Raw genomic sequence first — 114,413 nt, 5'->3', positions numbered from 1 at the left:
GTCCGCCACGCGTGACGCGCTCGCGCAGTCGGGCAGGACCGCCGTGCTCGTCGCGGTCGACGGCCGCCTGGTCGGGGTTATCGCCCTGGCCGACGCCGTCCGCGAGACCGCGGCCGCAGCCGTGGCCGCGTTGCACGAGGCCGGCCTCGAGGTGGTCATGCTGACCGGGGACAACGACGCGACCGCCCGCCGCATCGCCGGGCAGCTCGGCATCGACACCGTCGTGGCGGACGTGCTGCCCGGAGACAAGTCCGACCAGGTCGCCCGGCTGCAGGCTGCTGGACGGAATGTCGCGATGGTGGGCGACGGCGTCAACGACGCCCCCGCCCTGGCCAGGGCCGACCTCGGGATCGCCATCGGCGCCGGCACGGACGTCGCCATCGAGACCGCGGACGTCGTCCTGATGCGATCCGACCCGCTCGACGTGGCGATCGCGCTGCGGATCGGCAGGGGCACGTTGCGCAAGATGCGGCAGAACCTGGGCTGGGCGATCGGCTACAACGCCCTCGCGCTCCCGATCGCCGCAGGCGTGCTCTACCCGTCGCTCGGTCTGTCGCTGAGCCCGGAGATCGCCGCCCTGACGATGTCCGGGTCGTCGGTGATCGTGGCCGTCAACGCCCTGCTGCTCAAGCGGCTGGCCCTCCCCGCGGTCCAGCCCACCCGCGAGCGCACGCCCACGCCCGTGCAGGAAGTCAGCGGAGACGGACGGCGGTGACCGCGGCACCGCTCCCGGACCCGGACCCGGACCTTCATCAAACCTTGATGCGACGACGACCTGCCCTGCGGGCGTCGCGACGCAAGGTGAGCACGGCCCATGCACCTCACGACTGCTCAAGGAGAACCAGACTCATGAACCCGATGCGGCGCCGCCTGACCGCCTCAGCCGCCGCGATCGCCCTCGCGATCACCCTGGCCGCGTGCTCGAGCAGCAGCGACGCGGGGCAGGCGCCGACCTCCGAGCAAGGCGTCGAGAGCTCTGCGGCCGCCCACAACGACGCCGACACCCAGTTCGCGCAGCTGATGATCATCCATCACCAGGGCGCCGTCGAGATGGCCGACGTCGCGATCGCGCGCGCCGCCAGCCCCGAGGTCAAGGCCCTCGCACAGCGCATCCAGGCCGCGCAGGGCCCAGAGATCGACCTCATGACCGGATGGCTGAACGACTGGGACGAGGAGACGTCGCACGACATGGGCATGCACGACATGGACATGGGTGGGATGGACATGGGCGGGATGAGCCAGTCCGAGGTGATGGACGAGCTCGACGGCCTCGACGGCACCGAGTTCGACCGGACCTTCCTCGAGCGCATGGTGGCGCACCACCGCGGCGCCATCGAGATGTCCGAGCAGGAGAAGGCCGAGGGGCTGAACCCCGACGCGATGGCCCTGGCGGGCACGATCATCGACGCCCAGACGTCGGAGATCACGGAGATGCAGAACCTGCTCGCGGGCCTGTGAGGTCGAGCGCACGTCCGGCCGCAGACCGCATCGATGCCCGACCGTCGCGGGAGCAGGGATATCCTCGGCAGTCGTCTTCAGCGCGCTCCGAGCCCTGCCACCGCCCGGAGACTCACCTCGCAGCAGTCCGGGAGGACGCCCATGCCCGCCCGCCCCGCCGCGCGCCCCCCGCTGACCGCGCTCGACAGCCGTGACCCTGCTCGCCCGCCCGCGGTACCCGGCCTGACGGTGTGCTCGCTCTGCGTCGGCGAGACGCTCGGTGGCGCCGACCGGCGACAGGGTGGCCAGCTCGCGCGCCTGCGAGAGCTCGAGGCCAACGGCACGGCGCGCCTGACCCTGGCCGAGTGCCTCGACGAGTGCGAGCGGGGCGACGTCGTCGTCGCCCGGCCGGCCCGGTCCGCACGGCGCCGATCGGCTCGGCCGGTGTGGCTCGAGCGTGTCGCCGGCGACGAGCTCACGGAGTCCCTGACCACCTGGCTCGCACGCGGCGGCCCGGGACACGAGCCTCTGCCAGGGCCCCTCCAGGCCCACGTCATCGACAGGGATGGGTAGGCGGGTCACTCCTGCACGTCGGCCGCGCTCAGGCTCTCCGAGGCGGCTGGCTCCTCACCGTCCCGGACAGGTCTGCTCGTACGGGAGGTTCGGGAGAACGGTGCGCCACTCCGCCCGAGTCAGCGGGCGTGCGGCGAGCGCACAGGCTTGCTCGAGGAGCGCATCAGCGGAGATCGCCCAGACCTGCACGCCCTCGTCCTCGGTGAGGGTGACCACCGACCGACCCTCGTCACGTGTCGCAGCGGCCACGTCCGACCGGGACGGCAGCGCGCTCAGGGTCAGAGTCATGTCGGTCGCGCCGCGGGGGTCGACGTCCCCGACCGAGGCGGTCCCCGCGCCCCCGGCAACGACGGCGCGCGAGTCGGGTGTGAACGTCAGCGAGTCGACCCCGCCCCCCAGCACCGCGAGCCACGTCCGCTGCACGTCCCACGTCGCGGTGTCCCACACGACGACACGCCCGCTCTCGGAGCCACCGGCGAGCCACTTCCCGTCGGGCGAGAAGGCGAGGGGTGTGGTCGCGAGGTTGTCCCCGCCCGGGGGGACGAGCTCCGTGACGCGCTCGCCGGTCGCCGTGTCGACGACCTCGACTCCCCCACCGATCACCCCGACGGCGACGATGCTGGCGGTCGCATCGGTGGCCACGGACACGATCCTCTCCCGAGCCATGTACCCCGTGCGCTCGGCGGATGTGCGGCCGCTCTGCACGTCCCAGACGACGACGAACTCTGCGTCTGCGGTGACGAGCGTCCGGCCGTCGCCGGAGAAGGCCGGGGCGGGGCTGAGGAAGTCGGCGATGAGCCGGATCCTGTACGGGAGCACGCTCCGGCTCGCGACGTCGACGACCTGGATCTCGGCGCGGAGGTTCCTCGGCCATTGCACCGTCAGCACGGCGGCGTGGCGGCCCGCCGGGTCGACGACGACGCGGGCGGGCGAACCGTTCACCCTGACCGGCACCACGGTGGTGGTCGCCGTACCCACGTCGAGGAGCTCGAGTGCGCCCTCGTCCCGATAGCTCACGGCCAGGGACCCGTCGGTGGACAGGACCCGGTTGGCGGCACGGAAGGGGCCGAAGCGCTGCGCCGGCGCCGGTGTGCCCATCCCCATGACGACGCCGCGCGTCCTGGTCAGATCCCAGACCACGACCGCTCCGTCGAACCCGCTGGCGTACAGGCTCGCTCCGTCGGCGGAGTGGACGACCTGGCTCACGGTGCCCGAGTGCCCCCGGAAGATCGAGCGCGGCTCGAGAGTCGTCGAGTCCCACAGCACGACCGTGCCCTCGGTGGTGGCACCGGCGAACGAGGACCCGTCGGGCGCCCAGTCGAGGTCCACGAACCCGACGCCGGGATCGGACGGCACGGTGCGGCGAGCACCTGTCACGAGGTCCAGGTGCTCCACCGATCCGGTCTCGTGCGCGAGGACCAGAGCTGTCCCTGCGGGGCTGATCGAGGCGACCGCGCCACCGTCCACCTCGGACGACCAGACGACCCGACCACTGGCGGCCTCCCAGGCAGTCACCACACCCGGTGCGTCCGCGTCGGCGGCGACCATGAACCGGCGTCCGGCGGGCGCGTCCAGAGCGGTCTGGTCGGAGACCGTGACCTCCGGGCCACCGACCTGCACCATGTGGCCGGTCGGGACGTCCACCGCGCGGATCAGCCCGTCGATCCCGACCGTGACCACGGTCCGTCCGTCGCCGGTGAAGCGCGCAGCAGCGATCCCCGGACCGCCCCACGTCTGCACCGTCGGCGGCGTCTGATCCAGGTCGACGACCATGAGCTGCTGCTGGAAGTCGTACGTCTCCGCATCCACCGGAATGCCGACGACGGCGAGGTACCGCCCGTCCGGGCTCAGGTCCAGCGAGGTCACCCCGAGCTCCGTGAGGCCCGACATGGTCGAGCGTCGGGCTCCGGTCGTGACGTCCCACACGTCCACCGTCCCGGCGCTGCCGAGGCCGGCCAGGGTCTGCCCGTCCGCGCTGACGGCCAGCCCCAGCAGCCGCCCGTCGGTCGTGTACATCGCCGTCGCCTCCGGGCTGCGGTGCACGGTGCGCAGCAGCGCCGCCCGCGACTGCGCCGAAGGGTCGACCCGGTAGGCCTGCGCCGCGTAGAGCAGCGCTAGGTCCCAGCGGTCCTCACCGAGCGCGGCCGCGCGCAGGGCACGGACGTCTGCCTCGACGGCGAGGCGGGCCGACTCGTTGCGCCGGTCGACGGCGACCCACCCCGCGCCGAGGGCGAGCAGCAGCACGACCGCCAGCCCTGCGGCCAGGCCCTGGAGTCGTCGGTGCGACCGTCTGCGTGCGGCTGCGTCGGTGTCGGCGGCGTCGCGGCTGGCCAGGAGGAAGTCCCGCTCCAGATCGGTCAGGTCGTCGCCGTGGTCGGCGACGAAGTCGAGGGCGGCCGTCAGCCGTTGACCCCGGTACAGCTCGCCCGGATCGCGCGCGGAGCTGAGCCAGGCTGCCGCCGCGGGGACGAGGTGCCTGCGCATCCGGCGGCCCGCCTCGTCGTCGTCGAGCCAACCCCGCAACCGCGGCCACTCCCGCAGCAGCGCCTCGTGAGCGACCTCGGCGTGCGTGGCCGACACCGTCAGCAGCCGCCGGGCCGCCAGGACCTCCAGGGCGGCCCGCGCATCCGGGTCGTCGTCGACAGCGAGCTCCGACAGGGCAACCCGCCGTCGGACGGGCTCGCCGGAGTCGTCGACGTCCGCCAACCGCAGGAGGATGCGCCGGGCATGGTCCTGCTGCTTCGGAGTCATCGGCGCGATCGCGCCCTCCGCGAGCCTCGCGACCGCGGTCCGCACGCCCCCGGTCTCGCGGTAGTCCGCGAGCGACAGGCGCCGTCCGTCGCCGTGCTCCCACAGCGAGAGCAGCGCGGTGGACATGAGCGGGAGACCGCCCGGTTCGCCGACGACGTCGTCGGCGATGGTCGCGGCGAGCCCCGGCTCGAGCGCCAGGTCCGCGGCCGCCGCGGGGACCTCGACCGCCTCCCGGAGCTCGTCGACGGACATGGCGCCGACGAGCACGGCGTTCGCCGCGAGGAGGTCCGCGAGCCTGCGGTGGACGACCACCCGAGCGAAGTAGTCGGACCTGATCGCGACGACGACCGTGACGTCGTCCCGCTCGGCCGCGGCGGTGATCCACTCGGCGTACCCGGCCTGATCCGCTCTCGGCAGCGCTGTGAACATCTCCTCGAGCTGGTCGACGACGAGCAACGTCCGTGGCTCGGCGCCAGGCTCGGCTGCGGGCGGCAGATCCGGCGCGTTGCGTGCCGGCGTCGTCACCACGACGCGCCACCGGTCGCTCCCCGGGAGCAGTCCCCCGCTGATCGCCGCGACGAGCCCGGCCCGGACGACCGACGACTTCCCGCTGCCCGACGCACCCACCACCGCGAGCAGCGGCGCGTCGACGAGCCCCGCCACGAGCCGGGCGATCAGCCGCTCCCGTCCCGCGAAGTACGGCGCGTCGTCGACGTCGTAGTACGCGAGGCCCTTGAACGGGCACACGCGGCGCCGGGTCTCCGGGCTCGTGTGCGCCTGTCGGAGCGCGCGCACCCGCGAGAGCTCGGTGACGCCGTCGGCGACCTCGGCACGGGACTGCGCGACCTGCCGTCGTGGATCGGCGATGGCCTGCGCGCTCGTCCCGATGCGTTCGGCCAGGAGCCTCTCCGCGTACCTGCCCGCGGCGGCGTGCACCTGCAACGGGACCCCGCCGGACGCGACGATGTCCGCCGCCTCGGGTGCGTCGTCGAGTTCAGGCCGGGGCACGTAGAGCGCGACCAGCTCCGCGACCTCCGACGCGCTCAACCGACCCAGCGAGAGCCGGTCGGGGAAGAGGCGTCCGAGGGCGTCGGCCTGCGCGGAGGTGAGGTCGTCCCAGACGCAGGCCCCCGCGACCAGGGCCGGGTGCGGCCCGGCGCCGAGCACCTCCGAGAGCTCGATGAGCTCCGCGACGGACGACCGCTCCAGGCTGTCGAGCACGAGGAGGACCGGCGCACCCGCGGGGTCTGCCCGGGACGGTTCGTCGACGACGGTCACGCCCGCCGCCCGAGCACGCCGGGCGACCTCCGCCAGGAGTCGCGTCTTGCCCATCCCGTGGGGACCGGTGAGGAGGATCCGCGTGGAGGAACCGGCCTTGGCCCGGCCGTAGGCCTCGTCGAACAGCTCCAGCTCGCGGGCGCGACCGACGAATCCGCGCCCGAGCGGTTCGGCACGTCGTGACCTGGTCGTTCCTGGACCGAGCAACCGGGGGTCGTGCGCGAGCACCAGCGCGTGAAGGTCCTGCAGCTCGTCTCCGGGCTCGACGCCGAGCTCGTCGACCAAGGTGGATCGCGCGCGCTGATAGGACCGGAGCGCATCGGCTTGCCGGCCGGAGCGGTACAGCGCCGTCATCAGCTGAGCCCACAGCCGCTCGCGGAGCGGGTGCGCGCTCACCTGGGCTTCGAGCTCGGCGACCAGGTCCGGGGCCTCGCCGACGTCGAGCTCGGCGGACACCCGGTCCTCGAGCGCCGCCAGCCGCAGCTCCTCGAGCGCCCTGCGCTCCGCGACCGCGAACGGTGCGTCGAACTCGGCGTACGCGTCGCCACGCCACCACCCCAGCGCCTCGCGCAGACTCTCGGCAGCGAGCTCCGGTCGCCCGGCGGCGAGCTCCCGGTGACCTCTGCCGACCAGGGACCGGAAGAGCTCGGCGTCGACCTGGTCCGGCTCGATCGCGATGAGGTAGCCGGGTCGACGCGTGACCACGGTGGCAGCGACGCCATCGGGCAGGCTGCGGCGCAGCCGGGAGACGTAGGACATGACCGTGTTGTCCGCCCCGCCCGGAGGTCGCTCCCCCCAGAGCCCCGCGGCGATCGCGGCGACCGAGAAGACGCGGCCGGGAGCGGTGAGCAGGAGGGCCAGCAGCGCCTGTTCCTGCCGACCGCCGACCTCCAGGCGGCTGGCTCCCACCCAGACCTCGAGCGGGCCGAGCACGCGGAACGTCGTCGAGGCGCCGACCGCCGACGCCTGCGGCCACATCGCGTTACCGCTGGTACTCATCTCGTGTCCAGAGTCCCGCCGGGTGGCGAGCAACGGCAAGGGCGACGGACGCGGCTGTCTTCTGACGGTCCGTCGACGGACCGTCGACGGACCGTCAGGGATGTGTCGGCGCCCCGCGCCAGCGTCGGAGGTGCACTCCCCCAACCGATGTCAGGAGGACCTCATGTCGCGCATGATCCGTATCGACGCCGCTCGACGCACGCAGCGCCCCCAGGGACGGTCGAGGAGGTACCGACGAGCGGCGCTCGCCGTGGGCACGCCGTTGCTGCTGACGACTGTCGGTTGCACCGCTCAACCACCGGACCAGCCCGGGGCCGAGTCGGCTCCGGTGACGGCGGACGCCGTGCCCCTGCTCGAGGACCTGCCGGAGTTCGGGGCGGTCCCCCCGGGCACGTACGTCATCAGCCCTATCGACGCACCGGCCTCCGCCCCTCAGGCACCCGTGATGTCGATCCCGGCGGGCTACTCGAACATCGAAGGCGCCGGCGTCAGCCCGGGCTACCTCGTCGACGGCGCGGCCGGCGCGGTCTGGCTCTGGGACATCCAGAGCGTCTACACCCACCCGTGCGACGTGGGGGGATACCCCGAGCCCGTCGGCCCGTCGGTAGCGGACCTCGCCGGAGCACTGGCCACGCAGCCGATGCGCGACGGCACCGATCCGGCCCCCGTCACGATCGGCGGGTACGACGGGCTGTACGTGGAGCTCTCCACACCCGCCGACCTCGACTTCACGACCTGCCGCCAGGGCTCCTTCCACAGCTGGCCCGGCCGCTTCCAGCGCGACGCCGGTCAGGTGGACCTGCTGTGGATCGTCGACGTCGACGGTCAGCGCATCACCTTCGACGTGTCCTACCCACCGAGCGCGACCCCCGAGCAGGTGGCCGAGCTCAAGGAGATCGTCACCACGGCGACGTTCGTCCGACGCGAAGGCGCATGAGAAGCCGCCGGTGCAGCGTCCTTGTCACCTCGCGTGCGATGCCGTGCGGGGTACCCACCCGCGGTCGTTGCGCGCCGCCACGACGAAGGCCCCGCGCCAGCGTTGCCGCTGGTCACGGGGCCTTCGTGTCGGAGCCGCCTAAGAGAATCGAACTCTTGACCTTCTCATTACGAGTGAGACGCTCTGCCGACTGAGCTAAGGCGGCGTCGTCGCGGACCGTGGTCCCCGGCGAGCCCGCTCACTGTACCCGGCGGACCCCCACCGCTCCAAAGTGAGCGGGACGGGTCAGCAGCGGGTGCCCTCCGCCGGGACGGTACCGGCGAGCAGGTAGGCGTCGACGGCGTCGGCGATGCACTCGTTGGAGGAGCCGTAGGCGGTGTGGCCCTCGCCCTCGAAGGTGAGCAGGACACCGGAGGAGAGCAACTGCGCCAGCTGCTCCGCCCACGGGTAGGGCGTCGCGGGGTCGTTGGTGGTGCCGACGACGAGGATCGGTGCGGCACCCTCGGCGGTGTAGGAGTCGAGGCCCTCGGCCGGGGGCACGGGCCACTGGGCGCACAGGGTGGCGCCATACGCGAAGAACGAGCCGACCGTCGGCGCCGCCGCCTCGATCTGGGCGGCCTCGGCGCGCATGGTGGGGATGTCGGCGGGCTCGCGGCTGTCGAGGCAGTTGATGGCGCCGAACGCGACGATCGAGTTGGCGCTGTAGGTGCCGTCGGGCTCGCGGTCCGAGTACTGGTCGGCCAGCTGGAGCAGCAGCGACCCGTCGCCCTGCTTGATCGCGGCCGTCAGCGCCTGCGACAGGTAGGGCCAGAACGACTGCGAGTACAGCGGCAGCGCGATCCCGTAGAACGCGAGGCTGCTGGTCAGGTCGCGGTCGGTACCGGTGGACAGGGGGTTGTCCCGAGCACGGTCGAGGAAGCTGCGGACCTGGGCGAGGCCGGAGTCGACGGAGCCGGTGAGCGGGCAGCCGGACCCTCCCTGGCAGTCGGCGATGAAGGCGCGCAACGCGTTCTCGAAGCCCACCGCCTGCCCCTCGGACGCCTCGGCGGACGTCAGCGTGGGCGGCAGAGCGCCGTCGAGCACGAGCCGGCCGACCCGCTCGGGGAACAATGTCGCGTAGGTGGCGCCCAGGGCGGTGCCGTAGGAGAAGCCGAGGTAGGACAGGGTCGGGTCGCCGAGCGCCGCACGCAGGACGTCGAGGTCACGCGCGGTGCTGACCGTGTCCAGGTACCCGAGGGCGTCGCCGGTGTTCTCCAGGCACGCGGCACCGAGCTCGCCGTACGTGTCCATGACCGACTGGATCCCCGCGTCGGTCGAGTAGTCCGGGTCGGTGGCGATCAGCGTGTCCAGCCCCGGACCGTCGACGCACTGGACGGGCGTCGACCGCTGGACACCCCGGGGGTCGAAGGCGACGAGGTCGTACTGGAGTCGGACGTCTTCGCTCACCATGGTCGCGGCCTGCGCCAGGAAGTCGACCGCGGACGCCCCGGGCCCGCCGGGGTTGAGCAGCAGTGACCCGAGCGGCTCGCCGCCGCTGGCGCGCAGTCGTGCGACGGCCAGAGTGATCGACGGGCCTGCCGGGTCCGCGTAGTCCATGGGAACCTGCGCCGTCGCGCACTCCCCCTCCTCGCACGTCGTCCACTCGAGCTGCTGCCCGTAGAACCGGGCGAGGTCGCCGGTCGGCTCGGCGGACGGTGTACCCACGCCGGCCGCGGGGGCGGACGCCTGGTTCTTGGGCGCCACGCACCCGGCGAGCAGGAGGACGACGACGAGGAGCGTGGCGGCGAGGCGGTTCCGGGGGTCACGCCTGGCGCCGACGGGCATGGCGAGGCGGACGGAGAGCGGCATGCGAACACGGTAGCTGCCGATCCTGAGCCCCCGGCCCTCGTTGGTCCCAGCGGACACAGCCGTCACCCGATCTGCACAACCGGCGCCCGTCACCCCTGCGGGCGCAGCGCCACGGCCATGGCCTCGACCGCCAGCAGCGGCGCCACGTTCCCGGCGAGACGGGTGCGCGCCTGGCCCACGGCGTCCATCCGGCGCAGCGTCTGCTCGGGTGTGCTGGCCTCCGCCAGCGCGCGGACGGACTCCTCGTGCTCGACGTTCACCAGCTCGACGCCGGCGCCCAGCTGCACCACGAGCACGTCCCGGTAGAGCGAGAGCAGGTCGACCATCGCGCGGTCCAGGACGTCGCGCTGCGCCCGGGTGGCCCGCCGCTTCTGGTCCTCCTCCAGCTGCCGCACCTGCGTGCGCAAGGAGGGCGGCAGGGTGGCTGCGCCCTCGGCGCCCATGGATCGGAGCAGCTCCGCCTTCTCCTCGGCGTCTCGCTGCTCGGTGGCGGCCTTGGCGTCGGCCTGCGCGGTCTCGACGAGCTCACCGGCCGCCATGACCGCGTCGCCGACCCCGCGGATCTTCGCCGCGATGCCCAGCACCGCGGACCGGCGCGCGCGGGCCTCGGGGTCCCGGGCCAGCCGACGGGCGATCCCCACGTGGCTCTGCGCCGCGCGGGCGGCCACCGCGGCGACGGCTGGGTCGATCCCGTCGCGGGAGACCAGCAGGGCCGCGACGGCATCGACCGGCGGCACCCGCAGCGCCACGGACCGGCTCCGGGACCGGATGGTGACCAGCACGTCCTGCGGGCTCGGCGCGCACAGCACCCAGACGGTGCGGCCGGCGGGCTCCTCGATGGCCTTGAGGAGGGAGTTGCCGCTGGTGTCGTTGAGCCGGTCCGCGTCCTCGATGATGATGACCCGGTGCCGCCCCTGCGACGGCGACCGCTGGGCGAGCTCCACCAGCGGACGGGCCGTCTCCGCGCGGATGAACACACCCTCGGTGGCGACGACCGTGACGTCCGGGTGCAGCCCGCGCAGGGTGGTGGTGCAGTCGTGGCAGACGCCGCAGCCGCCGGTCGCGCACTGCAATGCCGCCGCGAACGCGCGCGCCGCGTTGGACCGTCCCGAGCCGGGGGGCCCGGTCAGCAGCCACGCGTGCGTCATGGCCGCCGGGTCCTCGACGGCGTGCCGCAGCACCTCCACCGCGGGCTCCTGGCCGACGACGTCGTCCCAGACGCTGGTCACGGCACGACCCCGAGCAGCGGCGCCACGCGCTCGCGGATCGCGTCGGCCAGCTCGTCGACCGGCCTCGTCGCGTCCAGCACGAGCCAACGGCCGGGTTCTGCCGTGGCCCGGCCGAGGAACGCCTCCCGCGTGCGGCGGTGGAACTCGTCGCCGGCGCGCTCGAGGCGGTCCGGGTCCCCCGTCAGCCGCGCCTTGCCGGCCACCGGGTCGAGGTCCAGCAGCACGGTGAGCGCCGGGAGCAACCCGTCGACGGCCCACAGGGAGAGTCGCTCGACCTCGTCGGCCCCCAGGTCCCGGCCGCTGCCCTGGTAGGCCACCGACGAGTCGAGGTACCGGTCGGTGACGACGACCGCGCCGCGGGCCAGGGCCGGACGGACCAGCGAGGCCACGTGGTGCGCGCGGTCGGTGGCGTACAGGAGCGCCTCGGTGCGGGCGTCGACGTGGTCGCCGTGCAGGACCGCGTCCCGCAGCAGGACGCCCAGCTCGGTGCCGCCGGGCTCCCGCGTGAGCACGACCTCGTGGCCCAGGCCGGTCAGCCACTCGCCCAGGAGGCGCGCCTGCGTCGACTTCCCCGCGCCGTCACCGCCCTCGAAGGAGAGGAAGAGGCCGGCGGGAGGTGTCACTGCGCCAGGGTAGCCGCCGGGGCAGACATCACTCGCCCGGGTAGGTGACGCCGATCAGCGAGCGAACCGTGTCCATGGTCCGCAGCACCTCGAGGGTGTTGTCCCACGTCATCCGCGGGCTCTGCGTGGCACCCTCGGCCACCCGACGGGCCACCTCCGCAGCCTCGTACTGCAGGCCCTTGGTGCCCGGCTGGTCGAAGTCCCAGACCCGGCCGTCGAGGCGCCGCACGTGGAACGAGGTCGGCGCGTAGAAGCTGCCCTTGACGACGATGTTGCCCTCGGTCCCCGAGATGAGCGCCATCGTCGGCGTCTTGGCCCACATCGTCGTCGACAGGGTGGCCTGCGCCCGGTCGCCGTAGGACAGGACCATCGAGATCTGGCCGTCGACGCCCGTCGTGGTCAGCTGGCCGACCGCCTGCACGGCGTCGGGCACCCCGAGGAAGTCGTGCGCGAACGAGACCGGGTAGACGCCCAGGTCCAGCAGGGCACCGCCGGCCAGCGCGGGGTCGAACAGCCGACTCTTCGGGTCGAACGTGAACGCCTGGCCGTGGTCGGCCGTCAGGTTGATGACCTCGCCGATCTCCCCGGCGTCGATCACCTGGTGCAGCGCGTAGACGTGGGGCAGGAACCGCGTCCACATCGCCTCCATGACGAACACCCCGGCGGCGCGCGCGGCGGCGAAGACCTCCTCGGCCTCCCCGGCGTTGCGCGTGAACGCCTTCTCGACGAGCACGTGCTTGCCGGCCTTGATGGCCAGGAGCGCCTGCTCCTTGTGCTCGGAGTGCGGGGTCGCGATGTAGACGGCGTCCACCTGCGTGTCCTCGACCAGCTCGCGGTAGCCCACGTGCGTCGTCGGGATGTGGTGCGCGGTGGCGAACCGCTCCGCGCGGTCCTTGTTGCGCGAGCCGACCGCGACCAGCTGCGCGCGGGTGTGCGCGTTCACGGCCGCCGCGAACGTCGCGGCGATGTTGCCGGCGCCGAGGATCCCCCAGCGGATCGGCGGAGCGGTACGAGGGTCCTGTGCGCGGTCAGCCATGGGCCACAACCTAGCGCGGTGTTCGGTGCCCGCCCTGCCGAGCTTCCGGGCGGCGCAGTCCACCTGGTTCGAGTCGGCGTGCGCGTGCCCGTCTCGCGTTGCGGGCGTCGCCCTCGGCGTAGTTGGCTGGGGGCGTGTCAGACGTCCCTGCTCGTCTCGTCGCGTGGGGGCAGCAGCTCGTCGAGGTGCACGACCGGCTGCGGGACGAGCTCGACCGGCTCCTCGACGGGCTCGACGAGACCTCCGAGCTGACGCGAGAGCTGGGCGCCCACTGCATGGCGTTCTGCAGCGCGGTCGGCCGACACCACACCGGCGAGGACCGCACCGCGTTCCCGGCGCTGGCCGCGCAGTACCCCGAGCTACGGGACACGCTCGAGGGTCTCGAGAGGGACCACCTCATGGTCGCGGGGATCCTGCAGCGGATCGACGACGCGCTGCGGACGGCGGACGGCGACCCGGCACGGGCGCGCGGCGAGATCGACGGGCTCGCCGCCATCCTCGAGTCGCACTTCCGCTGGGAGGAGCGTGCGATCGTCGCGGCGCTGGACGGCCTCGCCGACCCGACGCTCAGCGCCGCGCAGCTGTTCGGCCGCGACGTCTAGCCACGAGCCCGTCGCGCACAGCAACGGGTGTGCGGCTACTTCTTCGCGGCGGCCTTGCTCTTGGCCGGTGCGCGCTTGGCGGGTGCCTTCTTCTTCGCGGGGGCTGACGCGCGCTTCTCCACGAGCAGCTCGATGGCCTGCTCGCGCGTGATCGACTCGGGCGTGAGGTCCCGCGGGAGGGTCCGGTTGGTGACCCCGTCGGTGACGTAGGCGCCGAAGCGCCCCTCCTTGACGGTGATCGGCTTCTCGGACGTCGGATCGTCGCCCAGCTCACGCAGGGGCGGCGCCGACGTGGCGCCGCGGCCGCGCTTGGGCTGCGCGTAGATGGCCAGCGCCTCGTCGAGCGTCGTCGAGAAGAGGGCCTCCTCCGACGCCAGCGTGCGCGAGTCCGTGCCCTTCTTCAGGTACGGGCCGTAGCGGCCGTTCTGCGCGGTGATCTCGGTGCCGGACTCGGGGTCGACGCCGACCACGCGGGGCAGCGACAGGAGCATGAGGGCGTCGTCGAGGGTCACCGACTGCAGCGACATCGACTTGAACAGCGACGCCGTGCGCGGCTTCGGCGCAGCCGCGAGGGCGCGCTTCTGCGCGGCGGCCGACAGGGACGTGTCGATCTCCGGGTCGGGCAGGATCTCGGTCACGTAGGGGCCGTAGCGGCCGTTGCGGGCGACGATCGGGGTGCCGGCGACGGGGTCGGTGCCGAGCACCTGGTCGCCCTCGGGCTGCGTCTCCAGGAGCTCGCGGGCTTTGGCCACGGTGAGCTCGTCGGGTGCCAGCTCCTCGGGGACCGACGCGCGCCGGGTGGTGCCGTCCTCAGCCGGTTCCGCAAGAGAGTCCTCGAGGTACGGCCCGTACCGGCCGACGCGCAGGACGATGCCCTCGCCGATCGGGATCGAGTTGACCTCGCGGGCGTCGATGTCACCGAGGTTGGCGACGAGGTCCCGCAGGCCCTCGCCCTCCTCGTTGCCCGACCCGTCGCCGAAGTAGAACCGGGACAGCCATGCCACCCGGTCCTTGTCCCCCGCCGCGATGGCGTCGAGGTCCTCCTCCATCTCGGCGGTGAAGTCGTAGTCGACCAGCCAGTCGAAGTTCTCCTCCAGAAGTCGCGTCACGGCGAACGCCAGCCACGAGGGCACGAGGGCCTGACCGCGGCCGGTCACGTAGCCGCGGTCCTGGATGACGGAGATCGTCGCCGCGTAGGTGGAGGGCCGGCCGATCCCACGCTCCTCGAGCGCCTTGACCAGCGAGGCCTCCGTGAAGCGCGGCGGCGGGGACGTGCGGTGGCCGTCGGCGGTGAGGTCCGACGCGGACAGCGGGTCGCCCTCCGCCATCTTCGGCAGGCGGGCGTCGTCCTTCTCCGCCGGCGCCTCGGCGTCCTCGGAGTACCGCGAGACGTCGCGACCCTCCTCGTACGCCGCGAGGAACCCGCGGAACGTGATGACGGTGCCCGACGCGGAGAACAGCACGTCGGTGCCGTCCGCCGCCGTGGCGCCGAGGCGAACCGAGGCGGTCTGACCGCGGGCGTCGGCCATCTGCGAGGCGACGGTGCGCTTCCAGATCAGCTCGTACAGGCGGAACTGGTCGCCGGACAGCTCCTTGGCCACCTGCGCCGGGGTCCGGAAGTGGTCACCGGCGGGGCGGATGGCCTCGTGGGCCTCCTGCGCGCCCTTCGCCTTGCCCGTGTAGACGCGGGGCGCGTCGGGCACGTACTCGGCGCCGTAGAGCTCCGAGGCCTGCCGGCGCGCGGCGTCGATCGCCTGCGTGCTCAGCGACGAGGAGTCCGTACGCATGTAGGTGATGTAGCCGTTCTCGTACAGCCCCTGCGCGGTGCGCATGGTCGCCCGGGACGCCATCCGCAGCTTGCGCGACGCCTCTTGCTGGAGGGTCGAGGTGGTGAACGGCGCGGCCGGTCGGCGCGTGTACGGCTTGGTCTCCAGCGAGGCGACGGAGAACGACGCGTCCACCAGCCCGGCGACCAGCGAGGTCGCTCGCGCCTCGTCGAGGTGCGCGACGTCGGCCGCCCGCAGCTGGCCGGTGTCGAGGAAGTCGCGGCCCGAGGCCACCCGCTGCCCGTCGACCGAGGAGAGGCGCGCGTTGAACGAGGGCTCGGCGCTGTCCTGGACGGCGAACGTGCCCGTCACGTCCCAGTAGTCGGCGGCGACGAACGCCATGCGCTCGCGCTCGCGCTCGACCACCAGCCGCGTCGCCACGGACTGCACGCGCCCGGCCGAGAGGCCCTGGCGGACCTTGCGCCACAGCACGGGGCTGACCTCGTACCCGTACAGGCGGTCGAGGATGCGCCGCGTCTCCTGCGCGTCGACCAGCCGGTCGTCCAGCTCGCGGGTGTTGGCCAGCGCGCGCTGGATGGCCTCGCGGGTGATCTCGTGGAACACCATCCGCTTGACCGGGACCTTGGGCTTGAGCTCCTGGAGCAGGTGCCAGGCGATGGCCTCGCCCTCGCGGTCCTCATCGGTGGCCAGGAAGAGCTCGTCGGAGTCCTTCAGCAGCTTCTTGAGCTCGCTGACCTTCTTCCGCTTGTCCGCATCGACCACGTAGTACGGCGCGAAACCGTTGTCGACATCGACCGCGAACTTGCCGAACGGGCCCTTCTTCATGTCCGCGGGCAGCTCCGACGGCTGCGGGAGGTCGCGGATGTGCCCGACGCTCGCCTCGACGTCGTACTCCTCGCCGAGGTACCCGGCGATCGTGCGCGCCTTGGCAGGCGACTCCACGATCACGAGCTTGCGCCCTGCAGACATCGGTCAGGCCCTTCTCAGACTTCCGCGGGCCGGACGACCCGCTTCCTCGTGCACCGCTGGGGACTCTACGGCGTGCCGTCAACCCCGCGGCAATCGCGATGCCGCGGCCTGCCGCAGCACCAGCATGACCGCGAACGCCAGGCACGACGCCATCAGAGCGCCTGCGGCACCGCCCAGATACGCGGTCACCTGCTCGGCGCGGGCCTCGAGATCGTCCCGGTTGTCCCACGTGTGCGACAGGGCGACGACGGCGGACGCCCCCGCCGCGACACCCACGACGACGAGCCCCGCGAGCACCGCGCGCATCGTGGCCGGGGTCGGCGGCGGGTCCGATGCGAGGCGGAGCGCGCCGGTGGCCGTCGACGGTCGCGCGGGCGTCAGCGCGACGAGCGCGCAGGCGATCGCGGTCCACGCCAGCACCACGAGCACGGCCGCGACCACGTCCGACGGCCGGTGCCACTGACCGATGAGCGTCGAGACTCCGGTCGCGGTCGTGTAGCCCACGCCGAGCACGGCCGCCCACGGCCGGACGCGCGGCGGCACCACCAGCAGCAGCGCCGCCGAGATCGAGGCGGCCGCGGTGGTGTGCCCGCTGGGGAGGGTGTTGCCGTAGCTGGCCTCCACGCCGAGCTCGGGGCGGAAGAAGACCCAGTTCTTCAGCACGCGGGTGGTGAGGTTGGCGCCGATCATCAGGACGGCCACCTGGATGGCCAGGGACCAGCGGCGGCGCAGCGCGGCGATGAGCATCGCGCCGAGGAGCACGGCCGCGATGGCGCTGACCGACACCACGTCGAGCACCCGCTCGGCCACCCGCCACAGCTGCGTCTGGCCGTACAGAGCACCCTGGAGCGCGGCGTTCTCCACCTGCTGACCGGCCAGCGTCTCGACGAACACCCGCCAGAGCACGAACACCCCGGCGAACGAGAGCACCGCGACCAGGAGGCAGACCGCGACCACCGCGCCCCGGCGGTCCGCGACGGCCGGAACCGGTCGCGACGGCGCGGGGATGACGGGGGTGTCGCTCACCGCACAACGGTAGGTCACCGGCGGCGGTGCACCGGGCGTCGTCCCGCTGCTCAGACGCCCTCACAGCGCCGGCGTGGGCTCCCCCGGGCCGACGACGACCGCGTGCAGGCAGCCGACCAGCCGGGCCCGCACGTCGTCGTCGGCGTTGATGCACAGCAGGCAGCCGCCGCGGCGCTCCAGCTCCCAGCCCGCCTCGTCGATCACGTCGGCCGCCTGCCCGCTGCGCAGGCTCACGGCCGCGAGGTCCAGCACCACCAGCGACGCCGACGCCGACAGCGCGCCCAGCAAGGCGCGGAGCCGGCCGACGTCCGCACGGCCGAACGACCCCGCGGGCCGGACGTTCGCGGTCAACCACGGGTCGTGCGCTGCGGTTGTGTGCGGGCTCATGGCTGGCCTCCGGGCTCTGTCGGTCACGCGATGCGTGCTCGACACCACTTCACCGACCGGGGCTGTGGATCGCCTGGACGTGACCCTCCCTGTGCCTGTGCAGGTCCGCGACCGCGAGCGCGGTGTCCTCCGCGATCAGGTCCATGTTCAACGCCGCGGCCGCGCGGGTGCCGGCGGCCATCGCGCCCGTCACCTGGGCCATCAGGTCGGTCGCGTTGCCGGCCACCCACACGCCCGGGACGCTCGACGCCCCCATGAGGTCCGACGCGGCGTGCTCACCGACGCCCATCTCGTGCGGCACGGCGACCAGCCCGAGACCGGCGAGCCCGTCCAGCCGCGCGACGAACCGCGGCATGACGGTCAGCGCGGACCGCGCGACGACCTCGCCCGACACCAGCCGCACGCCGCTGAGCCGCCCGTCGGTCGAGAGGACCTCGTCGACGACCCCGGTCACCACGCGGATCCCGCGCGCGGCGAGCTGCTCGGCCTCCTCGGGGGTCGGGTCCGGCGACGTGTTCACGAAGAGGACGAGGTCGTCCGTCCACTGCCGGAACAGCAGCGCCTGGTGCACTGAGCGCGCCGACGTGCCGAGCACCCCGATCGCCTGGTCGCGGACCTCCCAGCCGTGGCAGTACGGGCAGTGCAGGACGTCGTGGCCCCAGCGCTCCCGCAGGCCGGGGATCTCGGGCAGCTCGTCGACGAGACCGGTGGCCACCAGCAGGCGTCGCGCCCGCTCGGAGGTTCCGTCGTCCAGGGTCACGACGAACGCGTCGTCGTCGCGCTCCGCCGAGACCACTCGTCCGGTCCGCACCACGCCGCCGTACCCCACCAGCTCGGCCCGCCCGCGCTCCAGCAGGTCGAGCGGCGGCACGCCTTCCAGCCCGAGCAGTCCGTGCACGCCGTCGGCCGGCGCGTTCCGGGGCGAGCCGGCGTCGATCACCAGCACCGACCGGCGCGCCCGCGCCAGGGTCACCGCCCCGCTCAGGCCCGCCGCGCCACCACCGATGACCACCACGTCTCTCATGCGGAGAGCATCGCCCGCTCCTCGCGCGACCGGCAAGCATCCTTGCCGAAGTGGCAAACTGCGCCCCATGGACGACATCGACCAGCTGATGCGCACGGTCGGCCCCCGGCTCCGCGCGGTCCGGCAGCAACGCGGACTGACCCTGGCTCAGGTCGCGGAAGCCACGAGCATCTCCGTCAGCACGCTGTCGCGCCTGGAGTCCGGCGCCCGACGCCCGCAGCTGGAGCTGCTGGTCCCCCTGGCCGGCCTGTACCGCGTGCCGCTCGACGAGCTGGTGGGCGCGCCCGCGACCGGTGACCCGCGCATCCACCCGCGCCCGGTCACCGAGCACGGCAAGACCGTCATCCCGCTGTCCCGGCGCTCCGGCGGGATGCTCGTCTACAAGCTGGTCCTGCCGCCGGCCCCGACGACACCCGACCCGGAGCTGAACACCCACGACGGCTACGAGTGGCTCTACGTCATCGACGGCCACCTGCGGCTGGTGCTCGGCGAGCACGACTTGATACTTCCTCCCGGGGAGGCCGCCGAGTTCGACACGCGAGTGCCCCACTGGTTCGCCAACGAGGGACCGGGCCCGGTGGAGCTGCTGGTGATCTTCGGCACCCAGGGCGAGCGGGTGCACCTGCGCGCGCGGCCGCGCGTCACGGACGAGGGCCGCCCCGCCCCCGGCTAGCAGCCCCCTGGAGAGGGAGCCGGGGGCAGGGCGGGGCTCAGCGGACCTGCAGCTCGACCGGCACCGGCTGCGGCTCGAACCCGGCGGCGGCGACCGTCGCGGGGTCGTGGCGCAGGCACGCGACCGACCGGCGCGGGTCGTCGCCCTCGACAGCGGGCGCGACGAGCTCCGGAGTGATCGCCGAGCACGCGTCGAACACGTGCGCGCACCGGGTCCGGTACGGGCAGCCCGACGGCAGGTTCGACATGTCCGGGGGCGACCCCGGGATGCCCGTCAGCTCACGCCGCGGCCCGCGCAGGGGCGGGAACGAGTGCAGCAGCGCGTCGGAGTACGGGTGCCGGGGGCGGCGGTACATGTCCTGCGCCGAGGCGTCCTCGACGATCTCGCCGGCGTACATGATCGCGATCCGGTCGGCGATCTCGATCAGCAGCGAGACGTCGTGCGTGATGAAGATGACCGAGAACCCGAGCCGGTCGCGCAGCTCCGCGATCTGCTCCACGATCTGCCGCTGCATCACCACGTCGAGGGCCGTCGTCGGCTCGTCCATGATCAGCACCTGCGGGTCCAGCGCCAGGGCCATCGCGATCATCACGCGCTGGCGCATGCCGCCGGAGAGCTGGTGCGGGTAGTCGCGGAGGCGGTCGGCCGAGATGCCGACGAGCTCGAGCATGCCCGCGGCGCGCTCCAGGGCCTCCTTCTTGGTGATCCCGGGCAGGTGCGCGGAGATGCCGTCGGCGATCTGCCGCCCGATCCGGTACACCGGGTTCAGGGAGTTCATCGCGCCCTGGAACACGATCGCGAGATCCTGCCAGCGGGTGGCCCGCAGCTCGGCGTCGTTGAGCGTGAGGATGTCGGTCTGCTGGCCGTCGCGGTCGGTGAAGATGACCTCGCCGCCCGTGATCAGCCCCGGCGGAGGCAGCAGCCGGGTGGCCGCGTACGCGAGCGTCGACTTCCCGCAGCCGGACTCGCCGGCCAGGCCGAGCACCTCGCCGCGGTTGAGGGTCAGCGAGACCTGGCGCAGCACGTGCGAGGGGTCCTCGTCGTACCCGTAGTCGACGGAGAGGTTCTTGATCTCCAGGACGGGGTCGGTCGCGGCAGCGTTCGCCCGGAACGCGCGCTGGGTGGTCACGGCGCCGATGCTCATGCTGGGGCCGGTCACGGCATTCATGCGCGGTCCTCCTTGGCCTCGTAGACCACCGGCGTGAAGCCGATGCGCGGACGGATCTTGCGCTTGCGCATCGAACGGGCGTTGAGTCCCACCGACCGCAGGCGCGGGTTGACGAACTCGTCGATCCCGAAGTTGATGAGCGTGAGCGCCATGCCCAGCAGGGCGATGAGCAGCCCGGCGGGGACGAACCACCACCACGCGCCGCGCTGCAGGGCCAGCTGCGCCTGCGCCCAGTACAGGACAGTGCCCCAGTTCCACTCGTTGGTGGGCGTGATGCCGACGAACGAGAGCGTGATCTGGGACAGGACGGCGAACCCGACGGTGCCGACGAAGCCCGCGGCGATGATGGCCGTGAGGTTGGGCAGGATCTCCGCGGAGATGATCCGCCACGTGCTCTCGCCGTTGGCGCGCGCGGCCTCGACGAAGTCGCGTTTCCGGAGCGAGAGCGTCTGCGCCCTGAGCACGCGGGCGCCCCAGGCCCAGCCGGTCGCCGCGATCACCAGCGCGACCGTGAGCCCGCCGGCGGACGGCAGCTGGCCGGCGATGATGATGATGAGCGGCAGCTGCGGGATGACCAGGAACACGTTGGACAGCGCGGACAGGGACTCGTCGCCGAACCCGCCGATGTAGCCCGCGGTCACGCCGACGATCACGCCGATCACCGTGGCCACCGTGCCGGCCACGAACCCGACCACCAGCACGCTGCGCGTGCCGAGGATCAGCTGGCTCATGATGTCCTGCCCCTGATGGGTGGTGCCCATCAGGTGCGCCCACGACGGCGGCTGCAGGATGGCCGACGACCTCTCGTTCGGGTCGTACGGCGCGATCCACGGCCCGATGATCGCGATGAGGAAGAAGAACCCGAGGATCACGAGGCCGGTGAGGGCCTTCGCGTTGCGCATGAACAGGAACCGGCGCTTGCCCGTGCGCGGGGCCGTCGCGTCGGGCGTGATCTCCAGGTCCTCGAGGAACGCGGCTTCGACGGTCATGTCAGCCCTCCTGACGCGTGCGGGGGTCGAGGAAGCCGTAGGCGACGTCGGCTGCCATGTTGGCGAGCAGGACGGCGAACGTGATCACCAGGAAGCACCCCTGCATGAGGGGGTAGTCCTTCGCGTTCACCGCACTGAAGAGGTAGTAGCCGATGCCCTGGTACGAGAACACGATCTCCATGACCAGGGTGCCGCCGACGATGAAGCCGAGCGACAGGGCGAAGCTGGACACCTGCGGCAGGATCGCGTTCCGGGCGGCGTAGCCCATCCGCACGGTCCGCTCCTTGAGGCCCTTGGCCTGCGCGACGGTCACGTAGTCCTCGGAGGACACGGTGACCATCATGTTGCGCATGCCCAGCATCCAGCCCGCGATCGACGAGATGACGATCGTCATGGCCGGCAGGAACCCGTAGTAGATGACGGACCCGATGAACTCCCACGACAGGTTGGGCACCATGCTGCGGTCGTAGCTGCCGCTCGCGGGGAACCAGCCGAGCGTCACGGAGAACAGCGAGATCGCGATCAGGGCGAGCCAGAAGTACGGCACGGCCGAGAAGAAGGTCGACAGCGGCAGCAGCCCGTCCATCCAGGTGCCGCGGCGCCAGCCGATCCCGGTGCCGACCAGCGTGCCGATGGTGAAGCTGATGAGCGTCGCGATGCCGACCAGCCCGATCGTCCACGGCAGCGCCTGCCGGATCACGTCCGCCACGGGTGCCATGTAGGAGAACGAGGTCCCCAGGTCACCCTGCAGCAGCAGCTGCCAGTACGCGACGTACTGGTCCCACAGCGACATGTCCTCGTCCAGCCCGAACAGGGCACGCAGCGCCTCGGCGGCGTCGGGGCTGATCCGGCCCTGGTTCTTGGCGATCAGGGCGCTCACCGGGTCGCCCGGCATGATCCGCGGGATGAAGAAGTTGATGGTGATCGCCGCCCAGGCGGTGATCGCGTAGAAGACGATGCGTCGGGTGAAGAACCTCATCGGTCGACCTCCAGCACAGAGATGTCCACGGTCGGCCGCTCGCCGTACGCGTCGAGCACCGAGCCCAGCGACGGGCGGTCCTCGCGGTCGGCGTAGCCCCAGCAGGCGGCCTCGCGGCCCTCCCCCACGGCTATCAGCGGCGGCACCTCGGTGCGGCACACGTCGTTGGCGAACGGGCAGCGCGGGTTGAACCGGCAGCCGGCGGGCGGGGCCACCAGGCTCGGCGCCTCGCCGCGGGCGCCCCGGGCACGGGCCTCGAGGTCGTCGGGGTCGGGCGCGGACCGGACCAGCAGCTGCGTGTACGGGTGCTTGGGGTCCTGCGTGACCGACTCCGAGTCGCCCTTCTCGACGACCCGCCCGGCGTACATGACCATCGTCGTGTCCGCGAAGTACCGGGCCGACGCGATGTCGTGCGTGATGTAGAGGATCGCGAGCTGGAGGCGGTCTCGCAGGTCGCGCAGCAGGTTGAGGATGCCCAGGCGGATCGACACGTCGAGCATCGAGATCGGCTCGTCGGCGAGCAGCACCTCCGGGTCGGCCGCGAGCGCGCGGGCGATGGCGACGCGCTGGCGCTGACCGCCGGACAGCTCGTGCGGGAACTTGTCGATGTACCGCGCGGCCGGGCGCAGCTGCACCCGGTCCAGCAGCTCCTCGAGTGCAGCCTCCAGCTCGACGCCGCGCAGGCGTCCGCGGTGGATCTTCAGGCTGCGCGTGAGCATGTAGCGCACGGTGTGCACGGGGTTCAGCGACCCGAACGGGTCCTGGAAGATCATCTGGACCTTGCGCACGTACTGGTGGAACGCGCGGCGGTTCTTCACGGTCGCGTCCTGCCCGTGCAGCAGGATCTGCCCGCCGGTGACGGGCATCAGCTGCGCGAGCAGCCGGGCGATCGTGGACTTGCCGGACCCCGACTCCCCCACCAGCGCGACCACCTTGCCGCGGTAGAGGGAGAGGTTCACGTCGTCGACGGCGTGCACGACCTTCTGCGAGCGGAAGCCGCGGACGGGGAAGTGCTTGCGCAGGTCGATCGCCTGCAGGACTGGCGGATCTTCTTCGTGCGGGGAGCTCATCGGGTCACCTTGGGGGTCGGGTGCGTGGTGCGGCGGGCGAGCCGGAGCCCGCCCGCCGCACCACGAGCATCACTCGGTCGGAGTCAGCTTCGACAGGATGAGCGCTGCCTGCGGGCCCGTCGGCTGCGGGTTCGCGTACGGGTCCTCGTCGGTGGGGAAGCCCGTGTAGTTGACCGTCGAGTACTGCGCCACGGCCGGACGCGACCAGATCACGAGGCCCGGGACGTCCTCCACGAAGTGCTTCTGGACGACGTCCAGGGCAGCCGCGCGGTCGTTGTCCGAGGTGCCGGCCTTGAAGTCGGCGAGCGCCTGGGTGACCTCGTCGTTCTGGTAGCGACCGAAGTTCCAGGTCGCCGACTCACCGAGCGGCACGTAGGACGCGCCGTCCATGATGTTCGAGTACATGTTCCACGGCGTCGAGCCCCCGTCGGTCCAGTGCAGCGAGGCCTGGAAGTTCCCGAACGGGATGATGTCGTTGAACCAGGTGTCCTGGACGACGCCCTCGACGGGAGCCTCCACACCGAGCGCCTTGGCACCCTCGGAGATGATCCCCAGGGCGTCCAGGTAGTCGGTCCAGCCGGTCGGGTTCTGCAGCGTGAAGGCCACCTTCTCGCCGTCCGGGTCCACCAGGGCACCCGAGCCGTCCCAGGTGTAGCCGGCGTCCGTGAGGACGTCCTTGGCACCGTCGACGTCGACCGAGAGCTCCTGGTCCGCGTACGCGTCCGAGATGAACGCGTCGCCCGAGGGCTGCGGCAGGCCGGTGACGCTCTTGATCTGCGGCCACACGCCGTAGCCGGCGGTCGCCGAGATGTCCGCGCGGTCCACGACCATGTTCAGCGCCTTGCGGAACGCCACGTCGCTGAACGGCTTCGTCTCGTTGTTCAGGTAGAGCACGTCGACGCCGAAGCCGCCGCCCGCCACCTGGTGGAAGTGGTCGGGGTCCTTGGCGATGAACGTGTTCTCGAAGTCCGGGATGAACGTCCAGCCCCACTGCGCCTCACCGGTGGTGAGGGCGGTGGTCAGGCCCGCGTTGTCGTTGAACGTGTCGTACCGGAGCGTGCCGACCTTCGGGGTCTCGCCCCAGTAGTCGGTGTTCGGCTCGAGCGTCACGGCCTGGGGCGTGAACGACTTGAGCTTGAACGGGCCGGTGCCGACCATCTCGTCGTCGGTCCAGGTCACCGGGTCCTCGTTCTCCCACAGGTGCTTGGGCACGATGAGGAGCTTGAGCAGCTTGACCTGGTTGACGTACTGGCCGGACAGGAAGTTCACCGTGACCGTGTTGCCGTCGACCGTGATGTCGCCGTACTGGTCGGGGAAGTCGGTGTTCAGCTCCTTGGTGTCCTTGCGGAGCTGGATGGAGAACGCGATGTCCTCGGCGGTGAAGTCGGTGCCGTCGGACCACTTCACGCCGTCGCGGGCGGTGATGACGGCCTGCGTCGAGTCCGGGTTCCACTCGACCGACGTGGCGAGCCACGGCGTCGGGGGGTCCGTCGGCTTGAGCTCGTTGACCTGCATGAGCGACTCGTAGACCGCGAACGCGTACCCGAGCGAGAGCGACGCGGAGCCGTTCGCGAGCGGGTTCTGGTTGGGCTGCTGCGGGCCGTTCGGCATGCCGATCGTCAGGATCTTGTCCGAGACGCCGTCGGCGCCGGTGCTGTCGTCGGTGCTGCCACCGCTGCCGGAGCAGGCGGTGGCGAGCAGCGCGAGGGTGGCCGCCGTAGCGATCACCGTCGAGAGCTTGCGGATTCTCACGAGTGCCTCCTTGCACTGAGGGTGGAACTGCTGGTCGTACCGGTCCGACGGGACTGCGGATCTCGTCGGACCGGAGCTGTGCTGGTCGGGCTGCTTGGTCGGGCTGCTTGTGTCGCTACGCCGGCGTGGGTCTGGGGAGGGCCACGTCGACCGTGAGGCGCAGGTCGCTCGAGGAGCGGCCGACGCGGATCGGATAGGTACCGGCCGGGGTGACCCAACCGGGCTGTGCCGAGTCCCAGGTCCGGAACGCCTTCGCGTCCACCCGGACCCGGACGACCGCGTGCTCGCCTGCGGCGGCGTGCACGACGCTGAACCCGCCGAGCCAGCGGACGGGCCTGTCGCCCGGAACTGGTGGCTCGACGTAGACCTGGACGACCTCGCGTCCGTCGCGGGCGCCGGTGTTGCGGACCGTGACGTCCAGGACGACCGACCCGTCGGCCTCGACGGGCTGGGCGACGACGCCCACGTACTCCCACGTCGTCCAGCCGAGGCCGTGACCGAAGGGCGCCGCCGGGGTGCGACCGAGCTTGAGCCAGGACCGGTACCCGACGTGGACGCCCTCGTGGTACTCGATGACGCCGTCGACGGGGACCGCGTCCGGCACGGGCACGTCGGACTCGTGCGCGGGGAGCGTCCAGGGCAGGCGCCCGGTGGGCTCGGTCACGCCGGTGAGCACGTCCGCGAGCGCCTCGGGCCACTCCTGGCCGCCGAGCCACGCCCACAGGACGCACGGCACCTCGTCGAGCCACGGCAGCAGCACGGGGGCGCCGGCGTTGACGACGACGATCGTGCGCGGGTTGGCGGCCAGCGCGGCCTTGACCAGCTGGTCCTGCGTGCCGGGCAGCGCGAGGCTCGTGCGGTCGTAGCCCTCGGACTCGATCTCCTCGTTGGTCCCGACGACGACGATCGCGAGGTCCGCTGCGGCGGCGGCCTCGACGGCAACCTCGAGCAGCTCGTCCGGGGACGTGCCGGGGACCCGGTGCACCAGCTCGGCGCGGGCGAAGCTGGCGTACCCCACCGGGTGCACGGCCTGCACGAGCGCGTCGACCTCGACCGTCGTCGGCTCGGTCACGTCGATGACCAGGGTCGCGGGCGCCGGCTGGTTGACGCTGGAGTCGAGGATGACCTCGGCACCGACCACGCGGTCGCTGGTCGACAGGACCTGCCCGCCGACCGTGATCCGGTGCCTGCCCACGGTGCCGACGCCGACCTCGTGCCGGCCGGGCTCGTCGAGGCGGACGGTCGTGCGGATGCGCAGTGCGGCCGCGGGGCCGGGCACCTCGCGCAGCCAGCCGTTCCAGTCGGTGATGTCTGCCGCGGCCAGCACGGCGCCGTCGGCGTCGAGCAGCTCGCCCAGCGCGCCGACGTGGCCCTCGGGCGTCGTGCACCGCCCGGCCAGGTCGAGCGACGGGGGCAGCAGGCGGGAGACGGCGCCGGGGTGCACGTCGACCTGCACCTCGCCGAACGCCTCGCGGATCGCCGCCTCGGGCGTCGACAGGTGGTCCGGACGGACGAACGCGGAACCGCCGCCCTGCACGAACGGGTGGACCGCGTTGGGGCCCAGCAGGGCGATCCGGGTGACGTCGTCGGGCGAGACCGGCAACGCGTGCTCGTCGTCGCGGAGCACGACCATGGAGCGGGAGACCAGCTCGCGCAGCACGCCGCGCACGTCCACGTCGGCCACCCGGTCGCGGCTCGCACCCGAGGGCGCGACGCCCTCGAGCGCGCCGACGCGCTGGGCCAGCCGGAGCAGGCGGAGCACCTTGGCGTCGAGCAGCGCCTCGCTGACGTCTCCCGCGCGGACCGCGTCGAGCAGGCCGTCGCCCCAGGGGCCGTCAGGTCCGGGCATCTGGAGGTCGAGGCCACCCTCGGCGGCGCCGACGACGGATTTCGTCGCCACCCAGTCGCTCATGACGACGCCGTCGAAGCCCCACTCCTCCTTGAGCACGCCCGTGAGCAGGGGTCGGTGCTCGGCGGCGGTCGCGGCGGTGGTCCCGTCGTCGATCCCGGAGTACGCGCTCATCACCGACCACGCCTGGGCGTCGTGCACCAGCCGCTCGAACGGCGCCAGGTACACCTCCCGGAGCGTCTGCTCGTCGACGCGCGACAGGTAGCTGGTGCGCTGCGTCTCGGAGTCGTTGGCGACGAAGTGCTTGATGCACATGCCCACGCCGCGGTCCTGCGCGGAGCGGACCACGTGCACCGCGATGTCGCCGGTGAGCAGCGGGTCCTCGGAGTAGCACTCGAAGTGCCGGCCGCCGACGGGCGTGCGCTGGAGGTTCACCTGCGGGGCGAGCACCACGTCGACGCCGTGCCGGCGGGCCTCCGCGGCGAACACGTGACCGAGCTCGTCGGCCAGGTCCACGTCCCACGTCGCGGCGAGCGCGCTCGGGGCGGGGAAGGAGGCGGACGTCTCGTCGGCGGAGTCGGAGACGCCGCGGACACCGGCGGGGCCGTCGGACACGTGCATGGCGCGCAGGCCGATGTGCGGGACCGCGGTGGTGGACCAGAGGCCGGCGCCGACGACGAGGCGCGTCTTCTCCTCGAGGCTGAGGGCAGCCAGGAGTGGCTGGAGGTCGGTGGCGGGCCGTTCAGCCGTGGGCGGCTGGGTGGCCGTGTCGAGTGACACAGCGGGTTCTCCGATCGGACAGCGTTGTCGTCTGGGGAGAATGAAAGCACAACTTACTGACTTGTCAGTAAGTGGGAAGATCACAGTATGGTTTCAGTCATGGACGACGCCGTTCCCCCCGCCGCAGCGCCGAAGCGCCGCGCGCGGCAGCCCCGCCAGGCCACCACCGAGCGCCGGGCCGAGATCCTGCGGGCCGCCGCCAACACCTTCGGGTCCAAGGGGTACAAGAACGGCTCGCTGGCGGAGGTGGCCGAGCAGGTCGGCATCACGCACGCCGGCGTCCTGCACCACTTCGGCTCCAAGGAGCAGCTGCTGGTCGAGGTGCTGGAGTACCGCGACAAGGAGGACGTCCGCGACCTCGAGGGCCAGCACATCCCCGGCGGCCTCGGCCTCTTCCAGCACCTGGTCCGCACCGCGCGCATGAACGTCGACCGGCCCGGCATCGTGCAGGGCTACTCCGTGCTCACCGGCGAGTCCGTCACCGAGAACCACCCCGCCCGCGGCTGGGTCACCGACCGGTTCCGCGTGCTGCGCGGCGAGATCGCGGACGCGGTGATCGCCGTCGGCGAGGGGAAGGTGTCCCGGGAGACCGCCGACTGCGCGGCCAGCGCGATCATCGGCGTCATGGACGGCCTCCAGGTGCAGTGGCTGCTCGACGAGGACGTCGACCTGCCCACCTCCACCCAGTTCGCCATCGAGGCGATCCTGGCGGCCGCCCTGCTGGGCGACGACCGCCCGCACCCCCTGGACTGACCCATCCTCAGCAAGTTCACAGGTTCGGTTCAGCGCCACAACAGGTAACGGGCGCACCCTGGGGTCATGACGACGACCACCAGCAACCGCCCCGACGTGCTCGCCCGCGCCGACGGCTCCCCCGTCCGCGCCCTGGTGGTCGACGACGAGCCGACCCTCGCCGAGCTGCTGTCCACCGCCCTGCGCTACGAGGGCTGGCAGGTGGACCATGCGCTCAGCGGCCACGCCGCCGTCCGCGCCGCCAAGGCCCTCGACCCCGACGTCATCGTGCTCGACGTCATGCTCCCCGACCTGTCCGGCATCGACGTGCTGCGCCGGGTCCGGGCCACCAACCCGAACGTCCCCGTGCTGTTCCTCACCGCCAAGGACGCGGTCGAGGACCGGATCGCCGGCCTGACCGCCGGGGGCGACGACTACGTCACCAAGCCGTTCAGCCTCGAGGAGGTCGTCGCGCGGCTGCGTGCCCTGCTGCGACGGACCGGTGCGGTGTCGTCGCGCGAGGAGGCCGTGCTCGTCGTCGGCGACCTGCGGATGGACGAGGACAGCCACGAGGTGTCCCGCGACGGCGAGGACATCCGCCTGACCGCCACCGAGTTCGAGCTGCTGCGCTACTTCATGCGCAACCCGAAGCGCGTGCTGTCCAAGGCCCAGATCCTCGACCGCGTCTGGCAGTACGACTTCGGCGGCCAGGCCAACATCGTCGAGCTCTACGTGTCCTACCTGCGCCGCAAGATCGACAAGGGCCGCACCCCGATGCTGCACACCCTGCGCGGGGTCGGCTACGTGCTGAAGCCGTCTGTCTGATCGTGCCCACTCGTCCACGCTGGACGCTGCGCCGGCGCCTCGTCGTGATGGTCGTCGCGCTGGTGGCGGTCGTGGCGGGCGCCATGGGCACCGTGTCGACGCTCGCGCTCCAGGGCTCCCTGGTCGCGCAGCTCGACGAGAAGGTCACCGCGGCTCACCGGCGCGCGGCGGACTTCCCGCGGCAGGGCACCCAGGACCCGGGCGAGGTCTTCGCGGCCCCGCCCGGCACCGGTGACTTCCGCCCCGGGCAGGACGCCGGCACGGTCAACGTGGAGCAGCCCGCCGGCGTCGACCCCGCCGACCTGACCGTGTTCCAGGCGGGCTACATCGACGACGACGGCGCGCCGACCGCGCTGACCGACGCCCAGACCGCGCAGATGCTCGCCGTCCCCGCCGACGGGGACGCGCACACGATCACCCTGACGGGGCTCGGCAGCTACCGGGCGGTCTCGAGCGTCGACGCCGACGGCACGACGACGGTCACCGCCCTGCCGACCACGTCGGTGTCCAGCACCGTCACCACGTTCGTCGTCGTCGAGCTGGTGGTGGCCGCGATCGCCCTGCTGGTCGCAGCGGCCGTCGGGCTGGTGCTGGTCCGCCGCGAGCTGCGGCCCCTGGACCGGGTGGTCGGCACCGCGAACCGCGTCGCCCAGCTCCCCCTGGACCGCGGCGAGGTGGTCCTCGCCGACCGCGTGCCCGCGCAGGACACCGACCCCGCCACCGAGGTCGGCCAGGTGGGCGCGGCGCTCAACCAGCTGCTCGGGCACGTCGAGCAGGCCCTCGCGTCCCGGCACGAGTCCGAGTCGCAGGTGCGCCAGTTCGTCGCCGACGCCAGCCACGAGCTGCGCACGCCCCTGGCGTCCATCCGCGGGTACGCCGAGCTGGTGCGCCGCTCCCCCGACGAGATGCCGGTCAGCGCGCTGCAGGCGATGTCCCGCGTCGAGTCCGAGTCCCTGCGGATGACCGCGCTGCTCGAGGACATGCTGCTGCTCGCGCGGCTGGACGCCGGTCGGCCCCTCGCGTCCGAGCCCGTCGACCTGACCGTCCTGGCCATCGACGCGGTCACGGACGCGCACGCCGCCGGCCCGGACCACGACTGGCGCCTGGACCTGCCGGCGGGGGACGACCTCGAGGACGCCCTCGTGGTCGGCGACGACCACCGCCTGCGCCAGGTGCTGGCCAACCTCCTGTCCAACGCCCGGCTGCACACGCCCGCCGGCAGCACCGTCACGGTCCACGTCCGCCGCGCGGGCCACCAGGTCGTCATCCAGGTGGCCGACGACGGCCCCGGCATCCCGCCCGCGCTGCGCGAGAGCCTGTTCCAGCGGTTCACCCGCGGGGACGCCTCCCGCAACTCGGCCAGCGGGTCCACCGGTCTGGGGCTCGCGATCGTGCACGCGGTGGTCACCGCCCATGGCGGCACCATCACGGTCGACAGCGGACCCGGGACCACGTTCACGGTCACCCTGCCCGCCGCGCCCGCCGCCGTCCCGGCACCGGTCCACTAGCCGTCGGGCCGGTCTCGCGAGAGCCTGGTCGGGTTCTTCGACCCTGCACCGGAGGAGTGGCCATGGCGGACCTCAGCAAGGCGTTCAGCGGGTTCTCGACCGACGACGTCCCAGCGGCGAAGGCGTTCTACGCCGACGCGCTCGGGCTCGAGGTCACCGAGGAGAACGGGATGCTCTTCCTGCATCTCGACGGCCACGAGGTGCTGGTCTACCCGAAGGGCCCGGCGCACACGCCCGCGACCTACACGGTGCTCAACTTCCCGGTCGAGGACGTGCCCGGAACCGTGGCCGAGCTGCGCGGGCGCGGGGTGCCGTTCGAGCGCTACGAGGGCACGCCCGTGCAGACCGACGACGACTACGTGTTCCGCGGCGGAGGCCCGCTGATCGCGTGGTTCACCGACCCGGCCGGCAACATCCTGTCGATCATCGCGGCCAGCTGACGAGAACACCCTCGGTCGCGGTCCTGGACACCAGAACGCGACCGAGGTTGTTCTCGACCGTCAGAGCGGGAACGCGTTGTAGAGGTCGACGATGTCCGTGAGCGGCGCCGTGGCCCGGAAGACCGTGGTGCCGTTGGTCCAGACTGCGACGCCGGTGCCGTCACCCGCGTCGACGATCGAGTACGTGCCGGCCACCGCTCCGCCTGCAGTGACGTCCCCGTTCTGCGGGAGGGTCGGGCCGGTGGGCGACGCGGACGGGTCCGGGGCGGGTGCGGGCGCGACCGCGCCGACCAGGCCGGCGGCGAACGCGGTCGCCTCGGCGGGCGTCTCCCACTGGCCGGAGCGGACGGTCACGGTGCCGCTGCCGCCGTCGGAGTACGTCTCGGTGTACGCCTCGAGGGCGCCCGCGGCCTGCCACTCGGCGTCGGGCACCGATGTGGCGAGCGCGTACTGGAGCACGGTCGTCGGCAGCGCCACGGCGAACGCGGTGGTGGCCGGGCGCGCCACGGGCTCGATGGTCGGCGTCGGGGACGGCAGGAGGATGGTCGTCGCGACGGCCGGCGGTGCCGCGTCGGTGTCGTCGTTCGAGCTGAGGACGATCCCGAGGACGATCGCCGCGGCGACCAGCACGACCACCCCGACGATCGCCGGGATCAGCCAGCGGGGGCGGCCGGTGGCGGCCGGGGCGTTCTCGGGCTCCCGGTCGAAGGTCTGCGCGGCGAACGCCGCGGGGGTCCCGGCGGCCGATCCGGCGGGTGTGGACGGGAAGGCGGGGGCGCCCGGGACCGGTGCTGTCGGCGGCTGCCGCTGCGCCGCCTGCCAGTTCGAGATCGGCGGCACCGGCGGGCCTGCGGGTCGTTCGGGGCCGGGACGGCCGGTGTCGCTCATCGGGGCTCCCCCTTGCATCACTTCGTCCGAACCCTCGCCGGACGCCCCGCAGCCTACCTACGCTCGCTCGTCCGACGACGCACGACGCCGGAACGCGGCCCGGCCGTGGCGCGGGGGGTCAGTGTCAGACGGTCCGGTTACCGTGCGACGCGTGACGTCGACCCCCTCGAAGCGCCCCGACCGCAGCGCCCGTCCCGCGTTCCGCTGCACCGAGTGCGGGTGGACCGCCGGCAAGTGGGTGGGCCGGTGCGGTGAGTGCCAGTCCTGGGGGTCGGTCGTCGAGGACACGGGTCCCGGTGGCGGCGCGCCGCGCACGGTCGCCACCTCTCCCCTGCGGTCCCCGGCCCGCCCCATCGACCAGATCGACGTCGAGACCGCGCGGGCGCGGCCCACCGGGGTCGACGAGCTGGACCGGGTGCTCGGCGGCGGCCTCGTCCCCGGCGCCGTGGTGCTGCTGGCCGGGGAGCCGGGCGTCGGCAAGTCGACCCTGCTGCTCGACGTGGCCGCACGCGCGGCGCGGACGGGCCGCACGGTCCTGTACGTGACCGGCGAGGAGTCGGCCGCGCAGGTGCGCCTGCGGGCGGGTCGGATCCACGCGCTCGACCCCCGGCTGCTGCTCACCGCGGAGACCGACCTCGGCGCGGTCCTCGGCCACATCGAGCTCGTCGACCCGGACCTGCTGGTGCTCGACTCCATCCAGACGATCGCGTCCGCGCAGGTCGAGGGGACCGCCGGCGGCGTGTCCCAGGTGCGCGAGGTGGCCAGCGCGGTGATCCAGGCGGCGAAGGCCCGGGACCTGCCGGTGGTGCTCATCGGGCACGTCACCAAGGACGGGTCGGTCGCCGGACCGCGGACGCTCGAGCACCTGGTGGACGTCGTCTGCCAGTTCGAGGGCGAGCGCCACTCGCGCCTGCGCATGCTGCGGGCCACCAAGAACCGGTACGGCCCGACGGACGAGGTCGGCTGCTTCGACCTGTCGGAGTCCGGGATCGTCGGTCTGGCGGACCCCAGCGGCCTGTTCATCTCCCAGGCCCTGCACGCGGTCCCGGGCACGTGCCTGACCGTCACGCTGGAGGGCCGCCGGCCGCTGGTCGTGGAGGTGCAGTCGCTGGTCGCGCCCAGCGCGGTGCCCAACCCGCGACGCACCACCAGCGGCGTCGACAGCAGCCGGCTGGCCATGGTGCTCGCCGTGCTCCAGCGCCGGCTGGGCGCGCGGCTGGCGGACCAGGACGTCTACGTGTCGACCATCGGGGGCGCCCGGGTGATGGAGCCGGGGGCGGACCTGGCGCTCGCGCTCGCCGCCGTGAGCTCGCGGGAGAACGTGCCGCTGCCGCGTGGGCTGGTGGCCATCGGCGAGGTGGGGCTCGCCGGGGAGATCCGAACCGTGTCCGGCGTCGGTCGGCGCCTCGCGGAGGCGGCCCGGCTCGGGTTCACGCGCGCGATCGTGCCGGCGGGGGCTCTCGACGGCGCGACGCCGCCTGCCGGGCTGACCGTCCTCATGGCAGCGGACCTCGGAGAGGCCGTCACCGCGGCCGGGCTCGTGCCCGAGCTTGCTACGAGCGCCCGTCGCTGAAAGTCAGACCCGACTGTCCTCTTGACCGGTATAGAGACCTGGGTTACTTTATCGGTACAGAAGAGATCGAGACCGACAGGAGAACCCTGATGTCGATGGACACCCCTCAGTTCGGACTGCTGCTCGGTGTGACCGCGGCGCGGCACGAGGCCGAGAGCGCACGGCCCTGGGCGCCCGAGGTGCCCGAGCCGGAGCGCATCCCGCGCGTCCGCCGGGCCCGCGCACCGCGCACCCGCCGCAGCCTGGCAGGAGCACTGCACCACCTGGCCGACACCATCGCCCCCGCGAACGGCTGCGAGGGCTACCCCGCGCGATGACCGTCGCCTCCCGGGGACCGGCCCCGGCGACCTACCCTGTCCCGCATGGAGCGGAACAGGGTGGCGTCGTGTCCCGGGTGACGCTTCAGACGATCGCGGACCGCGTGGGCGTCAGCCGGATGACCGTGTCCAACGCGTTCTCCCGCCCGGACCAGCTCTCGGCCGAGATGCGCCGCACGATCCTCGCGGCCGCGGCCGACCTCGGCTACGTCGGACCTGATCCGTCGGCCCGGGCGCTGGCCCGCGGCACCACCGGTGCGGTCGGGGTCCTCCTGACGGAGTCGCTCGGCACCGCGTTCCTCGACCCCATCGCGGCCGCGTTCTTCGGGGCGGTCGCCGAGGAGCTGGCCCCCACCGGCATGGCCGTGGTGCTCCTGCCCTCCACCAGCTCGGAGGGCATGATCCCCGCCCGGGACATCCCGATGGACGGCGCGCTGGTGTACGGGTGCGCCGGGGACTACCCGGCCGTCGACTGGCTGGTCCGGCGCAGGCTGCCGCTCGTGTTCGTGGACGGGGAGCCGGTGGCCGAGGCCTCCAGCGTGCTCCTCGACGAGCGCCACGGGGCACGCCTGGGCGCCCAGCACCTGCTCGACCTGGGTCACCGGCGCATCGGGATCCTCACGATGAACTCGACCGAGCCACCCGGCTGGGCACCCGACCCCGCCGCCGCCGGGTCGGGGTTCGTCGCCCGCGAGCGCCAGATCGGCTGGGTCGAGACGCTCGAGGCGGGCGGGGTGACCCCCGTCGTCATGGAGGTGCACGACAACGCCGAGCCGTTCGTCTCGCAGGGGGCACGGGCGATCCTCGACGGGCCGGAGCGCCCCAGCGCGGTGCTCTGCTTCTCGGACCTCATGGCCGCCGCCGTGGTGCACGCCGCCGAGGAGCTCGGGCTGCGCGTGCCGGAGGACCTCTCGGTCGTCGGGTTCGACGACTCCCCCCTCGCCCGCCGCCTGCGCCCCGCGCTGACCACCGTGCACCAGGACTTCGCCGCCAAGGGCAAGGCCGCCGCAGCCGCCCTGACCTCGTCGATCGCCCGGTTCCGCGCGGGTGAGGCCCCCGCGCCGGAGGAGCACCGCATCCTGGTCGACCTCGTGGTGCGCGACAGCACGGCCCCGCCGCGGCCCGCCTGAGCGTGTCGAACGAGCGAACTCGCGTGGCCAACCAGTCCGCCCTGCGGTTCGCGACGACCGCCGAGCCCGCCCATCGTTACCATGCAACCGTGCCGTCGCACCTGCACGCCTCCGATGACCTCCTGAGGTCCACGCTCGCCGCCGTCGCCCCGGGTGGCGAGCTTCGCGACGGTCTGGAGCGGATCCTGCGCGGACGGACCGGCGCGCTGATCGTCCTCGGCTTCGACCAGACCGTCGAGAGCATCTGCTCCGGCGGGTTCGTCCTGGACGTCGAGTTCTCCGCCACCCGCCTGCGCGAGCTGGCCAAGATGGACGGCGCCGTCGTCGTGGACGCGGGCATCTCCCGGATCCTGCGCGCGGCCGTCCAGCTGCTGCCGGACGTGACCATCGAGACGTCCGAGTCCGGCACCCGGCACCGCACCGCCGAGCGCGTGGCCAAGCAGACCGGCCTGCCGGTCGTGTCGGTCTCCGCGTCCATGCGGATCATCGCGCTGTACGTCGGCGGCCAGCGGCACGTCATCGAGGACTCGACCACCATCCTGTCCCGCGCCAACCAGGCCCTGGCCACCCTCGAGCGGTACAAGTCGCGGCTCGACGAGGTCAGCGGCACCCTGTCCGCCCTCGAGATCGAGGACCTGGTCACGGTCCGCGACGTGTCCGCCGTGGTGCAGCGCCTCGAGATGGTCCGCCGCATCTCGGAGGAGATCGAGGGCTACGTCGTCGAGCTGGGCACCGACGGCCGCCTGCTCACCCTCCAGCTGGACGAGCTGGTGGGCGGCATCGGCTCCGACCGGGCGCTCATCATCCGCGACTACGTCGACACCAGCCGCCGGGACGTGGACACGGTGCTCGACGAGCTGGCGGAGCTGGACTCCACGGAGCTGCTCGACAACGCGAAGATCGCCAGCGTGCTCGGCCTGCCCGGGGGTGGCGACGCCCTCGACGCGGCCGCCGGACCGCGCGGCTACCGGCTGCTGTCCAAGGTCCCCCGCCTCCCGGGCGCCATCGTCGACCGGCTGGTGGCGCACTTCGGCGGCCTCCAGAAGCTGCTGGCCGCCGGCATCGAGGACCTCATGGCCGTCGACGGCGTCGGCGAGCAGCGCGCGCGGGCCGTGCGTGAGGGGCTGTCCCGGTTGGCCGAGTCGAGCATCCTCGAGCGGTACGTCTAGCCCTAGCCCAACCCGAACACGGCCGGCGGCGCGCTCGTCCCGGCCAGGTTCAGCTGCGCCGAGTACGTTCCGGCGCCGGGTGCCGGGAGGCCCTGCGGGCAGCCCTCCGCCGAGCGGACCCGGTTCCACGCGAACGGGGTGGTGTCGTTGCCGCCGGCGGGCAGCAGGAGCGTGCGCTTCTCCGTGCCGGCCACGACGCAGTCGCGGTTGGACCACACCCGGTCCGAGCCGGACGTGATGACGATCTCGCGCTGGACCTCGCCCGCATCGACCAGGCAGGGCACCGCGCTCGTGTTGGTGATCGAGACCGTGAACGTGGCGCTCACCCCGGCGGCGAACGACACGGCATCCGGTGTCATGGCCAGGGCCAGGCCCGCTGCCGCGCAGTCGGCCACCCCGTCGTCGTCGGTCGGCGTCTGGCTGGGTGTCGGGTCGACGGCCGGAGCGGACGTGGTCTGCGCGTCGGGCGTCGGGTCGTCGCCCGAGCCGCGCCCCGCGACCAGCCACACCACGACCGCCACGACGACCAGGGGGATGCCGAGCACCACCAGCCGGCGCACCCAGTACACGCGGGCGGGGAGGCGTCGCGACTCGCTCATGCGTCCTCCGGACCCGATCGACTGCGCCACGCGATCCCGCGGCGCGACCACCGTAGAGGCACGTCCTTCGACCCGCCCGGCGGACGCGCGGGTTCGCCCGCGGTCCGCTCACAGGGCGAGACGCGCGGCGGCGTGAGGCAGGATGCTGCGGTGCCGCCGTCCCCCGCCCAGCTGCGCGAGCCGGTGCTCGCCTGGTTCGGGGTGCACGCGCGCGACCTGCCGTGGCGCGCGGCCGACCGGACGGCGTACGGCGTGCTGGTCAGCGAGGTGATGCTCCAGCAGACGCCGGTGGTCCGCGTCGAGCCGGCGTGGCGGGCGTGGATGGCCCGGTGGCCGATGCCGGAGGACCTCGCGGCGGCGTCGACGGCCGACGTGCTGCGCGCGTGGGACCGGCTGGGCTACCCGCGCCGCGCGCTCCGGTTGCAGGAGTGCGCGCGGGCGATCGTCGAGCGGCACGGCGGGGTGGTCCCGTCGACGGAGGCCGAGCTCCTCGCGCTGCCCGGCATCGGCTCCTACACGGCTGCCGCGGTCCTGGCCTTCGCGTACGGGCGGCGGTCGGTGGTGCTCGACACCAACGTCCGGCGCGTGCTGGCCCGCACGGTCGACGGCGTCGCGCTCCCGGCTCCGAGCCAGACGGTGGACGAGGTCCGGCGGGCCACCGCGTACGTGCCCGACGACCACGCGACCGCCGCCCGGTGGGCCGCCGCGTCGATGGAGCTGGGCGCCCTCGTCTGCACCGCCCGGTCCCCGCGCTGCGACGCCTGCCCGGTGCAGGACGTGTGCGCCTGGTACGCCGCTGGCCGGCCGGCCGACGAGCACGCCGGACGCCGCCGGACCCAGTCGTTCACGGGCACCGACCGGCAGGTGCGCGGGCGCGTGATGGCCCTGCTCCGCGACACCCTCGGTCCGGTGCCGGCCGCCGCGGTCGACGCGGTCTGGCCGGACGCCGGGCAGCTCGCCCGCTGCGTGGACGGGCTGGTGGCCGACGGGTTGGTCACCCGGGACGCGGCGGCCAGCGAGGACGACCCACCGACGTACCGGCTCCCGTCCTGACCGCGTGGGACCATGCGGTCATGCTCACCTCCGCCGACGTCCTCAACCAGAAGTTCGCGGCCACCAAGTTCCGCGAGGGCTACGACCAGGACGAGGTCGACGACTTCCTGGACCGGGTGGCCGACACCCTCAAGGAGCGGGAGGGAGCGGGCCGCGCGACGAAGCCGGTGACCGCGCAGCAGATCGACGGGATCCGGTTCCAGACCACCAAGTGGCGCGAGGGCTACGACCAGCAGGAGGTCGACGCGTTCCTGGACCGGGTGCGCGCGGAGCTGTCGGTGGCCGACGCACCGGCACCCCCACCCGCACCGGCGTGGCAGCCGGGCGGCACGCCCGTGATCTCCGCGTCCGCGCTGGTCCTGCACCTGCAGACGATGCGGGCCACCCGACCGCCCGGGGCGCCCGACACGATCTCGGTCCGCCTCCCCGACGGCACGCTGCGCCCGGTCACCGACCTGCGCAACACCGCCGACGGCATCGAGCTCGTCATCGGCTGAGCTACCGCCGCTCCCGCTGCGCCCGCTGCGTCCACCGCTCCCTGGTGATCTCGTACCGGAAGCCGCCGTGCTCGGAGCCCTCCACCATGAGCATGTCCTCGGGGGTGTCGAGCTTCTCCGCGACGGTCATGTCGACCTTCTCCATCACCTTCTGCGAGGCGCGGTTCAGGAACATCGTCGCGCCCCAGACCACGCGCACGTCGAGCTCCGAGAACGCCTTGTCGAGCAGCGCCCGGGACCCCTCGGTGGCGTACCCCTTGCCCCACGCGTCCTGGCGCAGCCGGTACCCGAGCTCGACCTCGTCCGTCGGGCCACCCGGCTCGGGGCGCAGGCAGAACCAACCGACGAACGCGCCGCCGTCCTTCTCGTGCGCCGCGAACACCCCGAACCTCCCGTCCCACCGCTCGTAGCCGCGAAGCAGACTCGGGAGGTCGCGCTCGCGGACGACCTCGGGAGGGGTCGCCTCACCGCCGGTCAGGTACCGCATCACCGCCGGGTCGCTGTCCAGCTCGATCAGCAGGTCGGCCTCGTCGGCGGAGAAGGGGCGCAGGGCCAGTCGCTCGGTCGCGAGGTAGGTGGTCACGCCCCGAGCGTGCCGGACGCGGACCGGGCGTCGCACGATCTACAGCTCGATGAGCATCCGGGTGTTGCCCAGCGTGTTCGGCTTCACGCGCGCGAGGTCGAGGAACTCGGCGACGCCGTCGTCGTGCGACCGCAGCAGCTCGAGGTAGACGTCGGGCGTCACGGGCGTGCCCTCGATGACGTGGAACCCGTGGGACTCGAAGAAGGCCACCTCGAACGTGAGGCAGAAGACGCGCCGCAGTCCCAGCTCCCGGGCCCGGTCCAGCAGGCTGTCGAGCAGCGCGTGCCCGACGCCGGTCCCGCGGATGGTGCGGTCGGCGGCGAGCGTGCGGATCTCGGCCAGGTCCTGCCACATCACGTGCAGCGCACCGCAGCCGATCACCGTCGCGTCATCCGCTTCTGCGACCAGGAACTCCTGCACCGACTCGTAGTACCCGACCCACTCCTTGGCCAGGAGGATGCGCTCGGCGGCGTACGGCTCCACGAGCGCGCGGATGGCGCGGACGTCGGCGGGCAGGGCGGGGCGGACACGGAAGGACACCAGGACAACCTAGCCGCGGGGCGGGCGCCCACGCGGAGCGGCTCACACGGCGGGCTCGGGCTCCGCTCCCCGCGGTGCCGGGATGGTCTCGTCGGGCATGCCGTCCGCGATCGCCCAGGCCTCCTCGGTGACGGTGCGCGGCCAGACCGCCGCCGCGACGAGGTACGCCAGGAGCGAGGCACCGAAGCCCCAGAACGTCGGCCAGCCGTCGAACGAGGCGTCGATCAGGTCGTTCGGGATGTACCAGACGTCGTTGGGCACCCCGTAGACGGTGGGCGTCAGGACGAAGAGCACCAGCCGGACGCCGACGCCGACCACCAGCGCCGCGACGGCCGCCCGGGTACCCCCGCGCTTCCAGAACAGGCCGAGGATGAACGGCACCAGCAGCCCGGCGAGCATGAGGTCGAACGCGAGCGTCAGCAGGATGCCGGTCTGGGCCACCTTGAGCGCCACCGAGACGCCGAGCACCACGATCGGGACCATCGCGACGCGGGTCCACAGCAGCAGCGGGTCACGGACGCCCTCCTCCTTCACGGAGACCACGCGGCGGACACCGACGATGTTCCGGACGGCCACGGCCGAGGTCGCGAGGATGGCCCCCGACGCGGTCGAGAACGAGGCGGCGACGATCCCGGACAGGACGAGCACGGTCAGGCCTGAGGGCGCGTAGTCGTCGAGGAGCTGGAACAGGATGGGCCCGGCATCCGTCGTGAGGCCGAGCACCGACGACGCGGACAGGGCGACCATGGCGAACGCGACACCGATGATCGCGGTCCCTGCCGCGCCGGTGAAGCAGGACTTCTGCGCGACCTCCGGGTTCCGGGCCGCGAAGATCCGCTGCATGAAGTCGATGGCGACGATGTCCCCGATGCCGAGTGCGACGAGCGTGGCCCAGTTGATGGGTGCGCCGGCGCTGGTCTGCGTGAGCTGCTCGAAGTCGAACGGGCCCATGCCGTCGGCCACCTCGAAGCCGTAGGTCGTGCCGAACCAGATCACCAGGGCGGCCGTCGCGGCGATCGTGATGACGATCTGGATCGCGGCCGTGTAGGCGTCGGAGAACATGCCCCCGCCGATCGTGTAGACGAGCACCAGGGCGACCGCGATGAGCACGCCGACGGTGTAGTCGAGGCCGAGGAACCGTTCGAGCAGGAACCCGCAGGCCACCAGGTTGCCGGCCATGAGGATGGCGAACGCGAAGATCATGAACACCGACGACGCCACCTCGACCCCGCGCCCGTAGCGCAGCCGGTAGAAGTCGGCGAGCGTGAACAGCTTCATGCGGTTCATCGGCTTGGCCAGGAACAGGCCGGTCAGCAGCAGACAGATGGCCAGCCCGAGCGCGAGGGACGCCCCGGCCCAGAACCCGAACGACGCCGACAGGTCGGTGTTGCCGACCGTCGCGTTCGAGTCGACCGCGGCGGCCATGAGGGAGGCCGCGACGAGGGGGACGCCCAGGCGGCGCCCGGCGACGAGGTAGTTGGCGCTGTCGCCGTCGACCTTGCGGGCGACGACGATGCCGACGAGGACGACGGCGAGGACGGAGAGACCGACTCCGGCGATGATCATGGGGGCTCCGGGGGGCGAGGGGGGATCGTCGACCGACCGCCGGCCCGGAGTTTCTGTCGGCCGACAGGTTCATTGACCACCCGGCCTGTGTCGGATCCGCTGCACGCACGAAACGCTTGTGTTAAATCGGCGGCCGCAGCACTCGCGTACGCGCGCGCGGGGCTCAGACGCCCAGCGACACCGGCAGCGTGCGGGCCGCGGCGACCTCGGTCGGCGTGCAGCCGACCAGCCGCAGGACCCCGTCGGCCACCGCGTCCTGCACGGCGGCGACGTCCAGGTCCGGGGTGTCGCGGCGGCGCAGGATCACCGACTCCACCAGCCCGAGCACGAGCTCGCCCCGGTCGTCGGCGTCGTCGGACGCCGCCGACGCGAGCTCGCTGTACCGGGCGCGCAGCCGCGAGCGCAGCGCGTGGAACTCGGCGAACTGCTCGCCGGCCACCTCCGGCAGCACGTAGAGGACGCCCAGGTTCACCGGACCCGCGCTGAGCAGGCCGACGTCCGCGTGCGCGAGGGCCCAGAGCCGGGCCGCGGCGGGCTCGGCGCCGGCGACGAGGGCGTCGGCGAGGTCCAGCGACGGGCGGACGGTGCCGAGCAGCAGCTCGAGGAGGATCGCGTCCTTGCCGGCGAAGTGGTGGTAGATCGAGGCCTGGCGCACCCCGGCGGCGTCGGCGATCGCGCGGGTGCTGGTGGACGTGAAGCCGACCGTGCAGAACAGGGCGGCGGCGGCGTCGAGCACGTCGCGACGGGTGTCGCGCTCACCGTCGGGATCGCCGCTCGCGCGCGGTCGACCGGGTCTGCGTGCCATGGCGAGCCGACGCTACCACCGGCCCCGAACCCACCCCGGCGAGCCTGGAGCATCCGAGCTCCGGCGCGCACGTCCTCGGACGCTGCAGAGTTACACGAGGTTTACCTGCCGGAGACCCGGAGGGAACGTCCGCACACCAGCCTGTTTCTGTCAGTCGACAGAAATCGAGGACGCGATGACCGCCACCACCACCGGGACCACCGCCGGCGCCCGCGAGCACGCCCGCGCGCAGGAGGCCGCCGCAGCCGGCACGGTCCCCACCCTGCCGGTCCGCCCCGCGCGCGACTGGCCCACGCCGCCGAGCGAGGTCGACCCGGCCACGCTCGTGCACGCGGAGGTCGTCGCGGGCGGCGGGTACACGCACCTGGCGGTCGCCCGCGGCACGCTGGTCCGCCTGACCGACCTGGTCGGCGACGCCTGCGCCCACGTGCTGGCGTACCGGCTGGACCGACCGTGGGAGCGGCTGAACGTCGCGGACACCGTCAAGGTCCAGTGGCAGGTCTACCTGACCGCGGGCCACCTGCTGCTGAGCGACCAGGGCCGCGTGCTGGCGAGCATCGTCGGCGACACGTCGGCCCACCAGGACGCCCTCTACGGCACGTCGTCGAGGGCGCGGAACGAGGAGCGCTACGGCGACGGCAGCGCGCAGGGTCCGACGCCGGCCGGTCGGGAGCTGCTCGCGCTGGCGGCGGCCAAGCACGACCTCGCGCGCCGCGACCTGCCGCCGAGCATCTCGTTCTTCCAGGGCGTCCGGATCGACGAGGACGGCCGCCCGGTGTTCGAGGGCTCCGCGGGGCCGGGCGCCTCGCTCACCCTGCGCGCCGAGGTGCCGCTGCTCCTGCTCGTCGCCAACACGGCCCACCCCCTCGACCCACGCGAGTACGTCAGCACCCCGCTCGAGGTCCTGGCCTGGCGCGGGGAGCCGACGACGGAGTCGGACCCGCTCTGGACCGCCACGCCCGAGGGCCGCCGCGCCTTCGTCAACACGCTCGCCGACCTCACCGCACGGGGGCTCGCATGACCACGCTGCTCGACACCGTCGTCCCCGCCCGCGCGCCCTGGTCCGCCGTCGTGCACGAGGGCGAGGTGCTCACGATCGTCGACCTCGGCGGCAACCAGGCGGTCGACTTCCTCGTGTTCGACGCCCTCGACACGAGCCTGCGGTACAGCGCCCCCGACACGATCCAGGGCCAGGACTCGGTGTTCCTGACCACCGGCTCGATCCTGCGCGACTGCGAGTACGGCCCGCTGATGACCGTGGTCGCCGACGAGGTCGGCCGGCACGACACGCTCGGCGGCGCGTGCTCCAAGGAGTCGAACACGCTGCGCTACGGGCACCACACGTTCGCTCAGCACGCGTGCGTCGAGAACTTCCTGGCCGAGGGCGGCCGGTACGGGCTGGGCAAGCGCGACCTGGTGTCGAACATCAACTGGTACATGAACGTACCGGTGGACCCGGACGGCGCGCTCGGGATCGTGGACGGGATCTCCGCGGCGGGGCTGTCGCTGTCCCTGCGCGCCGAGCGCGACGTGCTGGTCATGGTGAGCAACTGCCCGCAGATCAACAACCCGTGCAACGGCTTCGACCCGACGCCGGTGCGCATGGTGGTTGCTCGATGAGCGGTGTCGACACCCTGCTCGTCGCCAACCGCGGGGAGATCGCCGTCCGGATCCTGCGGACCGCGAAGGACCTCGGTCTGCGGACGGTCGCGGTCTACTCCGACGCCGACGCCGGAGCGGCCCACGTGCACCTGGCGGACACGGCGATCCGGCTCGGCCCCGCACCCGCGGCGCAGTCGTACCTGCGCGCGGACCTCCTGCTGGAGGCGGCCCTCGCGCACGGCGCCGGCGCGATCCACCCCGGGTACGGGTTCCTCAGCGAGAACGCCGCGTTCGCCCGCGCGGTCGAGTCGGCGGGGATCGCGTTCGTGGGTCCGACGCCCGCGCAGCTGGAGCTGTTCGGCGCCAAGCACACCGCCCGCGAGGCGGCCCGCGCGGTCGACATGCCGATGCTCGCGGGCACCGGGCTGCTGGACACGCTGGACGAGGCCGTCGCGGCGGCCGACACCATCGGCTACCCCGTCATGCTCAAGGCCACGGCGGGCGGCGGGGGCATCGGCATGCGGGCGTGCCACGGCCCCGACCAGCTCGTCGCCGCGTGGGAGGCGGTGCGCCGGACCGCCGGGGCCGCGTTCGGCTCGGCCGGCGTCTACCTGGAGCGGCTCATCATGGCCGCCCGGCACGTCGAGGTGCAGGTGTTCGGCGACGGCCTCGGCCGCGTGGTGACCCTGGGCGACCGCGACTGCTCCCTCCAGCGCCGGCACCAGAAGGTGGTCGAGGAGGCCCCCGCCCCCGGGCTTCCCGACGAGGTCAGGGAACTGATCGCGACGTCGGCGCGCACTCTCGCCGAGTCGGTGGGCTACCGCTCCGCGGGCACGGTCGAGTTCGTCTACGACGCCGACCGCCAGGAGGCCGCGTTCCTCGAGGTGAACACGCGCCTCCAGGTCGAGCACCCGGTCACGGAGGCGGTGTTCGGCGTCGACCTGGTCGCGTGGATGCTCCGGCTGGCCCAGGGCGACACGTCCGTGGTCGACACCCCGCTGGAGCCTCGCGGCGCCGCGGTCGAGGCTCGCGTCTACGCCGAGAACCCCGACCGCGACCACCTCCCGAGCGCCGGCACGATCACCGCGTTCGAGGTTCCCGCCGGCGTGCGCGTCGACACCTGGATCGAGCCCGGCACGGAGGTGTCCACCCACTACGACCCCCTGCTGGCCAAGGTCGTGACGGCCGGCGCCGACCGGGAGGGCGCGTGGACGGCCCTCGGCGACGCGCTCGCGGACACCCGGCTCACCGGCATCGCGACCAACCTGGGCCTGCTGCGCACGATCGTGCACTCCCCCGAGGTCGCCGTCGCGCGGCACCACACCGGCACGCTCGCGCACCTGCGCGACGCGACTGCGCGCCTCGAGGTCCTCCGCCCGGGACTGCTCACGACGGTCCAGGACTGGCCCGGCCGCACCGGGCTCTGGCACGTCGGCATCCCACCGTCGGGGCCGATGGACGACCTGTCGTTCCGGCTGGGCAACACCGCGCTCGGCAACCCCGAGGGCGCGCCGGGCCTGGAGTGCACGATGGCCGGCCCCGAGCTCCGGTTCGTCACGGGCGCGACGGTCATGGTCACCGGTGCCCCCGCCGCGGTCACCGTCGACGACGTCCCCGTCCCCCAGTGGGAGCCGGTCGAGATCCCCGCGGACGGCGTCCTCGCGATCGGCGCACCCGCCACCGGGATGCGCACGTACCTGCTGGTCAGGGGCGGTCTGGACGTGCCGCAGGTGCTCGGCTCGGCGGCGACGTTCGACCTCGGCCGCATCGGCGGCGCCACCGGGATGCCGCTGCGCCCGGGCGACCAGCTGGCGATCGCCGCACCGACCGGGACGGCGCGGGCGGTCCCCGAGAGCGACCGACCGCTCATCACCGACACCTGGCACATCGGCGCCCTCGAAGGCCCGCACGCGGCACCCGAGTTCTTCACGCCCGGCGACGTCGAGGTGTTCTACGCCGCCACCTGGGCGGTCCACTTCAACTCCGCGCGCACCGGCGTCCGGCTCGTCGGCCCCAAGCCCACCTGGGCAAGGCCCGACGGCGGCGAGGCGGGGCTGCACCCGTCGAACATCCACGACACCCCGTACGCGGTCGGAGCGGTCGACTACACCGGCGACCTGCCGATCCTGCTCGGCCCCGACGGCCCGTCGCTCGGCGGGTTCACCTGCCCGGCGACGGTCGCGCTCGGGCAGCTGTGGAAGCTCGGGCAGCTGCGCCCCGGGGACACGGTGCGGTTCGTGCCGGTCGACGAGACCGAGGCCGACGAGCTGCGCACGCGCCCGCAAAGGGCCCCGCGGGCGACGAGGAACGCACACGACGACGGCGGCATCCTGGCTCGCAAGGACAGCGACACGGAGTCCGACTCGACTGACGCCGCCCAGGTCACCTACCGCCGCAGCGGCGACGACAACCTGCTGGTCGAGTACGGCGCGATGACCCTGGACCTGGCGTCCCGGATGCGCGTGCACGCCCTGGCGCAGGAGGTGCAGCAGCGTGTCGACCACGACGGCCTGCGCGGCATCGTCGACCTCACGCCCGGCATCCGCTCGCTCCAGCTGCACGTGGACCCCGAACGGCTGTCGCTCCGGAAGGCGCTCGACCTGGTCCGCGAGATCGAGCAGTCCCTGCCGGCGACGACCGACCTCGTCGTGCCCAGCCGCACGGTCCACCTGCCGCTCAGCTGGGACGACCCGGCCACGCGCGAGGCCATCGAGCGCTACATGGCCGGCGTCCGCGACGACGCCCCCTGGTGCCCCTGGAACATCGAGTTCATCCGCCGGATCAACGGCCTGGCCTCGGTCGACGACGTCTACCGGACGGTGTTCGACGCGTCCTACCTGGTCATGGGCCTGGGGGACGTGTACCTGGGCGCCCCCGTGGCCACCCCGCTGGACCCCCGCCACCGCCTGGTCACCACGAAGTACAACCCGGCCCGCACGTGGACCCCGCAGAACGCGGTCGGCATCGGCGGCGCCTACCTGTGCATCTACGGCATGGAGGGACCGGGCGGCTACCAGTTCGTCGGCCGCACCATCCAGGTCTGGGACACCCACGCCCGGCACCGCCCGTTCGAGCCAGGCACCCCGTGGCTGCTGAGGTTCTTCGACACCATCCGCTGGTACCCGGTGGGGGCCGACGAGCTGCTGGACCTGCGCGCCGACATGGCCGCCGGTCGCCTCGACGTGAGCATCGAGCCGGGCACGTTCTCGATCGCGGAGCACCAGCGGTTCCTCGCGGACAACGACGCGGAGATCACGTCGTTCCGCGCCCAGCAGGCCCGCGCGTTCGGCGCCGAGCGGGACGCGTGGGCGGCGGCGGGCGAGTTCGACAGGGTGGCCGAGCCCGACGCCCCCGCTCCGGCCGCCGACACCGAGGTCCCCGACGGGTGCGAGGGCGTCGAGGCCCCCTTCGTCGCGACGGTCTTCCGGGTCGACGTCCGCCCCGGCGACGTCGTCGAGCGCGGTCAGCAGCTGCTCGCGCTGGAGGCCATGAAGATGGAGGCGCCGGTCACGGCGACCGTCGGCGGCACGGTGGTCGACATCGTCGTGACCCCGGGCGACCAGGTCCGCCCGGGCCAGGTGCTGGTCATCGTCGAGCCGGCAGCGGTGACGACCGCGGCGTGAACCTCACACCCGCGCGCGGACCCGCCGCGGGTGGGGCGGCTCCGCCGCGTCGAGCAGTCCCGTGGCCGTGATCTCGTCGACCACCAGGTCCGTCACCACCCCGGCGCGCAGGGCGGCCAGCAGGGGTGCCACCTTGTTGTCGCCGGCCACCACGCAGACCCGGCGCGGGATCCGCTGCAGCTCGACGGGGGTCGGGCCGGTGGCGCGCTCGTTGAGGTGCACGTCCTGCCAGGACCCGTCGGCGCGCAGGAACACGGTGCACACGTCGCCGACGACGCCCTCGTCGTGCAGGTTCTTCACGTCGGCGTCGTCGAGGTAGCCGGCCGAGTACACGTGCGACGGGACCGCGCCGGCGACCGCCCCGACCGAGAACACGGCGATGTCCGCGCGGCGCTGCATGTCGAGCACGCGGCGCACGGACCGCTCCCGCCACATGGCCGCCTTGGTGTCCGGGTAGTCGAAGAAGGCGGGCACCGAGAAGTGGTGCACGGCGGCGGCGAACGCGGAGCCGAACGTCGAGATCAGGTCGCTGGCGTACTCGATCCCGCTGGTGCGCATGTTCGCGGCGCCGTTCAGCTGGACCACCGCGGAGCCGCGCGTCGGCTTGGGGGCCAGGTACCGGGACACCGACGCCAGGGTGGTCCCCCAGGCGACGCCGAGCACCATGTCGGAGTCGAACCACGAGGACAGCAGGCGGGCCGCGGTGATGGACACCTGGTCCAGGCGCTCGATGTGGCTGGCGGAGTCGGGCACCGGGACCACGTAGGTGTCGATCCCGAACGTGGCGGCGATCGTCCGACCGAGGCCCGGTGCACGCGTGCTCGCGGGCCGGAGCGTGATCTCGACCAGTCCGGACTGCCGGGCGCGCTTGATGAGCCGGGACACGGTGGACCGCGAGGTGCCGAGGTGGCGGGCGATGACCTCCATCTTGATGTCCTGGAGGTAGTACATGGACGCGGCCCGCAGCACGTCCTGCTCACGTTCGACGTACATGGGTACCCCCTCCCGGCTCACAGCCGATTGTGCACGTATGTGCACCGCGGTTGCGCGTTCGTTCGCCTCATGACGACGATAGCGAGCACGCCCGTCACGGGCGAGCGGGAACCGAGCACGACACTGCGCGACAACAGAACCACCGGGGGTACCACGGATGAGGACGGCGCCGCTGACGGCCCAGGCACGACAGGACGCACTCGACGCCATGCGCGGGAGTGCCGAACGCGGGAGCGAGCTCGACGTCCTGGTGATCGGAGGAGGCGTCACCGGCGCGGGGATCGCGCTCGACGCGGTGAGCCGCGGGCTGTCCACCGCGGTGGTCGAGGCGCAGGACTGGGCCAGCGGCACGTCGAGCCGGTCCAGCAAGCTGGTGCACGGCGGCCTGCGCTACCTCCAGATGCTCGACTTCCACCTGGTGCGCGAGGCGCTGACCGAGCGTGACCTGCTCATCAACCGCCTGGCGCCGCACCTGGTCAAGCCGGTGAGCTTCCTGTACCCGCTGGAGAACCGCGTCTGGGAGCGGGCCTACGTCGGCGCCGGCGTCGCCCTCTACGACACGCTGGCCTCGGTCACCGGCTCCCGCCGCGCCCTCCCGATCCACCGGCACCTGACCCGCAAGGGCATGGAGCGGCTGTTCCCCGACCTGCGGCACGACGCCGCCATCGGCGCGGTCCGGTACTGGGACGCCAGCGTGGACGACGCCCGCCTCGTCGAGACCCTGGTCCGCACGGCCGTCAGCTACGGCGCGCACGCCGCGTCCCGCACACAGGTGCTCGACCTCCAGACCACCACCGGCGGAGCGGTCACCGGCGCCGAGGTGGTGGACCTGGAGACGGGCGAGCACATCGACGTCCGCGCACGGGCGGTCATCAACGCGACCGGCGTGTGGACGGAGCAGACCGAGGCGCTCGCGGGGGCCGAGGGCGGTCTGCGCGTGCTGGCCAGCAAGGGCGTGCACATCGTCGTGCCGCGCAGCCGGATCTCCGGCGACACCGGGCTGATCCTCCAGACCGAGAAGTCGGTCCTGTTCATCATCCCGTGGTCGCGGTACTGGGTGATCGGCACCACGGACACCCCGTGGGAGCAGGAGCTGCTGCACCCCGTCGCCACCAGCGCGGACATCGACTACGTCATCGAGCACGCGAACGCGGTGCTGTCCCGGCCGATCACGCGCGAGGACATCATCGGCACCTGGGCGGGCCTGCGTCCGCTGCTCCAGCCGCAGGTCAAGGCGGGCACCAGCTCCGCCAAGGTGTCCCGCGAGCACACCGTCGCCTCCCCCGCCCCGGGGTTCACGGTGATCGCCGGAGGCAAGCTCACCACCTACCGCGTGATGGCCAAGGACGCGGTCGACTTCGCCATCGGCAGCCGCGCGACGAGCCTGCCGTCCATCACGCACGACCTCCCGCTGGTCGGCGCCGAGGGGCTCCAGGTGTTCCAGCGGCAGGCCCGCGCGATCAGCCAGAAGTACGGCTGGACCCGGCCGCGCATGGACCACCTGCTGCACCGGTACGGCTCCCTGCTGGGCGAGCTGATCGACCTGGTCGACGCCGACCCGACGCTGGCCGAGCCGCTGGAGCACGCCGACGCCTACATCCGGGCCGAGATCGTCTACGCGGTCAGCCACGAGGGCGCGCTGCACCTCGACGACGTCCTCATGCACCGCACGCGGCTCAACTACGAGCAGGCGGACAAGGGCGTCGGCGCCCTGGAGGAGATCGGCGACCTGGTGGCCCCGATCCTGGGATGGGACGCGCACACCCGCAGCCAGGAGATCGAGGCGTACCGCGCGCGGGCCGAGGCCGAGGACGCCGCCGCGCAGGAGCTGGACGACGCCGAGGCCGAGAAGGTGCGGCTCCGGGCTGCCGACGTCTCGCCGATGATCGGTGACGCGTCGGCGAATGCCGGCACCAAGCCGGGATCTCCCGCCGGGAAGGGGTCCTCCGGACCCGTCGGGACCTGATACTCCCCGCGGCCATCCGCGGGGTGCACGTGACAACGATGTCCGTCAGAAAGGGTCGACAGTGGACTTCACAATGGGAGACGCCTTCGTCTCGGAGGTGATGGGCACCGGGATGCTGATCCTCCTCGGTGCCGGCGTCGTCGCGAACGTCATCCTGCCGAAGAACAAGGGCTTCAACGGCGGCTGGCTCCTCATCAACTTCGGATGGGGTCTCGCGGTGTTCGCGGGTGTGTACGTCGCGTACAAGTCGGGGGCGCACCTCAACCCTGCGGTGACGATCGGGATCTGGACCAGCGGAGCCGAGGACTTCGCCACAGGCATCCCGGTGACGGCGGCCAACGGCTTCCTGTACGTCGTCGCGCAGATGACCGGCGCGGCACTCGGCGCCGGACTCGCCTTCCTCGCCTACAAGCCCCACTTCGACGAGGACGCCGACGCAGGCACCAAGCTGGCCGTCTTCTCCACCGGACCGGCGATCCGCTCGTACGCCTGGAACTTCATCACCGAGGTCATCGCCACCTTCGTCCTGGTGTTCGTCATCCTCTTGTTCGGCCAGACGCCGTCCGAGCTGGGACCGCTCGCCGTGGCCATGCTGGTGGTCGGCATCGGCGCCAGCCTCGGTGGTCCCACCGGGTACGCCATCAACCCCGCACGTGACCTCGGCCCCCGCATCGCGCACGCCCTCCTGCCCATCCGCGGCAAGGGCTCGAGCGACTGGGCCTACTCCTGGGTGCCGGTCCTCGGCCCCTTGGTCGGCGGCGCGATCGGTGGCCTCGTGGCCGCCGCATACATCGTCTGACGCCCACACAGCCGTCCCTCGTCCGGACGGCGTGCACCAGCGCCGGTGCACGCCGTCCGGGCCGCCCCTGAACCACCGGAGGAGTTCTCACCATGCCCGACACCCAGTACGTCCTGGCCATCGACCAGGGCACCACCAGCACCCGCGCCATCGTCTTCGACCATTCCGGCCAGATCGTCGAGTCCGGCCAGATCGAGCACGAGCAGATCTTCCCGCGCGCCGGGTGGGTCGAGCACAACGCCGAGGAGATCTGGAAGAACACCCGTGAGGTCGTCGGCCTCGCGCTCACCCGCGCCAACCTGACGTACCGGGACCTCGCCGCGGTCGGCATCACCAACCAGCGCGAGACCGCCGTGGTCTGGGACCGGACCACCGGCAAGCCCGTGTACAACGCCATCGTCTGGCAGGACACGCGGACGCAGAAGATCGCCGAGGAGCTGGGCGCGCTCGGGGGCGGCGCCGACCGGTACAAGGCGAAGGTCGGCCTGCCGCTGGCCACCTACTTCTCGGGTCCGAAGATCAAGTGGATCCTGGACAACGTCGAGGGCGCCCGGGCCAAGGCGGAGGCCGGTGACCTGGCCTTCGGCAACACCGACTCGTGGGTGCTGTGGAACATGACCGGCGGCGTCGACGGCGGCGTGCACGTCACCGACCCGACCAACGCGTCGCGCACGATGCTCATGGACCTCGCGACGCTCTCCTGGGACGCGGAGATCGCGGCCGACATGGGCATCCCGCTGTCGATGCTCCCCGAGATCAGGTCGTCGTCCGAGGTGTACGGGAAGGGCCGCGAGGGCGGCATGGTCCCGGGCGTCCCGATCGCCGGCATCCTCGGTGACCAGCAGGCGGCCACGTTCGGTCAGGCGTGCTTCGAGGTCGGCATGGCCAAGAACACCTATGGCACCGGCAACTTCATGCTCATCAACACGGGCACCGAACCGGTCCCGTCGAAGAACGGCCTGCTGACGACGGTCTGCTACAAGATCGGCGACCAGCCGACCGTCTACGCGCTCGAGGGCTCGATCGCCGTGAGCGGCTCGCTCGTCCAGTGGCTGCGCGACAACCTCGGGATCATCTCGTCGGCACCCGAGATCGAGGAGCTGGCCAAGACCGTGGACGACAACGGCGGCGCCTACTTCGTGCCGGCGTTCTCCGGCCTGTTCGCGCCGTACTGGCGGTCCGACGCCCGCGGCGCCCTGGTCGGGCTCACGCGGTACGTCAACAAGGGGCACATCGCCCGGGCCGCGCTCGAGGCGACGGCGTTCCAGACCCGCGAGGTGCTGGACGCCATGAACGCCGACTCGGGCGTCGACCTGACCGAGCTCAAGGTCGACGGCGGCATGGTCCAGGACGAGCTGCTCATGCAGTTCCAGGCGGACATCCTCGGCGTCCCCGTGGTCCGGCCGAAGGTCGCGGAGACCACCGCCCTGGGCGCGGCCTACGCGGCCGGCATCGCCGTCGGGTTCTGGAACGGCGAGCAGGACGTCATCGACAACTGGGCCGAGGACAAGCGCTGGGAGCCGACGATGGACTCCGGCGAGCGCGACCGGCAGTACCGGCTCTGGAAGAAGGCGGTCACCAAGACGTTCGACTGGGTGGACGACGACGTGAGCTGACCTGTGCACGACGGGGGCCGGGGTGGCAGTGTCCCCCGGCCTTCGTCGCGCCCCGGCTACTCCGCTGCGTGCACCCCGTGCGCGGTGTGCGCGCCGTGGTGGGTGTCGTCCGGCACCTCGTCCACCGGGGCGGGGGCGGCGTGCGAGCCGGCGCGATCCAGCGCGGCCCCCTCGATGTCCACGTTGGGGATGATCCGGTCGAGCCAGCGCGGGAGGTACCAGGCCGACTTCCCGAGCAGGGTCATCGCCGCCGGGATGAGGGTCATGCGGACCACGATGGCGTCGAACAGGATGCCGATGGCCAGCGCGAACGCGATCGGCGAGATCTGCGCCGACCCGCTGAACACGAAGCTGGAGAACACCGAGATCATGATGAGCGCGGCGGCCAGCACCACGCGGGCGCCGTGCGCGAACCCGAGGCGGACGGCGGCCGTCGCGTCGGCGCCGTGCACGTGCTCCTCGCGCATCCGGGAGACCAGGAACACCTGGTAGTCCATCGCCAGCCCGAACAGCACGCCGACCAGCAGGATCGGCAGGAAGCTGAGCAGCGGGCCGGTCGAGTCGACGTTGAAGATGCCGGACAGCCAGCCCCACTGGAAGACGGCCGTCGTCGCGCCGAACGCGGCGGCGATCGTCAGCAGGAACCCGAGCACCGCGGTGACCGGCACCAGGAGCGAGCGGAACGCGACGAGCAGGAGCACGATCGCGAGGCCCACGACGATGAGCAGGAACACCGGGAACGCGTCGGCCAGCTTCTCGGTGATGTCGATGTTGGCGGCGGACGCGCCCGTGACCCACAGCTCCGTGCCGGTGTCGGCCTCGAGCCCGGGGCGGGCGTCGCGGATCGCGTGCACCAGGTCGGCGGTCTCCGGCGAGTCCGGGGCGCCGCCCGGGATGACGATGACGAGGGCGGCGTCGGCCCCCTCCGTGGCGCCGGGCGCCGCGACCGGCGCGGCGTAGGCCACGTCGGGGAGCTGGGAGACCGTCGCGGTCACGGCCTCGACGGCGTCCGCCAGAGCCGACGGGTCGTCCTGCGCGTCGACGAGCACGACGAGCGGGCCGTTGAAGCCCGGGCCGAAGCCCTCGGCGAGCATCTCGTACGCGCGGCGGTCGCCCGACCCCTCGGGCTCGCGGCCCGCGGTGGGCAGGCCGAGCCGCAGGCTGAGCGCGGGGATCGCGATGATCAGGAGCACGAGCGCGCCGGCGACCAGGGTGATGATCGGGTGGGTCGTGACGAACGCGCCCCAGCGGTTGCGGGCCTCGCGCGAGTGCTCCGCCTGCTTCAGCGCACGGCCGCGGGGCCGCAGCCGCTCACCGGCGAAGCCCATCATCGCGGGCAGCAGCGTGAGGGCGACGAGCACCGCGATGACCACGGTGGCCGCAGCGGCCAGACCCATCGCGGCGAGGAACGGGATGCCGGTGACGGTCAACGCGGCGAGCGCGATGACCACGGTGGTGCCCGCGAACCCGACCGCGCTGCCCGCGGTGCCGACGGCGTGCCCGGCCGACGTCTCCGGGTCCATCCCGTCGGCCAGCTGCTGGCGGTGCCGGGACAGCAGGAACAGGGCGTAGTCGATGCCGACCGCCAGGCCGAGCATGAGCGCGAGGGTCAGGGTCGAGGACGAGATGTCGGTGACGGCGGACAACGAGAGCACGCCGGCGATCCCGATGCCGACGCCCAGCAGCGCGGTGAGGATCGGCATGCCCGCGGCCAGCAGCGACCCGAACGTCACGACCAGCACGACGAGGGCGACGACGAGCCCGAGCGCCTCGGTGGGTCCGGCGAGCTCGAGCGGCTCCGTGAACGGGCCCCCGGACAGCGCGACCTCGTACCCGTCGGCCTCGAGCGTCGACGCGGCGTCCTCGAGGGCGTCCGTGGTGGCCGTCGGGACGTCGTCGAGGGCCACGGTGAACTGCACGTCGACGTACAGGACGCTGCCGTCCGGTGCGACCGCCTGGCTGGTCACGGGGTCGGAGAGGCCGGCCACGTCCGGGGCGTCGGCCACCGGCGCCAGGGCCGTCATGACGTCCTGGATCCCGGTGCCCGTGAGGTACGACTCGCCCTCGGGCGCGGCGACGACGACGCGCGCGCTGGCCGGCGCCTCGACGTCCTGGGCCTGGGAGGCACTCGTCGATCCGACCCCGGCGGCCTGGTCGCCCAGGCGCTCGGCGACGAGTGCCTGCGCGCGGTCCGACTCGGTGCCGGGGATGGAGAACGAGTTGGACAGGTGCAGCCCCGACGACACCGCGCCGAACGCGGCGGCGGCGAGCACCAGCAGCCACGCGACGAGCACGATCCAGCGGTGGCGGTAGCTTCCCCGGCCCAGACGGTCCAGCACGCGTGCCATGTACACTCCTTGGTCGACGATGCAGGATACCCGACACGTGTCGGTTAGTGAACGATGGCATCATGTGACGCGTGACGATCCAGGACGATGGCGCCCGGGTGGATCCACGAGTGCTGCGCACGCGTCGGCTGCTCCAGGATGCACTGCTCTCGCTCGCGCGGGAACGGAGCCTGGACGAGATCTCGGTGGCCGACGTCGCCGACCGGGCACCGGTGAACCGCAGCACGTTCTACCAGCACTACCCCGACACGGACACCCTGCTGGCCGACGCCCTGGACGCGCAGGCCGCCCTCGTCGGCGCCGACCTCAACGACGTCCACCCCGGCACCGGCACCGGCGAGCCCCCCGACGTGCTGGTCCGGTACGCCACCCACGTCGCCGAGAACGTCGGGCTGTACCGCAGCGCGCTGGGCGAGCACGGCTCCCCCGTCGCCGTCGCCCGGTTGCGCCGACGCATCGGAGCGCTCGCCCTCGAAGGGCTCGAGCTGCACGGCGCGCCCCCCGCGCTGGCGGCCCTGCCGCTGCCGATCGCCGCAGCGGCGCTGGCCGGGTCCGTCATCGGCGTGCTCGTGGCGTGGCTCGAGCGCGACCCCCTGCCGCCCGCGCAGGACGTCGCCTCCTGGGCGTGGTCGGCCGTCAGCGGCTGGCCCGCGCAGGACTGAACCGCTGCGTCCCCACGGTCGCGCGCCTGCGGTCAGGTGAAGTACGCGCCGCCGTTGACGTCGAGGACCGTGCCCGTCACGAAGGCGGCGCCGTCCGAGGCCAGGTAGAGCACCGCCTCGGCGATGTCGTCGGGAGCCCCGGCCCGGCTCAGCGGTGACGCGCTGACGGCCGCACGCTGTGCCGGTTCCGGGGTGTGGGTGGCGTGCAGGGGCGTGCCGGCGACGAAGCCCGGCGCGACCACGTTGACCGTGATCCGCCGCGGGCCCAGCTCCCGCGCGAGCGCCCGGGTGAACCCTTCGAGCGCCGCCTTGGCCGTGGTGTACGCGACCATGCCCGTGCCGCCGCCGCTGCTCGCAGCCTGCGCGCCGATCGTGATGATCCGGCCGCCGTCGGGCATGACCGCGAGCGCGGCGCGGCTGGCGTAGAACGCGGAGGAGAGGTTGAGGTCGAGCACGCCGTGCCAGTGGGCGTCGTCCATCGCGGGCACGGCGCGCCGCTCCACGGGGCCGCCGACGTTGTTGACCAGGATGTCGATGCCGCCGCCGAGCAGGGACGCCGCGTCGCTGACCGCCTTGTCGACGTCCCAGCTGCGCCGCATGTCCACCTGGAACGACGCGCCCGTGCGGCCGAGGTCCTTGATCTCCGCCACCACCGCGGCGGCGTCGTGGGACAGGTGCGTGATCGCCACGTCGGCCCCCGCCCGGGCCAGGGCGAGGGCGGTCGCGCGCCCGATCCCCGAGGCGCCGCCGGTGACGAGCGCGCGACGGCCCGTGAGCGCGTCCTCCACCTCGGTGACCTCCTCTGGCTGGTGTTGAGCGCACCGTACGGGGTCGGTTCGTCCCGCTCAACACCCGCTTGTCCGAATCGTCCGGTTGGCTCAACGGTCGGTGGCTCCGGGTAGCGTCCTGCCCCATGCGCCTGGCCACCTGGAACATCAACTCGATCCGCGCCCGCACCGACCGGGCGCTCGCCTTCCTCGAGCGGACGGGGGTCGACGTCCTGGCTCTCCAGGAGACCAAGTGCAAGGACGAGCAGTTCCCGCGCGAGGGCTTCGAGGCGCTCGGGTACCAGGTGGCGACCACCGGGTTCAGCCAGTGGAACGGCGTCGCGATCGTCTCCAAGGTCGGCATCGAGGACGTCGAGGTCGGCTTCCCCGGGATGCCCACGTGGGGGGACCCCGCGGCGGCGGAGGCCCGGGCGATCGGTGCGACGTGCGGCGGCGTGCGGGTGTGGAGCCTGTACGTGCCCAACGGTCGGGAGCTCGAGGACCCGCACTACGCGTACAAGCTCGACTGGCTGGCCCGGCTGCGCGACGCCGCGCAGGGCTGGCTCGCCGCCGACGCGCAGGCGCAGGTCGCCCTCGTCGGCGACTGGAACATCGCGCCGCTGGACACCGACGTGTGGGACATCGGCTTCTTCGCCGGTCGCACGCACGTGTCCCCGGCAGAGCGGGACGCGTTCAGGGCCATCGCCGAGGCCGGGTACACCGAGGTGTCGCGCGTCCACCAGCCGGCCGAGCACACCTACACGTACTGGGACTACCAGCAGCTCCGGTTCCCCCGGAACGAGGGCATGCGCATCGATCTCACGTACGCGACGCCGGCGCTGGCCGCCCGGGTGACCGGGGTGAGCATCGAGCGCAACGAACGCAAGGGGAAGGCGCCGTCCGACCACGTGCCGGTGGTGCTCGAGATCGCCGGGTGATGTCGGTGGCAACACCGGCCGTCGAGGGGCCCCGTTGGGCTAGGTTGCGCGCATGAGCAACGAGCCTGGGGGGCCGGCTCCGGTTCCCGACCCCTACGCCCCACCGGACCCCGCACCCACGTCCGCCGAGCCGCCCAGCGGGTACGGGGCCGTGCCGCCGAGCGGGTACGAGGCCGTCCGCACACCCGTCAGCGAGACCACGCAGCCCCTCCCCTACGGCGAGACCCCCGCGGCCGCGTCCCCGTACGGGGCACCCGCGTCGACCCCGTACGGCCAGCAGCCCGGCACCGCCGACCCCGCGCCCGCGTACGGCGCGCCGCAGTACGGAGCGCCTCAGTACGGAGCGCCCGCGCCCCAGTACGGGGCACCGCAGTACGGAGCGCCCGCGCCGCAGTACGGAGCACCGCAGTACGGAGCGCCCCAGTTCGGAGCACCGCCCTACGGCGCCCAGCCGTACGGGTACGGGCAGCAGTACGTCACGCCGCCCACCGAGGGCATGGCGATCGCGTCGTTCGTCACCAGCACCGTCGGGCTGCTCTTCCTGGGCGGCCTGTCCGGTCCGGTCGGGCTCGGGCTGGGCATCGCCGCGCTCCGGCGCATCGCGGTCAACGGCAAGGCGGGTCGCGGGTGGGCCATCGCGGGCATCGTCATCGGCGCGGTCGGCATCCTGTGGCTGCTCGCGATCATCGCGTACATCGTGTTCATCGTCGCGCTCATCGGCAGCTCCGCCGGCTCGTCCGGCTTCTGGGACCAGGTCCAGGAGGGTATCGAGGAGGGCAGCGAGCAGGGCACCGGCGACGGCAGCACGGACACGGACTCCCAGCTGCCCGACTACACGCTGCGCACCGACCTCACCGCCGGCTCGTGCCTCACCACGTACTCGTGGGAGTACGACATGGCCGACACCGAGCCCGTCGACTGCGCCGTCCCGCACGAGGCCGAGGTGGTCGGGCTGATCACGATGACCGCGCCGGTGAGCCTGGACAGCGCCGACGAGTTCGACTCGGCGTACAACGACGCCTGGGACGAGTGCGACCAGCTGACCGAGGGCCTCCTGCCCGACTACTTCTCGAACGGCAGCATCGAGCTGTACTACCCGCACCCCGACGACTTCGCCGCCGGCTCGACGTCCGCCTACTGCGTGTACTACGGCGACGAGGCAGGCATGACGGGGTCGGCCACCGCGGGCACCCTCCAGCCGGCCGCAGCGGGGACGTCCTCCTGAGCGGTCCCGTCGAGCAGTACGCCTACCCGGAGCCGCACTACGCCCCCGGGTGGACACCCCCGCGTCCGCGGCTGGAACCGTCGGCCGTCTGGTCGCTGGTCGCGGGCCTGGTCGGGCTCGGGCCGGTCGCACTCGTGCTCGCGATCATCGCGCTCCGCCGGATCGCGTCGCGACGCACGCGCGGGCGCGGCCTCGCGATCGCGGGGGCGGTCCTCGGCGTCCTCGGCACGGTGGCCCTGGCGGTCGGGGTGACCGCCGTGGTGCTCACCGCGCTGGGCACGCGCCCGCTGCCGGCCGACGTGCCCGCGGCCCGCGACGCCCGGGCGCAGCAGCTGGTCACCGGCAACTGCCTCGCGTCGCTCCCGGCGGACGGCCCGGTCGGCTCGGTCCGCGTGGTCCCCTGTGCGGAGCCGCACGAGGCCCAGGTGGTCACCGAGTACTCGTTCGCGGCGAACGCCGTCTGGCCCGGGCAGCAGGCGGCGGACGCCCGGGTCGCTCGCGCGTGCGTGCTGGACGACGCCGAGATCGAGGCCGGGGTGCGGACGGTGACGTGGTCGCCGACCGAGCGTTCCTGGGCGGACGGCGACCGGGTCGGGCTGTGCCTGGCGGTCGTCGACGGCGGCGGCGTGACGGGCTCGTTCCTCGACGGTTCGGCCGAGGTCCCCTGACAGACTCTTACCACGTGGTAAGAATTGGGGTAGGGTGGCGGGCAACGAACCCCAACGAGGAGGTACCCCGCGATGACGCAGGTCTTCGACGTCGAACGCGTCCTGGCTCAGCTGACCCTGGAGGAGAAGGCGTCGCTGACGTCCGGCTCCGACTTCTGGCACACGCAGGGCGTCGAGCGCGCAGGCGTCCCCGCGGTCATGGTCACCGACGGCCCGCACGGCCTGCGCAAGCAGCCCGAGGAGGCCGACCACCTCGGGCTGGGGAACTCCGTCCCGGCCACGTGCTTCCCCACCGCGGCCGCCCTGGGCTCGTCGTGGGACGTCGAGCTGGTCACCCGCGTCGGCGAGGCGCTCGGCCGCGAGACCCGCGCCAACGACGTGGCCGTGCTGCTGGGCCCCGGCGTGAACATCAAGCGGACCCCGCTGTGCGGTCGCAACTTCGAGTACGTCTCGGAGGACCCGGTGGTCGCCGGCGAGCTGGGCACCGCGATCGTCCGCGGCATCCAGAGCCAAGGCGTCGGCACGTCGCTCAAGCACTTCGCGGCCAACAACCAGGAGTCGGACCGCATGCGCGTGTCCGCCGAGGTCGACGAGCGCACCCTGCGCGAGGTCTACCTGCCGGCCTTCGAGCGCGTGGTGAAGAACGCCCAGCCGTGGACCGTGATGTGCGCGTACAACAAGGTCAACGGCACGTACGCGTCCGAGAACCACTGGCTGCTCACCGAGATCCTGCGCGACGAGTGGGCGTTCGAGGGGCTCGTGGTGTCCGACTGGGGCGCCGTGCACGACCGCGTCCCGGCGCTCGCCGCCGGCCTGGATCTCCAGATGCCCGCCGCCGGCCCCCGTCCCGACGAGGAGGTCGTGGCCGCCGTGCGCGACGGCTCGCTGGACGAGGCCGTGCTCGACGTGGCCGCGCGCCGGGTGCTCGACCTGATCGCCAGGTCGCTGCCCGGGATCGAGGCGGACGACTCGTTCGACGTCGACGCCCACCACGAGCTGGCCCGCGAGGCGGCGGCCGCCGGGTCCGTGCTGCTGAAGAACGACGGCGGACTGCTGCCCCTGGCCTCGACCGAGGGCGTCGCGGTGATCGGCGAGTTCGCCCGCACCCCCCGCTACCAGGGCGCCGGCTCGTCGCAGGTCAACCCGACGCGGCTCGACTCGCCCCTGGACGCGCTGCGGGCGGTCGGCGAGCTCGAGTTCGCCCCGGGCTTCACCATCGCGGGCGGCCCGGACGGTGACGACGCGGCCCTGCTCGCCGGAGCGGTGGAGGTGGCGCGCGGCGCGGAGACCGTCGTGGCGTTCCTCGGCCTGCCGGGTCCCGACGAGTCCGAGGGCTACGACCGCCCCCGCCTCGGGCTCCCCGACAACCAGGTGGCCGTCCTGCGCGCGGTCGCGGAGGTCAACCCGCGGGTCGTCGTCGTGCTGGCCAACGGGTCCGCGGTGAGCGTGACCGACTGGCGCGACCTCGCCCCGGCGATCCTGGAGACCTGGCTCGGCGGGCAGGCGGGCGGCTCGGCCGTCGCGGACCTGCTGCTCGGCGTCCGCTCCCCGTCCGGCAAGCTCACCGAGACGATCCCCCACCGCATCGAGGACACCCCCGCGTTCGGCAACTTCCCCGGCGAGGCAGGCGTCGTCCGCTACGGCGAGGGCGTGCTGGTGGGCTACCGCTGGTACGACACCCGCGCGGTGGACGTCGCCTACGCGTTCGGTCACGGGCTGTCGTACACGACGTTCGACTACTCCGACGTGACGGCGACCGCCGACGGCACCGACGTCACCGTGACCGCCACGATCACCAACACCGGGTCCGTGGCCGGCGCCGAGGTGGTCCAGGTGTACGTCCGCGACCCCGAGGCCGCCGTCCTGCGTCCGACGCGCGAGCTCAAGGCGTTCGCCAAGGTCGCGCTCGATCCGGGCGAGTCCCGCGCGGTGGCGTTCACCCTGGGCGCCCGCGACCTGTCGTACTGGCACCCCGGCCTGCACCGCTGGGTGGTCGAGGGCGGCGAGTTCGTCGTCGAGGTCGGCGCGTCGTCGCGTGACCTGCGCGGCTCGGTGTCGCTGGAGATCGAGGGCGAGCCGCTCTGGGGCGAGCTCACGCCGATGTCCACGATCGAGGAGTGGCTGGCGCACCCGGTCGGCGGTCCGCTGCTGTCTGCTGCGCTGGTACCGCCGGCCGACCTGGGCCCGCTCGACGAGACGATGCAGGCGATGATCCAGCAGATGCCGGCCAAGGTGATCGCCGACTTCGGCCTCTCGGGCTTCGACCGCGAGACGCTGGACACGCTGGTGGCCAAGGTCGCCGCCGGCTGACCGCTCGAGATCGGCACTCTGCGACGAGCGCGGCAGTCGGGACTGCCGCGCTCGTCGCGGACTGCCGCTCTCGTCGCTCGGGGTCGACCTGGGACACTCGTGCGATGGACCTGGACGCGGTGCTCGCACGGTTGGACGCCGCCGGAGTCTGGCTGGACCCTGGGCTGAGCGCCGACGAGGTCGCCGACGTCGAGCGGCGGTTCGGGTTCACGTTCTGCGCCGACCACCGCGCGCTGCTGACGCTCGCCGTCCCGGTCGGCGACCGCTGGCCGGACTGGCTCGACGAGGACGAGTCGTCCCTGCGCGAGCAGCTGGCCTGGCCGGTCGACGGGGTCGTCGTCGACGTCGTCGAGAACGACTTCTGGCCGGCATCGTGGGGTCCGCGTCCGGTCGACGAGCGCGAGTCGGCGGCCCGCACGCACCTCGCCGCGGTCCCGACGATGATCCCCGTGTACTCCCACCGGTACCTGCCGGGCGCTCCCGCGGCGCCGGGAACGCCGGTCTTCTCGATTTACCAGACGGACGTCATCCACTACGGCTCCGACCTCGCGGACTACCTGGAGCGCGAGCTCCTCGGCCGGTCGTCGCCGGTCCCACTCCCGGACGCGACGCTCCGGGTCCCGTTCTGGTCGGACCTGGTGGACGGCGTCGACCCGGCCGACCTCTGACGAGCCACCCCGCAGGCGCCGAGTTCGTGAGTTCGCGTCGAGTTCGGGCGTTGCAGCTCACGAAGTCGACGCGAACTCACGAACTCGCGTAGCTCAGTCGGTCAGGAGCGCCGCGAACTGGGCGCGCAGGGCGGCCGCCATGTCGGGACGGTCGTCGGGGGTGTCGGCGGCGAGCAACCACTGGATCTGCATGCCGTCCATCACCGCGACGGCGAGCCGGGCGGCGGTGTGCGGGTCGATGCCCGGTCGCAGCCGACCCTCGTCGCGGCGACGCTCGAACTCGGCCGTCGTCAACTCGACGACCGTGCGGTAGCGCTCCTGGAAGAACGCGTGCCCCGGGTGCTCGGGCGAGGTGGCCTCCGCGGACAGGGTCGCGAACAGCTCGACGATCCCGGGGCGGGCCGCGTTGCGCTCGATGAGCAGCGCGAGGGCCTCGAAGTAGTCGTGCCCCGCGTCGAGGTCGGCCTGGAACGCCGCCTCGTCCACCTCGTCGCGACGCGCGAGGACCGCCGCGAGCAGCACGGCCTTGCTGGAGAAGTGGTGCAGCAGGCCCGGGTGGGAGATGCCGACGCGCGAGGCCACCTCGCGCAAGGAGGCCGTGTGGTAGCCGACCTCGCCGAACAGCAGCATCGCCGCGTCGAGGATCTCCTCGCGGGTGGCGCGGCCCTTGGCATAGCCGGCGGAGCGCGCGGTCGAGACAGGAGCCTGCGTCGTCATGGCGCCAGGATGTCACGCAGACGCCAATTCCGACCAGATGGTAAGAGGCCACTTCCACCAATCCCGACCACGTGGTAACTTCCTGCTTACCATGTGGTCGGGATTCAAAGACGGTCCGGCCCGCTGTCAGACACAGGAGTCGACATGGCCCTCTCGCAGCCCCAGGCCCCGCTCACGAGCGCGGCGCCCCCGGCACCGAGCACGACCGCACGCGAGCCGCGGAGCTACCTGCCCGCCCTCAGCTTCGCCAACCTGGGCGTCTACGTCGCCCTGCTGACGCCGGTGATGGTGTCCATGGCGTTCAAGATCGACCACCTCGTCGGCGCCGAAGCGGCACCGGCCACCCTCGGCATGGTCATGGGCATCGGCGCGCTGTTTGCCCTGATCTGCAACCCGCTGGCCGGTCGCCTGTCGGACCGCACCACCAGCCGGCTCGGCATGCGTCGGCCGTGGATCATCGGCGGCGCGCTCGTCGGCACCGCGGCCCTCGTGGTCGTCGGCACCGCCCAGTCGGTCGCGCTCGTGCTGGTCGGCTGGTGCGTGGCCCAGGCCGGGTTCAACGCCGTGCTCGCCGCCGCCAACGCGACCATTCCGGACCAGGTGCCCGTCGAGCGCCGCGGCAAGGTGTCCGGCCTGGTCGGCATGGCGCTGCCGCTGGCCATCCTGCTCGGCAGCGTGATCGTCAACCGGATCTCCGCCGACGCCACCCGGTTCCTGGTCCCGGCCGCCCTCGGCCTGCTCTTCTCGCTCCTGCTCGCCGCCGTGCTGCGCGACCGACGGCTGCACGAGGCGCCCGCACAGAGGTTCACCGCCGGGCAGTTCTTCGGCTCGTTCGTCTTCAACCCCCGCAAGCACCCCGACTTCGGCTGGACCTGGCTGACCAAGTTCATGGTGATGTTCGGCTACGCGGGCATCGCGACGTTCCTGCCGTACTACCTGATCGGCCGGTTCGAGCTGTCCGAGCAGGACGCCACGGGCGTCATCCTCACGGCGACGTTCGCCTCGGTGATCGGCATGGTGATCTCCAGCCCCATCGGCGGCATCCTGTCCGACCGGTTCGGCAAGCGCCGCCCGTTCGTCGCAACCGCCGGGGCGATCATGGCGGTCGGCCTGGTGGTGCTCGCGTTCGCGCCGTCGATTGCGATGGTCGTCGTCGGGCAGGCCATCATCGGGCTCGGCGCCGGCGCCTTCTTCTCCGTCGACATCGCGCTGGCCACGCAGGTGCTGCCCAGCAAGGACGACACCGCCAAGGACCTCGGCGTGCTCAACATCGCCAACGCCCTGCCGCAGTCGCTCGCCCCCGCGATGGCCCCGGCGATCCTCGCCGTCGGCGCCCACCTGCCGATCGGGCAGTACCCCACCTGGTACCTGTTCGGCGCGCTCGTCGCGCTGGCCGGCGCCGCGCTGGTCTACAAGATCAAGGGCGTCCGCTGATGCGCGAGTACGAGGACCCGACGCGCCCCGTCGACGAGCGCGTCGACGACCTGCTCGGGCGGATGACGCTCGAGGAGAAGGCCGGCCAGCTGTTCCAGCACATGATCACCAGCGGTCCGCTGGACGAGAGCGACGCGGTGTTCGGCCTGCCGTCCGCCAAGGAGTACGTCCTCGGCAAGCACATGACGCACTGGAACCTGCTGGGCGTCCCCGGCGACGCCCGCGAGATCGCCGAGTGGCACAACCGCCTCCAGGCGCTGTGCCACGAGACGCGGCTCGGCATCCCGGCGACGATCGCCACCGACCCCCGGCACGGGTTCACGGACAACCCCGGGACCGCCCTGCTCTCGGGCCCGTTCTCGCAGTGGCCGGAGACGCTCGGGCTGGCGGCGACGCGCGACGTGGCGCTCATGGAACAGCACGCGGACATCGCGCGCCAGGAGTACCTCGCGGTCGGTCTGCGCACCGCCCTGCACCCCCAGGTCGACCTGGCCACCGAACCCCGCTGGGCGCGAGCCAACGGCACGTTCGGCGAGGACGCGACCCTGACCGGGCAGATGGGAGCCGCGTACGTGCGCGGGTTCCAGGGTCCGGTGTTCGGCGCGGACAGCGTGTCGACGATGACCAAGCACTTCCCCGGCGGTGGGCCGCAGAAGGACGGCGAGGACCCGCACTTCGCCTACGGACGCGAGCAGGTGTACCCCGGCGGGCGGTTCGCCGAGCACCTCGAGCCGTTCAAGGCGCTCCTGGCAGCAGGGACGCGGCAGATGATGCCGTACTACGGCATGCCGGTCGGGCTGGAGGGCATCCCCGAGGTCGGGTTCGGCTTCAACAAGCCGGTGCTCGACCTGCTCCGGGACGACCTCGGCTTCGACGGGATCATCTGCACCGACTGGGGTCTGGTGACCGACGCCGAGGCGTTCGGGCAGCCGTTCCCCGCGCGGGCGTGGGGCGTCGAGCACCTGTCGGTCGAGGACCGCGTGGCGCTCATCCTCGACGCCGGCGGCGACCAGCTGGGCGGCGAGGCATGCCCGGAGGTCGTGGTGTCGCTCGTGCAGCAGGGCCGGATCACGCAGGAGCGCGTCGACGCCTCGGTGCGCCGGCTGCTCCGGGAGAAGTTCCTGCTGGGCCTGTTCGACGAGCGGCGGTACGTGGATGTCGACGCGGCGGCTGCGATCGTCGGTTCGGACGAGTTCCGCGCCGCCGGCGTCTCGGCCCAGGCCGCGGCGGTGACCGTCCTGACCAACGACGGCATCCTGCCTCTGGCCCCCGGCCTGCGGATCTACGCCGAGGGGTTCGAGGGCACCGTGCACGACCCGGCCGACGCCGACGTCGCGATCCTGCGGCTCCAGGCGCCCTACGAGCAGCGCGGTCCCGGGTTCGAGTCGTTCTTCCACGCCGGCTCACTGGACTTCCCGGCCGCCGAGATCGAGCGCGTCAACGCGATCAGCGCGCAGGTGCCGACCATCCTCGACGTCTACCTGGACCGGCCGGCGATCCTCACGCCGCTGGTGGAGGGGGCCGCGGCGGTCGTCGTGAACTTCGGCGCCGGGACCGGTCCGCTGCTGGACGCGCTCCGCGGGGCCGCGCGCGGGAGGCTCCCGTTCGACCTGCCCCGGTCGATGGCCGCCGTCGAGGCGTCCCGCGAGGACGTCCCGTTCGACACCGCCGACCCGCTCTTCCGGTTCGGCCACGGCCTCACCGTCTGAAGCCGCACTCGTGTGAAGACTTCGTCGCGTCCAGCGCAACGAAGTCTTCACACGAGGTCAGCCGACCCACTCCGGATGCGCACCGGTGCGGGCCGACGCAACCACCAGCCCCGAATCGCCTCGGTCGACGACGACCGTGTCCCCGTCCTTGATCTCGCCCGCGAGGATCTGCCGGGCCAGCCGGTCGCCGATCTCGCGCTGCACCAGCCGCCGCAGCGGACGGGCGCCGTAAGCGGGGTCGTAGCCCTCGATCGCCAGCCACTCGCGCGCGCTCGGCGAGACCTCGAGCGTGAGCCGGCGGTCCTTCAGACGGCGGCCCAGGGCGGCCACCTGGAGCTCCACGATGTGCCCGAGCTCCTCCAGCGACAGCGGGTCGAAGAGCACCACGTCGTCGAGCCGGTTGAGGAACTCCGGCTTGAACGCGGTCCGCACGGCGGACATGACCGCCTCGCGCTTCTGGTCGTCGGACAGCAGCGGGTCCACCAGGAACTGCGAGCCGAGGTTCGACGTGAGCACCAGGATCACGTTGCGGAAGTCGACCGTGCGCCCCTGGCCGTCGGTGAGGCGGCCGTCGTCGAGCACCTGGAGCAGCACGTCGAACACCTCGGGGTGCGCCTTCTCCACCTCGTCGAGCAGGACCACCGAGTACGGCCGGCGCCGGACGGCCTCCGTCAGCTGACCGCCCTCCTCGTAGCCGACGTACCCCGGAGGAGCGCCGACGAGTCGGGCCACCGAGTGCTTTTGCGAGTACTCGGACATGTCGATGCGGACCATGGCGCGCTCGTCGTCGAACAGGAAGTCCGCGAGCGCCTTGGCCAGCTCGGTCTTGCCGACGCCGGTGGGACCGAGGAACAGGAACGAGCCCGTGGGCCGGTCGGGGTCGGAGACGCCCGCGCGTGCACGCCGGACCGCGTCCGACACCGCGGCGACCGCAGGGCGCTGCCCGATCAGCCGCTCGCCGAGCACGTCCTCCATCCGCAGCAGCTTGGCCGTCTCGCCCTCCAGCAGCCGGCCGGCGGGGATGCCGGTCCACTGCGCGACCACCTCGGCGACCTCGTCGGGACCCACCTTCTCGGCAATCATCGGCGGCCCGTCGGGGGCGGCGTCGATCGAGGCCTCGTCGGCCTCGGCATCCGCGATCTGCTCCTGGAGCGCGGGCAGCTCGCCGTACTGGATGCGGGCTGCACCGGCCAGGTCGCCCTCGCGCAGCAGCCGCTCGGCGTCCGAGCGCAGCGAGTCCAGCCGGGCCTTGAGGTCGCCGACCAGGTTGTGCCCCGCCTTCTCCTTCTCCCACCGCGCGGTCAGGGACGCCAGGTCCTCGCGCCGGTCGGCCAGGTCCTTGCGCAGCCGCTCGAGGCGGTCCTTCGACGCGGGGTCGTCGGACTCGCTGAGCACGACCTCCTCCATCTCGAGCCGGGTCACCGCGCGCTGCAGCTCGTCGATCTCGATGGGCGACGAGTCGAGCTCCATGCGCAGGCGCGACGCGGCCTCGTCGACCAGGTCGATGGCCTTGTCGGGCAGCTGGCGGCCGGTGATGTACCGGTCGGACAGCGCGGCCGCCGCGACCAGGGCGGAGTCGGCGATGGTGACCTTGTGGTGCGCCTCGTACCGCTCCTTGAGCCCGCGCAGGATGGCCACGGTGTCCTCGACGGACGGCTCACCGACGAACACCTGCTGGAACCGCCGCTCGAGCGCCGGGTCCTTCTCGATGCGCTCGCGGTACTCGTCGAGCGTCGTCGCACCCACCAGGCGCAGCTCCCCGCGCGCGAGCATGGGCTTGAGCATGTTGCCCGCGTCCATGGCGCCCTCGGACCCGGCGCCCGCACCGACCACGGTGTGCAGCTCGTCGATGAACGTGACGACCTCGCCGTTCGACCCGGTGATCTCCGCCAGCACGGCCTTGAGCCGCTCCTCGAACTCGCCGCGGTACTTGGCGCCGGCCACCATCGCGGCCAGGTCGAGCGCCACCAGCTTCTTGCCGCGCAGCGACTCGGGCACGTCCCCGGCGACGATCCGCTGGGCAAGCCCCTCGACGACCGCGGTCTTGCCGACGCCGGGCTCCCCGATGAGCACGGGGTTGTTCTTGGTGCGCCGGGAGAGCACCTGCACGACGCGGCGGATCTCGGCGTCGCGGCCGATCACCGGGTCGAGCTTGCCGTCGCGGGCGCGCTGCGTGAGGTCCATGCCGTACTGCTCGAGCGCCTTGTAGGTGCCCTCCGGGTTGGGCGTCGTGACCCGCGCGGCGCCACGGACGGCGGGTAGCGCGGCGGCGAGCGCGTCGCGGGACGCACCCTGCGCGCGCAGCGCGTCGGCCACCCCGGACTGACCGGTGGCCAGGCCGAGCAGGAGGTGCTCGGTCGAGACGTAGTCGTCGCCGAGCGAGCGGGCCTCGGACGAGGCGGCCTCGAGCGCGGTCGACGTGGCGCGCGACGCCGTCGGCTGCGCGACGGTGGAGCCGCTGCTGGACGGCAGGTTCACCAGCATGCCGCGGACCGCGCGACCGAGCGCCCCGCGGTCGGCACCGACCGCGTCGAGCAGCCCGTTGGCCACGCCGCCCTCCTGCTGGAGGAGCGCGTTGAGCAGGTGCGCGGGCTCGAGCTGCGGGTTGCCGGCGGCCGACGCCTGCTGGATGGCGTCGCCCAGGGCCTCCTGGGACCGGGTGGTGAACTTGGCGTCCACGTGACCTCCTTGTGTGTCGAGTCTGCTCTTCGCAACCGCGGCCAGAGTTGAGTCTATTCCGCTCAAGTCTGCGAGCCACCCGGGACGACCGCGCGTGGCACGATCACGCCATGGACGATGACGTGCTCCCGGGCTGGACCGCGCAGACGCTGACCCTGCGCCCCGACGGCCGGACCCCTGACCCCGTCGCCACCCTGGTCCATCGCACCGGCTCACCCAGCCGGCGCGCCCTGCTCTACGTGCACGGGTTCGTCGACTACTTCTTCCAGACCCAGTTCGCCGACGCGATGGCCGCCCGCGGGTACGACGTCTATGCGCTCGACCTGCGCGACTACGGCCGGTCCATCCGCGACGGTCGGCCGCCCAACCACGTCACCGACCTGGGCGCGTTCGCCGAGGAGATCGACACCGCGATCCGGATCATCCGCGCCGACCACGACGAGGTCGTCCTGCTCGGCCACTCGATGGGCGGGCTCGTCACGTCCCTGTGGGCCGACTCCCGCCGCGGGGAGCACCTCATCGACGCGCTCGTGCTGAACAGCCCATGGCTCGACCTGCGCGGCTCCTGGTTCAAGCGCACGGTGGTCACGCGCGTGCTGGACGGCGTCGGGAAGGTCGCCCCCGACCTCGTCGTCGACGGGATCGGTCCGTACTACGGCCGAGCGCTGCACGAGGGCACCGGCGGCGAGTGGTCCTACGACCTCGCGTGGAAGCCGCTCGACGGGTTCCCCGCGCGCGCCGGGTTCGGCCGCACCGTGCGCCGCGGCCACGCGCGCGTCGCCCGCGGGCTGGACATCGACGTCCCCGTGCTGGTGCTGGCGTCCGACGCGTCCGGCCCGGACGACGTCTGGCACGACGCCCTGCTGACCACCGACTCGGTGCTGGACGTCGCGGACATGAAGCGCCTCGCCCCGAACCTCGGCCCGGACGTCACCTACGTCGAGGTCCCCGGCGGCACCCACGACCTGGCCCTGTCCCCCGCACCCGCCCGCGACACCTACGTCGCCGAGGTGCTCAGCTTCCTGGACGCGCGTCTGGGCTGACCGGGTCCAGCAGCGGCGGCCGGTTGGTGACCACCAGCCAGGCCGCGAGCGTGGCGAGCACCAACCCGACCAGCAGCGACACCTGCGGCACCACGGCGACCGCCATGAACAGGCTGAGCCAGCCGTTGCGCGTGGCCGCGACGACGATCCCGACCACGGCCGCCCCGACCGCGAGCGCCAGGGGCACGGCGTCCCACGCCGAGTGCACCGCGAACCCGAGCGCCACGCCGACGAACAGCGCCGGGAAGATGCGTCCGCCGCGGAACCCGGAGGTGGCGGCCACGAGCAGGGCGGCCAGCTTGATGCCGGCCATGGCCAGGAACCCGAGGGCGGTCGTCGTGGCGGCCAGCCCGGGCAGCTCCTGCATCTGCGACAGCCCCTTGAACAGGGTCACCTCTCCGCCGAGCGCGCCGAGCAGGCCCAGCAGCAGGCCCCCGGCCGTGAGCATGAGCACCGGGTGGCCGATCCGCTGGAACAGCCGGTGCATCGGCACGAACAGGTACACGGCGACGAGGCCCACCGCGGCGGCGCCGACGGCGATGGCGATCGCATAGCCCAGGTCCTCCAGCCCGCCGTAGGTGTACGCGGGGACCTGCACGGACAGGTCCAGGTCCTCCAGCTGCAGCATGGTGAGCGCCCCGGCGGTCGCCGCGACGAGCGGCGCGAACAGCCGGTCCCACAGTGGGATCCGACGGTCGCCCGCATCGAGCTCCGAGAGCAGCAGCGCGGCCGCGACGGGCGTGCCGAACATCGCGCCGATCGTGCCGGACACCGCGATGGCCAGCCACACGTTCGCCTTGACCTTCGGTAGGAAGCGCAGCCCGAGGGCGACCGCCAGTCCCACGTTGATCCCGATGATCGGGTTCTCCGGCCCGAGGCTCACGCCGCCCGCGAGCATGAGCACCAGGGCGAGCGCCAGCCCCGGCAGCACGCGCAGACCCAGCGGCGCGGCGACCAGCTCCTGTGTCGCCGGGTCCGGACCCGCGTGCCCCGGCACGTACCGGACGACGAGCCCGATGAGCAGCCCGGTCGCGGTGAGCACCCCGATGATCCAGAGCGCTGAGTTCCGGTCCACGCCGAGCGCCGCGCTGAGGTCGTCCCAGATCCAGCCCTCGAGCAGTCCGGCCAGCCGGCTGAGCGCGTAGAGCGTGAGCGCGCAGCCGATGCCGACGACCGCCGCGGGCACGGCGAGCCGCAGCAGGTCCAGGACGGGGACCCGGAACGGGTCCTGGTCCACAGGCTCCTGGTCGGTCGCCACGTCAGAGGCCCGGGTCCTGAGGCTCGGACAGGGAGAGCGTCGCGCCGACCACGGCGGGCGTCGCCGAGATCCGCCGCTCCAGCGACGCGAGCACGTGCGAGGCGTCGTCCTCGGCCATGTTGCCCGCGAGGTCGACCGCACCCACCAGGTAGATCTGCCGCGCCCCCACGAACTCGAGCCGCAGCTCGGTGACCCGGTCGATCTCCGGGAGCTCCAGCAGCGCCCGGACGGCCGCGCCCTGGAGCCTCGGGTCCACGGCCTGGCCGACGAGGAACCGCCGGTTGCGGTCGATGAGCACCACGGCGACCACGGCCAGCAGCACCCCGACCAGGATCGAGCCCACCGCGTCGGGGATAGCCGAGCCCGTCACCTGGTGCAGCGCGATGCCGACGGTCGCGATGAGGATGCCGACCAGCGCGGCCGCGTCCTCGAAGAACACCGCGCGCACGGTCGGGTCAGACGTCTCCAGCACGTGCTCGAGGACGTCCCGGTCCTGCCGCGCCGCCGCGCTCTTCACCTGGCGCGACGCCTGCACGAACGAGATCCCCTCGAGCACCGCCGAGACCCCGAGGACGATGTACGCGATGCCGAAGTTGCTGGCCGGCTCCGGGTGGATGAGCTCCTGGATCCCGTGCGTGATCGACACCCCGGCGCCCACCGCGAACAGCCCGATCGCGGCGAACAGCGACCAGACGTACACCTCGCGGCCGTAGCCGAGCGGGTGGCTCGGGTCCGGCGCCCGTGCGGCGCGGCGCTGCGCGATGAGCAGGAACACCTCGTTGCCGGCGTCGGCCCACGAGTGCGCCGCCTCCGCCAGCATCGACGCCGCCCCGGTCATCACGGCGGCGATCGTCTTGGCGACGGCGATGAGCAGGTTGGCCCCGAACGCGACGACGACGGTGAGCGTGCTCTCGCCGTGCGCGTCCTGGGTCGACCCCGCAGGGGACACCACCGCGACCGGGGTCTCCGCGGGGTCGCCCGCAGCGGGGTGTGCCATGACACGTGACTAGCACAGGCACCGGGTGATGTCTCCCCCACGGGCCGCGTTCGCGCTGGTCGCCCGCGTGCGGCCACCCCGGCGGGGGTGTTGGGTGAGCGCATGACCACCCACCTCGACGCCTGGCCCACCGGCACCCCGACGTGGGCCGACATCACGGTGCCGGACCTCGCCGCCGCCCGCGCCTTCTACGGTCCGCTGTTCGGCTGGGAGTTCGAGGTCGGTGGTCCCGAGGTCGGCGCGTACACGCAGGCGTTCGTCGACGGGCGCCGCGTGGTCGGGCTCGGCGAGCCGATGGGCGACGATCCCGCGCAGCCACCGGCCTGGTGCGTCTACCTGGCCACCGAGGACCTCGCCGCCACCGCCACCGCCATCGCCGACGCGGGCGGCCGGGAGGTCGTGCCGCCGATGCCGGTCATGGACCTCGGCTCCATGGGCATCTTCGTCGACGCCGCCGGGGCCGCCTTCGGGGTCTGGCAGCCCGGCTCGCACACCGGCTGGGACGTCGTCGAGGAGCCCGGCTCGGTCGTCTGGTCCGAGGTCATGGTGCACGACCAGCCCGGTGCCGTCGCGTTCTACCAGCGGGTGTTCGGCTACGACGTCGAGGACCTCAGCGCCCCGGGGTTCGCCTACGCGTCGGTGTCCGTCGGCGGCTCGCCCGTGGCGGGGGTGGGCGGCTACGGCGCCCAGGCCTCGGACGCGCCCGCCGCCTGGACCCTCTACTTCGGGGTGCCGGACACCGATGCCGCCGCCTCGCGCGTCGGCGACCTGGGCGGCACCGTCGTCAGCCCGCCGACCGACACCGCGTTCGGGCGCATGGCGATCGTCTCCGGGCCGTTCGGTGAGGTCTTCGCGCTGATGGGGCCCGCGACCGACGCCTAGGCTGGACCCCCGTGAGCCTCCCGTCCGACGCGTTCCGGCACCTGGCGTCGCGGCCGCACGAGCCGCTGCGCACGTTCCACCCGCGCCGCGCACCCCTGAGCCAGGAGCGCGAGGACGCGCTGCGCACCCTCTGGCCGCGCTACGGGTTCTCGGTGCACGACGCGGGCTCGCCGGCGCCGCAGCTGCCCGACGGCGCCCTGGACACCGTCACGCTCTTCGGCCGGTCGGCCCCGGTGGTGCTGGAGATCGGGTCGGGGATGGGCGAGACCACCGCGGCGATGGCCGCCGCCGACCCGTCGCGCGACTACCTGGCGGTCGAGGCGCACCTGCCGGGCGTCGCCAACCTGCTCGTCCTGATCGACCGCGCCGGCCTCACCAACGTGCGGATCGCCCACGGCGACGCCCTCGACCTCGTGCGCACGACGCTGCCGGAGCAGTCGCTCGACGCCGTGCACGTGTTCTTCCCCGACCCGTGGCCCAAGGCCAAGCACCACAAGCGCCGACTGGTGCAGCCCGCGCACGTCGGGCTCCTGCTGTCGCGGCTGCGCGTGGGCGGCACGCTGCACTGCGCCACCGACTGGGTGGACTACGCGGACGCCATGCTCGAGGTCCTCACGGCCGACCCCTCCCTCGAGAACACCGTGGACGCGTTCGTCCCCCGCCCGCCGTACCGGCCGGTCACCAAGTTCGAGCGACGCGGCCTCGACCTGGGCCACGAGGTCCGCGACCTGGTGTTCCGGAGGGTTCGATGACGTTCCGCATCCTGCTCGTCCCCGGCGTCAACCCGGACCGCTGGCTGCGCGTGTGGGCGGAGCGGCTGCGGGACGTGCCGGTCGAGCTGGTGCACGCGTCGCCCGACGAGGCCGTCCCGCTCCTGCGCTCCGGCGGCGCGGACGTCGCCCTGGTCCGCCTGCCCGCGGCCGGCGACGACCTGTCGACCATGCCGCTGTACACAGAGTCCACGGTGGTCGTCGTGCCTAAGGACCACGTGTTCAGCGTGGTCGAGGAGATCGACGCCGCGGACCTCGACGACGAGCTGCTCGTCGTGCCGCTGGACGACCAGCTGCACTGGGCCGACGCCCCCGGTACACGTTTCGCCGGCGACCCCGTCCCGACGACGGCCGACGCGGTCGAGCTCGTCGCCGCCGGCGTCGGGGTGCTCGTCCTGCCGCAGTCGCTCGGGCGCCTGCACCAGCGCCGCGGCCTGGTCGCGCGGGTCGTCCGGGACGCGCCCGGCTCCGCGGTCGGCCTGGCATGGGTCACCGACCGGTACGACGACCTGACCGAGGAGTTCATCGGCATCGTCCGCGGCCGCACCGCGACCTCGTCGCGCGGCCGGGGCGCCCCGGCCCCGGAACCGACCCCACCGACCCCCCGCGGCAAGGGCTCGGGCGGGAGCGCGACGGGCAAGGGCACGTCCGGCAAGGCCGCGACGGGCCGCAAGTCGTCGGCCAAGGGCTCCGCCACCCCCCGCACCCGCAAGCCCCGCCCCCGCTGACCACCATCGCGCCGCGAGAACAGCGTGGGTGCCGCTTCGTCGCGCCTTGACGCCACCCACGTTGTTCTCGTCGGCCGTCGGGCGCGGCGACTTGTCCGGATAACGGCCGACCCCGGGGCCCGCGGGAGTAATGTCCGGCTTCGGGGGTACCGCGACGACGCGAGCCGGGAGGTCCGATGAGCAGCGCCCTGACCGACGAGTCCCCCGCACCGGCGAAAGGCCTGAGCTCCGGCACCCTCGGCCTGTGGGGCAACACCGTCATCGGCCTCGCCTCCACGGCACCCGCGTACTCGCTGGCTGCCACGCTCGGCTACGTGGTGCTGGCGGTCGGCGAGAAGTCCCCCGCCATGTTCCTCATCGCGTTCGTGCCGATGCTGCTCGTCGCGATCGCGTACCGCGAGCTCAACTCGGTCATGCCGGACTGCGGGACCACGTTCACCTGGGGCGCCAAGGCGCTCGGTCCGTGGGTCGGCTGGCTCGGCGGCTGGGGCCTGGCGGTCTCCGGGATCATCGTGCTGGCCAACGTCGCCGAGGTGGCCGCCGTCTACTTCCTGCGGGCGTTCGGCCTCGACGAGGTGGCCGAGAACCGCATCGCGGTCCTGATCATCGGCGTCGGCTTCATCGCGGCCATGACCTGGGTGAGCTACCGCGGCATCCTGGTGAGCGAGCGGCTGCAGAACGTGCTCGTCGTGTTCCAGTTCATCGTGCTCGGGAGCCTGAGCATCCTGGCGCTCTGGAAGGTCTACGGCGGCACCGCCGGACCGCAGGCCGTGCTCCCGCAGTGGTCCTGGTTCAGCCCGGCCGGCCTGTCGTCGTCGGCCATCGCCGCCGCCGTGATCCTGTGCATCTTCATCTACTGGGGCTGGGATGCGTGCCTGGCCATCAACGAGGAGACCAAGGACCTCGCCCGCACGCCCGGGCGCGCCGCAGTGCTGGCCACCGTGATCCTGCTGGTCACCTACTGCCTGGTCGCGGTCGCCGTGCAGGCGTTCGCGGGGTTCGGCACCACGGGGATCGGCCTGAACAACGAGGCCAACATCGACGACGTCGTCACGGTGCTCGGCGGTCCGCTGCTGGGACCCGTGATGGCGTTCATCCTGCTGCTGGTCATCGCGGTGTCCGCCACGGCGTCCACGCAGACGACGATCCTGCCGACGGCCCGCGGCACCCTGGCGATGGCCGTCTACAAGGCGGTGCCCGGGCAGTTCGCGCGTGTGCACCCCGTGTTCAAGACGCCGTCGTTCTCCACCCTCGTCATGGGGATCACCGCCGGCGCCTTCTACATCGTGCTCAAGCTGCTCAGCGAGGACGCCCTGTTCGACTCGATCGCGTCCCTGGGCCTCGCCGTGGCGTTCTACTACGCCGTCACCGCGTTCGCGTGCGTCGTGTACTTCTGGCGGTCGATCTTCCGCAGCACCCGGAACTTCTTCCTGCGCGGCCTGTTCCCGCTGCTGGGCGGCGCCGGGATGGTGTGGGCGTTCGGCATCTCGGCGCGGGACATGCTCGACCCCGACTACGGGTACACGAGCTTCGGCGGCGTCGGCGGGGTGTTCATCATCGGCGTCGGGATGCTGGCCCTCGGGGTACCGCTGATGGTCGCGTGCGCCGCGAGGCTGTCCCTGCGGCCGTACTTCCGCGGTGAGTCGCTCAACCGCGACACCCCCGTGCTCGTGCCCGACTTCGAGCCCCCGCGCGGAGGGCTCTGACCGAGGGTCAGCTCTCGCGGGCTGCGGCGGCCTTCCGGTCCGCATCGGCCTTGCGGTCCGCCTCGCGCGACTCCTGGAGCCGCTCCTCCAGGCGCACCTGCGCGGCGATCTCGCGCTCGCGGACCAGCCAGTTGGGCGGCTCGGCCTGGAGCGCTTCGATCTCCTCGGTGGTCAGCGGGTCCGTGATCCCGCCGCGGGCCAGCCCGCCGATCGAGATGCGCAGCCGGCCGGCGATGACGCTGCGCGGGTGCGGCCCGTCGCGGCGCAGGTCCACCAGCCACTGCGGGGGTGTGCGCTGGAGCTCGGTCAGCTCGTCGCGCGTGATCATCCGATTCTGGAAGTCCTCCGGCGTGGCCGGCAGGTACACGTCGAGCTTGGCGGCGGCGGTCGACGCCTTCATCTCCTGGGACTTCTTCGCGGGTGTCACGCGTCAAGGGTAGCGAGGCCGCAGGGCACCGCGTCCCAGCGGTGCCCTGCGGAGGCCGGTCAGCGCTCCGGCGGTACCGGGTGCGTGCCCCAGATGCGGTCGATGTAGTCGCGCATGGACCGGTCGGAGGAGAAGAAGCCGGACCGCGCCACGTTGAGCACGGCCGACCGCGTCCACGCCTCGGTGTCCGCGTAGGCCTCGTCGACCCGGGCCTGCGCGTCGATGTACGCCTGGTAGTCGGCCAGGACCAGGAACCGGTCCTCCGACAGCAGGTTGGACACGATGGGCTCGAACGTCGTCCGGTCGCCGTCGGAGAACACCCCGGACGCGATCAGGTCGAGCGCGTGCCGCAGCGAGCGGTTCTGCTCGTAGTAGGACGTCGGGTGGTAGCCGCGGTCGACGATCTCCGCGACCTCCGGCTCGAGCAGCCCGAACAGGAAGAAGTTGTCGTCGCCCACGAGCTCGCGGATCTCGACGTTCGCGCCGTCGTCGGTGCCGATGGTCAGGGCACCGTTGAGCGCGAACTTCATGTTGCCCGTGCCGGACGCCTCCTTGCCGGCCAGCGAGATCTGCTCCGACAGGTCCGCCGCGGGGATGAGCTTCTCCGCGAGCGTGACGTTGTAGTTGGCGGGGAACGCCACGGTGAGCCGGCCCTGGAGCGCGGGGTCGTTGTTGATGGTGCGGCCGACGGCGTTGATGAGGCCGATGGTCTGCTTCGCCATCTTGTAGCCCGGAGCCGCCTTGGCCCCGAACGCGAACGTGCGCGGCGTGACGTCCTCGATCCGCACGGCGCCGGACCGCACCTGGTCGTACAGGGTGACCACGTGCAGGAGCTTGAGGGTCTGCCGCTTGTACTCGTGCAGACGCTTGACCATCACGTCCAGCATGGTGTCCGGGTCGATCACGATGCCGTCGCGCTCCTGGAGCACGTCGACCAGCCGGAGCTTGTTCGCGCGCTTGACCTCGCGGAACGCCCGTCGGAACTCGGCGTCCTCGGCCAGCGGCTCCAGCTCCTTCAGCCGCTCCAGGTCGGTCACCCAGCCGTCGCCGATGGCCGCGGTGACCAGCTCGGACAGCCCTGGGTTGGCCAACCGGACGAACCGGCGGGGCGTGACACCGTTGGTGACGTTGATGAACTTGTCCGGGAAGTAGTCGGAGAAGTCGTGCAGCACCTTGTCCTTGAGCAGCTGCGAGTGCAGCGCCGCGACGCCGTTCACCTTCGAGCCCGCGACGGTGGCCAGGTACGCCATCCGCACGGCCCGCTCGGGGTACTCGGCGATGATCGACATCCGGCGCACCCGCAGCTCGTCGTCCGGGTAGGCCTCCCGGAGCTCGGCCATGAAGTCCTCGTTGATCCGGTAGATGATCTCGAGGTGGCGGGGCAGCAGCTTGCCCAGCAGGTCCACGGGCCAGACCTCGAGGGCCTCCGGCAGCAGCGTGTGACAGGTGTACGCGAAGCACTTCTGGGTGGTGGCCCAGGCGTCGTCCCAGTCCCAGCCCTTCTCGTCGACCAGGATCCGCATGAGCTCCGGGATGGCGATGACGGGGTGGGTGTCGTTGAGCTGGAAGATGATCCGGTCCGGCAGCCGGTGCAGGTCGAAGTCGTGCGGGAGCACCTGGTCCAGGAAGTCGCGGATCGAGCACGCGACGAAGAAGTACTGCTGCTGGAGGCGCAGCTCCTTGCCCTGCGGCGTGGAGTCCTCCGGATAGAGCACCTTGGAGATGTTCTCCGCGAACGTCTGGGCCCGGACCGCCTGGGCGTAGTCGCCCGCGTTGAAGATCTCCAGGTCGAACGCCCGCGTCGCCCGCGCGCTCCACAGCCGCAGCGTGTTCACGCGGCCGTTCTCGAACCCGGGGACCATGTAGTTGTAGGGGACGCCGAGGACGCTCCAGCCCGGCACCCAGGTGGTGCGCTCGACGCCGGCCGCGTCGATCTGCTTCTCGGTGTGCCCGCCGAAGTCGACGGTGACGGCCGACTCCGGGTGCGGGAACTCCCACGGCGAACCCAGCGCCAGCCAGTTGTCGGGCTTCTCCACCTGCCAGCCGTCGACGAACGTCTGGCGGAAGATGCCGTACTCGTACCGGATCCCGTAGCCGATGCAGGGGACGTTCATCGTCGCGAGCGAGTCGATGAAGCACGCCGCGAGCCGGCCGAGACCGCCGTTGCCCAGACCCGGCTCGACCTCCGCCTCGCGCAGCTCCGCCAGGTCGATGCCCAGGGACGCCAGCCCTTCCTCGACCACCTCGTCGAGGTCCGCGGCGAGCAGCGCGTTGTCGAGCTGCCGGCCGAGCAGGAACTCCGCGGACAGGTAGGCGACGGACTTCGCCTGGATCTGGAACTGCCGACGCAGCGTGGCCAGCCACCGGACCATCAGGTAGTGCCGCACCGTGCGGGCCATCGCCAGGTACTTGTCGTTGACCGACGCGCGCGTCAGGTCGGTGCCCTGCCCGAAGTTCAGCTCCCGCAGGAACTCCCGGACAAAACCGTCGACCGTGTGCTCGGGCGTGGCGATGGGCGTGGGTGTCGAGTTCTCCGTCACGCGAGCCACGGTAGCGGGCGTCCCGGCGAAGGACCGAGCCGTGCGATCAGTCGTAACAATCGGTCGCGTCACACCCTGGCGGGCGCGTGCGGCGTGTCTCTAGGCTGAGTCCCAGGTCGCAGCGTCGCCGAGCGGGAGCGGGTACCCGATGGTCGTCTTCCTGATCCGAGCGTTCATCTTCCTCGCCTCGGCAGCCCTGGGCCTGTGGATCGCGTCGCTGATCGTCGACGGGTTCACCGTGACCGCCTCGGGGTTCCTCGTCGCCGTCGTCGTGTTCGCCGTCCTCCAGAGCATCCTCACGCCGTGGTTCCTGGTGATGTCCCGCAAGTACGCCAACGCGCTCACGGGTGCCGTCGGCCTGGTCTCCACCGTCGCGGCGCTCTGGGTGGCGACTCTCTTCGGTGACGGCCTGACCATCAGCGGCACTACCGCCTGGGTGTTCGGCTCGCTCACGGTCTGGATCGTCACCATGCTCGGGACGCTGATCCTCCCGCTGATCTTCCTGCGCAACCGCGTGCAGAAGAAGAACGCCGAGGTCTGAGCGCTCCTCACCAGCCGCTGGACGAGTCCGGGTGCAGCTCCGGGCACGTCGTCGCGCCGTCGGCGAGCAGCTCGAAGTGCCAGATCTCGTTCGCGTACGTGCGGCACAGACCCAGCTCGAGGCCGTGCTCCCCCAGCCAGAGGGCACTCTCCGTCGGCCCGACGTCGATCGCCGTCCCCTGCACGTGCGCGGACGACTCGGGAGGGAGCACCCACCGGCGCGCCTCCTCGAGCGACCCGTAGCGCTCGACCGCGTCGTCCACGAGTCGCTGCTGGTCCGCCGCGGACCGCCAGCCGGAGGTCAGGGTGAGGGGCACGCCGTCGGCGGCCGCCGCCGCCTGGGCGGCCGCGAACCGCTGCTCGAGCTCCGGGCTCAGCCCCTGCGCTGTCGGGGTGGGACCCGGGCTCGCTGCACTGCCGAGCGCGTGCACGAGGCCGACGACGACGACGCAGAGCACGACCACCGCGCTCGCGACGGCCCACCGCGCACGGCGACGGCGCACTCGTTCCGGGAGTCGTCCGACATAGAGGGTCACGATCCCCACTGTGCGGTGGGCGGCCTCCGCTGCGCGTGGCCCTCAGGACTGATCGTGGTGGGGCGAGACTGGTCCCCGGGGCGGACGGCTCAGTCGTGGTACCCCATCGGGAAGCCGCTCTCGCCCTCCGCCCACGCGTCGGTCGTCGCCCGCGGGGGTGGCGTGTGCCGCACGTCCCCGCACCGCGTGCACCGCCACGTCGAGTCGACGTCGGCGAGGCGGACGTACGGGTGGTCGATCGGGAGCTCGCACCACCACCAAGCACCGGATGGTTCGTGATCGGGCGTCCGGTCACGCAGCGCCGACAGCAGGTTGATCAGCGCGAACACGGCCACGAAGGCGACCACCACGCCGAGGAACGCCAGGCCGAGCGAGAACCAGGACGTGGGGAGCAGCAGTGCCAGAGCCCCGCCGAGCGCGAGGACCAGCACCACCGAGCGGAAGATCACGCGTCGTCGTCGCATCGCACGCCTCCAGCAGCGATCCTCCTCCGCCTGACCACCCAGGGAAAGAGCGAGGGCGCGGCGCGCACAGGCCCGAGCGCGTCAGGAGTCAGGGGCGCGCGCGGGATCCTCACGTCGGTGCCCGGAAGTGAGCTCAGCCAGCTTGCCCAGGTCGAGGCTCGAGTGATCGACAGCGGCGACGCGCACGGCTGTGGTCGCCGTCAGGGTTGCCGTTCGGACACCCGCCTCGAGGGCTGCGCGCTCCCCGACGACCGCGCCGGGACCGACCTCGCCGAGCGACTCGCCGTCGACCTCGACCCGTAGGCAACCGTCCAGCACCAGGTAGACATCGGTGTCGTGCACGCCCTGCTCCGTGAGCGTCTCTCCCTCGACCAACCTGCGCACGTGCGGCGTGGCGGCACCCCTCATGATGAGGCTGGACAGCTGCCGCTCGAGAGCCGACTCGACCTCGGTGACCACGGCTGGCGAGTCGACAGAGCCCCACGGTGTTCGGTCCGGCTGCGAGTGGTGCATCCAGTCGTCCCAGTCGGTCAGCCCACTCTTGGAGGCCAGCTGCCCCTCTCGGTCGAAGACCCAGTGCCGTGGGAACGGGCTCGCCCCCACGAGCTGTCCCCGACATACCCCGTCTGCCTGGATCTCCAGTCGAAGAGTGGTCCAGACCCAGGGGGCGATGATGCGGATGTACGGCGCACCAGCGACGGTGCGGGGCAGCGGTGAGCTGGTGCGACCTCCGAACGTCTGCTGGAACGACGCTGTCCCGTCGGCCCACGTCGGCCCCTCGCGAAGCAGCGGGAGGGCAACATTGGTGAATCGCACGGATCCGAGACCGAACCTCACTGTCGAGCCGCCCATGACGCCGTCGCTGTCCTCGCCGAACCCGGCCGCCACGACCCGCCCGTCATCGACCTCGATCCACCCCGAGAGGCGGTGCGCGAACCGGAACGCATCGTTTCGTCCGTCGACTCGCAGGCGCTCCAGCGTGCTGACCTCGTCTGCCGGTGGGTTGTCATAGTGTCCGAGCCCGACGGCGAACGCGCCGCGATAGGGGCCGTCGAGCGACTCCGACGGGATCCAGCTCACCGTCGTCACGGAGCCTTCGACCCGATCGTTCGTCATGGTGTGCCCCCAGTCATCTCAGGAAAGGCCGCCGCCGCGATCGGTGCCCCCGAGCTGGCCAGCCGGTGCAGTCTCCACCGACCAGGAACACCGCGCAGGACCCGGGTCCCGACCTGCTCGGCGAGCGGGTGCTCTCCGGTGCAGAGAGCCAGGGCGACGTCGGTGACGTAGACGTCGCCCGCGTCGGCCAGGGCTGCGACGCGCGCGGCAACGTGCACGGCCTGCCCAGCGACGCCGGTGTCGAAGATGCTGACCTCTCCGGCGTGGACACCTTGTCGGACTGCTACCCCACTCGGCGCGCTCTCGTCGCGGATCTCGACGGCACATCGCAGTGCTTGGCTCGCCAGGCGGAACGCGGCAAGGAACCCGTCGCCGGCGGTGTCGATCTCGGTGCCGGCGTATCGCGTGAGGGCAGCTCGCACCATCCTGCGGTGGTCTTCGAGGAGCCGTCGCCAGCCCTCTTCGCCGAGACGGGACATCGACGTCGTCGAGCCGACGAGATCGGTGACCAGGAGGGCGACGAGCTGGCGATGGGCGGCTCCCCCGACGCGGGTGCCGGCAGCAAGGTCCTCGAGCTCGTCGAGGATCGGCCCGCCGGGCATGGAGACGTCGGCGAGATCTCCGTCGAGCTCAAGGAAGCGAGAGTTCGGGAGATGGTCGGCGACCCACTGGACATGGGAGACCAGGGCTTTCGCATTGCCGCGAGCGTGGACGACCACCACCGGCGCCTTCACCGCAGCGAGATACGGCCTGACGTCGGTGTTGAGGAAGCACCGCACCCACCAGTCCGCGGTCGCCGGCGTTGCTGCCATGCGCTCGTACCGCTGGAACGCTGCGATGACGCGGGGGTCCTGTCCGACGACGCCGGCGCCCATCGCCAGCAGGATGCCCTGACCCCAGCTGCGGGCCACCATCTGCTGCAACATCTGCGCGACGTCTTCCGGGAAGCCCCACGGGTCGTCCTTGTCGACGACGAACGTCGGGGCGGGCTCGAGCGCCACGATCCCGCTCACGCGGTGCGGGTAGAGGGCCGCGGTGGCCAGGCACTGCGAGGCGCCGTCCGTGGGGCCGTACAGCACCGGCTGAGCAAGCCCGGCCGCGTCCATCACCGCGATCGCGTCCTGGGCGCTGATGTCGAGGGTGGAGAGCTCCGTGACGCGATCGGAGAGCCCCACTCCGCGCTTGTCGAAGAAGGCGACCCTCCCGACCTGAGCCAGCTGCTCGACAAAGCCGGAGAGCTCAGGGATGTCCCACATCGCCTCGACGTGCGTGAGTCCGCCATTGACGATGAGAAACTCGCGGTCTCCCCGCCCCACGGTCTGATAGGCGAGGTAGACGTCGCCCGACCTCGTGAACTGAGTCTCCGGACGCATCGGTCCTCCTGACGGGGATGCTCCGTTGCCCCCGACGCTCCTGTCGACCACCCTGTCCCGCTGCGCCTGGCCGCGCAAGGCTCCGCGCAGCGCCCGGATACCTCCCGTGCGTGCACAACGCACGAGGCGCACCGCGAACATCGCGATGCGCCTCGTGCTTTCCTCTGTGCGCCCGAAGGGACTCGAACCCCCAACCTTCTGATCCGTAGTCAGATGCTCTATCCATTGAGCTACGGGCGCATGGCCCTCGACGGGCCGCAGACGACGATACAGGTCAGGTGCCCGGTGGCCCAAACCGGATGCACGTGACCCGTCACACGCCCGTGGCAGGATCGCGCAGGTGACGGGATCGGGCGGCGGCACGCTGAGACTGGGCACCGGCGGCGGCCGGTGGGGTATGCGCGCGGACGTGCTCCGGCACGGGGACGGCCACGACGGCAGCCGGGTCGGCTACATCGAGCTGTTCTTCGACCTCGTGTTCGTCTTCGCGGTCACGCAGCTGTCGCACAGCCTCATCGCGCACCCGGACCTCAGCACGCTGCTCCAGACGCTGGTGCTGGCCTGGGCGGTGTGGTGGCTGTGGATCGACACCACGTGGGTGACCAACTGGCTCGACCCGGACAAGACGCCCGTGCGGACGATGCTGCTGGTCCTCATGCTGCTGGGCCTGCTCATGTCGAGCGCGATCCCCGAGGCGTTCGAGGGCAAGGCGCTGCTGTTCGCGGTGCCGTACGTGGTGATCCAGGTGGGCCGGACCCTGTTCACCACCTGGGCGATGGGGCGGCACTGGCCCGAGAACGCCACCAACTTCGTGCGGATCACCGTGTGGCTGAGCGTGTCCGGGGCGTTCTGGATCGCGGGTGCGCTGGTCGACGAGCACCTGCGGCCGGCGCTGTGGATCACGGCGGCGCTGATCGACGTCGTCGGGCCGCGGGCGCTGTTCTGGGTGCCGTTCATGGGCCCGACGGATCCGACGACGTGGTCGGTGCGCGGCTCGCACATGGCCGAGCGGGTGGCCCTGTTCCTCATCATCAGCCTGGGCGAGTCGATCATCGTCACCGGCACGGCGTTCGCGGAGCTCGAGCTGGAGCCCACCACGCTGCTGGCGTTCCTCGCGGCGTTCGTCAGCACCGTGCTCATGTGGCTGCTGTTCTTCGACCGGTCCGAGCGGTCCGCCACCGAGTTCTTCTCGTCGCGAGCGGAGCCCGGGATGGTCGCGCAGACCGCCTACACCTACGTCCCGTTCCTGCTGATCACCGGCATCGTGCTCACCGCGGTGGCCGACGAGCTGGTGCTCCTGCATCCCCTCGGGCACACCGACACGTGGACCGCGGGGCTGATCTGCGGGGCGGCGGCGGTCTACCTGCTGGGGAACGCGTTCTTCCGACGCGCGACCGGCGGCCGGTGGTCGACGCCGCACCTGGTCGGCGTCGCGGCGGTGCTCGCGGCGTTCGCGCTGCGGGACTCGGCCTCGCCGCTGGCCCTGAACTGGGTGTCGAACGCGGTGCTGCTGGCGGTGATCGTCGGGGACGTCATCCTGGGCCGGAGACAGCAACAGCCCGAACCGTGACGGTTCGAGCTGCTGGTTGGTGCGAGATCGTGTGCACGAGCGGAGACGGTGGGATTTGAACCCACGGAAGGCTTGCGCCTTCACGACCTTAGCAGGGTCGCGCACTAGACCGGGCTATGCGACGTCTCCAGGACCAGCACAGGGTACCCGCGCCGGTGGTCCACCACCAAAGCGGCCCCTGACCTGCGGCGTCGTCGCTGTCTAGCGCTTCGGAACCCACTCGTTGGCCCGCTTGCCCTCCGCCGCCAGCCGCGCGGACTCCTCCAGGCGCGCCGCGCGGGTGGGGGCGCGCTTGGCCTGCACGATCCAGCCGAGGATGGCGCGCCGGGCCGACGGCGGGAACGCGTCGAACTGCTCGCGCGATCCCGGGTACCGGTCGAACGCCGCCGCCAGGTCGTCCGGGATCACCAGGTTCTCGACGTCGTCGAGGAGCGTCCACGACCCGTCGGCCTTGGCCGCGTCGATGACGGCGCGGCCGGCCGGGGTCATCCGGCCCTCCGCCTCCAGGCGCACGATGCGCTCCTTGTTGGTCCGTGCCCAGCCGCTGCCGGGCTTGCGGCGCGTGAACCAGAGCATCCGGCGCTCGTCGTCGAGCGTCTTGCTCGTCGCGTCGATCCACCCGACGCAGAGCGCCTCCTCGACCGCCCGCTCGTAGCTCAGGGTCGGCCTGCCGGTCGCGGACTTCCACGACACCAGCCACGCCCCGGGCACGGTGTCATGGTGCGCGCGCAGCCACTCGCGCCACTCCTCGATGCTCTCGGGCTGCACCCGTGGGGCGTCGTCCATGCTGCCGGCCATCGGCTCCTCCTACTTCCCGTCGCGTGCAGCCTCGGCCGCGTCCCGTGCCCGCTCCGCGCGGTGCAGCTCGCGCTCCGCGACCGCGACGTCCTTGTCGTCGGCGCGCAGGGTCTGCTGCGCGCCGGCCACGTCCTTGTCGGCGACCGTGGCCGCCTTGCCGGCGGCGGCGAGCCGACGCCGGACCTCCGCGAGCTCACGCACCAGGTCGTCCTCCTCGCCGTGGGCGCGTGCGGCACGCTCCTCCGCCCGGGCGACCTCGGCGGCACTCTCGTCGCGCGCCTCGACCGCGGCCTCGTGCCGACGCCGGGCCTCCGCGGCGGCCCGGTCGGCCTGCTCCCACGCGGCCTGCGCCTCGTCGCGGGCGCGCTGCTCGCGCTCCTCGCGGCGCCGGCGTTCCCGGTCGGCGGCGGTCTCCTTGGGCTCCGCGCGCTCCGACTCCCCGACGAGCCGGAGCTTGCCGCGCGCGGCCGGCGGGCTCGGCTCCTTCGACTCTTTCGGCTCCTTCGGAGCCTTCTGTGCCTTCGGGGGCGCAGGCGGGGGCGTGCCCTCGGCCGCGTCCGCGCTGCCGAACCCCGCGTACTCGCGCGCGGCGGTGAGCCGACCGGAGAGCACCTCGCGCGCCACCGCCGGGTCCGCGAGCGCGGCGGTGAGCGTGGCGTCGAGCTCCTGGGCCACGGTGTCGCCGATCTTCTGACCGGCCGGCTGGGCGAGCCGGCGGGCGCGGGCCACCAGGGAGCGGACGAGCTGGCGGCGCTGCGACGACAGCTCGCGCAGGGCGGGTCCGTCCAGCGACCGCTCGGCGTCCCGCAGCCCCTCACCGAGCGCGACGATCTGCCCGGCCATGGCGGGGTCGTCGCGCACCAGCAGGTTGACCAGCCAGGCCGAGACGGTCGGCTTGCGCAGCTCGGCGATCGCGTCGGCGAGCTCTCGGTCCTTGTCGGCCCTGGCGACCTTCACGGCGGCGGTGCGGCGGGCGATGAAGTCCGCGGGCGACCCCGCGTACAGCTCATCGGCGACGTCGTCGAGCTCGCTCATCGGTCCGCCCCGGCGCTGGTGTGCACGCTCCGACCCTGCCACGTGCCCGTCCACCTGCGCACGGATCTCCGCTCGGGTCGCGCGACCGGCGGGCCGCGGTGATGATCTGGGACGACGGATCGAGCAGCGGTCCCGCCGAGCCGGTCTCCTCGGGAGTGACGACGATGGCCCTGCGTGGAACGGTGCGACTGCGCGCGCTCGGCCCGAGCAGCGGTGCGCCGACGATCCCCCGCACGGTCGGCGAGACCCTGCGCGACATGGTCGCGTGGCCGACCGACCTGGTGCCCGGCGAGGGCCGGACGACCGAGCTGTGGGAGCTGCTGGCGACGCTCGGGGCCGCCGACCTGGGGGTGGCGCGGGCGGTCGAGCCGCACCTCGATGCGCGCGCGATCCTGGCGCAGGCCGGCACCCCCGACGACGCCGGGCGGACGTGGGGCGTGTTCGCGGCCGAGGGCCCGGGCGTGCGGCTGGACGCGGTCGAGGGCGACGACGGCTGGCGGCTGCACGGGACGAAGCCGTGGTGCTCGCTGGCCGGGGACCTGGACGCGGCGCTGGTCACCGCACACCTGGCGGACGGATCGCGAGGGCTGTTCGCGGTGGGTCTGCGCGCGCCGGGGGTCCGGCTGGTCGACCAGGAGTGGGTGTCGCGGGGACTCACGGAGATCCCGAGCACCGCCGTGGCGTTCGACGACGTGCGCGCCACACCGGTGGGAGCGCCCGGCTGGTACCTGGACCGACCCGGGTTCTGGTGGGGCGGGATCGGGGTGGCGGCGTGCTGGTTCGGCGGTGCGGTCGGGATCGGTCGGCGCGTGCACGCCCAGGCGCACGGCCGCGAGGACCCGCTGCTGGCCATGCACCTCGGCGCGATCGACCAGCGCCTGGAGTCCGCCCGCCGGGCACTCGCCGAGGCGGCCGGCCTGGTGGACGCGGGCTCGCTCGACGCGTCGCAGGGCCGGCTGCTGGCCAAGCGGGTGCGGGCGACCGTGGCGGGGGTCTGCGAGGACGTGCTGCGGATCGCCGGGCACGCCCTCGGTCCGGCGCCGCTAGCGCTCGAAGCCGAGCACGCCAAGCGGGTCGCCGACCTGCAGGTCTACGTGCGCCAGCAGCACGCCGAGCGCGACGACGCCTCCCTGGGGCAGGCTCTCGCCGCTGTCGAGGCTCCGCCGTGGTGACGTTCGACGGCCGCGGGCCCGGCACGCCCTCCGCCACCTGGTCCGCCGACGCCCGGTTCCGCGACCTTCCGGCGCTCGCCCTGCGACGGACCGGGCGCACCGTCGTGGTCGCCGCGCACCCGGACGACGAGACGCTCGGGGCCGGCGGCATCCTGGCCGAGCTGGCGGACGCCGGCCACCCCGCCGAGGTCGTCGTCGTCTCCGACGGCAGCGCGTCCCATCCTGGCTCCCCGACGCTCACGCCGGACGCGCTGGTGGAGGTCCGCGCCGCGGAGGTGCGCGAGGCGGTGCGCGTCCTGTCCCCCGACTCCCCGGTCACGTTGCTGGGCCACCCCGACGGCGCCCTGCGCGAGGTCCGCCACGAGGTCGAGTCCGATCTCGGGAAGCTGCTGCGGGACGGGCCGCCGGTCGACCAGCTGGTCGCCCCGTGGCGCGGGGACGGGCACCGCGACCACCGGATCGTCGGCGAGGTCTGCGCGGCCCTGGCCGACGAGCTGGGCTGCGCGCTGGTCGAGTACCCCCTCTGGCTCTGGCACTGGGCGACCCCCGACGACCCGCGCGTCCCGTGGGACCGCCTGCGCGTGGTGGACCTCGCGGACCGGTCGGTGGTGCGCAAGCACCGGGCCGTCGCGGCGCACGCGACCCAGGTCACCGCGATGTCGTCAGACCCTCGCGACGCCCCGACGCTGCACCCCGCGTTCCTGCGGACCTTCGACCGGGACGTCGAGGTCGTCGTGGCGCAGGAGGCCGCCCGGCCGTCGCTGACCCGCGAGTTCTTCGACGCCACGTACGACAGGCACGACGACCCGTGGGGGTACGCCGACCGCTGGTATGAGGAGCGCAAGCGCGCCCTGACGCTCGCCGTCCTGCCGGACGCGCGGTACGGCCGGGTGCTGGAGGTGGGCTGCGGGATCGGGGTCCTCACGGAACAGCTGGCCGAGCGTGCCGACGACTTGCTGGCCGTGGACGTGTCAGCGGCCGCGGTCGAGCGCGCCCGCGAGCGCGTGCCGGGCGTGCGGGTCGAGGTCGCCGACATTGCATCCGGCGTGCCGGAGGGTCCGTTCGACCTCGTCGTCCTGTCCGAGGTCGGCTACTACCTCGACCGGCCGTCCCTGGCCCGCGTGCTGGGCGAGCTGCGCGGCCGGCTCGCGCCCGGCGGGACCCTGCTCGCCTGCCACTGGCGGCACCCGGTCGAGGCGTACCCGCTCAGCGGGGACGACGTGCACCGGGTCCTGCGCCGCACCACCGACCTCACGCTCCTGGCGGAGCACCGCGAGACCGACCTGCTCCTGGACGTCTACGTCGACGACCCGCGGTCGGTCGCCGAGCGGACCGGACTGGCATGAGGCCGCGCATCGAGCATGTGGTCGTCGTGGTCCCCGCCCGCGACGAGGAGCAGCTGGTGGGGCGGTGCCTCGGCTCGCTCCAGTCGGCCAGGCAGTCCGCCCGCGCGGTGCGGCCGGACCTCACGGTCGACCTGGTGCTCGTGCTCGACCGGTGCACCGACGGCACCCGGTCCGTCGCGCTCGGGCACCTGGACGTCCGGCTCGTGGACCTCGACGAGGGCCGCGCCGGGGCCGCCCGCGCGGCGGGGGTGCGCGACGCCCTCGCCCGCTCCACCGCGGACCCCGCGCGGACCTGGGTGGCCGGCACGGACGCCGACTCCGTGGTGCCCGAGGGCTGGATCCTCGAGCACCTGCGGCTCGCGGACGCCGGAGCGGACGTGGTGGTCGGCACGGTCCGCCCGGATCCCGCCGACCTGTCCCCCGCGCAGCTGGCCGCCTGGCGCGCCACCCGGGTGCCGGGCCGGCCGAACGGGCACGTGCACGGCGCGAACCTCGGCGTGCGCGCCGACGCCTACCTCCGGGCGGGCGGCTTCCCCGACCGACCCGAGCACGAGGACGTCGACCTGGTCGCCGCACTCAGAGACGTCGGCGCCCGCGTCGTCGCGACGGACGCCTGCGACGTGCTCACGTCAGGACGCCTGGCCGGTCGGACGCCGGGCGGCTACGCGGGCTACCTGCGCTCGAGGTTCGGCTCGGTGGACGACGAGGCCGCGTCGGCCTGAGGCTCCGCCAGCTCGAAGACGACCTTGCGCTCCCGCACGGACGCCTGGGTCAGCCGGACGCGCACGTCCTCGCCCAGAGGCAGACCGGCACCCTCGATCCGGCCGCGGACCGCGGGATCTCTGAGCTGGACCACGCCGAGGTCGTGATCCTCGCGCACGTCGACGATCGCACCCTCGAAGACCTCGCCCACCCGCCCGTCGAGCAGTGCCGCCTCGACCAGGTCCAGGCAGCCACGCTCGAACTCGGCGGCGTGCTTGTCGCCGCCGGCCATCAGGCCCGGGAGCTCCGGGAGGGCGTCGCGCACCCACGTCGGCACGGGCTCGCCCGCGCACAGCGCCAGGCACGTCTCGCCGACGAACCGGTCGACGAGCCGGCGCAGCGGAGCGGTCGTGTGGGCGTAGGGCGCCGCGATCGCGGCGTGCAGGGGCGCCGACGGGACCTCGCCGTCGAAGGCGACGTACGCGGCCCCGCGCAGCAGCGAGGTGGCGTCCGTGAGCAGGGCGGCGTGGGTGGGGTTCGCTGCATCGAGCTCGCGGATGACGTCTCCGGGGGTCGCACCGGCCGGCCACGGGACGCCCAGCGCGTGCGCGGACAGCCGCAGCCGCTCGACGTCGCGCGGGTCCGCCGCCGGGAGCGTGCGCACGATCCCGATCCGGCCGTCCAGCATCAGCTGGGCGGCGCACATGCCGGTCAGCAGCGAGATCTGCGCGTTCCACTCCTCGACCGGCAGCGTGGCGCGGCTGCCGAGAGTCCACACGCCGTGGGAGTCCTGCTCGACCACCTGTTCCGGCGTCGGGAGCGTGATCCCGCCCCGGGCGCGCTCGGCCGCCTCCCGCAGCGTCCCGACCTCCCGCAGCAGCTGCAGCGTCTCGTCGGCGGTCCCGTCGTCCAGCGCCGCCTGCGCACCCACGTAGGTCAGCTGGGCGCGGCTGCGGACGGAGGCGCGCACCACCGTGACGTGGCCCGGAGCCCCCTGCGCGTCGAGGTCGATCGTCCAGACCAGCGCGGGCGTCACCTGGTCGGGCAGCAGGCTCGCGACGCCCTCGGACAGCTCCGGCGGGTGCAGCGGGGTCCGCCCGTCGGGGGCGTAGAGGGTCTCCACGCGCTCGCGCACCTCGCCGTCGATCCGGCCGCCGGGCCGCACCCAGGCCGCCACGTCCGCGATCGCGTACCGCACCCGGAACCCGGGCCCCTGACGTTCGATGTGCAACGCCTGGTCCAGGTCCTTCGAGCCTTCGGGGTCGATGGTGACGAACGGGACGTCCGTCGCGTCGGACCGCTCGCCGTCGGGCCCCCGGGCGATGACGACAGCCGCCTCGGCGAGGACGTCCGGGGGGAACTGCGCGGGGATGTCGAGCTCGCGGCGCAGGTCTCCTAGCCCGTCCCTGATCAGGACGTCGACAGCCGCCTCCTGCGGCTCCTGCGCCGGGCGGGCGTGCAGCTGGACGTGTCGTCTGGGCACGCCGCGAGCCTAGGCGGGCGCGGACGGCGGCGCGCGGCGGCCGGCCCGGGGCACCGGGACGCGAACGGGTGATTCCACCATCCGGACCGGGCGCGGTCCACCCCGGTTTCATGCGGGCTGTCCACGTGGTCCCGGTTCCAGTTGTCCGCTTTTCTCCCAATTGCCGGAAATCGCTTCCCCATCGGGCCCTGTGACGTGCGACACATTAACCCGTGCGCGAGGTTACCAATCAGTAAGCGACATTTCCTGATCAATTGATCGAACCCCCTGGTCACGCGACCAACTACCGGATACAGGCAGGTCCCAGGCAACCTCCAGGCTCGACATCGCGGTGATCACGGGCCTCAAGGCGCCGCCGGAACGTCCGATAGGACCGTTAATACTTGCTGTTCGCCGAGATGCCCGATGCGCCTTGCCGAAAGCATTTCGCCGACTTTGACCCGATATCTGGAGCTATTCGATGATCTCAATCCGCCGACCCCTTGCGGTCGCGACCGTGCTCGCCGCAGGCCTCGTCGCCTCGGTCGCACTGCCGTCGCTCGCCTCGGCCGCGACGCCCGTCGCTGCCGCGACCACCGCGTGTCCCGCCCCGGCCGCCAACAGGCTCGTCGAGGGGGGATCGCTGACCGCCGGCAAGAGCCTCACCTCCCCCAACGGCGTGTTCAAGCTGACGCTCGCGACCGACGGCTCGCTGACCCTGTTCAACACGACCACGGGTGGCCGCCGCTGGGTCCAGCAGGGCTGGACCGGCGCGCACCTCGACCTCCGGACCGGCGGCAAGCTCGTCCTGGTCGCCAAGGACGGCAGCGTCAGGTGGGCCAACAACGTCGCCGCGACCTGCTCGACGGTCTGGGTCCACGACTCCGGCTACCTCGTCTCCAGCCACGGAACGGTCGTCGACTGGAACGCGCCGGCGAGCACCACCACGCTGACGGTGCCCGCCTCCATCGCCCCGGCGCCGAGCCCGACTCCCACGCCGACCCCGACGCCGACGCCGACGCCCACCCCGACGCCGGTCGTCCCCGCGCGCAACGTCTCGCAGCTGCCGTTCTCCTCCACGGCCCCCTGGAACACCTCCATGGGCACGGGGGCGAAGTTCGAGTCCGCCACCGGCGCCATGACGGCCAAGCTCGCGCTGACGACCCCGACGCTGAACTCGAGCCGCTGGTCGATCGCCGTCTTCTACGCCACGACCAGCGACCCGGTGGCCACGGTCACCAACCCGAACACCGGCCAGGTCGTCCAGGTGCGCGTGCCCCGCAACACCGCCCCGACCTACGGCACCGACAAGCACGTCGGCGTCATCCAGCCCGACGGCTTCACGGCCTACGAGTTCTACAAGATGACCAACGTCGGCACCGACCAGTGGACGTCGACGCGGATCGTCAAGCAGGACCTGCGCACGGACGGCATGAAGGACGGCTCGCGCGCCTCCGGTGTCTCCTTCTTCGCCGGCCTCATCCGCACGCAGGAGCTCAAGAAGCTCTCGATCAACCACACGCTCGCGCTCGGCATCTCCGACGCCCAGCTCAAGTCCGGGCCGGTGTGGCCGGCCCGCACGCAGGACAGCAACGGCACGACCGCCTACTCGGGCACGATCCCGATGGGCACACTGTTCGCCATCCCGAGCACCGTGGACGTCAGCAAGCTGGCGCTCAGCGCGGAGGGCAAGGCACTGGCCAAGGCGCTCCAGAACTACGGTGCGCACGTCCTGATCCGCTCCGGCACGCAGGCCCTGTACTGCGAGCACACGTGCGACCCGACGCAGGCTGCGAACCTGGTGAAGGACTGGCGGACGCTCTCGCCGCTGCTGCGGGCGGTCACCAACAACACGGCGACCAACGTCGCCGGTGGTGGCACGCGCCTGGCGCCGGCTCTGCCCGCCGTCAGCTGACACCCCGCACGTGAACGGGCCCGCTCCCCTGCCCGGGGGCGGGCCCGTCCCGCGTGTGCGGAGCCCGAGAACACGATCGTGAGCCCGATCTAGACGACGCTGGACTGCCCGCATAGGTTGCGGCCATGGCGGATCTCCTTGGGCTCAAGGAGGGCAAGTACTACTACGCCCTGGGCTGCGAGATTCTTGGTGATCCGCCAGGCGGATACTGGCGGCCATCGTTGGCGGACCGTCAGGCGCGGATGAGCGCGGGCAAGCGTGAGGCCAAACGACGCGAGCGGAATCCGGCGCCATCTCGAGCTGACGGCAATTACTCGCGTTCGCGTGCTGATGGCGGGATCGACGTGTTCATTGGGCCGGACGGAGGCATCACCTCCGAACGCCCCCATGTGCACGTCGTGCACAGCGCACCTGAGGACCGAATCATCTTCACGGTGACGCAACGCGACGGGACCCACACGCACACCGAATACCTTCTCCGGCGCTGCAAGCGGTAACGAGGTCAATGCAGTCACCGAGCGGCTGAGAAGACTCCTGCGCTAGCGACGCCGCGTCAGCGCGCGCGGCGCACGCACCTCGGATCCACGTCGTGCTCCGGTTGGCCAGCGTTGGGATCGCCGCTGCGAGCGAAGCGTAGGTACGGACCGCACCTCGTCATGAGGGAGCGCGCCGAGCGCAGCGCGGATCCAACCGTCCCACGCGATAGCCGGTCCCCAACGGGTGAACCGTCCTGCCGACGTCGCGGAGCCGGTTGCGCCGCGACGGGCAGGCAACTTTCCCGGGGTGGTTCTACATCGGGAAGGTCGCCGACGGAATCACCTGGACCGCCTCATCCATCGGCGCTTTCCAGCAGTTCCACTTCTCCGCCCGGCCCGTCAAGGAACTCCCCGTGCAGCACGGGTACCCGTGCCTGAAGACGAAGGTGAGCAGCTCGGGCACGACGACCGTCTCCGGGGGCTGCACCACGTGACCGTCTGACAGTCCGCAGCGAGGGGAGCGGGCATCGACGCTCGCTCCTCTCGCTGCGCGAGCCGCACACACTGAGGTGGCTGGAGTGACAGAGAACGCGGTACTGGCTGACGCGAAGCCGGCTCGTGTGCGAAGTCGTGGGACGGAATGGGCGACGCTGATCGTCTCGATCGTGGGCGCCCTGGCCGTCCTCATCAATCCCATGTGGGGGCTTCTCTGCCCTGACACCGCCCTGCGTGCCGTCCGGTTGAGCGGCCAGGGCTGGGCCTCGGCGTAGGCAAGCGCGTCGGCGCGTCAGGGACCGGCCAGCAGTCGCGACCGCCTGAGCGGCCCCCACGCACGCCCCGGGGACCGCCCGGCCGGACGAGCCACCTGCGGTGTCATTGCCATCGGGCGGTGCGCCACCTGCGGGCAGGCGTTCTGCCTCACCCATCAAGCACGAACGTCCAATTGCGGGTCGTTCGTCGACCTGTGCGAGACCTGCCAGACGCGCAAGAAGGCTGCCGCGACCCAGTTGGCCGCTCAGCACAGCGCCCAACACGGTCGAGGGTTCCTCACGCTGCACGGCAGACGACCTCAGGGACACGCGGTGCGACGCGTGCCCCTGAGGCTTGCTGAACATGAGGCCATCGAACACACGGACAGCGCGTCCTGAGTCGACTCGGCAGGATGTGCGGACGACCGGGGGAACCGCATCGGCAGCGAGGACGAGTGAAGGATCACGTCGCGGCCGAAGCGTCAGTTGGCGGTCGACCGATCGAGCATGTGACCTGCGGCTTCACCCCTTCGAGCGTCCAGCGAGCGATCGCATTCTGGACGACCACGTCCGCAGCAAACCAGAGTGTTTAGTTGCGCTGCTAGTTCGGTGCTGGTTCGCGCTGTGCCGAACTCGGCCTCGCATTGCGACTCGAAGCCTGGGGGATCCACACGATGAGACCTCGTCGACTACGAGATGACCGCCTGACCTGCGCGAACATTCTGGCGGAGGGCGTGGGATTCGAACCCACGAGAACGGGGTTGTCCCGCTCCAACGGTTTTCAAGACCGTCTCTTTCGGCCGCTCAGACAGCCCTCCCGCGCGGGCACAGGCCCGCAGCGGCACGAGTCTCCCACAGCGAGTCGCGCGCACATGGTCTAGACCAGTAGAGTCGCCAGGTCATCGTCGACCCGTCCTAGGAGGCAGGCCATGCAGCGTTCCGTCGTCGTCGCTCTTCCCGGAGGGCTGCACGCCCGCCCTGCCGCGCAGTTCGTCGCGGCCGCCGCCAGCCAGCCCGCACGGGTCACGATCGCGCGGGCCGGCGGCGACCCCGTGGCGACCGCCTCGATCCTCGCGATCATGACGCTGGGCGTCGGGGTGGGCGACGAGGTGGTGCTGGCCACCGACGACGACAGTGCCGACGCGGTCGCCTCGATCGACGCGCTCGAGCACTTCCTCCTGCAGACCGCCTAGAGACCCAGCTCCTCGAGCACGTCCAGCGACGCGCGCACCGCCGACCGCGCCTCGTCCGCCGTGCGCTGCGCCAGGGCGAGGGCGGCCAGCTCGCGGCACCGCTCGAGCGTCACGGCCGCCAGCACCGCGCCCACGTCCGGCAGCGCCCGGGGTGTCATCGACAGCGACGCCACACCGAGCCCGACCAGCACGGGGGCCAGCACCGGGTCCGCGGCCGCCTCGCCGCAGACCCCGACGGGCCGGTCGCGCGCCGCCCCGCCCGCGCAGGCCAGCTGCACCAGGGACAGCACGGCGGGCTGCCACGCGGTGGACAACCGCGCCAGGCCGGCGAGCTCCCGGTCGGCCGCCATCGCGTACTGGGTGAGGTCGTTGGTGCCCAGGCTCGCGAACCGTGCGTGCAGGAGCAGGTCACCGGCGCGGAGCGCAGCCGCGGGGACCTCGACCATGACCCCCGCGTGCGCGAGGCCGTGCGCAGCACAGCGCTCCACGAAGTCGTCGGCCTCGTCGGCGGTCGCCACCATCGGCGCCATCACCCAGACGTCCGCCGACGACGACGCCGCGGCCTGCGCGATGGCCGCGAGCTGGTCGTCGAGGACCCCCGGGTGCGCCCAGGACGTGCGCAGCCCGCGCACCCCGAGGGCCGGGTTGGGCTCCCCCGCGGCGGTCACGAACGGCAGTGGCTTGTCGGCGCCGGCGTCCAGCGTGCGGATCACCACGCGCCGGCCGGGGAACGCGGCGAACACCTGCGCGTAGGCCGCCACCTGCTCCGGGATCCCCGGCGCGGTCGTCCGGCCCAGGAACTCGAACTCCGTGCGGAACAGGCCGATCCCCTCGGCCCCCATCTCCGCGGCGGCCGCGGCACCCGCCGGGTCCGCGACGTTGGCCAGCAGGTGGACGGCGTGACCGTCGGCCGTCCGGCCGGGCTGCTCCAGACGGGTCCGACGTGGGCCGACGCGACCGGCGCGCTCGACGGCGTCAGCGTCGGGACCCCGCACGACCTCCCCGACCGAGCCGTCGACCAGCACCGTCTCGCCCTCGCCGATCGCGTCGGCGCCCACGACCGCGACCACGCACGGGATGCCGAGCGCGCGCGCCAGGATCGCGGTGTGGGCCGTGGGGCCTCCGCCGGACATGACGAGGGCGAGGACGCGTGCCGGGTCCAGCCGGGCCGTGTCAGCCGGCGCGAGCTCCCGAGCCACCAGGACGAACGGGGCGTCCGGGTCCGGCACGCCCGGCGGACGCAGCCCGAGCAGCTCGGCGACGATGCGGTCGCGCACGTCCCGGACGTCGGCCGCCCGGTCCGCGAACATCCCGCCCAGCGCACGGAGCTGCTCCGCGACCAGCTCGGCCGCGTCCCAGACCGCCCGGGCGGGCGTCGCCCGGGTCTCCAGGACGCGTCGGCGGGCCTCGTCGGCGAGCGACGGGTCGGCCGCCATCGCCGCGGTGATCGCGAGGATGTCGGCGGCCTCCCCGCTCGCCGCGTCGGCGGCCCGGGCCAGGGCGTCGCGGACCCGGGCCGCCGCGTGGTCCACCGCGGCCGCCGCCCTGACCAGGTCCGTCCCCGGAGCCGAGGGCTCGGGCGACGGCGCCGGCGGGGCGTCGGGCATGCGCGCGACCACCCCCACCCGGCGGCCCGGGCTGACCCCGAACCCCCTCAGGGTCATGCCGGCGGCGACCGCGGCGGTCATCGTGCGGAGGCCGGTTCCTCCGACGCAGCGTCCTGCGCGGCGTTGTCTGCCCGGACCTGGTCGTCGGTCGGGAAGACCTGGACGGTGCCGTCGTCGTCGTCCTCGCGGCCCGGTGTCCGCAGGTTCCAGCGCGTGATGACGAACCGGAACAGGAAGTAGTAGACGACCGCGTACCCGAGGCCGATGACGATCAGCAGGAGCGGCATCGTGGCGATCCGGAAGTTCAGCAGGTAGTCGATCGCACCCGCGGAGAACCCGAACCCGTCCTTGATGCCCAGCGCGTTGACCAGCGCCAGCGACGTGCCGGTGAGGATCGCGTGGATGACGTACAGCGGGTAGGCCACGTAGACGAACGCGAACTCCAGCGGCTCGGTGACCCCGGTGACGAACGAGACGAGCGCGGCCGAGCCCATGATGCCGGCGATGACCTTGCGGTTCTTGGCCTTGGACGTGTGCACGATCGCCAGGGCGGCCGCGGGCAGCGCGAACATCATGATCGGGAAGAAGCCGGTCATGAACGTGCCGGCCGTCGGGTCGCCGTGCAGGAAGCGCGCGATGTCGCCGTGCCACACCTCGCCGCTGGCGTCGGTGTAGGAGCCGAATTGGAACCACGGCAGCGAGTTGAGGATGTGGTGCAGGCCGATCGGGACGAGCAGCCGGTTCATGGTGCCGTAGACGAACGCGCCGAGGATCGTGGAGCCGGTGACCCAGTCGCCGACCGCCGTGAAGCCGGCGTCGAAGGCGGGGTAGATCAGCGCGCCGACGACGGCGACGACGATCGCGGCGCCCGCGGTGACGATCGGCACGAAGCGCCGTCCCCCGAAGAAGGCCAGGTACGCGGGCAGCTTGATCCGGTAGTACCTCTGGAACAGCAGCGCCGCCACGATGCCCATGACGATGCCGCCCAGCACGCCGTAGTTGATCAGCTCCTGCGGGTCGTCCCCGACCGGCTTGCCGAGCACGTACGGGGAGAGCGCGTCCGTGACGCCCTTGAACACGAGGTACCCGATCACGGCCGCGAGGCCGGTCGAGCCGTCCGACTTGCGTGCGAACCCGACGGCCACGCCGACGGCGAACAGGAGGGCCAGGTTGGCGAACAGCGCGTTGCCCGCGGCGCCGAGGACGGCGGCCACGGGCAGGAGCCACTCCGCGTGCGCTCCCAGGCCGTCGGCGCCGAGCATGTCGGGCTGGCCGAGCCGGAGCAGCAGCGCGGCTGCGGGCAGGGAGGCGATCGGGAGCATCAGCGAGCGGCCGATGCGTTGCAGCTGGGCGAGGCCGGGGATGCCCCGCTTCTCGGTGGTGTCGGCGGTGACGGTGGTCATGGAGCACTCCTTGGGGGTGGTCCTGAAGTCCGGGGGGCCTGGTCGAGATGTCTGGTCTGGACCAGTTGCGAGCAGACTGGTCTAGACCTCATGATGTGTCAAGGGTCACGTCGCGAGCTGCGGTGGGCGCACCTTCCGGCAGACAAAGGAGTGGGTTCACACGTGGACGAGTCGGAGCAGGGCGCCGCGCACAAGTACCTGACGGTGCGCGACCACCTGGCCACCCTCGTCGCGCACGAGCTCCGGGTCGGCGACGCCATCCCCTCCGAGCGCCACCTGTCCCAGCAGTTCGGCCTGTCCCGGATGACCGTGCGACAAGCCGTCGACACCCTGGTCACCGACGGGGTCCTGGTCCGCGAGCAGGGCCGCGGCACGTTCGTCGCGCCGCAGCGCATCGACTTCGAGATGCGGCTGACCACGTTCGGCGAGGAGATGCAGCGCCGCGGCCTGGAGCCCGCGACCGCCGTGCTGACCGCACAGATCGTCGCCGCGACGCCGGACGTCGCGACCGCCCTGGAAATCGAGCCGCGCGACAAGGTGCACTTCCTGTACCGGGTGCGCAGCGCGGACGGCACCCCCATCTGCATCGAGCAGGTCTGGGTCCCGGTCGCCCTGGCGCCCACGCTCTTCGACGCCGGCCCACCGCCGAGCATGTACGAGGCGCTGCGGGACCGGGGGCTGGCCCCCGAGTGGGGTGAGGACACGCTCTCCGCCGACGAGGCCACCGACACCGAGGCGTCGCTGCTGGGGCTCGTCGACGCCCGCGCCGTCCTGCGCGCCGAGCGCCGGACCTACTCGGTCGATGCCGCGATCATGTTCTCCCGCGCCTGCTACCGCGCCGACCGCTACAGCGTGTGGGTCCCGCTGCGCGCGCCGCGGCCGGTGCTGGTCCCCCGACGACGCGCCGCCCCTGCCCTGGAGCCGGCGAACGTACCCACCTCAGCACCCATCTCAGGAGGACGGCGATGAGGCCGCAGAGCAGAGACCAGGCGGCAGCGATCCTGGCCGCGTTGGGAGGCGTCGACAACATCGACGAGATCGAGCCGTGCACCACGCGGCTGCGCTCGTTGGTGCGCGACGCCGGCCGGGTGGACGCCGCGGGCCTGCGGGCCGCCGGGGCGTTCGGCGTGATGATCTCCGGTCGGGTGGTGCAGGTGGTGGTCGGCCCGCACGTCGACCTCATCGCCACCGACCTCGACGAGCTGATGTGAGGGAGCCGGACATGACGAAGGCCGAGAAGATCCTGGCGGCGCTCGGCGGGGACGCGAACGTCCTCGACCTCGAGCCCTGCATCACACGGCTGCGGGTCGAGGTCGGGAACCCCGCGCTCGTCGACGAGCGCGGGCTCAAGGCGGCCGGCGCCATCGCCGTCGTGCGGTCCGGCGCGGCCGTGCAGGTCATCGTCGGGCCCGAGGCGGACACGCTGGCCTCGGACATCGAGGACCTCCGGTGACGACCTCCCTCACCGTGCTGTCCCCCGTCAGCGGCCAGGTGCTCGGGCTGGGCGACGTGGCCGACCCCGTCTTCTCGGCCGAGCTGGTGGGTCCCGGGCTCGCGCTCGACCCCGAGCGCTCCGCCGCCGCGGAGGTGATCTCCCCGATCGCCGGCACCATCGTCAAGCTGCACCCGCACGCGTTCGTCGTCCAGCACGACGACGGCCGCGCGGTGCTGGTGCACCTCGGCATCGACACGGTGGAGCTGGGCGGCACCGGCTTCACCCTGCACGCCTCCGAGGGCTCCGTGGTGACCGCCGGGCAGGTGGTCGTCAGCTGGGACCCGTCGTCGGTCGCCGCCGGCGGTCGGTCGCCCGTCTGCCCGGTGGTGGGCCTGGAGGCCGGTTCCGACGCGCTCACCCGCCTCGCGCTCCCCGGCGACACCGTGACCGCCGGCGAGCCCCTGCTGTCCTGGGCATGACCGCGCTCGAGATCGCCGTGCAGGACGTGGCGGGCGCGATCACGTCCGCGACGCTGGGCGCCGACCGGCTGGAGCTCTGCGCCGCGCTCGCCGCCACCGGCGGGATCACCCCGTCGATCGGCCTGCTCGACGCGACCCTCGCGGCCGTCCCGTCGAGCGTCGGCGTGCACGTCCTGGTCCGTCCGCGCGCCGGGTCGTTCGTCTACGAGCCCGACGAGCTCGCCGTGCAGGTCAGGGACGTCCGGGCCGCCGTGCGCGCCGGTGCCGCCGGCGTCGTGGTCGGCGCGCTCCGTCCGGACGGCACCGTGGACCGGGACGCGGTCGCGCGGCTGGTGGAGGCCGCCGACGGGCGCGAGGTCACGTTCCACCGGGCGTTCGACACGCTCACCGAGCCGGCCCCGGCCGTCGACGAGCTCGTGTCGCTCGGCGTCGTCCGGGTGCTGACCTCCGGCGGTGCCGCGCGCAGCATCGACGGCCTCACTCGGCTCGCCGGCACGGTCGCGCATTCCGCCGGCCGGCTCGAGGTCATGGCCGGGGGTGGCGTGCGGCCCGACGACATCCCTGCGCTGCTGGTCACCGGCATCGACGCCGTGCACCTGTCCGCCAGCCGGCACGTCGACGAGTCCGGTGGACCGGGCGGCGGGTCCGCCGGGTACACGACGACCGACCCCGGGGTCGTCGCGGCCGCTGCGGCGGAGCTCGGACGGCACGGCGTCCTAGACCCCGTGGATCGCCTCCAGCCGTCCTGAGCCGATCGCCGCCGTGAGCGCGGAGTGGTCCCGCTCGGTGCGGTCGGCGTAGCCGGCGGCGAAGTCGGCGAACGCCTCGTCGGCCGCCTTGGAGCCACCGAGGTAGGACGCGATCGCGACCCTGTCGCCGGACCGGGCGTGCGCGCGGGCCAGCGTCCAGGCGCACAGCCCGCCGTACCGGCGGAAGCCGTCCGGCTGCATCTCCTCGATGACCGCCGAGCCCTTCCAGTCGCGCAGCTGACGGATGTAGAAGTCGCGCTCGATGCCGTCGATGCCCGTGCTCCGCTGCCAGCCCAGCAGCGCGTCGCTCGCGGCCTGCATCAGCCGCTGCCCCTCGACCACACGCTGGCCGGACTGGGTGTACTCGCTGGCGCCCAGGAACTGCTCGAGCACGGACGACTGCGCCTCCTTGGCCTGCAGGACGAGCAGGTCGTCCTCGTCGACACCCTCGAGCAGCAGGATCCACGCCCGGGTTCCGACGCTGCCGACGCCCACGACCTTGCGGGCCATGTCGGTCACCCGGTACTCGCTGAGCAGGTGGCGACGGGCAGGCTCGAGGCTGCTCTGGTAGGCCCGCATCAGGTCACCCATCGCCGTGGCGAAGATGCGCGCGGCCTCGTCGCCGAGGATCTCCTCGAGCGAGGTGACCAGCGGCGGGTCCGAGCGGAACCGTCGCCGCCCGTCGACGACCTCCGTCAGCTTGCTCACGGCGCGGAGGTGGTCGCGCGTCCGCGCCTTCTTCACCGTCGACGTCGTCCTCTTCACCTGAGCCTTGCCGAGGTCGTCACGATGCTCACGGAGGAACTCGTCGACGTCGATCCGCGCGTACCAGACCTCGAGGTTCCCCATCCCGGCGAGGTCGCGGATCGCCGTCCGGTACGTCTTGGCCACGTCCGTGATGATCTTCCGGCGCGCCCGCTCGTCGACCCCGATGCTCCGCGCCGCGACCTCGACGCTCGCCAGCAGACGCTTCACGTCCCACTCGAACGGTCCGGGCAGCGTCTCGTCGAAGTCGTTGAGGTCGAACAGCATCCGCCGCTCCGGGGTGCCGTACACGCCGAAGTTCGACATGTGCGCGTCACCGCAGAGCTGGACGTCGAGCCCGGAGTCGGGGACGGCCGCCAGGTCGGAGGCCATGAGCAGCGCGGCCCCGCGGTAGAACGCGAACGGGGAGGTCGCCATGCGCCCGTACCTGAGCGGGACCAGCTCGGGCAGCCGGGTGGTGCCCTGGGACACCAGCAGCTCGATCGGGTCGGGCCGGGAGTCCCCCGCGCCCAGGTCGCCCAGCGCCTCCCGCGGCAGCAGCACCCGCGCGGCGGCCCCCCGGGCCTCCCGCTCCTCACGTGTCAGGTGGGTGATCGGATCGGCGGCCCGCCGCCGCGAGGGGACCAGGGGCGGCGCGGCCCCGACCGCCCCGAGATCGGGTGCTGGGTCCAGGGGTGCTCCGCCACCGTGCGTCACGATCCGAAACTAGGCCCGCGGGCCACCGAGCGGAAGAGCGCCTACCCTCCGGCCCGCTCCCACCAGGCCGCCGGCCACCCGGGCGAGACGATGGTCAACCCGTGCAGGGCCGAGGCCTGCGCCAGCTGGAGGTCGTAGGTGGCGACCCCGCCGACGTCCGGGTGGGCCAGCGCAGCCCCCAGGTGCAGGGCGATGAACGGCGGCAGCACACCCGACACCTTGGTGGCCGCCCGGAGCGTCTGGTCGGAGAACCGGATGACCTCGAGGCGCTCACCGACATCGTGGGCCACGCCGTTCGCCTCGACGCCCCGCGGGCGCGCGGCGCGACGGAGCTCGGTCAGGCCGAGCGGCGTGGTGAGGAGCTCCGTCTCGTGGTCGGCGGTCCACGCGAGCCACTGCGCGCGGCACGGGGCACCGTCGAGGTACCGGGACAGCGCCGACCCGTCCGCGTACACGCGCAGCGTGGGTGTCGGCGCGGCCACCCGTGCCACGGCGTCCGCCGTCGGGACGTCGGCCGCGCGGGGTTCGTCGTCGGGCGCCGGCCGAGGCTGCGGCAGGACCGCGCGACCGTCGTCGCGCGGTCGCGGCGACGGGCCGAAGGGCGAGGCGGTCACGCCTCCATGATCCCTCACCTGGCCGACGGACGACCGCGGCCGGTCCCCCGAAGGGAACCGGCCGCGGTCGGGTGAGACCTCTCGGGTCACCGGCTGCGCAGACGCTCCATCGCGAGCTGCACGAGGGAGATCAGCGCCTGCTTGGTGGCCGCACGCGACCGGGCGTCCGTGTAGAGCACCGGCACGTGCGCCGGGATCGCCAGGGCCTCACGGACGTCGTCCAGCTGGTGCTTGGCGACGCCGTCGAAGCAGTTGACGCCCACGACGAACGGGATGCCGCGGCTCTCGAAGTAGTCCACGGCCGGGAAGCACTGGTCGAGCCGGTCGGTGTCGACCAGGACGACGGCGCCGATGGCACCGCGGACCAGGTCGTCCCACATGAACAGGAACCGGTCCTGGCCAGGGGTACCGAACAGGTAGAGCCAGAGCGACCCCGGCAGGGCGATGCGACCGAAGTCCATCGCCACCGTGGTGGTGGTCTTGCGGTCCGACACACCGCCGGCGTCGTCGACGCCGACCGAGTGCTCGGTCATCGCGGCCTCGGTGTTGAGGGGCTCGATGTCCGAGATGGAGCCGATGAAGGTCGTCTTGCCGACGGCGAAGCCGCCTGCGACGACGATCTTGACGACTGTGGGTGCGACGCTTCCTGCCGTGCCCGCCGGAGCGGCCACAGCGGCGTCAGAGGGCGGAAATGCCATTGAGAACACTCTCCAGCACGCTGAGGGACAGGGCAGGTGACTCACCGGTGTTGACCTCGACCGGCTGTGAGGTGTGCACACGCACGAATTGCTGGTCGGCGAGGTCGGACACGAGGATCCGGATCACGCCGAGCGGCAGATGGAGCAGAGCGGAGAGCTCGGCTACCGAGATGTAGTTGGAGGCGGCATGTTGCAGGATCGCCCGCTTCTCAGGCGGGAGACCCTGGCTCGTGACGGCGCCGGGCATTGCCTCGACCAGCGCCTCGAGAGGCAGGTCGGAGCGAGCCGAGCGCACGCGGCCACCGGTCACGGCGTAGGGCCGGACCGTTCTGGCCTCGTACTCGATGTGCTCGGTCATGAGTCTGTCTCTCTCCGTAGCCTCAGGCGACCGGCGTGCGAGTGACGCCGTCGACGGGGAGCTGACCCCGCATCTCGGAGATGAGCTGCGGCGTGAGGGTCGCCTCGGTACGAGAGACGAGCATCGCCATCTCGTAGCCGATGAGGCCCACGTCGCAGCTGGACTCCGCGACCACGGCGAGGACGGAGCCGTTCGAGACGCTCATGAGGAAGAGGAACAGTGAGTCCATCTCGATGATCGCCTGACGCACCTCCCCCGCACGGAGCTGGCGCGCGGCGCCACGGGTCAGGCTTGACATCCCGGAGACGATCGCCGCGAGCTGGTCACCGCTGGTGCGGTCGAGAAGCTCGGACATCGCCATGAGAAGACCGTCCGCAGACACCACGAGTGTGTGGCGAGTGCCGGGCACGGTCCGGACGAAGTTGTCCAGGAGCCAGCCGAAGTTGGCTGCCTCGGTGCTGAGCGCGGTCACACTTCCTCCTTGCTGGTGCAGTCGATGACTGCGGGGTCAGACGTCACCATGCTGGTGACGACGGTAGTGGGGACTGAGGCAGTCATCAGCTCACGCCGTTCGGGCCGGACGGGTCCTCCATGGCACGACGGCCACGAGAGGTCCCGGACTGGAAGCTGGACAGACGCGACCGGAGCTGGTCCGCATCACGCTGCACAGGCTTCCCTTCGTCCGCGGAGATAGTCGACTCCGGGACAGCTGTGGGGACTCGCTTGATCAGGCGCTCCGCGTTGCCACCCGTTGCGGCCGGCCGGTAGGCCGACAGCTGCGAGAGCTCGGAGAGTGCCTGCTCCTGGATGTCCGAACGAAGGGCGAGCATCGCCGCCACCTCGTCGTCGAGCGTGCCGACGCGCGGAGCCACCGACGGCGGCAGCGCGGGCTGCGGGACCGTCGACGCCGGGGCACGGGTGCCGCCCGAGCGTGCGGCCCACTCCGGCGGCGACCACTGGCCGGCCGCGGCGGGCTCGAGAGCAGCCGGGGCCTTGGGCAGCGGTGCTGCGGGTGCCGGAGCCGACCAGGTGGTCGACGCCATCCAGGACTGGGACGAGTCGGCACCGACGGGCGACTGCGGGGCAGCTGCCTCCGACGTCCACGCCGAGGTACGCACGGGGGCGACCTGGCTGACGGGCTCGGGGGCGGCCGGCGCCTGCGCGACCGGGGCGTCGAGCTCGGGGGCGACCTCGTCACCCTTCTTCCGACCGAACAGACCCCAGCGGCGGCGCCCCTTGGCGTCGTCGGACGGCGACTGCACGAGCTCGGAGAACGCTGCCTCCGGTGCCGGCGCGGCCGGAGCCGGAGCCGTCGGTGCCCACGCCGGCGCGGCGACGGGGTCGGGTGCCGCGAACGTCACCGGGGCCTCGTAGACGGGTGCCTGCGGGGCGTAGGCGACGGGCTCCGGCGCGACCGCGGCGGCTGCCTCGATCGGCGTGAAGAGCTGCGTCGGCGAGTCGATCGGCTGCTGCGGGGCCTGGGGTGCCGGCCACGCGGGTGCCTGCTGCACGGGAGGCGCCCACTGCGGGGCCTCCTGCACGGGGGCCGCCCACTGGGGGGGCTCCCACTGGGGGGCCTCCTGCACGGCGACGGGCTCGGGCGCCACCTCGGGCTCCGGCTCCACCTGGGCGGCGGGCTCGGTGCCGTAGGCGGGCTCGGGGTCGGGCTCGAGGTAGACGCGGCGGAACGCGACACCGTCGACCACGGCGAGCTCGGGCTCGGGCTCGGGCTCCGGCTCGGGCGTGACCTCGGCGACAGCGGCAGCCTCGGTCGGCTGCTCGGCCCACTCGGGCGCCTGCCAGGTCGGCGGCTCCCAGGCGGGTGCCGGCCAGGCGGCGTCGTCGGCGGCGGGCGCCTGCTCGTCCGCGGGCGCCACAGGCTCCTCGACGGGCTCGGCGGCCTGGACGGGCTCCACGGTCTCGGGCTGGGCCGCTGCGACGAGGGCCGCAGGGACGATCGGCATGGCGCCGGTGTGCCAGGCCCGGGCCTCGTCGAGCGTGCGCTCGAACGGCTGGTACGGCGCGTCCACCTCGGAGGCGGGTGCACCCCAGCCGGCGTAGCCGCTGTAGGAGGTGAAGCTCCGGACAGGAGCGACCGGTGCGACGACCTCAGAAGGTGCTGCTGACGCGGCCGGTGCGGCCTCGTCCTCCACCGGCACGGCGGGCGGCACGGTGGCGACACGGCCCGCCAGGGCGGCCGGCGCCTGCTCGGCGACGACGGGGGCCTGCCAGGCGGGCTCGTCGTCGACGATCGCGTGGTCCCAGGCCTGGGCGTCGGACACCGAGGGTGCGACCCACGCCGAGGTCTCGGCGCCGGTGGCGTCGTCCCAGGTCGTGGTCTCGGCGACGGCCGGCGCGTCCCAGCTGGGCGTCTCGGCGACCGCGGGCTCGTCCCAGGCCGGAGCCTCGGCGACAGCGGGGGCCTCCCACGCCGGGGTCTCCTCGGCAGCGGGCGCGTCCCAGGCAGGGGTCTCCGCGACAGCGGGGGCCTCCCACGCCGGAGTCTCCTCCGCAACGGGCGCGTCCCAGGCAGGAGTCTCCGCGACAGCGGGGGCCTCCCAGGCCGAAGTCTCCTGCGCGGCAGGCTCGTCCCAGGTCGGGGTCTCCGCGACGGCGGGGGCTTCCCACGCGGGGGCCTCGGCGACAGCCGGGGCCTCCCAGACCGGGGCCTCCCAGGTCGGGGTCTCCGCGACAGCGGGGGCCTCCCACGCCGGGGTCTCCGCGACGGGCGCCTCGGTGGTGGCCCACGCGGGAGTCGGCTCCCAGACGGGCTCCTGCTCGGCGAGGGGTGCGGACTCGGCCTGCTCCGCCGCATCGGCAGCGGCGGCGGCCAGGGCCTCACGGTTGCCGGCCTCCTGCGCCTCCCACGAGTCGTCCTCGTCCGCGAGCTGCGGAACGACGATCGGCTCGGCGGGCGCAGCGTGCGCACCGCTGGACATCCACGGAGCGCGGACGGCGTTGGACTGGGCGGGCGGCAGCGCGCGCTCCTGGTCGTCGGACACGAGGCCCGGGACGACGAGGTTCTCGCCGGTGTCGGTGGTCGCCGCGGCCTCGGTGCGGCCGCGGAAGCCGGAGAACAGGCCTGCGCGGGCAGCGGGGGCGGGTGCCGGTGCAGCGGACGCGGCGGGGGTCGGAGCCTCCGGCTGCGCCCAGGCGGACGTGGCGGCACGGCTGCGGCTCGGCAGGTTGCCCTTGAGCGGGGCCAGCGTCTCGGGCTTCCAGTCGGAGCCGGCCGCGGAGATCTCGGGCGCGATGTGGCCGTCCGGGGCCTCCGGCAGGACGAGGTTGTCCTCGTCGAACGTCTTCTTCGACCGCGTGGGCAGCCCGCTCGACTGGGCCAGCTCGGTGACGGGGACGGGGCCGACGGGCTCGTCGGAACCGTCGTCGCGACGGCGGCGGTGCGGCAGGCCCAGCGAGGTCTGGCCGTCCGTCAGCGCGGCGAGGTCGACGGCCTCGACGACGGGGGCCTCGATCTGGGGCATGCCCGGGTCGTTGCGCGGCGCGGCCAGCTGGGCCGGGCCGTTGTTGCCGTACAGGTTGGTCTCGGTCATCACGAACAGCGTGGCCGGGAAGCGCACGATCGTCTCGGTGCCGGTGCCGTGCGCAGCCTTGAGGAGCTTGACCTCGGCGCCGAGGCGCTGGGCGATACGGCCGACCACGAAGAGGCCGAGGCGCTGGTTGCCGAGCGAGTCGCTGGCGGACGTCGAGATGATCTTCGAGTTCGCGGCGTCGAGCTCGACATCGCTCATGCCGAGGCCCTGGTCGAGGATGCGGACGACCACGAACTGGCCCGAGACACCGGTGGTGACGGTGACGGGGGTCTCCGGCTCGGAGAAGATCGTCGCGTTCTCGAGGAGCTCGGCCAGCAGGTGAGCAGCGCCGAGGGCGTTGAAGCCGTGCATGTGCGGGTCGACCTGGAGGTCGAGCTCGATGCGGTCGTACTGCTCGATCTCCGAGGAGGCCGTGCGGACGACGTCCGACAGCGGCATGGCGTCCCGGAGGCGCCGGCCGGAGTCGATGCCGGCGAGCACCAGGAGCGACTCCGCGTTACGGCGCATGCGGGTGGCGAGGTGGTCGAGGCGGAACAGGTTGGCCAGGGTGCTCGGGTCTTCCTCGGCACGCTCGAGGGAGTCGATGAACGACAGCTGGCGGTTGAGGAGCACCTGGTCGCGGCGGGCGACGTTGACGAACATCTCCGCGATGGAGCCACGCAGGGCGGCCTGCTCCTGGGCGACCTGGACCGTGGTCGAGTTCACCGAGTTGAACGCGGCGGCCAGCTGGCCGACCTCGTCGCGAGACGTCACGGGGATGGGCGCCAGGGTGATCTGCGGGCCCTCGCCGGGGATGGCCACCTGCTCGACCAGTCGCGGCAGCTGCTCGCGGACGTCGGCGGCGGCCTTGGTGAGGCGGCGCAGCGGGACGACGATCCCGCGGGAGACGAGGAGGGCGAAGAACAGGGACGCCACCACGGCCGCGACAACGATGCCGACGGTGATGAACGTCTGGCTCCGAGCGTCGTCGACAGCCCCGCCGGCGACGTCGCTGCCGCTGGCCAGGACGTTGGCGTTCAGCGTCGACAGGGTGCCCAGCTGGTCCTGGATCTCCTTGAGGTAGCCCTGGACGTCGATCTGGGCGAAGCCCTGCGGGTTGCCCTGCTCGAGGAGGGCACGCATCCGCGTGAAGTTCGAGGTCGGGTCCTTGGTGGGGAGCACGAGGTCGTCGGCGCCGAGCGCGGTGACCGCGTACTGGGCACGCCCACGGGCCAGCTCGGTGGCGGAGACCTGCGTGGCGTACTGACGGACCGAGGCGGGGGCCGCTGCGCGGGTGGTCAGCAGCGCGATGCCGTCGATCATCTCGACGACCAGGTTGTCGGCCGTGGTGCCGATCTCGCGGTACGCGGTGACGTACTGCGCCAGGTCACGGTTCTCGAGGCTGTTGGCCACCTGCTCCATCAGCGACAGCTGGCCCTCGATGATCCCGGCGTAGTTGCGCTCGATCTGCGCACGCTGCGACTTGATGTCGACACCGGTACGGACGGCGGGAAGCATCGTGTTGTGCGCCAGCTGGACCTCGACGAACTGGTCGACGACCGGCTTCGGGAACTGGCTCAGGTCCAGGTCGGCCGTGATCGGCCGGACAGCGGCGAGCGCCTCGTCCGTCGCGGTGCGTGCTGCGGCGAGCTGCTCGGGCGTGCCTCCGTTGAGCGAGAGGATCCGCTCGGTCTGCATGCTGGTGGACACCGGCGTGTACGCCTGGAGCACCGTGATGACGCTGTCGGCCGCCTGGGCGTAGCGCAGCTCGGAGAGGGCGTTCCACGAGATGAACCCACCGGCTGCGAGCAGCACGATCATGGGGACGGCGAGGACAGCCATCACTTTGGCGCGGATGCCGAGCCGTCGCAGCATGTCGTTCCCTTCCGTCTTCCGACAACGGGTGTTGCCACCAGGTCGTACCGGTCGTTCTCTCAGGGCCAGTTGACCGAAGAGGTGTCCCGATGGCGTTCATCGGCTCTTGGACGACAGACCATTAGCCCGCGGCAGAGTTTGCCATGGACCTCACCCATGGGGATACGGCGACCGGCCACCCCTTTCGGGTGTCGTGTGGTACCACCCCGGCCCTGCTGGCCCGGTGGTGGCCTGCAGCTGGCCTGCAGCTGGACTGCCCGGTGGCCTGCGGGGATACCGTACGGACGTGCGTGCGGTCGTGATCACGAAGCCGGGCGAACCGGACGTCCTCGCCGTCGAGGACGTGCCGGACCCCGTCCCGGCTCCCGGAGAGCTGCTCGTCGAGGTCGCAGCGGCGGGCGTCAACAGGGCCGACCTGCTCCAGCGCGCCGGCCACTACCCCCCGCCCCCCGGGGCGCCCGCGTGGCCGGGGCTCGAGGTCGCCGGCACCGTCGTCGGGCGCGGATCCGGCCTGGGGGACGGTGACCTCCAGGTGGGCGACCGGGTCGCGGCGCTGCTCGCCGGGGGCGGGTACGCCGAGCTGGTCACGGTTCCGGCCGCGCTGGCGCTCCGGGTCCCGGAGGGGCTCTCCCTCGTCGACGCGGCCGCCCTGCCCGAGGCGCTCGCCACCGTGTGGTCGAACCTGCGGGCGGCACGCCTGTCCCCCGGGGAGAACCTGCTGGTCCGCGGCGGGTCCGGCGGGGTCGGGTCGGTGGCGGTCCAGCTGGCCCACGTGCTGGGCACCCGCGTGATCGCGACGGCCGGCGGCCCGCAGCGCACGGCCCGCGTCCGCGACCTCGGCGCGGACGTGGCGCTCGACCACCGTGAGCCGGACCTCGTCGCGCGCGTGCTGGACGCGACGGACGGGCACGGCGTCGACGTGGTGCTCGACGTCCTGGGCGCGGGCGGCCTCGCCGACAACCTGGCGATGCTCGCCGACGACGGGCGCCTCGTCGTGATCGGGATGCAGCAGGGGCGCCGCGGGGAGCTGGACCTGGCGGTGCTCCTGGCCAAGCGCGCCAGCATCCTGGGCACGACCCTGCGCTCGCGTCCGCACCACCAGAAGGTCGCGATCATGGACGGGGTCCGCCGGCACGCGTGGCCGTTCGTCGCGGACGGGTCGGTTCTGCCGGTCGTGCACACCTGCCTGCCGTTCGACCGGGCCGCGGACGCGCACCGGATGCTGGAGTCGGGCGAGGCCTTCGGCAAGGTGCTGCTGATCCCCTAGTCGAGGAGGCCTGCGGCCAGGGCCGGGACGATCACCGGGGTCAGGGGCAGGCGCGGGATCAGCGTCGCCTGGACCGCGTGGTAGAGGTCCGCCTTGCCTGCCCAGACGGTCCGCGACACCTGGTTGTCGGTGCCGAGCTCGTGCCACCACGACCCGCCGACCCGGTCCAGGTGGTGCGCGCCGATGTACTCCCACCACTGCGTGTAGGCGTCGTCGAACCGCTGCTCACCGGTGGCGGCGTGCAGCGCCGCGGCGGCGGCCACTCCCTCGGCGGCCACCCAGTGCATCCGCTCGCGCACCACGGGCGCGCCGGACCAGTCGACCGTGTAGACGAACCCGGGGGCCCCGTCGACGTCCCAGCCCTCGCGCACGGCGGCGTCGAAGAGCGCGATCGCGTCCAGGAGCATCCAGGCGGGCGCGACGTCCCCCCGGGCGGTGACCGCGGCGCGCGCGTGCAGGGTCAGCCGGGCCCACTCGAGCCAGTGGCCGATGGTGGCGCCGTACGGCCGGAACGGGTGCGCCGGGGTGTCCACGTTGTACTCGAGGTCCGGCACCCACGCGGCGTCGAAGTGCTCGGGGATGCGCCACTGGTTGCCGGCCGCGAACCCGTGCACCACGCGCTCGACGATCCGCAGGGCACGGTCCAGCCAGATCCGCTGCCCGGTGACGTCGGCCGCCGCGAGGTAGGCCTCCACCGTGTGCATGTTCGCGTTGACGCCGCGGTAGCCGTCGAGCGCGGCGAACGCGCGGTCCCACTGCTCGACGACCATGCCGGCGTCGTCGTCCCAGAACCGCTGCTCGGAGACGGCGAGCGCCTCGTCGAGCAGGGCGCGCGCACCCGGACGGCCCGCGGCGGTCGCGCTGGACGTGGCGAGCACGACGAACGCGTGCGGGTACGCGGCCTTGTCGGTGTCCCGCGGGGTCCCGTCGCGCTCGACCTCGGCGAACCAGCCGCCGTGCTCGTCGTCGTGGAACGCGCCGGCCAGCGCGGCCAGCCCGTGGTCCACCAGCGCGGCCGAGCCGGGGCGGCCCAGCAGGTGCCCGATCGCGTAGACGTGCGTCATCCGGCACGCGATCCAGAGCTCGAGCGGGCCGTCGACCGCGGCGCCGGCCTCGTCCTGGCGGGCGAACCCGCCGGGGACCACCGAGGCCCGTCCGAAGTCCAGGAGCCGGTCGGTCTCGTCCTCGAGCCAGCGGGCATGGGCGGGTGCGGTGAGCCAGGCCATGGCGGACACCCTAGCGAGCAGGATCCCTCGCCCGATCGCTGCGCCCGGGCCCGGAGTCGGTGAGAATGCCCTGGTGACCGACAACGACACCCAGGACGCACCGACCGACGACGAGCCGCGCGTGGTGGTGATCGACCCCGCCGAGGGCGACGACGACGAGCCCGAGGACATTGTCTCCCTCGTCGGCCAGCCGGCGAAGGTCATGCGCATCGGCACGATGATCAAGCAGCTCCTGGACGAGGTGCGCAGCGCCCCGCTCGACGACGCCGCCCGCGCCCGCCTGGCCGAGATCCACGAGCGGTCCCTGCACGAGCTGGAGGAGGGCCTCTCCCCGGAGCTCGTGGCGGAGCTGCACCGGATCACCCTGCCGTTCGTCGAGGACCAGGCACCCTCGGACGCCGAGCTCCGGATCGCGCAGGCGCAGCTGGTGGGGTGGCTCGAGGGCCTCTTCCACGGCATCCAGACCGCCCTGGTGGCCCAGCAGGTGGCCGCCCAGAACCAGCTCACCGGCATGCGGCGGCAGCTGCCGTCCGGTCCGGTGCCGAGCGGCCTGGAGACCCCGGCGACCGACGCCAGCGGCCGGAACCCCTCCACGGGCCAGTACCTGTAGCAGGACGTCAGGCCGGCGGGGGCGCCTCCTCCGTCGGCGGCTCCTCGCGGTCGAGCCCGGTGAGCACGATCGCGCCCGAGACCAGCAGCAGGCCGACCACCTCGAGCCCGTGCGGCACCTGCTGGAGCATCACGGCCCCGATCACCGCGGCCGTCGCCGGGAGCATCGCCAGCAGCACCGCGAACGTGGCGGCCCGCACCCGCCGCAGCACCACCTGCTCGAGCGCGTACGGGATCACCGACGAGCACACCGCGATCCCGACGACGAGCGCCGCCAGCTGCGGGTCGCGCAGCACCGGTCCCGCGCCCCAGGCGAGGAACGGCGCGAGCACCACCGCACCCGCCGCCATCGCCACCGACAGGCCGGTGATCCCACCGGTCGCCGCCCGGGCCACCCGCCTGCCGAGCAGGATGTACGCCGCCCAGCAGGTGGCCGCCACGCCGATCGCCACGAGCCCGATCACCGCGTCCGGCCCGGTGTCCAGGCTCACCCCGGCGAGCAGGACGACGCCGACCGCGGCGATCGCGATGCCCACCCGGTCCCGCCAGCCGCGTCCGGTGAGGGCCGCGACCGCCACGGGACCGAGGAACTCGATCGAGACCGCCGTGCCGAGCGGCAGGTGGTCGATGGCGATGTAGAACGCCACGTTCATGACGCCCAGGACCACGCCGAACACCACCGCGGTGCGCAGGTCCTGCCGGGTGAACCGCGACCGCCACGGCCGTCGCCACAGGAGCAGCACGACGGCGGCGACCGCGATGCGCAGCCACGCGACGGTCGCCGCGGCGACCGTGCCGAAGATGCCGACCGCGAGTGCCGCGCCGAGGTACTGCGTCAGCCCCGAGAGGATGAAGAGCAGGGGCGCGGGCACGTCCTCAGGCTAGGGCTACCCCTTGACCGACCCCGCCAGCAGGCCGCGCACGAAGTACCGCTGCAACGACAGGAACACGATCAGCGGCACGACGAGGGCGATGAACGCGCCCGCCGACAGCAGCTGCCACTGCGACCCGCGCGTCCCGCTCAGCTCCGCCAGGCGCACGGTCAGCGGTGCCACGTCGGTGGTCCCGCCGGCGAACGTCAGCGCGACCAGCAGGTCGTTCCACACCCAGAGGAACTGGAAGATCGCGAAGGACGCGATCGCGGGCGTGAGCAGCGGCATGAGCACCTGGAAGAAGATCTTCACGTGCCCGGCGCCGTCCATCCGCGCGGCCTCGACCAGCGACGGCGGGATGTCCTTCATGAAGTTGTGCAGGATGTAGATGGCCAGGGGCAGCGCGAAGATCGAGTGCGACAGCCAGATCACCCAGAACGACCCGGCGATCCCCCAGTCCACGTACTGCGAGAGCAGCGGGATCAGCGTGACCTGGATGGGCACCACCTGGAGCGCGAACACCGCGACGAACAGGATGTTGCGGCCCTTGAAGTCGATCCACGCGAACGCGTAGGCCGCCAGCAGCGCCAGCGCGATCGGGATGATCACCGCCGGCAGGGTGATGACGATCGAGTTCACGAAGTAGGTGGCCAGGCTGGTCGACGAGCCGAACAGGGCCTCCTGGTAGTTCTCCAGCGTGAGCTCGAAGTTCCACGG

Annotated in this window: 98 protein-coding genes and 4 tRNA genes (1 of these 102 cut by a window edge); 50 read left to right on the top strand and 52 right to left on the bottom strand. The window is 72.6% G+C overall.

Translation table 11 applies throughout. The annotated features are described in order from the left end of the window. The 3 genes from HP550_RS08895 to HP550_RS08885 form a co-directional block, all read left to right on the top strand. Positions 1–715 (top strand): HAD-IC family P-type ATPase (locus tag HP550_RS08895; protein WP_175347317.1); only part of this gene is annotated, 715 nt, incomplete at its 5' end. A gap of 134 nt (positions 716–849) precedes the next feature. Then, positions 850–1,458 carry a DUF305 domain-containing protein gene (locus HP550_RS08890; RefSeq protein ID WP_210767816.1) on the top strand — a complete coding sequence of 203 codons (609 nt, stop codon included), beginning with the start codon at positions 850–852 and terminating at the stop codon, positions 1,456–1,458. A 141-nt stretch (positions 1,459–1,599) separates the two neighbouring features. Then, positions 1,600–2,010 carry a hypothetical protein gene (locus HP550_RS08885; protein ID WP_246280683.1) on the top strand — a complete coding sequence of 137 codons (411 nt, stop codon included), beginning with the start codon at positions 1,600–1,602 and terminating at the stop codon, positions 2,008–2,010. 54 nt (positions 2,011–2,064) lie between these two features. Here HP550_RS08885 and HP550_RS08880 read toward each other — a convergent pair whose 3' ends face one another. Beyond that, on the bottom strand, positions 2,065–7,038 hold the full coding sequence (locus HP550_RS08880) for an nSTAND1 domain-containing NTPase (protein ID WP_175347316.1): 4,974 nt from the start codon (positions 7,036–7,038) through the stop codon (positions 2,065–2,067). Between the two features lie 163 nt (positions 7,039–7,201). On the opposite strand from HP550_RS08880, the gene HP550_RS08875 reads away from it, so the two are divergent. Further along, positions 7,202–7,975 carry a hypothetical protein gene (locus HP550_RS08875; RefSeq protein ID WP_175347315.1) on the top strand — a complete coding sequence of 258 codons (774 nt, stop codon included), beginning with the start codon at positions 7,202–7,204 and terminating at the stop codon, positions 7,973–7,975. Positions 7,976–8,107: 132 nt separating this feature from the next. Here the strand turns inward: HP550_RS08875 and HP550_RS08870 are convergent. The 5 genes from HP550_RS08870 to HP550_RS08850 form a co-directional block, all read right to left on the bottom strand. Then, positions 8,108–8,180, bottom strand: a tRNA-Thr gene (locus HP550_RS08870). Between the two features lie 80 nt (positions 8,181–8,260). Beyond that, entirely contained in the window at positions 8,261–9,823 is a 1,563-nt protein-coding gene (locus tag HP550_RS08865) for an alpha/beta hydrolase (protein WP_246280682.1), read from the bottom strand. Between the two features lie 89 nt (positions 9,824–9,912). Continuing rightward, positions 9,913–11,052 (bottom strand): DNA polymerase III subunit delta', encoded by a 1,140-nt coding sequence (locus tag HP550_RS08860; RefSeq protein WP_175347314.1) that lies wholly within the window; start codon positions 11,050–11,052, stop codon positions 9,913–9,915. Next, a complete protein-coding gene (tmk, locus tag HP550_RS08855) occupies positions 11,049–11,675 on the bottom strand; it encodes a dTMP kinase (protein ID WP_175347313.1) in 627 nt (208 codons plus the stop codon). Before tmk ends, HP550_RS08860 begins: the two co-directional genes overlap by 4 nt. Positions 11,676–11,703: 28 nt before the next feature. After that, a complete protein-coding gene (locus tag HP550_RS08850) occupies positions 11,704–12,711 on the bottom strand; it encodes a Gfo/Idh/MocA family protein (protein WP_175347312.1) in 1,008 nt (335 codons plus the stop codon). A gap of 134 nt (positions 12,712–12,845) precedes the next feature. On the opposite strand from HP550_RS08850, the gene HP550_RS08845 reads away from it, so the two are divergent. Next, positions 12,846–13,313, top strand: coding sequence for a hemerythrin domain-containing protein (locus HP550_RS08845; RefSeq protein ID WP_175347311.1), 468 nt, complete (start codon positions 12,846–12,848; stop codon positions 13,311–13,313). Between the two features lie 35 nt (positions 13,314–13,348). On the opposite strand, the gene topA is transcribed toward HP550_RS08845, so the two are convergent. From topA to HP550_RS08825, 4 genes are all read right to left on the bottom strand, one after another. Then, positions 13,349–16,069, bottom strand: coding sequence for a type I DNA topoisomerase (gene topA / locus HP550_RS08840; RefSeq protein WP_175347310.1), 2,721 nt, complete (start codon positions 16,067–16,069; stop codon positions 13,349–13,351). 78 nt (positions 16,070–16,147) lie between these two features. Beyond that, on the bottom strand, positions 16,148–17,095 hold the full coding sequence (locus HP550_RS08835) for a phosphatase PAP2 family protein (protein WP_343048066.1): 948 nt from the start codon (positions 17,093–17,095) through the stop codon (positions 16,148–16,150). Between the two features lie 60 nt (positions 17,096–17,155). Beyond that, positions 17,156–17,482 (bottom strand): hypothetical protein, encoded by a 327-nt coding sequence (locus HP550_RS08830; RefSeq protein WP_175347308.1) that lies wholly within the window; start codon positions 17,480–17,482, stop codon positions 17,156–17,158. Positions 17,483–17,531: 49 nt separating this feature from the next. Further along, positions 17,532–18,506 carry an NAD(P)/FAD-dependent oxidoreductase gene (locus HP550_RS08825; protein WP_175347307.1) on the bottom strand — a complete coding sequence of 325 codons (975 nt, stop codon included), beginning with the start codon at positions 18,504–18,506 and terminating at the stop codon, positions 17,532–17,534. 67 nt (positions 18,507–18,573) lie between these two features. On the opposite strand from HP550_RS08825, the gene HP550_RS08820 reads away from it, so the two are divergent. After that, entirely contained in the window at positions 18,574–19,179 is a 606-nt protein-coding gene (locus HP550_RS08820) for a helix-turn-helix domain-containing protein (RefSeq protein WP_175347306.1), read from the top strand. A 37-nt stretch (positions 19,180–19,216) separates the two neighbouring features. Here the strand turns inward: HP550_RS08820 and HP550_RS08815 are convergent, their stop codons facing one another. From HP550_RS08815 to HP550_RS08790, 6 genes are all read right to left on the bottom strand, one after another. Next, positions 19,217–20,347, bottom strand: coding sequence for an ABC transporter ATP-binding protein (locus HP550_RS08815; protein WP_246280680.1), 1,131 nt, complete (start codon positions 20,345–20,347; stop codon positions 19,217–19,219). After that, positions 20,344–21,336 carry an ABC transporter permease gene (locus tag HP550_RS08810; RefSeq protein ID WP_056085811.1) on the bottom strand — a complete coding sequence of 331 codons (993 nt, stop codon included), beginning with the start codon at positions 21,334–21,336 and terminating at the stop codon, positions 20,344–20,346. Before HP550_RS08810 ends, HP550_RS08815 begins: the two co-directional genes overlap by 4 nt. A gap of 1 nt (position 21,337) precedes the next feature. Next, positions 21,338–22,315: an ABC transporter permease gene (locus HP550_RS08805; RefSeq protein WP_175347305.1), complete on the bottom strand. Its 978-nt coding sequence runs from the start codon at positions 22,313–22,315 to the stop codon at positions 21,338–21,340. Beyond that, positions 22,312–23,385 (bottom strand): ABC transporter ATP-binding protein, encoded by a 1,074-nt coding sequence (locus tag HP550_RS08800; protein ID WP_175347304.1) that lies wholly within the window; start codon positions 23,383–23,385, stop codon positions 22,312–22,314. Before HP550_RS08800 ends, HP550_RS08805 begins: the two co-directional genes overlap by 4 nt. Before the next feature lie 69 nt (positions 23,386–23,454). Further along, complete coding sequence (locus HP550_RS08795) at positions 23,455–25,137, bottom strand: ABC transporter substrate-binding protein (protein ID WP_175347303.1); 1,683 nt, start codon at positions 25,135–25,137, stop codon at positions 23,455–23,457. Between the two features lie 115 nt (positions 25,138–25,252). Next, positions 25,253–27,766: a beta-d-glucosidase gene (locus tag HP550_RS08790; protein ID WP_175347302.1), complete on the bottom strand. Its 2,514-nt coding sequence runs from the start codon at positions 27,764–27,766 to the stop codon at positions 25,253–25,255. Positions 27,767–27,865: 99 nt separating this feature from the next. On the opposite strand from HP550_RS08790, the gene HP550_RS08785 reads away from it, so the two are divergent. The 4 genes from HP550_RS08785 to HP550_RS08770 all read left to right on the top strand — a co-directional run bounded on the left by HP550_RS08785 (position 27,866) and on the right by HP550_RS08770 (position 31,271). After that, entirely contained in the window at positions 27,866–28,519 is a 654-nt protein-coding gene (locus HP550_RS08785) for a TetR/AcrR family transcriptional regulator (RefSeq protein ID WP_425484432.1), read from the top strand. Positions 28,520–28,585: 66 nt separating this feature from the next. Further along, positions 28,586–29,323, top strand: a complete 738-nt coding sequence (locus HP550_RS08780; protein ID WP_175347300.1) for a response regulator transcription factor — start codon at positions 28,586–28,588, stop codon at positions 29,321–29,323. Positions 29,324–29,325: 2 nt separating this feature from the next. Further along, the gene (locus HP550_RS08775) at positions 29,326–30,831 is read left to right on the top strand and encodes a sensor histidine kinase (RefSeq protein WP_343048065.1); all 1,506 of its coding nucleotides are present in this window, start codon (positions 29,326–29,328) and stop codon (positions 30,829–30,831) included. 62 nt (positions 30,832–30,893) lie between these two features. Then, on the top strand, positions 30,894–31,271 hold the full coding sequence (locus tag HP550_RS08770; RefSeq protein WP_175347299.1) for a VOC family protein: 378 nt from the start codon (positions 30,894–30,896) through the stop codon (positions 31,269–31,271). A 60-nt stretch (positions 31,272–31,331) separates the two neighbouring features. Here HP550_RS08770 and HP550_RS08765 read toward each other — a convergent pair whose 3' ends face one another. Further along, positions 31,332–32,159 (bottom strand): hypothetical protein, encoded by an 828-nt coding sequence (locus tag HP550_RS08765; RefSeq protein WP_175347298.1) that lies wholly within the window; start codon positions 32,157–32,159, stop codon positions 31,332–31,334. A 151-nt stretch (positions 32,160–32,310) separates the two neighbouring features. On the opposite strand from HP550_RS08765, the gene radA reads away from it, so the two are divergent. The 4 genes from radA to disA all read left to right on the top strand — a co-directional run bounded on the left by radA (position 32,311) and on the right by disA (position 36,348). Then, on the top strand, positions 32,311–33,732 hold the full coding sequence (gene radA, locus HP550_RS08760) for a DNA repair protein RadA (RefSeq protein WP_175347296.1): 1,422 nt from the start codon (positions 32,311–32,313) through the stop codon (positions 33,730–33,732). Between the two features lie 95 nt (positions 33,733–33,827). Next, positions 33,828–34,049 carry a hypothetical protein gene (locus tag HP550_RS08755; protein ID WP_175347294.1) on the top strand — a complete coding sequence of 74 codons (222 nt, stop codon included), beginning with the start codon at positions 33,828–33,830 and terminating at the stop codon, positions 34,047–34,049. A 77-nt stretch (positions 34,050–34,126) separates the two neighbouring features. Further along, complete coding sequence (locus HP550_RS08750) at positions 34,127–35,179, top strand: LacI family DNA-binding transcriptional regulator (RefSeq protein WP_343048064.1); 1,053 nt, start codon at positions 34,127–34,129, stop codon at positions 35,177–35,179. Positions 35,180–35,268: 89 nt separating this feature from the next. After that, the gene (disA, locus tag HP550_RS08745) at positions 35,269–36,348 is read left to right on the top strand and encodes a DNA integrity scanning diadenylate cyclase DisA (RefSeq protein WP_175347290.1); all 1,080 of its coding nucleotides are present in this window, start codon (positions 35,269–35,271) and stop codon (positions 36,346–36,348) included. 2 nt (positions 36,349–36,350) lie between these two features. On the opposite strand, the gene HP550_RS08740 is transcribed toward disA, so the two are convergent. Next, positions 36,351–36,947, bottom strand: a complete 597-nt coding sequence (locus HP550_RS08740; RefSeq protein WP_175347289.1) for a hypothetical protein — start codon at positions 36,945–36,947, stop codon at positions 36,351–36,353. Positions 36,948–37,097: 150 nt separating this feature from the next. Here HP550_RS08740 and HP550_RS08735 point away from each other — a divergent pair, with 150 nt between their 5' ends. Both HP550_RS08735 and HP550_RS08730 read left to right on the top strand, forming a co-directional pair. Then, positions 37,098–38,000 carry an HhH-GPD family protein gene (locus tag HP550_RS08735; protein ID WP_175347287.1) on the top strand — a complete coding sequence of 301 codons (903 nt, stop codon included), beginning with the start codon at positions 37,098–37,100 and terminating at the stop codon, positions 37,998–38,000. Between the two features lie 20 nt (positions 38,001–38,020). After that, the gene (locus HP550_RS08730; RefSeq protein WP_175347285.1) at positions 38,021–38,497 is read left to right on the top strand and encodes a DivIVA domain-containing protein; all 477 of its coding nucleotides are present in this window, start codon (positions 38,021–38,023) and stop codon (positions 38,495–38,497) included. 1 nt (position 38,498) lies between these two features. On the opposite strand, the gene HP550_RS08725 is transcribed toward HP550_RS08730, so the two are convergent. The 4 genes from HP550_RS08725 to HP550_RS08710 form a co-directional block, all read right to left on the bottom strand. Then, on the bottom strand, positions 38,499–39,080 hold the full coding sequence (locus HP550_RS08725; RefSeq protein WP_175347283.1) for a GNAT family N-acetyltransferase: 582 nt from the start codon (positions 39,078–39,080) through the stop codon (positions 38,499–38,501). 39 nt (positions 39,081–39,119) lie between these two features. Beyond that, the gene (locus tag HP550_RS08720; RefSeq protein WP_175347282.1) at positions 39,120–39,620 is read right to left on the bottom strand and encodes an amino-acid N-acetyltransferase; all 501 of its coding nucleotides are present in this window, start codon (positions 39,618–39,620) and stop codon (positions 39,120–39,122) included. Between the two features lie 42 nt (positions 39,621–39,662). Then, the gene (locus tag HP550_RS08715; RefSeq protein ID WP_175347281.1) at positions 39,663–41,186 is read right to left on the bottom strand and encodes a high affinity choline transporter 1; all 1,524 of its coding nucleotides are present in this window, start codon (positions 41,184–41,186) and stop codon (positions 39,663–39,665) included. Between the two features lie 163 nt (positions 41,187–41,349). Beyond that, positions 41,350–41,991 carry a TetR/AcrR family transcriptional regulator gene (locus HP550_RS08710; protein ID WP_175347279.1) on the bottom strand — a complete coding sequence of 214 codons (642 nt, stop codon included), beginning with the start codon at positions 41,989–41,991 and terminating at the stop codon, positions 41,350–41,352. A gap of 175 nt (positions 41,992–42,166) precedes the next feature. On the opposite strand from HP550_RS08710, the gene HP550_RS08705 reads away from it, so the two are divergent. From HP550_RS08705 to uca, 3 genes are read left to right on the top strand one after another with little or no spacing between them, the layout of a single operon-like run. Beyond that, positions 42,167–43,012, top strand: coding sequence for an urea amidolyase associated protein UAAP1 (locus tag HP550_RS08705; RefSeq protein WP_175347277.1), 846 nt, complete (start codon positions 42,167–42,169; stop codon positions 43,010–43,012). Further along, the gene (locus HP550_RS08700; RefSeq protein ID WP_175347275.1) at positions 43,009–43,611 is read left to right on the top strand and encodes an urea amidolyase associated protein UAAP2; all 603 of its coding nucleotides are present in this window, start codon (positions 43,009–43,011) and stop codon (positions 43,609–43,611) included. Before HP550_RS08705 ends, HP550_RS08700 begins: the two co-directional genes overlap by 4 nt. Next, a complete protein-coding gene (uca, locus tag HP550_RS08695) occupies positions 43,608–47,216 on the top strand; it encodes an urea carboxylase (protein ID WP_175347273.1) in 3,609 nt (1,202 codons plus the stop codon). The genes HP550_RS08700 and uca overlap by 4 nt, the downstream gene beginning before the upstream one ends. A 3-nt stretch (positions 47,217–47,219) precedes the next feature. Here the strand turns inward: uca and HP550_RS08690 are convergent, their stop codons facing one another. After that, positions 47,220–48,209 carry a sugar-binding transcriptional regulator gene (locus HP550_RS08690; RefSeq protein ID WP_175347271.1) on the bottom strand — a complete coding sequence of 330 codons (990 nt, stop codon included), beginning with the start codon at positions 48,207–48,209 and terminating at the stop codon, positions 47,220–47,222. Between the two features lie 157 nt (positions 48,210–48,366). Here HP550_RS08690 and HP550_RS08685 point away from each other — a divergent pair, with 157 nt between their 5' ends. The 3 genes from HP550_RS08685 to glpK all read left to right on the top strand — a co-directional run bounded on the left by HP550_RS08685 (position 48,367) and on the right by glpK (position 52,590). Continuing rightward, positions 48,367–50,175, top strand: coding sequence for a glycerol-3-phosphate dehydrogenase/oxidase (locus tag HP550_RS08685; protein ID WP_175347270.1), 1,809 nt, complete (start codon positions 48,367–48,369; stop codon positions 50,173–50,175). Between the two features lie 73 nt (positions 50,176–50,248). Continuing rightward, positions 50,249–50,974 (top strand): MIP/aquaporin family protein, encoded by a 726-nt coding sequence (locus tag HP550_RS08680; protein WP_175347268.1) that lies wholly within the window; start codon positions 50,249–50,251, stop codon positions 50,972–50,974. 92 nt (positions 50,975–51,066) lie between these two features. After that, a complete protein-coding gene (gene glpK, locus HP550_RS08675; protein WP_175347266.1) occupies positions 51,067–52,590 on the top strand; it encodes a glycerol kinase GlpK in 1,524 nt (507 codons plus the stop codon). Positions 52,591–52,646: 56 nt separating this feature from the next. Here glpK and HP550_RS08670 read toward each other — a convergent pair whose 3' ends face one another. Continuing rightward, a complete protein-coding gene (locus HP550_RS08670; protein WP_175347265.1) occupies positions 52,647–54,938 on the bottom strand; it encodes an MMPL family transporter in 2,292 nt (763 codons plus the stop codon). 71 nt (positions 54,939–55,009) lie between these two features. Here HP550_RS08670 and HP550_RS08665 point away from each other — a divergent pair, with 71 nt between their 5' ends. After that, a complete protein-coding gene (locus HP550_RS08665; protein WP_175347263.1) occupies positions 55,010–55,600 on the top strand; it encodes a TetR family transcriptional regulator in 591 nt (196 codons plus the stop codon). Between the two features lie 32 nt (positions 55,601–55,632). On the opposite strand, the gene HP550_RS08660 is transcribed toward HP550_RS08665, so the two are convergent. Further along, positions 55,633–56,388, bottom strand: a complete 756-nt coding sequence (locus HP550_RS08660) for an SDR family oxidoreductase (RefSeq protein WP_175347261.1) — start codon at positions 56,386–56,388, stop codon at positions 55,633–55,635. 125 nt (positions 56,389–56,513) lie between these two features. On the opposite strand from HP550_RS08660, the gene HP550_RS08655 reads away from it, so the two are divergent. From HP550_RS08655 to HP550_RS08635, 5 genes are all read left to right on the top strand, one after another. Further along, positions 56,514–57,305 carry an exodeoxyribonuclease III gene (locus tag HP550_RS08655; RefSeq protein ID WP_175347259.1) on the top strand — a complete coding sequence of 264 codons (792 nt, stop codon included), beginning with the start codon at positions 56,514–56,516 and terminating at the stop codon, positions 57,303–57,305. Positions 57,306–57,357: 52 nt separating this feature from the next. Next, positions 57,358–58,530 (top strand): DUF4190 domain-containing protein, encoded by a 1,173-nt coding sequence (locus tag HP550_RS23210; RefSeq protein WP_210767813.1) that lies wholly within the window; start codon positions 57,358–57,360, stop codon positions 58,528–58,530. Positions 58,531–58,601: 71 nt separating this feature from the next. After that, on the top strand, positions 58,602–59,198 hold the full coding sequence (locus HP550_RS08645) for a DUF4190 domain-containing protein (protein WP_175347340.1): 597 nt from the start codon (positions 58,602–58,604) through the stop codon (positions 59,196–59,198). Between the two features lie 72 nt (positions 59,199–59,270). Beyond that, a complete protein-coding gene (locus tag HP550_RS08640) occupies positions 59,271–61,508 on the top strand; it encodes an aryl-beta-d-glycosidase (RefSeq protein ID WP_175347257.1) in 2,238 nt (745 codons plus the stop codon). A 104-nt stretch (positions 61,509–61,612) separates the two neighbouring features. Continuing rightward, positions 61,613–62,176, top strand: a complete 564-nt coding sequence (locus HP550_RS08635; protein WP_175347254.1) for a hypothetical protein — start codon at positions 61,613–61,615, stop codon at positions 62,174–62,176. Positions 62,177–62,269: 93 nt separating this feature from the next. Here the strand turns inward: HP550_RS08635 and HP550_RS08630 are convergent, their stop codons facing one another. Next, a complete protein-coding gene (locus HP550_RS08630) occupies positions 62,270–62,893 on the bottom strand; it encodes a TetR/AcrR family transcriptional regulator (RefSeq protein WP_175347253.1) in 624 nt (207 codons plus the stop codon). 144 nt (positions 62,894–63,037) lie between these two features. On the opposite strand from HP550_RS08630, the gene HP550_RS08625 reads away from it, so the two are divergent. Both HP550_RS08625 and HP550_RS08620 read left to right on the top strand, forming a co-directional pair. Beyond that, entirely contained in the window at positions 63,038–64,327 is a 1,290-nt protein-coding gene (locus HP550_RS08625) for an MFS transporter (RefSeq protein WP_175347251.1), read from the top strand. Further along, positions 64,327–66,036: a glycoside hydrolase family 3 protein gene (locus HP550_RS08620; RefSeq protein WP_175347249.1), complete on the top strand. Its 1,710-nt coding sequence runs from the start codon at positions 64,327–64,329 to the stop codon at positions 66,034–66,036. The genes HP550_RS08625 and HP550_RS08620 overlap by 1 nt, the downstream gene beginning before the upstream one ends. Positions 66,037–66,093: 57 nt before the next feature. On the opposite strand, the gene clpB is transcribed toward HP550_RS08620, so the two are convergent. Continuing rightward, on the bottom strand, positions 66,094–68,715 hold the full coding sequence (gene clpB, locus HP550_RS08615) for an ATP-dependent chaperone ClpB (protein WP_175347247.1): 2,622 nt from the start codon (positions 68,713–68,715) through the stop codon (positions 66,094–66,096). Positions 68,716–68,825: 110 nt separating this feature from the next. Between clpB and HP550_RS08610 the strand changes: the two genes are divergently transcribed. After that, the gene (locus tag HP550_RS08610; protein WP_175347246.1) at positions 68,826–69,758 is read left to right on the top strand and encodes an alpha/beta hydrolase; all 933 of its coding nucleotides are present in this window, start codon (positions 68,826–68,828) and stop codon (positions 69,756–69,758) included. On the opposite strand, the gene HP550_RS08605 is transcribed toward HP550_RS08610, so the two are convergent. Next, the gene (locus HP550_RS08605; protein WP_343048063.1) at positions 69,730–71,016 is read right to left on the bottom strand and encodes an ion channel protein; all 1,287 of its coding nucleotides are present in this window, start codon (positions 71,014–71,016) and stop codon (positions 69,730–69,732) included. The two genes, HP550_RS08610 and HP550_RS08605, sit on opposite strands and share 29 nt — an antisense overlap. 1 nt (position 71,017) lies before the next feature. Beyond that, positions 71,018–72,013 (bottom strand): cation diffusion facilitator family transporter, encoded by a 996-nt coding sequence (locus HP550_RS08600; protein WP_175347244.1) that lies wholly within the window; start codon positions 72,011–72,013, stop codon positions 71,018–71,020. Positions 72,014–72,115: 102 nt separating this feature from the next. On the opposite strand from HP550_RS08600, the gene HP550_RS08595 reads away from it, so the two are divergent. The 4 genes from HP550_RS08595 (at position 72,116) to HP550_RS08580 (ending at position 76,099) form a co-directional block, all read left to right on the top strand. Then, positions 72,116–72,895 (top strand): VOC family protein, encoded by a 780-nt coding sequence (locus HP550_RS08595; protein ID WP_175347242.1) that lies wholly within the window; start codon positions 72,116–72,118, stop codon positions 72,893–72,895. An 11-nt stretch (positions 72,896–72,906) separates the two neighbouring features. Further along, entirely contained in the window at positions 72,907–73,647 is a 741-nt protein-coding gene (gene trmB, locus HP550_RS08590; RefSeq protein WP_175347240.1) for a tRNA (guanosine(46)-N7)-methyltransferase TrmB, read from the top strand. Further along, positions 73,644–74,393 (top strand): LysR family substrate-binding domain-containing protein, encoded by a 750-nt coding sequence (locus tag HP550_RS08585; protein ID WP_175347238.1) that lies wholly within the window; start codon positions 73,644–73,646, stop codon positions 74,391–74,393. Before trmB ends, HP550_RS08585 begins: the two co-directional genes overlap by 4 nt. Before the next feature lie 176 nt (positions 74,394–74,569). Continuing rightward, on the top strand, positions 74,570–76,099 hold the full coding sequence (locus HP550_RS08580) for an APC family permease (protein WP_175347236.1): 1,530 nt from the start codon (positions 74,570–74,572) through the stop codon (positions 76,097–76,099). Positions 76,100–76,106: 7 nt separating this feature from the next. Here the strand turns inward: HP550_RS08580 and HP550_RS08575 are convergent, their stop codons facing one another. Beyond that, positions 76,107–76,526, bottom strand: coding sequence for a DUF5997 family protein (locus HP550_RS08575; protein WP_343048062.1), 420 nt, complete (start codon positions 76,524–76,526; stop codon positions 76,107–76,109). A gap of 59 nt (positions 76,527–76,585) precedes the next feature. Then, a complete protein-coding gene (locus HP550_RS08570) occupies positions 76,586–79,066 on the bottom strand; it encodes a glycogen/starch/alpha-glucan family phosphorylase (RefSeq protein WP_175347234.1) in 2,481 nt (826 codons plus the stop codon). A 148-nt stretch (positions 79,067–79,214) separates the two neighbouring features. Between HP550_RS08570 and HP550_RS08565 the strand changes: the two genes are divergently transcribed. Beyond that, a complete protein-coding gene (locus HP550_RS08565; protein ID WP_175347232.1) occupies positions 79,215–79,607 on the top strand; it encodes a phage holin family protein in 393 nt (130 codons plus the stop codon). Positions 79,608–79,614: 7 nt separating this feature from the next. Here HP550_RS08565 and HP550_RS08560 read toward each other — a convergent pair whose 3' ends face one another. From HP550_RS08560 to HP550_RS08540, 5 genes are all read right to left on the bottom strand, one after another. Continuing rightward, a complete protein-coding gene (locus tag HP550_RS08560) occupies positions 79,615–80,142 on the bottom strand; it encodes a M15 family metallopeptidase (protein WP_343048061.1) in 528 nt (175 codons plus the stop codon). Between the two features lie 89 nt (positions 80,143–80,231). Next, positions 80,232–80,606 (bottom strand): hypothetical protein, encoded by a 375-nt coding sequence (locus tag HP550_RS08555; protein ID WP_175347230.1) that lies wholly within the window; start codon positions 80,604–80,606, stop codon positions 80,232–80,234. An 81-nt stretch (positions 80,607–80,687) separates the two neighbouring features. After that, positions 80,688–81,722 (bottom strand): cyclic nucleotide-binding domain-containing protein, encoded by a 1,035-nt coding sequence (locus HP550_RS08550; RefSeq protein ID WP_175347228.1) that lies wholly within the window; start codon positions 81,720–81,722, stop codon positions 80,688–80,690. Continuing rightward, entirely contained in the window at positions 81,719–83,095 is a 1,377-nt protein-coding gene (locus HP550_RS08545; RefSeq protein ID WP_175347227.1) for an adenylate/guanylate cyclase domain-containing protein, read from the bottom strand. Before HP550_RS08545 ends, HP550_RS08550 begins: the two co-directional genes overlap by 4 nt. A 167-nt stretch (positions 83,096–83,262) precedes the next feature. After that, a tRNA-Arg gene (locus tag HP550_RS08540) sits at positions 83,263–83,335 on the bottom strand. 100 nt (positions 83,336–83,435) lie between these two features. Between HP550_RS08540 and HP550_RS08535 the strand changes: the two genes are divergently transcribed. Continuing rightward, a complete protein-coding gene (locus tag HP550_RS08535; protein WP_175347225.1) occupies positions 83,436–84,665 on the top strand; it encodes a low temperature requirement protein A in 1,230 nt (409 codons plus the stop codon). 40 nt (positions 84,666–84,705) lie between these two features. Here the strand turns inward: HP550_RS08535 and HP550_RS08530 are convergent. The 3 genes from HP550_RS08530 to HP550_RS08520 form a co-directional block, all read right to left on the bottom strand. Beyond that, positions 84,706–84,794 (bottom strand) — tRNA-Ser (locus tag HP550_RS08530). Between the two features lie 72 nt (positions 84,795–84,866). Continuing rightward, entirely contained in the window at positions 84,867–85,463 is a 597-nt protein-coding gene (locus HP550_RS08525; protein WP_175347223.1) for a YdeI/OmpD-associated family protein, read from the bottom strand. Between the two features lie 9 nt (positions 85,464–85,472). Next, positions 85,473–86,498: a hypothetical protein gene (locus HP550_RS08520; protein ID WP_175347221.1), complete on the bottom strand. Its 1,026-nt coding sequence runs from the start codon at positions 86,496–86,498 to the stop codon at positions 85,473–85,475. A gap of 164 nt (positions 86,499–86,662) precedes the next feature. Between HP550_RS08520 and HP550_RS08515 the strand changes: the two genes are divergently transcribed. Genes HP550_RS08515 through HP550_RS08505 form a run of 3 tightly spaced genes read left to right on the top strand, consistent with a single transcriptional unit; the run spans position 86,663 to position 89,738 of the window. After that, entirely contained in the window at positions 86,663–87,670 is a 1,008-nt protein-coding gene (locus HP550_RS08515; protein ID WP_175347220.1) for an acyl-CoA dehydrogenase family protein, read from the top strand. Next, positions 87,664–89,016, top strand: coding sequence for a PIG-L family deacetylase (locus HP550_RS08510; RefSeq protein ID WP_210767812.1), 1,353 nt, complete (start codon positions 87,664–87,666; stop codon positions 89,014–89,016). The genes HP550_RS08515 and HP550_RS08510 overlap by 7 nt, the downstream gene beginning before the upstream one ends. Beyond that, a complete protein-coding gene (locus HP550_RS08505) occupies positions 89,013–89,738 on the top strand; it encodes a glycosyltransferase family 2 protein (RefSeq protein ID WP_175347216.1) in 726 nt (241 codons plus the stop codon). The genes HP550_RS08510 and HP550_RS08505 overlap by 4 nt, the downstream gene beginning before the upstream one ends. Here HP550_RS08505 and HP550_RS08500 read toward each other — a convergent pair. Beyond that, complete coding sequence (locus HP550_RS08500) at positions 89,687–91,201, bottom strand: RNB domain-containing ribonuclease (RefSeq protein ID WP_175347214.1); 1,515 nt, start codon at positions 91,199–91,201, stop codon at positions 89,687–89,689. The genes HP550_RS08505 and HP550_RS08500 overlap by 52 nt on opposite strands. A 460-nt stretch (positions 91,202–91,661) precedes the next feature. On the opposite strand from HP550_RS08500, the gene HP550_RS08495 reads away from it, so the two are divergent. Together HP550_RS08495 and HP550_RS08490 are read left to right on the top strand one after the other, a co-directional pair. After that, on the top strand, positions 91,662–93,095 hold the full coding sequence (locus HP550_RS08495; RefSeq protein ID WP_175347212.1) for a hypothetical protein: 1,434 nt from the start codon (positions 91,662–91,664) through the stop codon (positions 93,093–93,095). Positions 93,096–93,220: 125 nt separating this feature from the next. Next, the gene (locus HP550_RS08490) at positions 93,221–93,592 is read left to right on the top strand and encodes a hypothetical protein (RefSeq protein WP_175347211.1); all 372 of its coding nucleotides are present in this window, start codon (positions 93,221–93,223) and stop codon (positions 93,590–93,592) included. Between the two features lie 1,451 nt (positions 93,593–95,043). On the opposite strand, the gene HP550_RS08485 is transcribed toward HP550_RS08490, so the two are convergent. Next, positions 95,044–95,138: transfer RNA gene (locus HP550_RS08485), tRNA-Ser, on the bottom strand. Between the two features lie 111 nt (positions 95,139–95,249). On the opposite strand from HP550_RS08485, the gene HP550_RS08480 reads away from it, so the two are divergent. Then, positions 95,250–95,513 (top strand): HPr family phosphocarrier protein, encoded by a 264-nt coding sequence (locus HP550_RS08480; RefSeq protein ID WP_175347209.1) that lies wholly within the window; start codon positions 95,250–95,252, stop codon positions 95,511–95,513. Here HP550_RS08480 and HP550_RS08475 read toward each other — a convergent pair. Both HP550_RS08475 and HP550_RS08470 read right to left on the bottom strand, forming a co-directional pair. Continuing rightward, positions 95,510–97,201 (bottom strand): phosphoenolpyruvate--protein phosphotransferase, encoded by a 1,692-nt coding sequence (locus tag HP550_RS08475; RefSeq protein ID WP_175347207.1) that lies wholly within the window; start codon positions 97,199–97,201, stop codon positions 95,510–95,512. The genes HP550_RS08480 and HP550_RS08475 overlap by 4 nt on opposite strands. Next, positions 97,198–98,523, bottom strand: a complete 1,326-nt coding sequence (locus HP550_RS08470) for a PTS transporter subunit EIIC (protein ID WP_175347206.1) — start codon at positions 98,521–98,523, stop codon at positions 97,198–97,200. Before HP550_RS08470 ends, HP550_RS08475 begins: the two co-directional genes overlap by 4 nt. Before the next feature lie 162 nt (positions 98,524–98,685). Here HP550_RS08470 and HP550_RS08465 point away from each other — a divergent pair, with 162 nt between their 5' ends. The 5 genes from HP550_RS08465 to HP550_RS08445 are packed head-to-tail and all read left to right on the top strand — an operon-like array spanning position 98,686 to position 101,186. Beyond that, positions 98,686–99,492, top strand: a complete 807-nt coding sequence (locus HP550_RS08465) for a GntR family transcriptional regulator (RefSeq protein ID WP_343048060.1) — start codon at positions 98,686–98,688, stop codon at positions 99,490–99,492. Then, entirely contained in the window at positions 99,489–99,734 is a 246-nt protein-coding gene (locus HP550_RS08460; protein ID WP_175347203.1) for a PTS sugar transporter subunit IIB, read from the top strand. Before HP550_RS08465 ends, HP550_RS08460 begins: the two co-directional genes overlap by 4 nt. Before the next feature lie 11 nt (positions 99,735–99,745). After that, positions 99,746–99,976 carry a PTS sugar transporter subunit IIB gene (locus HP550_RS08455; RefSeq protein WP_175347201.1) on the top strand — a complete coding sequence of 77 codons (231 nt, stop codon included), beginning with the start codon at positions 99,746–99,748 and terminating at the stop codon, positions 99,974–99,976. Beyond that, a complete protein-coding gene (locus HP550_RS08450) occupies positions 99,973–100,437 on the top strand; it encodes a glucose PTS transporter subunit IIA (RefSeq protein WP_175347199.1) in 465 nt (154 codons plus the stop codon). The genes HP550_RS08455 and HP550_RS08450 overlap by 4 nt, the downstream gene beginning before the upstream one ends. Continuing rightward, positions 100,434–101,186: a copper homeostasis protein CutC gene (locus HP550_RS08445; RefSeq protein ID WP_175347197.1), complete on the top strand. Its 753-nt coding sequence runs from the start codon at positions 100,434–100,436 to the stop codon at positions 101,184–101,186. Before HP550_RS08450 ends, HP550_RS08445 begins: the two co-directional genes overlap by 4 nt. Here HP550_RS08445 and HP550_RS08440 read toward each other — a convergent pair. The 6 genes from HP550_RS08440 to HP550_RS22700 form a co-directional block, all read right to left on the bottom strand. After that, positions 101,154–102,647: a DUF2252 domain-containing protein gene (locus HP550_RS08440; RefSeq protein ID WP_343048059.1), complete on the bottom strand. Its 1,494-nt coding sequence runs from the start codon at positions 102,645–102,647 to the stop codon at positions 101,154–101,156. The genes HP550_RS08445 and HP550_RS08440 overlap by 33 nt on opposite strands. Before the next feature lie 41 nt (positions 102,648–102,688). Further along, positions 102,689–103,261: a hypothetical protein gene (locus HP550_RS08435; protein WP_343048058.1), complete on the bottom strand. Its 573-nt coding sequence runs from the start codon at positions 103,259–103,261 to the stop codon at positions 102,689–102,691. An 86-nt stretch (positions 103,262–103,347) separates the two neighbouring features. Further along, a complete protein-coding gene (locus HP550_RS08430) occupies positions 103,348–103,959 on the bottom strand; it encodes a GTP-binding protein (protein ID WP_055916480.1) in 612 nt (203 codons plus the stop codon). Further along, positions 103,940–104,317 carry a DUF742 domain-containing protein gene (locus tag HP550_RS08425; RefSeq protein WP_056085875.1) on the bottom strand — a complete coding sequence of 126 codons (378 nt, stop codon included), beginning with the start codon at positions 104,315–104,317 and terminating at the stop codon, positions 103,940–103,942. The genes HP550_RS08430 and HP550_RS08425 overlap by 20 nt, the downstream gene beginning before the upstream one ends. A 22-nt stretch (positions 104,318–104,339) precedes the next feature. Next, a complete protein-coding gene (locus tag HP550_RS08420) occupies positions 104,340–104,789 on the bottom strand; it encodes a roadblock/LC7 domain-containing protein (protein ID WP_175347195.1) in 450 nt (149 codons plus the stop codon). A gap of 85 nt (positions 104,790–104,874) precedes the next feature. After that, on the bottom strand, positions 104,875–109,722 hold the full coding sequence (locus HP550_RS22700) for a nitrate- and nitrite sensing domain-containing protein (RefSeq protein WP_175347193.1): 4,848 nt from the start codon (positions 109,720–109,722) through the stop codon (positions 104,875–104,877). A gap of 286 nt (positions 109,723–110,008) precedes the next feature. Between HP550_RS22700 and HP550_RS08410 the strand changes: the two genes are divergently transcribed. After that, entirely contained in the window at positions 110,009–110,989 is a 981-nt protein-coding gene (locus tag HP550_RS08410) for a zinc-binding dehydrogenase (protein WP_175347191.1), read from the top strand. Here the strand turns inward: HP550_RS08410 and HP550_RS08405 are convergent. Next, entirely contained in the window at positions 110,986–112,215 is a 1,230-nt protein-coding gene (locus HP550_RS08405) for an AGE family epimerase/isomerase (protein WP_175347189.1), read from the bottom strand. The genes HP550_RS08410 and HP550_RS08405 overlap by 4 nt on opposite strands. Before the next feature lie 73 nt (positions 112,216–112,288). Here HP550_RS08405 and HP550_RS08400 point away from each other — a divergent pair, with 73 nt between their 5' ends. Then, positions 112,289–112,825, top strand: coding sequence for a bacterial proteasome activator family protein (locus tag HP550_RS08400; RefSeq protein WP_343048056.1), 537 nt, complete (start codon positions 112,289–112,291; stop codon positions 112,823–112,825). Positions 112,826–112,832: 7 nt separating this feature from the next. On the opposite strand, the gene HP550_RS08395 is transcribed toward HP550_RS08400, so the two are convergent. Both HP550_RS08395 and HP550_RS08390 read right to left on the bottom strand, forming a co-directional pair. Further along, positions 112,833–113,696 carry an EamA family transporter gene (locus tag HP550_RS08395; RefSeq protein ID WP_175347185.1) on the bottom strand — a complete coding sequence of 288 codons (864 nt, stop codon included), beginning with the start codon at positions 113,694–113,696 and terminating at the stop codon, positions 112,833–112,835. Positions 113,697–113,711: 15 nt separating this feature from the next. Further along, on the bottom strand, positions 113,712–114,413 hold the 3' portion of the coding sequence (locus HP550_RS08390; protein ID WP_175347184.1) for a carbohydrate ABC transporter permease. 252 nt of this gene lie beyond the right edge of the window; 702 of the gene's 954 nt are visible here — the last part of the coding sequence; its start codon lies off the right edge, out of view — the gene reads right to left on this strand; its stop codon occupies positions 113,712–113,714.

The organism is Cellulomonas humilata (assembly GCF_013359775.1).
Classification (GTDB): Bacteria; Actinomycetota; Actinomycetes; order Actinomycetales; family Cellulomonadaceae; genus Cellulomonas; species Cellulomonas humilata.
This window is presented reverse-complemented; position numbering and strand designations above follow the sequence as displayed.

Excerpts from the sequence above, each read along its gene's own strand:
- HP550_RS08700 (WP_175347275.1), top strand. The coding sequence starts at position 43,009 with ATGACCACGCTGCTCGACACCGTCGTCCCCGCCCGCGCGCCCTGGTCC.
- HP550_RS08875 (WP_175347315.1), top strand. The coding sequence starts at position 7,202 with ATGTCGCGCATGATCCGTATCGACGCCGCTCGACGCACGCAGCGCCCC.
- HP550_RS08705 (WP_175347277.1), top strand. The coding sequence starts at position 42,167 with ATGACCGCCACCACCACCGGGACCACCGCCGGCGCCCGCGAGCACGCC.
- HP550_RS08780 (WP_175347300.1), top strand. The coding sequence starts at position 28,586 with ATGACGACGACCACCAGCAACCGCCCCGACGTGCTCGCCCGCGCCGAC.
- HP550_RS08635 (WP_175347254.1), top strand. The coding sequence starts at position 61,613 with ATGGACCTGGACGCGGTGCTCGCACGGTTGGACGCCGCCGGAGTCTGG.
- HP550_RS08850 (WP_175347312.1), bottom strand. The coding sequence starts at position 12,711 with ATGGCTGACCGCGCACAGGACCCTCGTACCGCTCCGCCGATCCGCTGG.
- HP550_RS08630 (WP_175347253.1), bottom strand. The coding sequence starts at position 62,893 with ATGACGACGCAGGCTCCTGTCTCGACCGCGCGCTCCGCCGGCTATGCC.
- HP550_RS08580 (WP_175347236.1), top strand. The coding sequence starts at position 74,570 with ATGAGCAGCGCCCTGACCGACGAGTCCCCCGCACCGGCGAAAGGCCTG.
- HP550_RS08505 (WP_175347216.1), top strand. The coding sequence starts at position 89,013 with ATGAGGCCGCGCATCGAGCATGTGGTCGTCGTGGTCCCCGCCCGCGAC.
- HP550_RS08805 (WP_175347305.1), bottom strand. The coding sequence starts at position 22,315 with ATGAGGTTCTTCACCCGACGCATCGTCTTCTACGCGATCACCGCCTGG.
- HP550_RS08765 (WP_175347298.1), bottom strand. The coding sequence starts at position 32,159 with ATGAGCGACACCGGCCGTCCCGGCCCCGAACGACCCGCAGGCCCGCCG.
- HP550_RS08565 (WP_175347232.1), top strand. The coding sequence starts at position 79,215 with ATGGTCGTCTTCCTGATCCGAGCGTTCATCTTCCTCGCCTCGGCAGCC.
- HP550_RS23210 (WP_210767813.1), top strand. The coding sequence starts at position 57,358 with ATGAGCAACGAGCCTGGGGGGCCGGCTCCGGTTCCCGACCCCTACGCC.
- HP550_RS08445 (WP_175347197.1), top strand. The coding sequence starts at position 100,434 with ATGACCGCGCTCGAGATCGCCGTGCAGGACGTGGCGGGCGCGATCACG.
- HP550_RS08475 (WP_175347207.1), bottom strand. The coding sequence starts at position 97,201 with ATGACCGCCGCGGTCGCCGCCGGCATGACCCTGAGGGGGTTCGGGGTC.
- HP550_RS08690 (WP_175347271.1), bottom strand. The coding sequence starts at position 48,209 with ATGTACGTCGAACGTGAGCAGGACGTGCTGCGGGCCGCGTCCATGTAC.
- HP550_RS08515 (WP_175347220.1), top strand. The coding sequence starts at position 86,663 with ATGGCCCTGCGTGGAACGGTGCGACTGCGCGCGCTCGGCCCGAGCAGC.
- HP550_RS08715 (WP_175347281.1), bottom strand. The coding sequence starts at position 41,186 with ATGATCATCGCCGGAGTCGGTCTCTCCGTCCTCGCCGTCGTCCTCGTC.
- topA (WP_175347310.1), bottom strand. The coding sequence starts at position 16,069 with ATGTCTGCAGGGCGCAAGCTCGTGATCGTGGAGTCGCCTGCCAAGGCG.
- HP550_RS08470 (WP_175347206.1), bottom strand. The coding sequence starts at position 98,523 with ATGACCACCGTCACCGCCGACACCACCGAGAAGCGGGGCATCCCCGGC.
- glpK (WP_175347266.1), top strand. The coding sequence starts at position 51,067 with ATGCCCGACACCCAGTACGTCCTGGCCATCGACCAGGGCACCACCAGC.
- HP550_RS08545 (WP_175347227.1), bottom strand. The coding sequence starts at position 83,095 with ATGCGTCCGGAGACTCAGTTCACGAGGTCGGGCGACGTCTACCTCGCC.
- HP550_RS08815 (WP_246280680.1), bottom strand. The coding sequence starts at position 20,347 with ATGAATGCCGTGACCGGCCCCAGCATGAGCATCGGCGCCGTGACCACC.
- HP550_RS08685 (WP_175347270.1), top strand. The coding sequence starts at position 48,367 with ATGAGGACGGCGCCGCTGACGGCCCAGGCACGACAGGACGCACTCGAC.
- HP550_RS08425 (WP_056085875.1), bottom strand. The coding sequence starts at position 104,317 with ATGACCGAGCACATCGAGTACGAGGCCAGAACGGTCCGGCCCTACGCC.
- HP550_RS08865 (WP_246280682.1), bottom strand. The coding sequence starts at position 9,823 with ATGCCGCTCTCCGTCCGCCTCGCCATGCCCGTCGGCGCCAGGCGTGAC.
- HP550_RS08430 (WP_055916480.1), bottom strand. The coding sequence starts at position 103,959 with ATGGCATTTCCGCCCTCTGACGCCGCTGTGGCCGCTCCGGCGGGCACG.
- HP550_RS08810 (WP_056085811.1), bottom strand. The coding sequence starts at position 21,336 with ATGACCGTCGAAGCCGCGTTCCTCGAGGACCTGGAGATCACGCCCGAC.
- HP550_RS08880 (WP_175347316.1), bottom strand. The coding sequence starts at position 7,038 with ATGAGTACCAGCGGTAACGCGATGTGGCCGCAGGCGTCGGCGGTCGGC.
- HP550_RS08550 (WP_175347228.1), bottom strand. The coding sequence starts at position 81,722 with ATGACGAACGATCGGGTCGAAGGCTCCGTGACGACGGTGAGCTGGATC.
- HP550_RS08455 (WP_175347201.1), top strand. The coding sequence starts at position 99,746 with ATGACGAAGGCCGAGAAGATCCTGGCGGCGCTCGGCGGGGACGCGAAC.
- HP550_RS08555 (WP_175347230.1), bottom strand. The coding sequence starts at position 80,606 with ATGCGACGACGACGCGTGATCTTCCGCTCGGTGGTGCTGGTCCTCGCG.
- HP550_RS08525 (WP_175347223.1), bottom strand. The coding sequence starts at position 85,463 with ATGGCCGGCAGCATGGACGACGCCCCACGGGTGCAGCCCGAGAGCATC.
- HP550_RS08620 (WP_175347249.1), top strand. The coding sequence starts at position 64,327 with ATGCGCGAGTACGAGGACCCGACGCGCCCCGTCGACGAGCGCGTCGAC.
- HP550_RS08460 (WP_175347203.1), top strand. The coding sequence starts at position 99,489 with ATGAGGCCGCAGAGCAGAGACCAGGCGGCAGCGATCCTGGCCGCGTTG.
- HP550_RS08655 (WP_175347259.1), top strand. The coding sequence starts at position 56,514 with ATGCGCCTGGCCACCTGGAACATCAACTCGATCCGCGCCCGCACCGAC.
- HP550_RS08740 (WP_175347289.1), bottom strand. The coding sequence starts at position 36,947 with ATGAGCGAGTCGCGACGCCTCCCCGCCCGCGTGTACTGGGTGCGCCGG.
- HP550_RS08585 (WP_175347238.1), top strand. The coding sequence starts at position 73,644 with ATGACGTTCCGCATCCTGCTCGTCCCCGGCGTCAACCCGGACCGCTGG.
- HP550_RS08755 (WP_175347294.1), top strand. The coding sequence starts at position 33,828 with ATGGACACCCCTCAGTTCGGACTGCTGCTCGGTGTGACCGCGGCGCGG.
- HP550_RS08825 (WP_175347307.1), bottom strand. The coding sequence starts at position 18,506 with ATGAGAGACGTGGTGGTCATCGGTGGTGGCGCGGCGGGCCTGAGCGGG.
- HP550_RS08600 (WP_175347244.1), bottom strand. The coding sequence starts at position 72,013 with ATGGCACACCCCGCTGCGGGCGACCCCGCGGAGACCCCGGTCGCGGTG.
- HP550_RS08730 (WP_175347285.1), top strand. The coding sequence starts at position 38,021 with ATGCTCACCTCCGCCGACGTCCTCAACCAGAAGTTCGCGGCCACCAAG.
- HP550_RS08680 (WP_175347268.1), top strand. The coding sequence starts at position 50,249 with ATGGGAGACGCCTTCGTCTCGGAGGTGATGGGCACCGGGATGCTGATC.
- HP550_RS08830 (WP_175347308.1), bottom strand. The coding sequence starts at position 17,482 with ATGAGCCCGCACACAACCGCAGCGCACGACCCGTGGTTGACCGCGAAC.
- HP550_RS08770 (WP_175347299.1), top strand. The coding sequence starts at position 30,894 with ATGGCGGACCTCAGCAAGGCGTTCAGCGGGTTCTCGACCGACGACGTC.
- HP550_RS08595 (WP_175347242.1), top strand. The coding sequence starts at position 72,116 with ATGACCACCCACCTCGACGCCTGGCCCACCGGCACCCCGACGTGGGCC.
- HP550_RS08405 (WP_175347189.1), bottom strand. The coding sequence starts at position 112,215 with ATGGCCTGGCTCACCGCACCCGCCCATGCCCGCTGGCTCGAGGACGAG.
- HP550_RS08885 (WP_246280683.1), top strand. The coding sequence starts at position 1,600 with ATGCCCGCCCGCCCCGCCGCGCGCCCCCCGCTGACCGCGCTCGACAGC.
- HP550_RS08890 (WP_210767816.1), top strand. The coding sequence starts at position 850 with ATGAACCCGATGCGGCGCCGCCTGACCGCCTCAGCCGCCGCGATCGCC.
- HP550_RS08610 (WP_175347246.1), top strand. The coding sequence starts at position 68,826 with ATGGACGATGACGTGCTCCCGGGCTGGACCGCGCAGACGCTGACCCTG.
- HP550_RS08785 (WP_425484432.1), top strand. The coding sequence starts at position 27,866 with ATGGACGACGCCGTTCCCCCCGCCGCAGCGCCGAAGCGCCGCGCGCGG.
- HP550_RS08520 (WP_175347221.1), bottom strand. The coding sequence starts at position 86,498 with ATGAGCGAGCTCGACGACGTCGCCGATGAGCTGTACGCGGGGTCGCCC.
- HP550_RS22700 (WP_175347193.1), bottom strand. The coding sequence starts at position 109,722 with ATGCTGCGACGGCTCGGCATCCGCGCCAAAGTGATGGCTGTCCTCGCC.
- HP550_RS08640 (WP_175347257.1), top strand. The coding sequence starts at position 59,271 with ATGACGCAGGTCTTCGACGTCGAACGCGTCCTGGCTCAGCTGACCCTG.
- HP550_RS08800 (WP_175347304.1), bottom strand. The coding sequence starts at position 23,385 with ATGAGCTCCCCGCACGAAGAAGATCCGCCAGTCCTGCAGGCGATCGAC.
- HP550_RS08820 (WP_175347306.1), top strand. The coding sequence starts at position 18,574 with ATGGACGACATCGACCAGCTGATGCGCACGGTCGGCCCCCGGCTCCGC.
- uca (WP_175347273.1), top strand. The coding sequence starts at position 43,608 with ATGAGCGGTGTCGACACCCTGCTCGTCGCCAACCGCGGGGAGATCGCC.
- HP550_RS08480 (WP_175347209.1), top strand. The coding sequence starts at position 95,250 with ATGCAGCGTTCCGTCGTCGTCGCTCTTCCCGGAGGGCTGCACGCCCGC.
- HP550_RS08625 (WP_175347251.1), top strand. The coding sequence starts at position 63,038 with ATGGCCCTCTCGCAGCCCCAGGCCCCGCTCACGAGCGCGGCGCCCCCG.
- HP550_RS08495 (WP_175347212.1), top strand. The coding sequence starts at position 91,662 with ATGATCTCAATCCGCCGACCCCTTGCGGTCGCGACCGTGCTCGCCGCA.
- HP550_RS08710 (WP_175347279.1), bottom strand. The coding sequence starts at position 41,991 with ATGGCACGCAGACCCGGTCGACCGCGCGCGAGCGGCGATCCCGACGGT.
- HP550_RS08490 (WP_175347211.1), top strand. The coding sequence starts at position 93,221 with ATGGCGGATCTCCTTGGGCTCAAGGAGGGCAAGTACTACTACGCCCTG.
- HP550_RS08670 (WP_175347265.1), bottom strand. The coding sequence starts at position 54,938 with ATGGCACGCGTGCTGGACCGTCTGGGCCGGGGAAGCTACCGCCACCGC.